Consider the following 90,681-nt stretch of genomic DNA (forward strand, 5'->3'; position numbering starts at 1 on the left):
TGAAAGTCCCGCTGTATCCACACCCGTTGCGTGGCCAGAAAATCTGGAACGTGCTCGGCTGGTTCCTGGCGATCGGCCTGCTGTCCACGGCGTCTGCGTGGATTTTTGTCAGCCAGCTCAACCAGCCACTGAAGCGTCTGGTCTACGCTGCCCGGCAACTCGGCCAGGGCCGCAGCGTGCGCCTGCCTATCAGCGACACCCCCAGCGAAATGGCCGAGGTTTATCGCGCCTTCAACCAGATGGCCGAAGACGTCGAGCAGGCCGGTCGCGAGCGTGAGCTGATGCTGGCGGGGGTATCCCATGACCTGCGGACGCCGCTTACCCGTCTGCGGCTGTCACTGGAGTTGATGGGCGATCGCACCGACCTGACCGACGACATGGTGCGTGACATCGAAGACATGGACGCGATCCTCGACCAGTTCCTCGCCTTCATTCGTGATGGTCGGGACGAGTCGGTGGAGGAGGTGGATCTCAGCGATCTGGTGCGTGAAGTGGCGGCGCCCTATAACCAGACCGAAGAGAAAGTGCGCCTGCGCCTGGAGCCGATCCAGCCGTTTCCGTTGCGTCGGGTGTCGATGAAGCGCTTGCTGAACAACCTGATTGGCAACGCGTTGAATCATGCTGGCGGCAGCGTGGACGTCGCGGCGTATGTATCCGGTGACACCAGTGCGCCGTATGTGGTGCTGAGCGTGATGGACCGTGGGGCGGGGATCGATCCTTCCGAACTTGAGGCGATCTTCAACCCGTTCACCCGTGGCGATCGTGCCCGGGGCGGGAAGGGCACCGGGCTGGGCTTGGCGATCGTGAAGCGGATTGCGTCGATGCACGGCGGCAATGTCGAACTGCGCAACCGCTCCGGTGGCGGACTGGAAGCACGGGTTCGATTGCCGCTGGGATTGATGCTGCCAAGAGATGCCGTTTAACGGCAGCCTCAAGCGGCAAGTTTCAAGCTACAAGCTACAGCGGCTTTTACTCGCCACTTGCAGCTTGTAGCTCGCCGCTGTTTTTTATCCCTTGCCTTTTGTGCGGGTCATGTTCGGCCCGCCATTCTTCTCGAGATGCTCGATGATGATCCCCGCCACGTTCTTGCCCGTGGTGGTTTCGATCCCTTCCAGCCCCGGTGACGAGTTCACTTCCATCACCAGCGGCCCGTGGTTCGAGCGCAGGATATCCACACCCGCCACCGCCAGGCCCATGACCTTGGCTGCACGCAACGCGGTCATGCGTTCTTCCGGGGTGATTTTGATCAGGCTGGCGCTGCCGCCCCGGTGCAGGTTGGAGCGGAACTCGCCGGGCTTGGCCTGACGCTTCATCGCCGCGATCACCTTGTCGCCGACCACGAAGCAGCGGATATCGGCGCCGCCGGCCTCCTTGATGTATTCCTGCACCATGATGTTCTGCTTCAGGCCCATGAACGCCTCGATCACCGACTCTGCCGCCGTCGCGGTTTCACACAACACCACGCCGATCCCCTGGGTGCCTTCCAGCACCTTGATCACCAGCGGCGCACCGTTGACCATGTCGATCAGGTCGGGAATGTCGTCCGGCGAGTGGGCGAACCCGGTCACCGGCAGGCCGATGCCCCGTCGTGACAGCAGCTGCAACGAACGCAGCTTGTCCCGCGAGCGGGCGATGGCCACCGATTCGTTGAGCGGAAACACCCCCATCATTTCAAACTGGCGCAACACGGCGCAGCCATAAAACGTCACCGACGCGCCGATCCGCGGGATCACTGCGTCGAAACCCTCCAGCGGTTTGCCACGGTAGTGGATCTGCGGTTTGTGGCTGGCAATGTTCATATAGGCGCGCAAGGTGTCGATCACCACCATTTCATGCCCGCGTTCGGTTCCGGCTTCGACCAGACGGCGGGTGGAATACAGACGCGGGTTCCGCGACAGCACAGCGATCTTCATGCAACACCTGTGGAGGAGGTAGATACCGGGAACACCGGCTTGTCTTGTACATATTTGATGCCCGGATTGACCACCAGCTGGCCGTCGATCAGGGCTTTGGAACCGAGCAACAGGCGATAGCGCATGGACTTGCGGCAGGCGAGGGTGAACTCGATTGGCCAGACCCGGTCACCCAAGGCCAGGGTGGTGCTGATCACGTAGCGCACCTGGGCCTGACCGTTCGAACTCTTGATAGTCTTGCGTGCCACCAGCGGCGCTTCGCATCGCCGATGGCGTAACTGCACGACGGTGCCCAGGTGCGCGGTGAAGCGCACCCACTTCTCGCCGTCACGTTCGAACGGCTCGATGTCGGTGGCATGCAGGCTGGAGGTGCTGGCGCCGGTGTCGATTTTTGCCCGAAGGCCGGCGACTCCCAGATCCGGAAGCGCCACCCACTCGCGCAGACCGATAACGGTCAAATGGTCAAATGTCTTCAATGGAAAAACCAACGATTAACGCGTCCACGCTTCAGGGGACACCTGGGCTAACGCTTTGAATGCGGGTCTGGCGAACCAGTAACCCTGCATCAGAAATATTCCGCAGTCCGCCAGGAAATCCCGTTCACCCGCACTCTCTATGCCTTCGGCGATGACTGTAACGTCCAACTCCGCACAGATTGTGACAATCCCCCGAACGATAGCCTGACGAACACGGTCACGGTCGATATCGCGGATCAGCGCCATATCGAGCTTGATCAGGTCCGGTTGGAAATCGGCCAGCAGATTGAGCCCCGAATAGCCGGCACCGAAATCGTCGATGGCCGTCTTGAAGCCGAATTCGCGGTATTCACGCAGAATATTGGTCAAATGGCGATAGTTATCTACGTGCTCGCTTTCCAGTGTTTCGAAAATCAGCCGGTCGATCGGGAAATTGTGTTTTCTGGCAGCCTCCAGGGTGCTGCGAATGCATAACTCTGGACGATAGACGGCGTTGGGCATGAAGTTGATCGACAAGTGTGTCTGCATATTAAGCTCGGCTGCGCCTTCGATGGCGCGAGTCCGGCAGAGCTGGTCGAAACGGTAGCGGTTATCTTCTGTAACCTGATCCAACACGGTTAAAGCGCCTTCACCAGCCGCACCACGAACCAGTGCCTCGTAGGCGTACACCGACTCGTCACGCAGATCCACGATGGGCTGATAAGCGAACGAAAAATCGAAGCCCAGCGGCTCGCTTTGCTGGCAGCCCAGGCACCCGGATTTGGGCGAGGTCAATGAAGACGGAAATTTGGTCACTCGATCACTCCATGCCGTTGAACCGGCGAAGATCACAGTTTATCTGGAGGGCCGGATTCTTGCGCCCGACAGAATCGGTAGTACAGTTCCGACTACTGGCTGAACGAGGAATTCATATGGCGCAAAAACAGGAAGAGGACGACAAGGTCCGTCTCGACAAGTGGCTGTGGGCCGCGCGTTTTTTCAAGACTCGCGCTTTGGCCAAGGCTGCCATCGAGAGCGGCAAGGTGCATTGTCGGGGAGAGCGCTGCAAGCCTGGCAAAGAGCCACGCATTGGCGATGAGTTCGAGATTCGCACGGGCTTCGACGAGAAGACCGTTGTGGTTCAGGCCCTGTCGATCGTGCGTCGCGGTGCACCTGAGGCGCAGACGCTGTATGCCGAGACCGAGGCGAGTATTGCCAAACGTGAAGCGGCTGCGGCGATGCGCAAGGCGGGCGCCTTGGGCGTGACCACCGACGGCAAACCGAGCAAGAAGCAGCGCCGGGATCTGTTTAAATTTCGTGGGAACAGTAGCGGCGAATAAAAAAACGCAGCCTGCCGGCCTGGGTTCAAGACCCGCCGGCGGCTGCGTTTTTTTCAGTAACCGTTGATTACTGCGCGGACACCACACTCATCCGCGAAACCATCGGCAGTTTGCCCAGCAGCCGGAAAACCGGCGCCGTGACCTTCAACCAGAAGTTCGCCGCGTGATAAGCAAACGGCGTGTAGTAACCCCAGCCCAGTGCCCACACCGCCAGCAGCATGCCGCCGATATAATCGTCCTGGCCCCAATGAGCACCGGCGACCAGACGCGGCAACATGAACAGCAGTGCCAGACCCCAGATCACCAGAAACTGACCAGCCGTACGGCTGAACACGCCCATGAACAGCGCCCAGATCAGCAGCACCGAAGCATGGTCACCGGGGAAACTCTGGCTAGAGCGATCCTTCAGTTCCCAGGTCTTCTCCAGATGCGGGAAGTAATCGCTGATATGCACGGCACCTTCGAGCACCATCGACGGGCTGCTGTGCTGCCAGCCCATGTGATCGGCGAACTTGGAAAACAGCGCGCGGATCACCACCATCAGCAGCAGGATCGAAAAAAATCCGAAAAAGGCGCGACGCACGTCAATCGCCCTGAACACCCAGTCGCCCTTGATAAGCAGCGCTAGCAGAATCAGGCCGACGACGATGTCGAACGGTCGCAGACTTGCAATTGCCCAGATGTGGAGCCATATGGGGTTGCTGGCCAGCGGTGCATTGAGTGAGCGGAACAGCCACTCGTCGAAAATCACACACAGCATCTGGCCCGTAGGCCATAACCAGAAAGCCAGTAGTGCCAATGGCACGATGTTGCACAGAACCAGCCGGCCGAGGTTCCACCTTGATTGGAACAAACCCGGATTGTTCATAAAATGCCTCCCGTGGCTGAACATCGGCATCAAAAAGGATGCCAGAAGCGCGGGATTTTCATTCTTTGTAACCATTTTGTCATCACATTCAGATACCCAGACCTATGACCGATTTCCTCGATACCGATTACACCCAACGCTTCATCTTCGATGACAGCGACACGCGCGGCGAACTGGTGTCGCTGGAGCGCAGCTATGCCGAAGTGCTCGCCAAGCACCCGTACCCGGAGCCGGTTGCGCAATTGCTGGGCGAACTGATGGCGGCCGCCTCGTTGCTGGTGGGCACCCTGAAATTCGATGGCTTGCTGATTCTTCAGGCCCGTTCCGAAGGCCCGATTCCGCTGCTGATGATCGAATGCTCCAGCGAGCGCGAAATCCGCGGCCTGGCGCGTTATCACGCCGAGCAGATTCCTGCCGACGCGACCCTCGGTGATCTAATGCCGAACGGTGTCCTGGCCTTGACCGTCGACCCGATCGCCGGCCAGCGTTACCAGGGCATCGTCGACCTCGACGGCGAAACCCTGTCCGACTGTTTCACCAACTATTTCGTCATGTCCCAACAGGTCGGCACTCGTTTCAAGCTGTGCGCCGATGGCCGTCGTGCCCGTGGTCTGCTGCTGCAGCAACTGCCGGCCGATCGCCTGAAAGACGAAGAAGAGCGCGCCGCCAGCTGGCAGCACATCACCGCGCTGGGCAACACCCTGACCGCTGATGAACTGTTGAGCCTGGACAACGAAACGGTTCTGCATCGCCTCTACCATGAAGAGCAGGTTCGTCTGTTCGATGTGCAGACACTGCGCTTCCACTGCAGCTGCTCCCGCGAGCGTTCGGGCAATGCACTGGTCAGCCTGGGGCTGGAAGATGCGCAGGCGCTGGTGGCCGAGCAAGGTGGAAAAGTCGAGATCGATTGCCAGTTCTGCAACCAGCGCTACCTGTTCGATGCGGCAGATATCGCTCAATTGTTCGCTGGAGCGGGCGTCGAGACGCCGTCAGATACCCGGCACTAAAACGGTTCAGCGCAGGTAAATTCACTGCTCAACGACGGAATTACGCCGTTACGACGGGAGGGCCCTACTCTTTTTGGGCTTTTCTGGCATAATCCGGCCCACTTTTTTCGCGGTAGTAGTGCACGACTTTCTACTACAAAACGTTTGGAGCACACTCGGCCACTGGCCGACGGGGAACCTCATGACGCAAGCCAATAACGCCGTGTACACCGATCTGAGTGTTGATGATCTGGTAAAAGAAGCCCTGAACCGCGGTGAAGGCGAGCTTGCCGATACCGGCGCTCTGGTTGTTCGCACCGGTCACCGCACCGGCCGTTCGCCAGTCGACCGTTTCATCGTTGAAGAGCCTTCCACCCAGGCTGCCATTGCCTGGGGCCCGATCAACCGCAAGTTCCCGGCCGACAAGTTCGACGCGCTGTGGGCTCGTGTTGAAGCATTCAACAACGCGCAAGAGCATTTCGTTTCCCACGTGCATGTAGGCGCGGCCGAAGATCACTACCTGGCCGTGAAGATGACCACCCAGACTGCCTGGCAGAACCTGTTCGGTCGTTGCCTGTTCATCAACCCGGCCCAGTACAACCCGGCCGGTCGCGAAGAGTGGCAAGTGCTGAACGTCGCCAACTTCGAGTGCGTGCCTGAGCGTGACGGCACCAACTCCGACGGTTGCGTGATCATCAACTTCGCCCAGAAGAAAGTGCTGATCGCCGGCATGCGTTACGCCGGTGAAATGAAGAAAGCCATGTTCTCCGTGCAGAACTTCCTGCTGCCGGCCGCTGACGTGCTGCCAATGCACTGCGCTGCCAACATCGGCGAAGAAGGCGACGTGACCCTGTTCTTCGGTCTGTCGGGCACCGGCAAGACGACCCTGTCCGCCGACGAAAGCCGTTACCTGATCGGTGACGACGAGCACGGCTGGGGCGAAGGCGTTGTCTTCAACATCGAAGGCGGTTGCTACGCCAAGTGCATCGACTTGTCCGAGAAGAACGAGCCGGTCATCTGGAAAGCCATCAAGCACGGCGCGGTACTGGAAAACGTCGTGATCGACGACGCCAAGCACGCCGACTACGCCGATGTCAGCCTGACCCAGAACAGCCGCGCGGCCTACCCGCTGGAGCACGTTGCCAAGCGTTCCGAGAAGAACCTGGGCGGCGAGCCAAACGCTGTGATCTTCCTGACCTGCGACCTGACCGGCGTCCTGCCGCCAGTGTCGATCCTCAACGAAGAACAAGCGGCCTACCACTTCCTGTCCGGCTACACCGCACTGGTGGGCTCGACTGAAATGGGTTCGGGCAGCGGCATCAAGTCGACCTTCTCCACCTGCTTCGGCGCACCGTTCTTCCCGCGTCCGGCCGGCGAATACGCTGAACTGCTGATCAAGCGCATCCGCGGCTTCGGCTCCAAGGTCTACCTGGTCAACACCGGCTGGACCGGCGGTGGCTACGGCGTCGGCAAACGCTTCAACATCCCGACCACTCGTGCAGTGATCGCAGCGATCCAGAGCGGCGCGCTGATCGGTGCAGCCACCGAGCACCTGGACACCATCAACCTGGACGTGCCACTGGCCGTACCGGGCGTCGAAACCAACCTGCTCAACCCACGCAACACCTGGGCTGACAAGGCTGCGTACGACGAAGCTGCCAAAGCACTGGCCGGTCTGTTCATCGAGAACTTCAAGAAGTTCGAAGTGAGCGACGCGATCAAGGCTGCCGGGCCTAAGTTGTAAGACTTAGTTCTGGTGAATGAAAAAGCCGCCTCTTGAGGGCGGCTTTTTTGTGGGTGACGGGTTGGATTTCATTGTCAGATCAACTGCCATTATTCCCGCACAATCCGCGTTAAACAGCCAGAATAATGCTACTTAAGGAGCCGCGAATCCCCTGAGCATTTTCTCTCCAGCCATCATGGCCATTGCCGTCTGGTATGCAGCACTCGTAGTACTTCCACAACATCAACTTTGATTGCGTAGATGATGACGTAGTTTGGAGTGACGACGATTTCGCGGGTACCTTCCGCGATACCTTTTCGGTACAGGGCTGGGTGCTGGCGAGCGCTTTCTCCTTTCAGTTCGAAGGCCTCATCGAGTTCAATCGCTGCAACGGGATTTTCCTGGCTGATACGCTCCATGATGTTGTCTCGGTTATCCAGCGCTTCTTGGCGCCAGACCAACCTCATCAACGTGCTCGCTGACGAAGGGCATCCCGTTTGGCGGCAAATATCCTGCGAGCGTCTTCATCGCTGACGCTGGGTCTTGGGTCATCAATGCTGATTTGTACCTGTTGCTTGACCCATTCTTCATACGCAGCTGCTTCATGAGCTTGTTTCATCGCTTCGGCGCGATCAGGGCGAGCATAGGTTTTTATCTGTAGGGGGTCGTAACTGGAGGCGTCCACATCGAAGTGATTGATGCCCACTCCTTGCAGGTAGGTCACCAGTGTTTCAAGCCGCTTGAACAGACGTACCTGGCCACTGCGTTGTGCGGTCAATGAGTATTCTTTGCTTCCTTGCTGAATCTGAATCGACCAGCCACCGGGTTTGGCGACGATATGTGCGCTACTGATCGAACCGTTCTCAAACAGCCGCGTGAGAGTGCTGTGATCAATGGTTTCAGTGGTCATGAAGGCAAGCCCTTGGTTGAACAATGGCTCCCATCGTACGCAATCAATAATAGTTTGCAAAATTCTGATCCTTAAGTTTCGCGCCGGAGATGTCAGCGTCAGTGTTCGAGATAGGGGCAGACAGTTCTAGCTGTGAACACGCCTGCCGAGGAATTCGTCAGGCCGGCGCTTTCCAGTTGAGCATTCGTTGCTGGGCGACCTGGAGCAGGTCATAGCCGTCTTTGGTGAGAAGGTAGAGCGCGTGCGTGATGTGCGGGATGTCTTCTACGTCGGCGTGTTTGAAGCAGAGGCAGTAGAGGGTTTGCAGCAGGTCGCTTGAGGCGCGCAGGCGCTGGACGGCGCATTCGAGGATGTCTTGCGGGTTGGCTTCGGTGTCGATGACGAGGGGCTTGGTGTCGGTGAGGTTGGAGTCGAGTGGGCGGTAGCGATCGGAGTGGAGCTCGTTCCATGATTTCATTCTTTAGATCCTCAATTGCTTCGAATGAAGCCACCACATCGTGACCAAGCGACTGGAGGCGACTGTGTTCGGGTTGGTCAACCGGTGAGGATCATGCACATACCCGGCACGCTCGAAAGCGTCCCAAACACAGCCACCATAACGCTGCTGGCAATTGAGTGCCGGCAGCATACAGCGGACGCGAATGCATGATCCATTCGGGTGACCAAGCCCGAGTCGCTGAATTGGCAGCGACAGTCACAACTATAGGTTTCAGCCCACTGGCGCCGATAGAAGACAAGGCGCCGCTGCGTGTAGGAACGGGATGCAGATTCCGGCAGGCCGTTCCTACAGTTCAATCACGGTTTTCAACGAATCGCCCGATACCCCTCAACATCCAGCACACTCGTGGTCAGCCCGGTCGCCGGGCTGTAGATCGTGCCTTTCACCGTGGAAAACGGAACGCCTTTGCTCCCCAGCGAAACGTACCGTTCGCCCTGATCCAGCTCGGTGAACCAGGTGTAGGAGCACTTCTCCATCGCCTTGTATTTCGCTGCCGCGTTGACGATGGTGGCGGCATGGTTGCGCAGGTCGGCGTCGGTGAGGTTTAGGTTTTTGTCGAGGGCGGTGCCCCAGCGTTTCAGGCAGACCTCGGCAAAGTGGCGGACGATGAGGCCGGGTTCGGCCAGCACTTTTGGACCACTGTTGCCGTCGGCGGAGGCGTTGCCGACCAGGGTGGCGTGACGGCCGGGCATGGGGAAGATGCTGGTCTTGGTGCCGGTCGCGGTTTGCGGGATGACGCAACTGAAGCCCTTGGAGCGCTCATCCCGCGCATAGAAACCCACATATTCTTTTACGTTGCTGTTGAGCTTTACCCGTTGGTCCTGAAAGTTGCCAATACCTGGTACCGGGTCGATGGCAAAGATATTCACTGGAATGTTTTTCAGTGCACTGTCGTTGAACATGGCATTGGCCAGCATATGGCAACTGATACCGCCGCGGCTCCAGCCCACCAGATTGACTTTTGTTGGAATAACACCGTCCTTGCGAAAGGTTTTAATAATCTGTTCCTGTAACTTCTGTTGCGTGACGCTGCGATCGCCATAGTTATATTTGCGCCACAGCCAGGAACCTTCGACTTTTACATCTTCAATCGGAATGCCGGCGGCTTTTAGGCGGTTGTATTCCGCCTCTGTCAGTTTTTCGCGCTGCCAGTCGCACTTGCCTTTGATGATGTTCATCGCGTGCAGGACGTTTTCCTCCCAACCCTTGCCGAACAAGGTACCGCTGAGGCCGTAGTCCTTGGATTTTGTGAACAGTTCATCAGCTTGCAGGTTGCTGGTGCCGGGGCCATCGACCACGATCCATTCGGCGAACTCGCGGCCAACGTGATGAGAGGCAAGTGTGGAAACCAATTCACCGTCCCAATAGTTTTCGTGGGTGTCATCAAACTTTGTCGAACCCGTACCGCAAAAGAAAATAGTCAGCGTAGTCATGTTGTTGCTCTTGGTTGATGTAAGAGCAAACAGGCTAGTTCCGATCTTTGTTGTAATGGAAGTGATGGGTTGTTGCGAGCTTTGTAAGTTGGTCAGCTGGCTTTAACTATTTATTCGTTGTCTGGCAACTTCCAACAAGTCACAGCCGTCCTGCGTCAACAAATAAAGCGCATTGACGATGTTGGGGATATCTTTCACGTCGGCTTGTTTGAAACACAGGCAGTAAAGAGTTTCCAGCAGATCACTGGCGGCACGCAGGCGTTGATCGGCGGCATTGAGCAAATCACCCGGTGATGCTGCGGTGTCGATGACCATGACCGGGTTGTCGCCGTCGCAGGTCTTGAGAGGGCGAAAACGAGTATTCAGCGGTGTGAACATGTTCATGATTGAGGTGTGTCCTTTACGAAGTCGCTTCGGCGGGCCGACACAGTGTTTTCAGTCGCGCCGGCCACTATAGAAGGGCGCCGTCGAGTGGGACAAGACAGCCACAATGGACAGAATTCGTAGGGGTTTTTCCGGGGTTCGGGCATTTGCCCTACGCGTTTTTGCGGCTTTTTCACAGCCAAACCCTGATGGGCGAAATTTCCTACGTGTTTGTCGGGCGATTCCCGTTAAAGATCTGTATGGTGCGCGCCAGAATCCGTGGGGTGTTTCCAAACGTCCGACACAGACTTAAAGGGAATTAGGTATGCAGTGGCTACGAATGGCCTCGATCGTTTTGCTATGGGCCAGTGGTTGTCGTTTGGCGTTGGCCTCCGAGGCGGGCAATGGGCTGGTGCTCACGCAAGTGGAGCGCACCGAATGGCCGGACGCACTCACGACCCAGGCCAGCATCGACACGGCGTCCCGCGCCGAAGTGCTGATGTTCGGCAAGGCACTGCTGGCCAGCGAAGGCCTGGATGAGTCCGGGCTGAAACAACGTCTGGGCGTGCCGCATGTGCAGCTCAAGTCGATCCGCCAGGTGCGTGACGGCCTATGGGATCGTTTGCTCACCACCTATCGCAACGCCAGCCAGAACTGCGACGAGCAAGCGTTCTGTCCTCGGGTGCGCAGTGTCGCCGACCTGCGTCAGTTGGCGGCGGCATTCACTGGTGATATCAGCCCGGCCCATGCACTGTGGGCCAGCAAAAGCCAGGGCGTGCACGAGCAACTATTGAACGAGCAATTGCGAGTGGCGGTGTTGCAGCCGTAGTCCCGCCGTCACAGTCCCGCCGTCACGACGTTGGCCAAAGGCTGGAGGTCGTCGGGTATCATCCCGTATCGATTTGACCCCGACCTTTTCTCGACGCGCTGCGATCGCCCGCTAGGCTGTTGGCATCACAGCGGTCAACGGAGTGACAGCGAATGCACAACACCCTGGAACAGGTTTTCGGTTATCCACAGTTTCGACCCGGCCAGGAGACTGCGATCAGCGCCGTTCTCGCCGGGCGTTCGGCCGCCGCGATATTTCCCACCGGCTCCGGCAAGTCCCTTTGTTACCAGGTGCCGGCGCTCTTGTTGCCACACCTGACGCTGGTGGTCTCGCCGCTGCTGGCGCTGATGCAGGATCAGCTCGAGTTTTTGCGACGACACGGGATTTCGGCAGGCAGCATCGATTCGGCGCAGAGCCGCGAAGATGCCAATGATGTGATGGCACGTGCCCGTTCCGGCGAACTGAAGATCCTGATGATTTCCGTGGAGCGCTTGAAGAACGAGCGCTTTCGCAATTTTTTGCAGCAGGTGCCGATCTCGCTGCTGGTGGTGGATGAGGCGCACTGCATTTCCGAATGGGGCCACAACTTCCGCCCCGACTACCTCAAACTGCCGGACTACCAGCGCCAGTTCAACATCCCGCAAACCCTGCTGCTGACTGCCACGGCAACGCCGAAAGTGATCGCCGACATGCAGGCGAAATTCGCCATCGCGGCAGAAGATGTGGTGACCACCGGTTTCTATCGACCCAACCTCAATCTGCTGGTCGAGCCGGTGCGTGGGCAGGACAAGCGCCGACGGCTGGTGGAGTGGATGAGCGAGCGCGCGGGGCAGCCGAGCATCGTCTACGTCACGCTGCAGAAAACCGCCGAGCAGATTGCCGAACATCTTGAGCGCAATGGCATTCAGGCCGAGGCTTATCACGCCGGTTTGCCCCATGAGCAACGGGACGGGATCCAGAAGCGCTTCATGGGCGGGCAGTCCAATTGCATCGTCGCCACCATTGCCTTCGGCATGGGCATCGACAAGAGCGACATCCGCAACGTGGTGCATTTCGACCTGCCCAAATCCATCGAAAACTACAGCCAGGAAATCGGCCGCGCCGGACGTGACGGGCAGCCCTCCGACTGCCTGGTGCTGGCCAACCGCGACAGCCTCAACGTGCTGGAAAACTTCGTGTATGGCGACACGCCGGAACAGGACGGCATTCGTCATGTGCTCGACGAGTTGCAGGCCGCCGCGCCCGAAGGCCAATGGGAATTTCTGCTCGGGCCGCTGGCGGACCAGAGCAACATTCGTTCGTTGCCTTTGAAGACGTTGCTGGTGCAACTGGAGCTGCGAGGACTGATTGCCCCGCGCTACGCGTACTACGCCGAGTATCGCTTCAAATACCTGCTGGAACCCGAGGCGTTGCTTGAGCGTTTCGAAGGTGAACGGAGGGATTTCGTCGCCGCGATCATCCAGACCTCAAGCCGCGCACGCACCTGGGCCACGGTGAATTTCGAGGCGATGTACGAGCAGTATTCCGCCGAGCGCAACCGGGTGGTGAAGGCGCTGGATTACTTTCAGGAGAAGGGCTGGGTCGAGCTTGAGAGCAAGCAAATGACCGAGGTCTACAACGTCCAGCGCAGCGATTTCGACAGCCAGGCCCTGAGCGCTGAACTGCATGACTATTTCACCCGCCATGAGCAAACCGAAGTGGCGCGGATTCACGCCATGCTCGAGCTGTTCGCCACCGAGCGATGCCTCGGATATCGGCTGGCCGAATATTTTGGCGATCACAATGCACCGCAGCAGTGCGGACATTGCTCGGTGTGTCACGGGCAAGTCGCCCGGCTGCCGGCGCCGCCGGAATTGCCGGCGCTTGTGGATAAAAACTTTACGGAGTTGTGTGGAGAATTTATCCACAGGCACCAGCAGCACGCTGGCAGCGCTCCGTCGGCGGAGCGGTTGACCCGGTTCCTGTGCGGAATCAGCGTACCGTTGTTTACCAAGCTAAAGGCCCGGGCCATTTCCGGGTTTGCGGCGCTGGAAGAATATCCCTACGCGGAGGTTCGGGCCTGGGCTCAGGCGCATCTGTGAGGTCTCGAATCCATCTGGTGAATGTCGATCATCACGGCAATGAACTTCAAAAATGCCCGGTGGCTGACTATGGTGATGGCTGTCTTCGGATCGCCAACAAGAGAACAACATGAGCCAGACATCCTTCGCTATTCAGCAGGCCGCCGTGATCGGCGCCGGCACCATGGGCCGCGGCATCGTCATGTGCCTGGCCAACGCCGGCGTGTCGGTGCAGTGGGTCGATAACAATCCACAGATGCTCGAGCAGGCGCTGGCCACCGTGGCCGATACCTACGCGCACAACGTGCGACAGGGACGGATCGACCAGGCCGAGGCCGATGCGCGGATTGCCCGTATCAGTGCGGCGCCAGACTATGTGGCGATCCGCAATGTCGACCTGGTGATCGAAGCGGTGTACGAGAATCTTGAGCTCAAGCAGAAGATCTTCCGCGAGCTCGATGGCGTGCTGAAGCCCGAAGCGCTGCTGGCGAGCAATACCTCGGCGCTGGACATCGACGCCATTGCCGCCGCGACACGGCGTCCGACTCAAGTGCTGGGCCTGCATTTCTTCAGCCCGGCGCACATCATGAAGTTGCTGGAAATAGTCCGTGGCGCGCAGACATCACCGGCTGTGCTTGAGGCTGCGCTTGAGCTGGGCAAGCGCATGGGCAAGGTCAGTGTGGTGTCGGGTAACTGCCACGGTTTTATCGGCAACCGCATGCTGCATCCGTATGTGCTCGAAGCGCGCAAGATGTTGCTCGAAGGGGCGTATCCGCATCAGGTCGATGCGGCGTTGCAGAGTTTCGGTTTCGCCATGGGGCCGTTTCGCATGTACGACGTGGTCGGCATCGATCTCGAGTGGCGTGCCCGCGAGCTCGCCGGCAAGGGGCAGGACGCGCCCGAGGTTCAGGTGGATAACCGCTTGTGCGAACAGGGTCGCTTCGGTCAGAAGTCCGGCAACGGTTATTACCACTACGAGCCGGGCAGTCGTCAGGCCGAGCATGATCCCGAGGTCGATGCGCTGGTGTTGAGTGTCAGCGAAGGGTTGGGATTTCATCGGCGGGATATCGGCTCGGAGGAGATCCTTGAGCGATGCCTGCTGGCGTTGGTCAACGAGGGCGCGAAGATCCTGCAGGAAGGGATTGCCGAGTCGGCGCATGACATCGATCAGGTCTATCTGAATGGCTATGGCTTCCCGGCGGAGCGGGGCGGGCCGATGGCCTGGGCGGACGATCAGGGGCTGGCCGATATTCACAAGCGATTGCTGGCGCTGGAGACCCGGCAGGGTGATCACTGGCGGCCGGCACAATTGATCGGCGAGCTGGCGGCGCGCGGCAAGGGTTTTTATCTTTAGACTGAGCAGATCACTTCAGGAATCGACACTGATGTCCAACCCGATGCCGCAACGCAGCAATTACCCACACTTCCAGCCGATCACCACGCGCTGGCATGACAACGACGCCTACGGTCACGTCAACAACGTTACCTATTACAGCTTCTTCGACACGGCGGTGAACACCTACCTGATCCAGGTCGGAGGGCTGGATATCCATGACGGCGAGGTGGTGGGATTTGTGGTGAGTTCGTCCTGCGACTACTTCGCGTCGATCGCTTTTCCGGATCGAATCGAGATTGGCCTGCGGGTCGGCAAGCTGGGCAACAGTTCGGTGCAATACGAACTGGCGGTGTTCAAGGAAGGAGAGGGCGAAGCCTGTGCCGCCGGGCGCTTCGTGCATGTATTCGTCGACCGGGCGTCCAATCAGCCGGTGTCGATTCCGGCCCCGCTGCGCGATGCGCTGGAACGCCTGACGGTGTGACAGGCCAAAAAAAAATCGCAGCCCGGGGGAGCTGCGATTTTTCTTCAAGCCTTCGCCTCAGTGGTGGCGATAGTACTTGTGATGCTTGCGATGGCCGTAGGCATGACCGCGACCACGGTGGTCGTCACGGTAGTAGCGACGGTCACGACCACGGTCGTAATGACGATCGTCGTCATCGCTCTTGTTGCCCATGTAGTTGCCCAGCGCGCCACCCGCGCCGCCGCCGGCTGCTGCGCCGATCAGGCTGCCGGTGGTGCCGCCCATGCTGCGGCCGACCACGTTGCCGCCGGCTGCGCCCAGCGCACCGCCGATGGCTGCTTCGCCACGGCTGCGCTTGTCGGCGCCCACCGCACTACCACCCGCGCCGCCCAGGGCTGCGCCGATGGTTGAACCTGTACTGCCGCCTAGCGATTGACCGACGACCGAGCCAAGAACCCCGCCCAATGCGCCGCCCACACCTGCTTCGGTGGTGCCTCCGGCAGAAGCGAAGCCACTGACCAGGCCAAGGGACAACAAGAGAATCGAGGAGAACTTCATAGAGGAGCCTCAAAGGGATGACGGCGCGATCCTGAGGCTCTGGAATGGGCGTGACAATCAAAATCCGACGAATAGCACGACCTGTATACAATTCTGCAAGTTGCTGATTTTTGGGCGGAACTTAACCGATTTTCGCCGGTCTTTAGCTACTTCGGACAGGCCGCTTTGATCACAAAGCGGCCTTTTTTGTGGGCGTTTGAAAAGTGTCTGCGAGATCTATCGAGTCTGACTTTCGGACGCGGAGCGTCCACGGCTTCGCTCCCACGCAGAGCGTGGGAGCGATCAGAATCAGGCCGACTTGGCCATGATCAGCCCCGTCTCACTCGCCGCTTCCAACCGGATAGCGATGAATTTCGACGTCGGCGTATGGCTGCCATCGCCGGTACTCTCCAGCGGCACCAACGGGTTCACTTCAGGGTAATAAGCCGCCGCCTGCCCCGCCGGGATATCGAACGCCAGCAGCGTGAAGCCCTTCACCCGACGCTCGCGACCATCGTCCCACAGCGACACGATGTCAGCCTTCTGCCCCGGTTTGAAGCCCAGGCGAATGATGTCCGCCTCGTTGGCGAACAGCACATCACGTTGCCCCTTCACCCCGCGATAACGATCGTCGAGACCATAAATCGTGGTGTTGTACTGATCGTGGGAACGCATCGATTGCAGGATCAGATCCGGCAGTTTGCCGGTAGCGCGAGTGCGCTCGTGGATCAGGTCCTTGGGCAGCATGTTCGGCTTGAAGTTGGCCCGGCCTGACGTGGTGTTCCACTTGCGCGCGCCGGCGCTGTTGCCGAGGTAGAAACCGCCCGGGTTCTTGACCTTCTCGTTGAAATCCTTGAAGCCCGGGATGGTATCGGCGATCAGTTCGCGGATACGCCGGTAGTCGGCCACCAGCCAGTTCCAGTCCACCGGTTTGCTGCCCAGGGTCGCGGCGGCGATGCCGGCGATGATCGACGGCTCCGAGCGCATCTGGTTCGACAGCGGCTGCAACTGACCGTTTGAGGCGTGCACCATGCTGAACGAGTCTTCCACGGTGACGGCCTGCGGGCCTTCGGTCTGGATATCGATGTCGGTACGACCCAGGCACGGCAGGATCAGCGCGTCCTTGCCGTGAGCCAGGTGGCTGCGGTTGAGCTTGGTGCTGATCTGCACAGTCAGGTCGCAGTTGCTCAGGGCCTGGAAGGTGCGTGGGCTGTCCGGCGTGGCCTGGGCGAAGTTGCCGCCCAGACCGATGAACACCTTGGCCCGGCCTTCGGCCATCGCGTGAATCGCTTCGACCACGTTGTGCCCGTTGTGACGTGGCACCTTGAACTGGAAGCGGCGTTCCAAGGAATCGAGGAACGCCACCGGCGGACGCTCGTTGATGCCCATGGTGCGGTCGCCCTGCACGTTACTGTGGCCGCGCACCGGGCACAGACCGGCGCCGGGCTTGCCGATGTTGCCGCGCAGCAGCATCAGGTTGGCGATTTCCTGGATGGTCGGCACCGAGTGGCGATGCTGGGTGATGCCCATCGCCCAGCACATGATCACGTTCTTGCCTTTGGCGTACATGCGCGCCGCTTGCTCGATTTCCACCAGGGTCAGGCCGGATTGCGCGACGATCTGCTCCCACGGCGTGTCATCGACAACGCCCAGATACTCGAGCACGTTGACGCTGTGTTCATTGAGGAAGTCGTGATCGAACACCGCCGGCGCACCGGCCTTCTGCGCGTCGCGCTCCCATTGCAGCAGGAACTTGGCCATGCCGCGCAACACCGCCATGTCGCCGCCCAGTGCCGGGCGGAAATACGCGGTGTTGGTCGGCTTGTCGCCGTTGGTGAGCATCTCCAGCGGATGCTGTGGATGCTGGAAACGCTCCAGACCGCGTTCTTTCAGCGGGTTGACGCACACCACCTGGGCGCCGCGTTTGACTGCTTCACGCAGCGGTTCGAGCATGCGCGGGTGGTTGGTGCCGGGGTTCTGGCCCCAGACGAAAATCGCGTCGGCGTGTTCGAAATCGTCGAAGGTCACGGTGCCTTTGCCGACGCCGACACTCTGCGCCAGCGCCACGCCGCTGGCCTCGTGGCACATGTTCGAGCAGTCGGGGAAGTTGTTGGTGCCGAAGGCGCGCACGAACAGTTGATACAGATACGCCGCTTCGTTGCTGGCGCGGCCCGAGGTGTAGAACTCGGCCTGATCCGGGCTCGACAGCGCTTGCAGGTGTTTGCCGATCAGCGCGTAGGCATCGTCCCAGCTGATGGGTTTGTAGCGGTCGGTTTCGGCGTCATACACCAGCGGTTCGGTCAGACGACCTTGATATTCAAGCCAGTAGTCGCTCTGCTCCAGCAACGAGGTGACGCTGTGTTTGGCGAAGAACTTGCCGTCGACCCGACGCTTGGTCGCTTCCCAGTTCACCGCTTTGGCGCCGTTCTCGCAGAATTTGACCATGCCGCTTTCCGGCGAGTCGCCCCAGGCGCAGCCCGGGCAGTCGAAGCCGCCGTTCTGGTTGGTCTTGAGCATCATGCGCAGGTTTTTCAGCGCGTTGTCGCTGGTCAACCAGGCCTGGGCCACGCTGATCAGGGCGCCCCAGCCACCGGCCGGGCCCTTGTAAGGCTTGTAGCGCGGAACGGGTTTCTGGTCGGCTTGATGATGTTGGCTCACGGGTGTTTCTCCATTTCTGGGCTATACACCCGCGGCGCGTTTTTCTGCGGCAGGTGAATGAGATTGAGGTTATGGCGTCGGGCCCATTGCACGGCGAGGCCGGTGGGCGCGGACAGGCTGACCAGGGTCTGAATCCTGGCCCGCAGGACTTTCTGGATCAATTCGAGGCTGCAACGGCTGGTGACAATTGCCAGGCCGCCGGCTGTGGATATCTTTTGCCGGATCAGGCCGCCGATCAGTTTGTCGAGGGCGTTATGCCGGCCGATGTCTTCGCGGCCCAGCAGCAATTCACCGCTGGCGTTCATGAACACCGCCGCGTGCACTGCGCCGCAATGCTGACCCAGCGGTTGGAATGCGCCGATACGCTGACGCAAACCATCTAGCCATTCGGCGGGTGGCAAAGGTGCACCGGGCAAGACCTTGAGGTCAGGCAGCGCCTGCTCCACCGCTTCCACGCCGCACAGTCCGCAACCGCTGGTGCCGGCCAGTTGCCGCCGCTGCTGCTTGAGGTTCCAGAAGGCGCGGTTGGCGATGGTCACTTGCGCGTATTGCGCCGAGCCCGAGCCGGTCAATTGCAGGTCGTAGATGTCCGAGGCGTCTTCGATGATGCCGCTGCCGAGGCTGAAACCGACGATGAAGTCTTCAAGGTCTGTCGGCGTGACCAGCATGACGGCTTGGCTGATGCCGTTGTAGGCAATCGCCAACGCGACTTCTTCGGCCAGCGCGGTGCTGGCCGATTCCGCGAGGGGGAGATCGCTGTAGATGTAGGTCTGACTGGCGGCTGGCGCGGGCGTTTCGAGAGCAGGCGCCGCGCAGGCCGGGCGCTTGGCGTTCATGGCATCACCGACGGATTGATCAACGTTAAGACTAGGCGCGGCAAGATGTCGCGTCTAATCGCTAGTGTCGATCCTTCGATAGATGCCGTCGATCAAGTCTCAGCTGGTGATTTCTGATAAAGCGCGAAACAGGCCTCGGCCAACGCCGATCGTGGGGCGCCGCGACGCATGATCAGCCCTAGTCGGGCAAGGGTCTGGGCGTTTTCGATGGGTTGCAGGCGCAGGTTATCCGTGAGGTTTTCCAGACCGCCGTCCAATGGCATCACCGCGCAGCACAGCCCGCCGTGCACAGCTTGCAACAATTGGTGAACGGCGTCGGTTTGCAGCAACGGTTGTGGCGTCAGGCCACGGCTGTGGAAGTTATGGTCGATGGATTGGCGAAAATGCATGCCGCTGGTGAGCATGCCCAGGGGCAGCTCGATCAGCGATTCCCAACTCAACGGCGCCTCACCAAAGTTGAAGAACCGCTGGTCGTAGAGCAGGCCCATCTGCGTTTCGCTGAAGGCCAGGGATTCAAACCGCTCGCCGTCGAGGCGGTCCAGGTAGGACACGCCAATGTCGATGCGGTTGTTCGCCAGTTGCTCCAGAACCTGTTCGGAGCTGAGCGAGGACAGTTCGAAGCGCAGGTTTGGGTGTTGCGCGTGCAGGCGCTGCATCAAAGGCAGTGCATCGAAACTCGACAGCGGCACCACGCCCAGCCGCAGGGTGCCGATCAGATTGCCGCGACAGGCCGCCGCTTCCGCCTGCAAGCCGTCGTAGGCCGCCAGTACCGTGCGCGCCCAGGCCAGCACCCGTTCGCCCGGTGCGGTAAAGCCTTCGAAGCGCTGGCCACGGTTGACCAGTGGCAGGTCGAGTTCTTCCTCGAGGCTGCGCAGGCGCATCGACAGGGTCGGCTGGGTGATGTGGCAGCGGGCTGCGGCCTGGCCGAAGTGGCGGGTTTCGTCGAGGGCGATGAGGAATTTCAGCTGCTTGATGTCCATCTTCGCTCCGGGGCGCTGGCAGGGGTGGGCGATTCTACCGCTTGAGTGACGGCAGGGTCATTGGTCGGCTTGGAACCGGGTTTGTCCGGGGTGGTCTAGGCTTGGGCGTCTGGAACCCAAATCAAGGAGTGTGCGCCATGAGTCTTTTGAGCTTTGTGAAAGAAGCGGGTGAGAAACTGCTCGACCTGCTGACCCCCGGCAACGCCAATGCCAGCGAGCAATTGAAGGAACACATCAGCAAGGTCGGGCTGGGTAACCCGAATGTCCAGGCAACCGTGGACGGGGACAAGGTGACCGTTACCGGTGAAGTGGCGAGTCAGGAAGAGAAAGAGAAGATTCTTCTGGCAGTGGGCAACATTGCCGGTGTCGGCAGCGTCGATGACCAGATCACCGTGACCGGGCCGGTTGTGGCGGCGGCGCGTTTTGTGGTCGTGAAGAAGGGCGACACCCTCAGCGCGATTTCCCTGGCGGTGTATGGCAACGCCAACCAGTACAACAAAATCTTCGAGGCCAACAAGCCGCTGCTGTCACATCCGGACAAGATTTATCCGGGGCAGACGCTGCGTATTCCTGAATAACCGCAGATACCGCAATCGCGAGCAGGCTCGCTCCCACATTGGAATGTATTTCTAATGTGGGAGCGAGCCTGCTCGCGATGGGGACGATGCGGTCTACAGGCCCGCAATCAAATCCCGATAATCCTCGACCGCCGCAAACTCCCCGGTGTCCTTCGGCCCTTTGCGGCTGTCCGGCTCTTTCACGGCCAACAGATGCGCCACGCCGAAATTCCGTGCACTGCGCAGGATCGGCAAGGTGTCGTCGATGAACAGACTACGCGCCGGGTCGAAGTCGATGTCGGTCTGTAACGCGTCCCAGAATTGCGGGTTCTCCTTGGGAAAGCCGTAGTCGTGGGAGCTGATCAGCCGTTCAAAGTATGGCGCCAGTTCGATTCGTTCCAGTTTCAGCGACAGTGAATCGCGGTGCGCGTTGGTGATCATCACCACGCGTTTGCCGGCTCGTTTGATCGCTTCCAGAAAGGTGTCGGCGTCCGGGCGCAGGGCGATCAGGTGGGCGGTTTCCAGTTTCAGTTCACGCACCGACAGCTTCAGTTCCGCGCTCCAGAAGTCCAGGCAGTACCACTGCAACTGACCGGCATGGCGCTCGAACAGCGGCTGCAATTCCATTTCCGCCATGGCCCGGCTCACGCCGTGCAGTTCGGCGTAGCGCTGCGGCAGGTGTTCCAGCCAGAAGTGGTTGTCGAAGTGCAGGTCCAGCAATGTGCCGTCCATGTCGAGCAGAACGGTATCGATGTCGGACCACGGTAATGAAGGCATGGCAACGTCTCGAACGGTAGAAAGATATCCGACGCAAACAATCGGAAAAGCCGCGTTATAGTAGCGCGTTCACGCCAAGGAGCTTTGCATGCGCCAGAAACCCACCGTACTCGCCCGCGAGATCGTCGCCACCAGCCGGCTGTTCTGCGTCGAAGAGCTGAAGCTGCGTTTCTCCAACGGCGTGGAACGCACCTACGAGCGGCTGGTCGGCAAGGGCGCCGGCTATGGCGCGGTCATGATCGTGGCGATGCTCGATGCCGAGCACGCCGTGCTGGTCGAGGAATACTGCGGCGGCACCGACGAATATGAACTGTCGCTGCCCAAAGGCCTGATCGAACCCGGCGAAGACGTGCTGGCTGCCGCCGAACGCGAACTCAAGGAAGAAGCCGGTTATGGCGCGCGACAACTGGAGCATCTGACCGAGCTGTCGTTGTCCCCCGGTTACATGAGCCAGAAAATTCAGGTGGTGCTGGCCACCGATTTGTACGAAGAGCGCCTCGAAGGCGATGAGCCCGAGCCGATGCGTGTGGACAAGGTCAACCTGCGGGAACTGTCGGCGCTGGCGCAGAATCCGAATTTCAGTGAGGGCCGCGCCCTGGCGGCGTTATACCTGACCCGCGACCTGCTTACCCAGCGCGGATTTTTTCAGGCATGAGTGAGATATCGATGAATTTTCCCCATCCGTTGATGGCGCCGGTGGTCGAGCTGGCACTGCGGGCCGGCGAGGCGATCCTGCCGTTCTGGCGTGCCGGTGTGGCCGTCACCGCCAAGTCCGATGATTCGCCGGTGACGGCGGCGGACATGGCCGCGCATCACGTGATCGTGGCCGGCCTGACAGCGCTGGATCCGAGCATTCCGGTGCTGTCCGAAGAGGACGCCAACATCCCGCAAAGCGTGCGCGCGAGCTGGCAGCGCTGGTGGCTGGTGGATCCGCTGGATGGCACCAAGGAGTTCATCAGCGGCAGCGAAGAGTTCACCGTCAACATCGCGCTGATCGAGAACGGCCGGGTGGTGTTCGGTGTGGTGACGATGCCGACCAACGGTCGCTTCTACGTCGGCGGAGCCGGGCTTGGTGCCTGGCGCGGCGACACGGGCGGCACGCCAGTGGCAATTCAGGTTCGTGACGTGCCGGGACCTGGCGAAGCGTTTACCGTGGTTGCCAGCCGCCGTCATTCGAGCCCGGAGCAGGAACGCTTGCTCGCCGGATTGAGTGCCAGCCTTGGAGAGTTGCAACTGGCCAACATCGGCAGTTCGCTGAAGTTCTGTCTGCTGGCCGAAGGTGCTGCCGATTGCTACCCGCGTCTGGCGCCGACTTCGCAGTGGGACACGGCAGCGGCGCAGGGCGTTCTGGAAGGGGCGGGCGGTGAAGTGCTCGATCTGAGTGGCGCAGCGTTCTGTTATCCAGCTCGGGAGTCTTTGTTGAACAGTTTCTTCCTGGCGTTGCCGGCGAAAGCAGCATGGCGGGCGAAGCTGCTCGAACTCGCCCGCTCGTAAGCGCGCTCAGTCTTCAGCGGTGCAGGACGTACTGCCCGCTGAAGGTCACTGCATCCTCATCGCTACCGGCATTGATGACCCGCGTATGCAGAGTCAATCGCGCCCGTCCGTAACGCTGATACATCGCCAGAAATTTCTTCCACTGCGTTGCACTCGGTGACGGGCAGATCGCAATGGCATCGCCGGTCACAGGCAGTGGATAACTGATCTGTCCTTCCTGAATCACGATGTGCCCGTCTTCGATGCCTTCTTCTTTCAAACGCAAGTGCAGCCAGCCCCAGCCGGCCAGCACCGCGCCGCAATACAGGCTGCCACCGAACATGGTGCTCTTGTGATTGACGTTGGCATCCAGCGGCAGATGCAGGCGCAGTTGCTGTTCCTGCCAGTCGAGCACCTTGAGGCCCATGTCCCGGGTCAGCGGGATGTCGTGGTGAAGGACCGATTCCAGATAACGACTGTCGTGCTTCATGCCCGGACCTCTTGCGGCAGAAAAGTGAATTGAGCGTGCTTCATTCGGATTCGTCGGAATGGCCGCCGCTGCCAGCGAAATTCAGCCCGTGCTTGCGCAGTTTGTCGTGCAGGGTCTTGCGCGGAATGCCCAGGGCTTCGGCGAGACTGCGCACGGAACTGTGAGAGCGGGCCAGTCCGGCGGCGATCAGGGATTTCTCGAAGTTTTCCACTTGCTCGCTGAGCCCGCCCGCCGTGATTTCGACGGTGGTGCCGGGGCTGCCATCGGGCTGCGTGTTGTCCAGTGCCAGTTCCAGACCGAGGGCAAAACGCTCCGCCGCGTTCTGCAATTCCCGCACGTTGCCCGGCCATGAGTGCCGCAGCAGCAACGCCCGTTGCGCCGGTTGCAGTTCATGCGGTGGCAGACCATGACGGGCGCTGGCTTCGTCGGCGTAATGCTGGAACAGCATCAACGCGTCTTCGCCCCGTTCACGCAGTGGCGGAATGCGCAGCGGCGCCACATTGAGGCGGTAATACAAGTCCGCCCGGAATCGCCCCTGATCCGCGGCCTGGCGCAGGTCTTCCTTGGTGGCGGCGATGACGCGGATGTCCAGCGGGATCAACTGATTGCCGCCCAGACGCTCGACCACGCGCTCCTGCAGCATGCGCAGCAGTTTGACCTGCACATCCATGCTCATGCTCTCGATTTCATCGAGAAACAGCGTGCCGCCATTGGCGAATTCGAACTTGCCGATCCGGCGCTTTTGCGCACCGGTGAAGGCGCCGGGTTCATGGCCGAACAATTCGCTCTCGACCACCGACTCGGCCAACGCCCCGGCGTTGATCGCCACAAACGGGCCGTTACGCCGACTCGACAGATCGTGCAGGGCGCGGGCGACGACTTCCTTGCCGGCGCCGGTTTCGCCGAGGATCAGCACGTCGGCCTTGGTCGCCGCCAGCGCGCCGATCTGCTCGCGCAGGCGTGACATCGGCGCGGACTGGCCGACCAGCCGCGCGCTCAGTTCGTTGCGATCACTCAGGGCCATGCGCAGGCTGCGGTTGTCCAGCACCAGACGCCGCAGGGCCAGGGCGCGGCGCACGCTGTCGAGCAGGGCGTCGCTGGCGAAAGGTTTTTCCAGAAAGTCATAGGCACCGGCGCGCATGGCCTGCACGGCCAGTGGCACGTCGCCGTGGCCGGTGATCAGCAGCACCGGCAGCTCGGGATCCTGAGCGTGAAGTTCATGGAGCAACTCAAGACCATCCATGCCAGGCATACGAATGTCGCTGACCACCACGCCCGGCCAGTCGCGCTCCAGTTGCGCGGCCAGGCCCTTGGCTTCGGACAGCGGGAGAATTTTCAGGCCGGCCAGATCCAGAGTCTGGCCCAAGGCCTGACGCAGGTGCGGATCGTCGTCGATCAGCACCACCTGAATGCGGTTGTCGATGGTCATGCGCTTCGATCCTCGGACGGTTGCAGGCTGACCCCGGGCGCGCCGGCGCGCAGCCGCAGGGTGATCAAGGCGCCACCTTGCTTGTGGTTGGCGAACGACAGTTCACCACCGAAGGCGCGCATCAGGGTTTCGCAAATGGCCAACCCCAGACCCAGGCCTTGAGTGCGGGTCTTGGTCGTGTAAAACGGTTCGCTGGCACGGCCCAGGGCTTCCATGCAGAAACCCGGGCCATTGTCGCGAATGTACAGGTTGACGCCGTCATCGGTGGATTCGGCACTCAGCCACAATTTGCGCGGCGGGCCTTTCTCGGTCAGGGCGTCGAGGGCGTTGGCCAGCAGATTACCCAGCACCTGGCGCAGACGGGTTTCCCCGGCCTCGACCCACAGGGTGGCGGCGGGCAGGTCACGGATCAGCTCGACATCCATGCTGCGGCGACGTTTGGCCAGCAAGGCGAGCGCGTCGTCCAGCGCCGGTTGCAGGGCGACACTTTCCGGGGCGTGGCGGTCGCGACGAGCGAAGGCGCGCAGGTGAGCGATGATCGAGGCCATGCGCCCGGTCAGCTCGCTGATCAGTTTGAGGTTGCCTCGGGCGTCTTCGGTGCGTTCGTGGTCGAGCAGCACTTCGGCGTTTTCGGCGTAGCTGCGGATAGCCGCCAGTGGCTGGTTGAGTTCGTGGCTGATGCTCGCCGACATCGTCCCCAGCGCCGACAGTTTGCCGGCCTGCACCAGATCGTCCTGGGCGCGCACCAGTTCCTGCTGGGCCTGTTCGCGTTCCAGCACCTCTTGCTTGAGGCGCCGGTTGAGGCCTTCGAGATCGCTGGTGCGTTCGGCAACCCGGCCCTCAAGTTCCCGCCGGGCCTTGGCTTCGAAGGCGATCCGTTCCAGGTAATGACGACGACGCTGCATCATCAGGCCCAGCAACAACATGACTACCAGCAAGGTGGCGCCGCCGATCGCCACCACCGTGCGCACCGGTCGGTCGATCAATGTGCGCGGGGCAAGAATGCTGACGCTCCAGCCGGTTTCCGCGATCTCTTGGGTCTGCGGCAGCCACGCGGTCGGGCTCAGGTTCAGCGGGCGTGGCTCGCGGGTCGGGTAGGGCTGGATCGCGGTGATCGCCGCGCGCTCTGCATCACTCAGGGTACGGGTCGCGCGAAAGCGCCATTCCGGGCGCGAGGTGAGGATGACCACGCCGTTGTGGTCGGTCACCAGCAGTTGTTCCGGGGTTTTGCCCCACAGGCTTTCGGTGTGGTCGAGGTCAACCTTGATCACCAGTACGCCGATGATTTTTTCGCCGTTGCGCACGGCGGCGGCGAAGAAATAGCCGCGTTTGGCGGAAGTAGTGCCCAACCCGAAGAAGCGCCCGAGACGGCCGGCCATCGCTTCGCTGAAATAGGGTCGGAACGAGAAATTGCGCCCGACGAAGCTGTCGTGCTTGTCCCAGTTCGATGCAGCGAGCGTCTGACCGTTGGTGTCCATCAGGTACATGACTTCGGCGCCGGTCTGCGCAGCGATGTTCTTCAACAGGCGGTTGGCGTTGCCCTGGGTCACACCGTCGTCCGGCGCCCCGAGCACCGCGCGCAGGGCCGGCAGGTCGCCGAGGATTTGCGGCAGCACTTCGTAGCGATGCAGGGTGCCCAGCAGGTTGGCGACGTAGAGGTCGAGGGTCTGGCGGTTCTGGCCGGCCAGTTCGCTGCGGTAATAGCGCTCGGCGAGATGCTCCAGCGGCCACAGCAGCGGAGCCAGACACAGGGCCAGCAGGGCGAGGCTGCGCCAGCGGGGGCGACGGGGAAGAGTCGGAGTCATGAGCATCGGGCGCCTGTGGGTACAGGCGCATTATGCCTAGGCTTGCCCGGCAAGACACTCGTGCAGCGCGGTTTGCCAGTCCGGCAGACTGACGCCCCACTCACGCTGCAGGCGACTGCAGTCCAGACGCGAATTCAAGGGACGTGCAGCAGGCGTCGGATAGTCGCTGGAAGGGATCGGTATCAGTTCTGCGCACGGTTTGCCCTGTTCACGCAGCGCTGCGCCAATAGCCTGGGCGAAACCCAACCACGAGGTATGCCCGCCGGCCGTCAGGTGGTAGGTGCCCCAGGCCCCGGGTTGCCCTGACTGCCAGCGTTCGATGAGTGCCAGGGTGCTCTGGGCAATGGTGCCCGCCCAGGTGGGGGCTCCAACCTGATCGGCGACGACCCGCAATTGTGGTTTTTCCTGGAGCAATCGCTGCATGGTCAACAGGAAGTTCCGGCCATGGGTGGAGTAGACCCAACTGGTTCGCAGAATCAGGTGTTGCCCCTGAACGTCGGCGATGGCTTGCTCGCCTGCCAGCTTGCTTTTGCCATAGACACTCAGAGGGGCTGGTACATCGGATTCGTTGTAGGGCTCTGGCTGGCTGCCGTCAAAGACGTAATCGGTGGAGTAATGAATCAGCGGGGCACCAAGCCGTGCCGCTTCCTCGGCCAAGACACCGGGCCCTGTCGCATTGATGGCGAAAGCCAGCTCGGGCTCGCTTTCTGCCTGGTCGACTGCAGTATGGGCCGCAGCGTTGATAATCAGATCGGGAGCGATCTGTCTGACCTGCTGGCGGATTTGCGCGGGCTGAGCCAGGTCAAGCCGGTCACGCCCGAGCACGATCAGATCGCCTGTATCGGCCAGGCGCAACTGCAGCTCTTTCGAGACCTGACCCTGCTGTCCACAGATGAGGATTTTCATGGGAACAGGTCAGCCTCGTTCAGGCTTTTACCGTTCTGATCCTTGGCCGAGAGCTGCGGAGCAGATTCGAGTTGCCAGTCGATGTCCAGCGTCGGGTCGTCCCAGCGAATACATCGCTCGGCAGACGGCGTGTAATAGTCGGTGGTCTTGTAGAGAAATTCGGCAACCTCGCTCAGCACGACAAAACCGTGGGCGAAGCCTTCGGGTATCCAGAGTTGGCGACGATTGTCTGCCGACAGGCGCAGGGTGAGCGATTTGCCGAAGTGCGGCGAGCTGCGCCGGATATCCACGACAACGTCGAGCACTTCACCGACGGTCACTCGCACCAGTTTCCCCTGGGTGTTTTCCAACTGATAGTGCAGACCACGCAATACGCCTTTCTGCGAGCGCGAATGGTTGTCCTGTACGAACTGCGCATTCACGCCCGTCGCTTCGGCAAACGCCTTGGCATTGAAGCTCTCGTAGAAAAAGCCGCGTTCGTCACCAAACACTTTGGGTTCGATGACCATGACGCCGGGCAGATCGGTTTCGATCACGTTCATTGGTTTTCTCCGGCAATCGAATACAGGTACTGGCCATAGCCGGTCTTGCCGAAGTACTGCGCGCGCTCGAGCAGATGTTCGCGGCTGATCCACCTGTTCAGATAGGCAATCTCTTCCAGGCACGCGACTTTGAGGCCCTGGCGGTGTTCGATGGTCTGCACATACTGGGAGGCTTCAAGCAGGCTGTCGTGAGTACCGGTGTCGAGCCAGGCGAACCCGCGTCCGAAACGCTCGACCTGCAGATCGCCACGCTGCAAATACGCGTTGTTGACGTCGGTGATTTCCAGTTCGCCACGCTGCGATGGTTTGACTGCCTTGGCGATCCTGATCACGTCGTTATCGTAGAAGTACAGACCCGTCACCGCGTAGCTGGACTTGGGCTTTGCGGGTTTCTCTTCGATGGACAGGGCGCGCCCTTCGCTGTCGAAGTCGATCACGCCGAAGCGCTCTGGATCCTTGACCCAATAGCCGAACACTGTTGCGCCTTGAGGTTTGCGGGCGGCTTTCTTCAACTGTTCGCTGAAGGATTGGCCGTGGAAAATGTTGTCGCCGAGAATCAGGCACACCGGATCATTACCAATGAACTGCTCGCCGATCAGAAAGGCCTGGGCCAGTCCGTCGGGGGATGGCTGCTCGGCATAGCTGAACGAGACCCCGAACTGGCTTCCATCGCCCAGCAGGTTGCGGTATTGCGGAAGATCCTGCGGGGTGGAGATGATCAGGATGTCCTTGATCCCGGCCAGCATCAGCACCGAGATCGGGTAATAGATCATCGGTTTGTCGTAGACCGGCAACAGCTGTTTGGATACGCCGAGCGTGATTGGATGCAATCGTGTGCCGGAGCCTCCGGCGAGAACTATGCCCTTCATCATGCGAGCAGATCCTTGATGTCGGTGGAACCCAGGCGTTCGCCCTGATAGCTGCCGTCCTGAACGCGTCGGCACCATTGAAGATTGTCCAGATACCACTGAACGGTTTTGCGCAGGCCGGTCTCGAACGTTTCTTCAGGGACCCAACCCAGTTCGCGTTCGATCTTGCCGGCGTCAATGGCGTAACGCAGGTCGTGACCGGGACGGTCCTTGACGAAAGTGATCAGGTCAGCGAATCGAGCGAAGCCCTGAGGCTTGTTGTTCGGTGCCAACTCTTCGAGCAATGAGCAGATGGCGTGCACCACCTCAATGTTCTTTTGTTCGTTGTGTCCGCCAATATTGTAGGTTTCACCCACCGCGCCTTCGGTGACCACTTTCAACAGCGCCCGGGCATGATCGTCGACGAACAGCCAGTCACGGACTTGCTGACCGTTGCCATACACCGGCAGTGGCTTGCCGGCCAGTGCGTTGAGGATCACCAGCGGGATCAGCTTTTCCGGAAAGTGGTAGGGCCCGTAATTGTTCGAGCAATTGGTCAGCAGGACGGGCAGGCCATAAGTGCGGTGCCACGCCCGGACAAGATGATCGGACGCCGCCTTGCTTGCGGAATAGGGCGAGCTGGGGGCGTAGGGAGTTGTTTCGGTGAACAGATCGTCGACGCCATGCAGGTCGCCGTAGACCTCGTCGGTCGATATATGGTGAAAGCGGAAGGCACTTTTTTCCGGCTCGGCCAGGCCCTGCCAGTAGGCACGGGCCGCTTCCAGCAGGCTGTAAGTACCGACGATATTGGTCTGAATGAAGTCCGACGGCCCATCGATGGATCGGTCGACATGGGATTCGGCAGCCAGATGCATGATCGCATGAGGCTGGAAGCGCTTGAGCAGGGTGCTCACTGTGGACTGATCGACGATATCGGCTTGCACAAATTCGTAACGGCTGTTGTCGGCGATGCTCGTAAGCGATTCGAGATTGCCGGCGTAAGTCAGTTTGTCGAGGTTCAACACATCGTGAGCCGTGTTGCAAATCAGGTGGCGAACCAGTGCGGAGCCAATGAAGCCGGCACCACCGGTGACGAGAATACGCATGCAGGTTGGCCTTTTTCCGTAAGACGTTAAAGCGAGTGGAGCATAGCTTGTCGGCAGGGGAGTGGCGGCACAAGAGGGTTGCCCGCGGTATTTTGTCCGCGCAGCTCTGTGCCGGCGGGTATTCGACGTACGGAAGCCGGGCGCACTCCATCCAATGGAGCAGCGGCGGCCGAGTGAAACAGGGCAGTGATCGGCGCGGGGTTTACGGGGGGTTGATTATCCATCGGTGCAGTGGCGATATAGGCGCCTAATAAAATTTCAGGGGTCGTTCCATGTCGTTCGCCACGTTGATTCATCGCGCCAGTCTTCCGGGCCCACAGGTCACTGCAGAGCAGGCCTTGCAGGTTCTGACGCAGCATTACGGGCTGAGCGGCAAGTTGCAGGCGCTGGGCAGCCAGCAGGACCTCAATTATCGCGTGGACAGCGAACGCGGGCGATTCGTGCTGAAGATCTGCCGGGGCGACTATTCGCTGGTGGAACTGCAGGCCCAGCACGCGGGGCTGAGGTACCTGGCCGATCATGGCGCTGTGCAGGTTCCTCGGGTGATCCCGGCCAACGACGGCCAGGACCTGTTGTCGCTGGAGATCGGCGGCGAAGCGGTGCATGTACGTCTGCTCGATTACATCGAGGGCCAGCCGCTGACAGCTCTCGATCACCTTGGCCACGATGTCGTCGCCGGTTTCGGCCGGCTCTGCGGCGAAATGGATCTGGCCCTGGCCGGGTTCGACCATCCGGGGCTCGAGCGTACATTGCAGTGGGATGCACGCCACGCCAGCGCCCTGATCGAGCATTTGCTGCCGGTGATCGAGGACCAGCGCCAACGCGCGCTGATCGCCGAGGCTGCCGAACAGGCCAGACTTCGTTTGCAGCCGCTGCTGGAAAAGCTGCCGGTGCAGGCGATCCACATGGACATCACCGACGACAACGTGGTCTGGCAGCGTGACGCCCGACGGCACTGGCAGTTGCAGGGCGTCATCGATTTTGGCGATCTGGTGCGCACCTGGCGCATCACCGATCTGTCGGTCACCTGCGCCGCGCTGCTGCATCATGCCGCCGGCGATCCGTTCGTGATTCTGCCGGCCGTGCAGGCCTATCACGCGGTCAATCCGCTGCAACACGAAGAGCTTCTGGCGCTGTGGCCGCTGATTGTGGCGCGGGCGGCGGTGCTGGTGCTCAGTGGCGAGCAACAGGTCAGCATCGATCCGGGCAATACCTACAGCCGCGATAATCTGAACCACGAGTGGGAGATCTTCCGGGTCGCCACCTCTGTGCCTCTGGCCTTGATGGAGGCTGCGATTCTCACGGCGGTCGGCCAGACATTGCCGACCATCGACAGTGAAGGCTTTGCGCCGTTGTTGCCCGGTCTGGTCGGGCGCGAATTCGCGTTGATCGATCTGGGTGTGTTGAGCGCGCACTTCGAGGCGGGCAATTGGGAGCAGCCTGGCATCGATCAGCGCCTGTTGAGTGAAGCAGCGGCCATCCACGGTCTGGCGGCCAGTCGATACGGGCAATACCGGTTGTCGCGCACCCGGCCCGACAGCACCGATGAGCCAGAGACATTCCCGCTGCACGTTGAATTGCATGTGCCCCAGGGTTCGACGGTGGAAGCGCCGTTTGCTGGCGTACTTCACCTGTCGGCCGACGGCGCGCTGCGACTCGATGGTTCGCAACTGAGCCTGCGCTTGTTGGGCGTGAAACCTTCATTGCACAGTGACGCAGCGCTGGTCAAAGGCCAGGTACTGGGTTCGGTGGACGGTCCCTTGATCGTGCAATTGATTCGCGGCGCACAGCTGGAAGCGCCGCTGTTCTGTACACCATCACGCGCGTTGGCGTGGCAGGCGTTGTCCCCCTCGCCGGCCGCACTGCTGGGCCTGGCCTGCGACGCCGAACCCGAGCTGGACGCAGCTACCTTGCTTGCGCGCCGCGACGCCAGTTTTGCCCGCACCCAAAAGCACTATTACGTCGACCCGCCGCGCATCGAGCGCGGCTGGCGCAATCACCTGATCGACATGCAGGGCCGTTCCTACCTCGACATGCTCAACAACGTCGCGGTGCTCGGCCACGGTCACCCGCGCATGGCGGCGGTCGCGAGCCGGCAGTGGTCGCTGCTCAATACCAACTCGCGATTCAACTATGCGGCGGTCGCCGAGTTTTCCGAGCGCTTGCTGAAACTGGCGCCGGAGGGCATGGATCGGGTGTTCCTGGTCAACAGCGGCAGCGAGGCTAACGATCTGGCGATCCGCCTGGCGTGGGCCGCCAGCGGTGGGCGCGACATGATCAGCGTGCTGGAGGCCTATCACGGCTGGACGGTGGGCGCGGACGCAGTGTCGACCTCGATTGCCGATAACCCGAAGGCCCTGAGCAGTCGCCCGGACTGGGTGCATGCGGTGACCGCGCCCAACACCTATCGCGGCGAATTTCGCGGCCCGGATTCGGCGCCGGATTATGTGCGCAGTGTCGAACATCATCTGGCGAAGATCGACGAGCAGAAACGCCAACTCGCCGGGTTCATCTGCGAGCCGGTCTACGGCAATGCGGGCGGGATCTCGCTACCGCCGGGCTACCTCAAGAAAGTCTATGAACTGGTGCGCGCCCGGGGCGGCGTGTGCATCGCCGATGAGGTGCAGGTCGGTTACGGGCGCATGGGCCACTTCTTCTGGGGCTTCGAAGAGCAAGGCGTGGTGCCGGACATCATCACCATGGCCAAAGGCATGGGCAACGGCCAGCCGCTGGGCGCGGTGATCACCCGCCGGGAAATCGCCGAGGCGCTGGAGGCCGAGGGCTATTTCTTCTCGTCCGCTGGCGGCAGTCCGGTGAGCTGCCAGATCGGCATGGCGGTGCTCGACGTCATGGAAGAAGAAAAACTCTGGGAAAACGCCCAGGTGGTCGGCGCTCATTTCAAGGCCCGGCTGGAGGCGTTGATCGATCAATATCCGTTGGTCGGCGCGGTGCACGGTTCCGGGTTCTATCTGGGGGTCGAGCTGATCCGCAATCGGGAAACCCTGGAACCGGCGACCGAGGAAACCACGCGGTTGTGTGATCGCCTGCGGGAGCTGGGGATTTTCATGCAGCCAACCGGCGATTATCTGAACGTCCTGAAGATCAAACCCCCGATGGTCACCTCGCGTCAGAGCGTGGATTTCTTTGTCGACATGCTGGCGAAGGTGCTGGAAGAAGGGCTCTGAGGCGATCCGGAACCGGCAAATACCGATTTGTATCGGTATTTGCCTGGTTAAAACGAGATTGTTTTTTATTTATGGCTTCTAAAGCCGATATTTATCGTTTATAAAGTCGCCATAGTCCGTCGTCCAACCCTGTACGGCGTGTTGAAAACCCTCGACGGTTCCCTGGAGTCTGATCGACATGACCACATTGAAAAGCACACCACGCGCCGATGGCTTCTACATGCCGGCCGAATGGGCACCGCAAACCCAGACCTGGATGATCTGGCCCGAGCGTCCGGACAACTGGCGTCTGGGCGGCAAGCCGGCGCAGGCCGCTCACGCCGCCGTGGCCAAGGCCATCGCGCGTTTCGAACCGGTCACCGTGGCGGTCTCCGCCGGCCAGTACGAAAACGCTCGCGCTCGCCTCGACGTGCCGAATATCCGCGTGGTCGAGATGTCCAGCGATGACGCCTGGGTTCGCGACAGTGGTCCGACCTTCGTGATCAACAACAGCGGCGAAGTGCGCGGCGTGAACTGGGACTTCAACGCCTGGGGTGGTTTTGACGGCGGCCTGTATTCGCCGTGGAACCGTGATTCTCAGGTCGGCGGCAAGATCCTCGAAATCGAGCGCAGCCCGCGCTATCGCACCGAAGGCTTCGTGCTCGAAGGCGGCTCGATTCACGTCGACGGCGAAGGCACCCTGATCACCACCGAAGAATGTCTGCTCAACCGCAATCGCAACCCTCACCTGCGTCGCGAAGAGATCGAAGCGGTGCTCAGCGAAAACCTGTCGGTGGACAAGATCATCTGGCTGCCGGATGGCCTGTTCAACGACGAAACCGACGGCCATGTGGATAACTTCTGCTGCTACGTGCGTCCGGGCGAAGTGCTGCTGGCGTGGACCGACGATCCGCAGGATCCGAACTACCCGCGCTGCCAGGCCGCGATGAAAGTGCTGGAAAGCAGCACCGACGCCAAGGGCCGCCCGTTCACGGTGCACAAGATGCCGATTCCGGGGCCGCTGTTTGCCACCGAAGAAGAGTGCGCGGGCGTGGATCCGGTGGACGGCACTCAGGAACGTAACCCGAGCGTGCGTCTGGCCGGTTCCTACGTGAACTTCCTGATCGTCAACGGCGGCATCATCGCGCCGAGCTTCGACGATCCGATGGACGCGCCGGCGCGGGAGATCCTGCAGAACCTGTTCCCGCAACATGAAGTGGTGATGGTGCCGGGCCGCGAACTGTTACTGGGCGGCGGCAACATTCACTGCCTTACCCAACAGCAACCCGCGCCGCACAAAGAGTGAGTGCGGATGTAACAGCTTGAGTTGATTGAAAAATCGACCGGTCAGTCATTCGTTGCCCACGCTTGAAGAGAAACCCGCAGCCCGTCAGGACTGCGGGTTTCTTTATGTCCGCTGGTCGACTATTTCATGACGTTGGCATAGCTCTTGTATCGCTCATTACGCACTAGGGAGGGGGGAGAACTTCAACAGTTCTGTCATAAACCTTGGATAACGTAGCCGCTCACGAACGGGGAGAGAGCGCTGAAATGAACGCCGAAGTGAACGTAATCAGCGAGCGGACGTTGCATCCCATGACGGTAAATAGTGAGTCGCTCCAGATTGTCGCGCACTGGTTGAAGTCCAATGGAACGCGTCAGATCAGGGAACCTGATCCGCGCCGGATGATGATCGAGCGTTACCCCGCTGGCCTGTTCAGCGAGGCCGAACTGGAAGCACTGTGGGATGTGATGGAAGGATAAGAAGAACAAACAAGGATTGTAAAAAGCGCTGCCGGGATGGCAGCGCTTTTTTTATGGGCGCGAATCAGAAGCTGTAGGTGCCGGTGACTACCAGGCTGCGCGGTGCGCCCGGCTGGATCTGGAACGCGCTGGTGGCCGACGAGTAATACTCGCGGTCGGTGATATTGTTCAGGGCCCCGCGCAGGTCCCAGTCCTTGTGGCGGTAGCCGACCAGTGCGTCCCAACGGCCATACCCCGGCAGCACGGTGGTGTTGGCGTTGTCGGCATAACGCTGGCCGACCAGGGTCAGGCCGGTTTCGGCGTACCAGCCCATTTCCGGTTTCCAGGTCAGGAACAGGCTGCCGTTGCGCTTGGCCACGTTGTTCACGCGTTTGCCTTCCAGGCCGTTGTTGTCCTTCTCGATGGTCGCGTCCTGCACGCCGACACCACCGCGCACATACCAGTTGCCGACGATCTTGCCGGTACCGGTCAGCTCGATCCCGCGCGAGCGTTGCAGACCGCTGAGCACGGTCAGGGTCGGGTCGTTCGGATCGGTGGTGCGGCGGTTGTAGAGTTCCAGCTCATAGACGGCGAGGGTGGTGCTCAGGCGATCGTCGAGCCAGTCGCTCTTCACGCCGATTTCTTTCTGCTTGGTCAGCTCCGGGCTCAGGTCATTGGTGTTACCGGCCGCGCCCGGGGTGATACCGATCAGACCACCGCCTACCGGCGAGAAAGTCTTGGTCCACGAGGCGTAGAACGAATGATTCTGCAGCGGCGTCCAGACCACGCCGAAACGCGGGCTGGTACTGTGGCTGTCACGGTCTTCGGAGATGTTGCGCAGCTTGTTGGTCGACTCGATATCGAAGGTGTCGTAGCGCAGGCCGGCCAGCAATTGCCATTGATCGTTCAGGCGCAGTTGATCCTGAACATAGACCGCGCGGCTTTCGACTTCGGTGTGGCTGCTGCTCGACACCTGCATGCGCCCGGTGTGGCGCAGGTCGCGGTTGGGGTTGTACAGATCCAGCGACGGCACGGCGGAACTGCCGCGCCCGGACGTGGCGGCGTTGTAGAGCGTCGGGTCGCGGCGCTGGCTGCCGGTTTCGAGGCCGGTCAGCAGGCGGTGCTCGAGGCCGAAAGTTTCGAATCCGCCTTCCAGCTCAACGTTGTTGAACACGTTACGGGTGGTCAGGTCCTGCTGCCAGTGCTGGCGGGTGACCTTCTGCGTCGCCGGGGTGTAACCGGTGAGGTAGGTGTTGTCGAAATCGCTGTCGAGCTTGAACACACCGAGCGTGTGGCGCAGCTGCCAGTTGTCGTTGATTTCATAAGCCAGTTTCGAGCGCAGGGATTGCGTTTTGTCGTCGATGAAATCGTGATCGTTGCCGTAGGTCGTGTCCCGGCCGACATCTGCCGGACGTCCACCGACCCCGGGAATGCCGCGATCCGGCGTGCGGTTGTAGCGGCTGTATTCGTATTGCACCAGCCAGTTCAGGTCAGGCGTGAGCTGCCAGCTCATCGACGGTGCAAACAGCTGGCGATTGCCGCTGACGCCGTCGCGGAAGCTGTTTTCGTCCATGTTGCCCATGTTCAGGCGCAGGCTGATGTTGTCGCTCGGGTCAGTGCTGAGATCGGCGTACAGGCTGCGCAGGTCTTCGCTGCCACCCTGGGCCTCGATGGTCGAGCGGCGACCGAATTCGGGTGCCTTGCTGACGCGGTTGACGATCCCGCCCTGGCTGCCACGGCCATACAACACAGCGGCGGGGCCCTTGAGCACTTCGACGCGTTCGATGTTGTGCAGGTCGCGCTTGTACTGGCTGTCGTCGCGGATGCCGTCCAGATAGAAGTCGTTGCTGGCGTCGAAGCCGCGGATGCGCAGGCTGTCGAAGCGCGTGTCGCCGCCGCTGCTGACGTTGGGAATACCGCTCAGGGCATCTTCGATGTCATTGATGCCGTAATCCGCGACATTGGCGGTCTTGATCGAATCGATCGCCTGCGGCACGTAACGCACCGGGGTGGAGGTGCGGGTCGCGGTGTTGCTGACCTTTACGCGCGGATCATCAACCTGCGCTTCTGCGCTGATCGACGTGGCGGGAAGCTCGGTCGCGGAGTAAGCGAAACCGGAGGACAAAAAGGCAGAAAGCCCAAGCGTGACGGGCGTGAGACGGAACGGGGCAGGCATTGAAAAGCGCATCCGAAAGGGTGAAAGAATTCGAGCGCGCGAATGGTAATGCTTTGCATTTACTCCCGTTAATTATTCCTGAAAGGTTCCGTGGTTTGATTGTGTCAATTTATTTCATGTTTGTGTCGGAGCGGACAACAAGCGCATTTGACCGATTGCCGAAACAGACTGAAAGCCATTCCGGCGTTTTTCCGCAACGACCGAGGGACTAATGTGCCGACATCGTTTTTCCCACCTTCTGAGCGGAGCTTTCCGATGACTCTTCATTACATCTACGACCCGCTGTGCGGCTGGTGCTATGGCGCCAAACCACTGGTGCAGGCCGCCCAGCAAGTGCTGCCCGTGATCGCCCACGCCGGCGGCATGATGACCGGCGCCAACCGCCAGAACGTTTCACCGCAACTGCGCAATTACGTGATGCCTCACGACCGACGCATTGCCGAATACACCGGTCAGCCCTTCGGCGAAGCTTATTTCGAAGGCCTGTTGCGCGATCACTCGGCGGTGTTTGATTCGGCACCACCGATTGCCGCTGTGATGGCAGCGGAAAAAATCGACGGTCGTGGCCTGGAGCTGCTTGGCCGTTTGCAGACTGCGCACTATGTCGAAGGGCGGCGAATTGCCGACGAAAGTGTGCTTGTGGAATACGCGGTAGAGCAGGGCTACAACGCCGATATGTTCTTGAACGCCGTGAAGTCCGTCGACACCGAACAACATATAAAGAACAGCCGTGCCCTGTTGGCAAAACTGGGTGGGCAGGGTTTTCCAACTTTCGCACTGGAACAGGACGGTCAGTTCACACTGGTAGATATCGGGCCGTGGCTGGGCAAGCCAGAAGCCTTCGCCCAATGGTTGAGTGAGTCGTTTACGCCTGCGCCAGGGACTGAAACCTTGCAGGTCTGTGGCCTAGATGGTTGCGCGTAATCCCGCATCAAAATCCCTGACTGCGAGCAATTCCGTGCACGAAGCCATCGCAAAATTTACTTTTTTTAGACGTTTTTCGCCTATTTAAAGACGATTCTTGAAATTGACACATTGTTGAGGGCGCGGCTACGATTCGGCCCAACGCCTGTGGCTAACCGCCATGACTCAAAATTAGGAGCAGGCCCGCCATGACATTGTCTTGAGCGGGTCTTTTTGTTTCGGGGTGAATAAAAGAGTGCAATAAGCGCCGTTTCAGCCGTTCGACACAGCGCGTTTCAACCCGTAATAAGGAAAACAAAATGTTGAACAAGCGAATCAGTCTGATCGCACTGGGGATGTTGAGTGCCACTTCGGCCATGGCTAACGACCAGGCCGAGTCCAAGGGTTTTGTGGAAGACAGCAGCCTCAAAGTGCTGCTGCGCAATGCCTACATCAATCGTGATTACAAAAACGGTAACGACGATAAAGCCGAGTGGGGCCAAGCGGCCATCGGTACGTTCTCGTCCGGTTTCACCCAGGGCACCGTCGGTGTGGGTGTGGACGCGTTCGGTCTGTACGCGCTGCGTCTGGACGGCGGCAAGGGCCGCAGCGGCGCCGGCGGTATCGACTTTTTCAAGCAAGACAACAACGGCAACCCGGCTGACGATCTGGCCAAGGGCGGCGCGGCAGTCAAATTCCGTTTCTCCAACACCGTGCTGACCTACGGTGACCAGATGCCGGCCCTGCCGGTGCTGAACTACGACAACTCCCGTCTGCTCCCAGAGAGCTACACCGGTACCTTGATCACTTCCAAAGAGATCAAAGGTCTGCAGCTGGATGCTGGCCGTTTCACCGCGGAATCGCGCAAGAGCGATGAAGGCCGTGACAGCGGTGGTCTGAAGTCGATCAACGTGTTGGGCGGCAGCTACCAGTTCACCGAAAACTTCAAGGGCGCGCTGTACGCTTCCGACGTCGAAGACGTGCTGAAGAAGCAATACGTGAACGCCAACTACGTGTTGCCGTTCAACAAGGATCAGTCCCTGACCCTGGACTTCAACGGCTACCGCACCAAGCTGGAAGACTCCTACATCCGCGAGAACACTGTACCGGGTAAAAGTATCGTCACTGGTGACGACAACAAAATCTGGAGCCTGGCAGCAACCTTCGCCACTGGTCCGCACTCGTTCACCGTGGCGCACCAGCGTTCCACCGGCGACAGTAACCTGGGCTACGCCTACGGCGGCTACCAGAAAGATCAACATCGTGTCGGGGACGGTGGCAACACCATCTACCTGGCCAACTCCTACTGGTCCGACTTCAACGCTGAAGACGAGCGCAGCTGGCAGTTGGGCTACGGCCTGGACTTCAGCGCATTCGGCGTACCGGGTCTGAGCTACAACTTCGCGTACGTGCGTGGCGACAACATCACCACGTCCACCAGCGAAGGCGGCACCGAGCGTGAGATCTTCAACCAGTTCAAGTACGTCGTGCAAAGTGGCCCGGCCAAAGATCTGAGCATCAAGCTGCGCAGCTCGATCCTGCGTGTTTCGCAGAAATCCAGCGAATACAACGTCAGCGGCAACGAACTGCGTGTGTTCGTGGACTACCCGATCAACATCTTCTGATGATCGGTTGAACCCGCGAAACGCGACAGAAAAACCCCGACTGGTTCGGGGTTTTTTTTTGACGCTTTTTGAAAAAACAGCATAAAAACCCGTGTTTTTGTCATTTGAAATGCACTTTCAAGCCGTTTCAAATCGCGTTTCAAACAGGGCTTTAAATGCCTGAAATTCTTTCTCATGGACGCAAATTCTCCACCTAATAGATTAGGCCGCTCAATGCAGCGGAGAATTTGGTAATGATCGTTTTAACCAGAGAAGTGGGCGAATCGCTACGGCGCGACAAGTACGCCAATGTGCAGGGTGCTGACTTCAATCTCTACGGTCATTTCGCCGACTTCGTCAGACTGACCAAAAGTTGGGAAAACATGGAGCCTGACAGTTACTACGGTCAGGCCGAAGCCGGCATGCGTTACCGTCGTTACAGCGACTTTGAGTACAACCCCAAGACTCGCGAACTGAAGCAACTGGAACATCGCGCGTACGTGCAGTCCAAGGCCAACAACAGCTATGTGGGCGGCGTGGTGCGGCACTTCCAGGACTTCTCGGACGAAGTCATCAGCTCGCCGGTAATGCGCAGCCTGATCGACACCGATTTTGAAGTGTACAAAAGCGTGTTGCCGGAAGAGCTGCACGATGAAATCTGGCAGTGCCAGATCCATCAGATCCGCATCGAGATCAAACCCGGCAAACAACTGGAAATCACCCCGGAAGGGATTCACTGCGACGGTTATCCGTTCAGCGGCGTGCACTTCTGGGGCCGCAACAATGTCGAGGGTGCCGAGAGTCGTCTGTACGACATCCACGAGCATCAACTGGCGTCGACCACCTACCAGGAAATCCTCGACACCACCTACTTCCTCGACCGCGACATGCGCCACTACGTGACCCCGGCGCGCAATACCCATACCCATGCCATGGCGTACCGGCAGATCCTGGCGATTTCCTTCTCGCGGCCCGGGACCGCTTTCGACATTGTTCGCTAATCAGATCACCCCAATCGACGGCGTCGAATGCTCGACGCCGGTGGTGCTGCGGCGCGCAACGGCCAAGGACGCGCAGCGCATGGAGCGCTTCTTCCGCCAGTTCGACGAAGTGTCGTTCTGTGAATGGCAGGACGCCAAATGCCTGCGCGGCGTGTTGATCCAGAAAACCACCACGGCCTATCTCGCCTTCGACGTCGAAGGCGAGATCGTCGGTGCGGTACTGGGCGGCATGCTGGGCAGTCGCGGCACGATCAACCATCTGGCGGTCAGCCTGCGCTATCGCAGCCAGGGTGTCGGCCAGCGGCTGGTGGAAGCGGCGTCGGCCGACATGAAACGGGTCGGTGTGCTGCGGATGTTTCTGTTCGTCGACGATGCTAACCTCGCGGGCAAGCGTTTCTGGACGGCCCAGGGTTTTTGCGAACCTCACGGCGAGCGGACATTTGAGAGGGATCTATGAATGAAACATCCGGCAGTGCGCCGCTGATGGTCGACCGTCAGCCATCGCGCACCTTTGCCGAAGCCAGCCCGGTGGTGGCCGGTTACTTCACCGTGTCGTTCGTGTTCGGGCTGATGGCCGTCAACGCCGGGCTACCGCTGTGGCTGCCGGTGGCCATGTGTCTGTTCGTGTATGCCGGGGCTTCGCAATTCGCGGCGCTGGCGCTGATCAGCAGCGGGGCATCGCTGACCACCATCGTGCTGACCACGTTTCTGATCAACGCGCGGCACATGCTGATGTCGGTCTACATGGCGAAGGCCCTGCGGGCGCTGGGCCTGAGCCGCATGGAGCGTTGGTGCTACGCCGGCGGTCTGACCGATGAATCGTTCGCCTTCCACAGCGTCAAACTGGGCACTGGTGCGCCGGTGAACATTCGCTATCTGATCGGCTTCAACCTGTTCTGCCACACCTCCTGGGTGATCGGCGGATTGCTCGGCGCCCTGTGTGCGCAGTACGCGTCGCACCTGATCAAATACCAGCTCGACTACGCGCTGACCGCGATGATGCTCTACGTGCTGGTTTCGCTCTGCAATACCCGCAACAAACTCATCGCCGCTATGGCTGCAGTGGTCTGCATGGGCGCACTGAGTCTGGTGGGCAGCTCGCCATTCAACGTTTTCATCGCCACGTTTGTGGGCTGCGGAGTGGGTGTATGCCTGACCAAACGTTCCTGATTCTGGTGGTCGCGCTGATGATGGCCGTGACCTTCCTGCCACGGGCCTTGCCGCTGCAGGTCAACACCGAGCACTGGCCGCCCTTCGTCGCCCGGGCGCTGGAATACTTGCCGGTGGCGATCGTCGCTGCGATCAGCCTGACACCCTTGTTGATCAAGGATCAGCACATACAGCTCGATCGCCCGGAATTCTATGCCGCGATTCCGACGCTGTTATGTGCGTATTTCAGCAAAAACCTCTTTCTCAGTGTGGCGGTTGGGACGGCTGCGTACATTGCGCTCGGCTCGTTCATGTAGCGGCAGATCGACCACGTCGTTCAACGCCTGGCCGGACAGATCCGGGTTGTTCACCGCCAGGCGCACTTCGAGGAAATCCTCGAACCCGGGGAAAATCGTCAGGCCGTTTTTCTGCGCGGCCTCGCGGGAGACCATGCCGACCGCGTCCATCTGGGTGATGAGCGACAAAGTCAGCGTTTCGCTGCAGGAGTAGATCGTCCGCTGACTGTTCTCGTGATTGCCCAGCCCTGCGTCGAGAAAACGCAAAAAGCTGTGGGAATACGGACAATCTTCTGCGGGACGCACCTGAAACTTGTTGCCGAGCAACGTCAGCGGATCGTTCTCCTGACCACAGTGCGCGCCGACCACCTGCACCTGCACTTCAGGCAGGACAATGCTCGGCAGACCCGGACGCTGCGGGCCGATCAACACCGCAAGGTCGAAGTCCTCGTTCTTCAGCTTGCTGAGGTTTTCCATCGACTCGGCGTAGCTGAATTCCATCTGGTAATCGGGAAACACCTCGATCAGGCGCCCGATCAATCGTCGGTTGAAATCCGGGTCCAGCGTGGTGTTCAACGCCACTTTCAATGTGCGTTGTCCCGGCACCTTCAATGCTTCGACTTTCTCTTCCATCTGCCGCGTGGCAATCAGCACTCTGTCCATATAAGGCGTCAGCTCGGTGCCTTGCGGCGTCAGCGTCAGCCCCTTGTTGGATCGTCTAAACAAGCGGAAACCGAACTGCTCTTCGACCTTGTTCAACTGTGCGGCCAGGGCCTGCACGGTCAGGCACGAATGCTCGGCTGCGGCCGACAACGAGCCGGTCTGCACGATGCGCATGAGGTTGCGTAAGGTTCTGCTATCCATGGGTAATGCCCTCTGAAGTGGGCTGGGTATTGTTGTGTACGTGACGGCCTGAACGGCGCCATTTGCCGGCTATATTCCTGTACCTGAGCATAGTTGTCGCGCAATTAGTAGCGAATTGATGTCCCCGCCGATGGCTGGAGGCTGACACAGGATCGGGTTTTTTGGTGACGTGGGGGTGATTGGGGTCAAAAAAAGTGCACGGTTTGGGTGCGTCTGCGGGTTTTTCCAAAGGATTTTTGGCGCGATTTTTACAGGCTATTCATTACACCACCTCACAAATGAAGTACCCCACCCCTACTTTTTCCCCTCCCGGCACACGCCTAAATTGAGCTCCAACACCTGACCATCATCCCGAGGGCAGGTCACTGGAGTAGTCGTCATGCCATTTGTCAGCGTACGCATCACCCGCGACGGCGTTACCCGTGAGCAGAAAGCTCAGGTGATCGCCGAAATCACTGAAACCCTGGAACGCGTCCTCAACAAACGCCCGGACCTGACCCACATCGTGATCGAAGAAGTCGACACCGATAACTGGGGCTACGCCGGCATCACTACCACCGAGTACCGCCGACAGCTGGCGGAACGGGGTCAGTCATGACCCCGACCGTGACCATCGATTTCGTCTCCGACGTGGTGTGCCCCTGGTGCGCACTCGGGGCGACAGCGCTGGAGCAGGCGATCGGCAATCTGGCCGGCGAGATTTCGGTGGAGCTGACCTACAAGCCCTTCGAACTCAACCCGGACATGCCCGCCGAAGGCGAACCGGCCGTGCAGCACCTGATGCGCAAATACGGCCGCACCGCCGAAGACGTCGCCGCCGGCAAGAAGATGCAGATCGAACGCGGCAAAGCCATCGGTTTCGAGTTCGACCTGGAGAAACGCACCCACTTTCACAACACCTTCGATGCTCATCGATTGCTGATGTGGGCGGCGCAGGAAGGGCGGCAGATCGCGCTGAAAAAGATCCTGCTGCGCGCTTACTTCCGCGACGGCGACAACCCCAACGATCACCCGACGCTGATCCGTCTGGCGACCGAAGCGGGACTGGATGCAGCGAGGGCCCGCAAGGTGCTGGTCAACGACGAATTCGCCAGCGAAGTACGGCAACTGCAGGCGTTCTACCGGCAGCACGGGATCAACTCGGTGCCCGCGCTGATCCTGAACGGCAAGCACCTGGTTTCCGGTTCGCAATCGGTCGAGTACTACGAACAAATGCTGAAACAACTGGCTGCGGCCTGATTCAACACCTACTTATTGATTGAGGATTTCATCATGAGCAACTCGAAAAAAACCGTCGTTATCACTGGCGCCTCTCAAGGTCTGGGCGAAGGCATGGTCAAGGCCTTCCGTGAACTGGGCTACAACATCGTCGCCACCTCGCGCTCGATCAAGCCGTCGAACGACCCGCAGATCCTGACCATCGCCGGCGACATCGGCGACCCGGCCACCGCTCAACGGGTGATCAGCGAAGGCGTGGCACGCTTCGGCCGCATCGACACCCTGGTCAACAACGCCGGCATCTTCGTCGCCAAACCGTTCACCGCCTACACCCCGGAAGACTACGCGGGGGTGCTGTCGGTCAACCTCAACGGCTTCTTCTACATCACCCAACTGGCCATCGCCGAGATGGAAAAACAGGGCAAGGGCCACGTGGTCAACATCACCACCAGCCTGGTCGACCACGCCATCGACGGCGTGCCTTCGGTCCTCGCTTCCCTGACCAAGGGCGGCCTCAACGCCGCCACCAAATCCTTGGCCATCGAATACGCCAAACGCGGAATACGGGTGAACGCGGTATCGCCGGGCATCATCAAAACGCCGATGCACGGCGAGGAAACCCATGAGGCACTGGGCGCGCTGCATCCGGTTGGACACATGGGCGAAATCGACGACATTGCGCAGGCGGTGGTGTACCTCGATAACGCGAACTTTGTGACTGGCGAGATTCTGCATGTGGATGGCGGGCAGAGCGCAGGGCACTGATTGATCCGGTAACACAAAGCCCTTGCAGCGATGCGAGGGCTTTTTTATGGGCGACGGTTTATGGATCCGGACTCAGCACTTTGACCGCGTCATCGACCAGCGCCTTGCTCAACTCCTGCAAGTATTGCGAGGCGCAGGCGTGGAGTTCCGGGTCGTTGGCGGCAGAAGTATCTGATGTGAGCAGTTTGGAAATGTGCAGTAGGTGGGATGCGTGGGAGAGGGCGGTGACGACCGGGACGCCGGGGTTGGTGCGGAACAGTGCGTGGTTGGACTGGAAGGAGAAATGGGTGAGGCCGAGGGTTTTCAGATCGTGGGGATTGGTCATGGCTTCACCTACTGTTGTCTGGGAGGTTGGCAGGGATGACCGGTGTAGCGAGGGGCGAAATTGTGGATCTTACGATAGCTGGCATGTTCAGACTCCTACATTGCATTGAAGCTGCCGCATTCGTTATCAGGCGAATGGGTGGCAGCTGTACGCAGGCTGATAAACCGGAAATGTAGGAAACCGGCAGACCCGAAGGTCTCCCACGCACAGCCGCCATTGCACGAATGCGCAGGCATAAAAAAACGCCGGCAAACGTGATTGGGGCGCTGAAGCGCCTACATATTACTCGGGTTATCAGGCCCGGTCGCTGAATTGGCAGCGACGGGTTTGACGGTAGCGTGGGGGAGGGTTGGGCGCAATCGTGGCCAGGTGGTGGCGAGGAGGCCGACATACTCGCATGCAACACTTATGTTGCATGGGCAACAAATATGTTGCACGGTCGCTCTGCCGAAATAGCGCGTGATGCGCATAAGCGACATCGAGTTTCGGCGATGCAGCTAGGCCACAAGGGTGAGGCTGAGTTTGTACCCCATGAGGAGAGGAAACGCGATGTTCGAATATGCGTTGGAAGTCCACGAGGAGCCGAGCAGTGTCTGGTTGTCCTGCGCAGAAATTCCAGAGATGCATGCCGCTGGCGACACCCTTGAGGAAGCGCTAGACGGCGCGATTGATGCGATGGAAACGGCATTGTCGATTTACGTAGATGATCGCCGATTGATTCCGACAGGTGATGCGGGAAAGCAGGAAAGTGACGCGGTATTGCGTCTGCCTGTACTGACTGCTGCGAAGGTTGGGCTCTGGAATACGCTTTTGGAGTCTGGAGTCAGCAAGGCTGAACTTGCACGTCGCTTGGGGGTGCAACGACCCCAGGTAGATCGAATTGTCGATTTCCTGCATCACTCCAAGATCGAGAATGTCGAGCGTGCACTGCAGCAGCTTGGGCGCCGGATTTTGCTTTCGGTTAAGGCTGCGTAGGTTTCACAACCGAATGATGGAGAAAAGCCCCCGGCAGTTATCGTTGCCGGCGGATTTTTGTTCTGGTGCCAGCACCAGGAATCGACCCCGGGCTACTGATTACAAGGAAGATACTTTCAATATATAAATCAAATAGTTAGTAAGTATTTTGTTACATGGGCCTAGACTAATCCTCCCAAGGAAATGCACTTACCTCACCCACATCAATGCTGTAGGCACCAGATGCAATCTCTATCTGGACGTTCCAGTGGTGAGGAGCAGAATCCGGTAGCACGTCCAGACATGTTAAATATGCTGATACCTCTATTTCTTCTTCGACGTCAGCCAGATTTGAACTGAGAGCCAATTCTTCCCTGTCAATGGAGTCCCATACGTAAGTGGTGAAACTGGTTCGGACGTCTACCTTTACTTTTACCGTGACTTCCACAAGCCAAGTGGACGGATCTTCTTCGTCGTTCCAGATCGAGGTGTCGTCAATGTCCAAGTCATGGTCGAGAAGCTTAACGTCCCACACTTCCGCCTCTACACGAGCACCGGTGTCGGAGTGAATTTCCCCCACATCCCATGAAGCATTGTCTACGTGGTCTTTGAGTGCGTCATTCAACTCTGATCGTAGAGATGATGAGCGGTCTTCGATAGCCGATCGAATTGCAGCATGAATCGTTGAAGCCACTTCGCCAGACGCTGTAAACAACGCAGTCAGTTCGTCCAATGTCTTGATGCAATACAGATAGTCAGATTGGTTTGCAAAATCAGACCAGCCACCGTCGTTAGAGATGACGATTCCTACCGCATCATTTTCCACAGCGTACGTCTCAAGAACCAAGAGTGCTGCGGCGTCAGGAAACTCCGATTTCTTTGCCGCATTCAGCTCGAAGGGGGCCTCTGAAGCGAAGTATCGGCGAAAAAGCTCGCTTAAGATTCCGTCCCCTTCCATTGGCAAAATTCCTCCACGACACTTTTCTGCGTAATCCTCCACGCGCTTGCGAAAGTACGCCCGTGCCGACTGCTCAGGAGCAAGTCCTTTCAATGTGTCGGTGATTTGATCGATCGGTATGTCTGTTTTGCGCTTTAGGCTTGCGGCGCCGCTTTGAATTTCCTGGATGGATTTCAACACTGGAGCCATCAAGTGCTTGACTACTTCGCTGGCCACTACTTCAGTCAATTGCAGTTCCATGCTTTTAGGAAGCTGAGTATGTAGCTGGTTCAGGGCTCCCTCTTCGAAGTTGTACTTAGCGCCCTGAATGACATCGGTATCTATGGAAAAAAAACTAATGTCACCATTCCACAGCTGCCCTGGGGTTGGCTTTCCTTCTGGCATTGAATAGCTCCTGAAAACAATCGTTAGGATAACTGTGCAGCCATTAATCAGCGGAAGGCGACACAACGGGCAAGCTTAGGTCGTAAACGTCTATCATCTTGAGAAAAGGTGACACCCATTAGCCGGTCTCGAGTCAAGGTAAAAGCCGCCGCGCCCTGCAGTTTTCAACCGCAGGGATTGCTCTCCAACTCAACCTGATCGGTTGAACCCGTCGAACCCGTTTCCTCTTCATTGGCTACGAACAAGTCGTGCCAGACACCCATTTGGATCAAGCGGTAGCGATACGACCAGCACCGCTCTAGCAGTTAACTGCCCCAGAGAAACGTTGGTGCTGCCAATGCGTCCAAAACGTGTTACAGAACTGTGGCTCAACATCAAGAACGTGACCCGCGATGACATCATGGCGGCGCACCGCGTGCCCCCGCAGCTGATGGGCATCATCCCGAACAACACTGGCGGGTGCGGTGACGCGGGCAAAGCAGTTCAGGTCTTTTACCACCACGAGGTCGTGCCGCTGCAGGAGCGCTTCAAGGAACTGAACCAATGGTTCGGCGAAGAGGTGGTTACTTTCAAGCCTTACTAAATGGCATTAGCAGATAAATGAAGCCGTTGAGGCGCTGGTCACAGCGCCTTACCCTCAGCTAATCCAGCCGGATATATCTTTGAGTTTTTGACGGCTTTCTGCCTGCTGGCGAACAGCAGTTTGAATAATGATCTGAGCGGCCTTTCGGGACGCTCCTTTCAATGGTGCAGCAAGCCTGATCAAAATGTTCTCCAGCTGTTTCAACTGCATCAGCGCTTCCTCGCATTCCTGATACCGCGCGCGAGTGATCAACGACTTGCCACTGTAGTAGCCATCAACGAGCGTCCTCTGCTTGTTCCCACTCGCCCATAGCATCCACAGCTCCCTGAACTCGATCGCCTCTGGGTCGTTGTCGAGTGCCTGGAACAACACGCTGTTATCTACCGCTTCCTGATCAGACATCCCGTACTCCCGATTAATACACGTGTGCTCATCTTTCCACATTGTGTGGTGATCTGCACCCGGCGCGCGGACTTGTTACCCCGCCACGCCTGCGCGCCTTTCGTGCCACTAAATATGCACCTGCATGAGTGCGGTGAAGGCCCCGTGCGCCGTTGGCTTTGAAGGGGATGTCAGTGGGTTAAAAAACTTGCAGAATCATGCACCCAAGCGCATGCAGTGCAGCTTTCTGCGAGGTCAGGTAAAGGGTCTATTCTGGGGAACGGGTAACCGAAGTCATCGCGGTGATTATCTGGCTCAACCCTTTTTTTAGATTTTTCTGATTGCCTTATATGCGTAATCGGGGGTAACTAATTTGATAATTTGATCTCAAGTCGTTGATTTATAAGGGTTGTCAATATTAAGTAACTAACTCTTATAAAGGTAATGTGGTTACTCCGTAGTTACTATTAAATTACCTTTATTCAATTGATCGTGGTCTTGCTAAGCGTCTCAAAAGCTCGTGACCGCCGCTACCATTTTGTTGAACCCCCTCCGACTTGAAAACCGCACACGCCCCGCGTGAGGCGTGCGCCCACGTATACAGTCGCGCATGATTGCTTTCGTCCAGGCGAAAAAAAGCCCCGTCACAGACGGGGCCTCGCAAAATGATTCACACCATATGGGTTTGGATGATCTTGCCCAGACGACGCGAATAGGCAGAATCCTTTTCACAGTTCGCAATGAGATCGCCCATGAACCTTTCGATTCCTTCGAGAAACGCGTCCAAGAAGTCGCTAAATACTGCGGGAACATGCGTGTCTTTGCCCACGTCGAGAGTGGCAGCATGAAACGCCTTCATCATCGGGCTATCAGCTTGGCCAACGAAGAAGATGATCTCTTTCGCTTTTCCTCCGTTGGACAGATCGGATGCAGTAGTAAAGGTATGCAGTACTGCGCATCGAGCTGCCCATAGATCAACGTCCGAGAATGGCAGCTTTGTATTTGCCAAAATGTATTTTCTAACCCATGCCTTAAATGTTTCGCCGCTAGCCTTCTCCTGACCTGCCGGAGCGTCCAGCAAACCCATCGTGTCGATGGCGGAATACATAAGGATCTTCGTCTGTCCGTAGAGCTCCGATTTAAACAACAAGCCGATCGCGGTGACGGTGTTTTTGACGAACTGCTCAATCTGTTGTTTGGATTCCTGCATCAGTTGTTCTGTCCTTGTTTTGCTCGTATGGAATCGGCCATGCGCCGTATTTCAGAAAAGGTGACAGATCTATTTTTCAATCACTGTCCGCGTTGCGCTTCGACAGAGGAGCGAGCGCGTAGTGATTATGCTATGCGCACAAACCTCTCCCATTGCAGTGAGAGTTTTCCCCAAACCCCAGAAACAACAAAGCCCCTGCATTTCTGCAGGGGCTTTGTTTTGTATGGTGCCGGCACCAGGAATCGAACCCGGGACCTACTGATTACAAGTCAGTTGCTCTACCATCTGAGCTATACCGGCGTGTGGGCGACGATTATAGCGACTCGGGTGCTTCTGTAAACCCCTGAATTCAGACTATTTTTGCGCCGTCTGCGAATCACGCCCGGCGCAGGACGTTGCGCAGTTTTTGTACAGCGCGCCAGGCGCGGCTGTTTTGCATGGCGCGCAGTTGGGCTTCGGCTTGTTCGGCGCGTTGCAGGGCGGTTTCCAGTGCCGGGTTTACCGGGTGGGCGAGGTTGTGGCCTTTGCACAGCTGGAAGTTGTCGAGGTTGCACGGTGGCAGGTCGAACGCGGGTTTGAGGTTGATGTGTTCGTTGGCTAGGAAGAAGCTGTTGAGGCCGTCGAACAGGACGTTGGTGTAGCCGGCGTCGGTCACCAGGTGTTCCCAGGTGTGGTCGCGTTCCCATGGGGTTTCGATGAGGATGATCCAGGGGCGGAAGCGGCTGAAGTCCATGCCGCGCAGGACGGTTTCTTCGTGGCCCTCGACGTCGATTTTCAGGAAGTGGATCGGCCGCTCGGCGGCGTGTTCTTCGCAGATCGAAGTCAGTGTGCGTGCGTTGACGGTCAGGCTTTGCACGTCCATGCCAAGGTTTTTGCGTTCTTGCGCGACGACCGGGTCAGCGGTGGACAGGCCGGTGTCGGGAATGCCGTAGAAAGTCAGTTCGCCCGGCTGGTCGCTGGCCACGCATTGCAGCGTGGTGTCGCGGGGGCGATGCTGGCGGAGGGCGTCGTAGTAGTTCTGCATCGGTTCGACGTTGATGCCCTGCCAGCCGCGATCGTAGAAGGCCTTGGTGACCGAGTCGTGGATCGGGTCATTGGCGCCGACGTCGATGTAAAAACCGTTTTCAAAATACTGCAGGGCGCGCCAGAGGCGAACGTCCTCGAAATTCTGTGCGTAAGAAATGAACGTCACGGTCGCTTCCTGTCGGTCAGATTTTTCTTGTTCGGGTGCGCGCTACCTGCACGGCACAGGTCTGTATAGCAAGGGCGGATGGCAGGCGCAATTGCCCGCTGCCGGCGTCCGCGATTCGGCGGTTATGTCCTTTTGGTCGAGGGCTTATGCACAACAGGCTTTGAAGAGGGCGGGCTTAGGCAGGTTTTTGTGGACGGGTTCTCATTTGAGTCGCAAATCCCTGTTTTGCCGGTTTTTTATTTATATGAACAAAAAATGACCAGCGCTGTTAGTGGCCTGAAACAGCAGTGGATATTGGATCCACGATAAATCCATCAACAGAGTTATCCACAGGCTGCGAAAGATTAAGCGCGTTCGGCCAGCAGCAGGAAATTGCGCGGTGTGAGCGGTGCCTCGCAGAAGGTGCCTAGACGTACGATGTATCCCTGTTCGGTGAGGAAAAGAGCTCGGTCAAGATTCAGCCAAAGCTCCAGCGGCCGTCGGAACAGTCCGCGCAGCAATTCCAGGTTGCGAACTTCGGCCAATCGCTGCCAACCGGCGGCTTCCAGTGCTACCCAATCTGGCGAGCCAATTGTGGATAACTCTTTGAGTGCTGCCAGATCGCAGCAGTAATCGGCGAACGGTTTGTCCAGCCAGGCGCTCGGCAGGGACGGCGTCGGCAGGTATTCGTCGACGCCACGCACTTGCCGTTGCAACTTATCGAAAGCGAGCCTGCGGGCCATGGAAGTGTCACGCTGACGTCGGACGCGGACACCGGCGGTGACGGTCTCGCTCATTGGCAGTGAAAGATCTTCCAGCGAGAGCTGTAGGTCTGATCGCGAACCTGCGGAGGACAACGCCTGATATTCAGTGCGACTGATCCGGTTGTAGCAGCACGGGGCGATCGCCAATTGTCGGCAGCCAGCGGCGGAGGCCAGTTGCATCAATCGAACATGCAGATCGCCGCAAGCATGCAGGGCAACAGGCGTGTGTTCGGCGTTCAGCAATAAAGCGGTGTTCGCCGCGAGCACATCCTGCTCGACATGCAGCGCATGCAGGTGATGGCGCTGACTCAGCGCCTGACCGCTGGCAACCAGCGCCGGGTCGTATTCCAGGCAGGTGAGTTGTTGGTCGGCACCGAGCAGGCGCCGGCCCAAGTGGCCTTTGCCCGAACACCAATCCAGCCAGTGCTTCGGTTGCGCGGCAAACGACAAGCGGCTGGCGAAGGCTTCGATCTGCAGCCATTTGCGCCCCGGCACATCGACATTCAGACGATGCCCGGCGGCTTCCAGCGAATGCGCAGGCAACTCACCCACCGCACTCAGTTCAAGCGACAACGCCGCCAATGAAGCAAAGGGCTCCGGCGCTTCCGAAAGATCGGCAGGGTGGTTATGGGCGTTTTCCGCATCTTCCAGCGAACGTCCGCGTAGCCACGAGGCCAGTTCCGGGTAGGACGCTTCCCAAGGCAGTTGCAGATGAGTGAACGGGCGAGGCTTCCACAGCGCCTGATGCGATGTGAGAAATGTATCCAGTGCCGTGAAACGGGCGAGCAGGGCCTCGCCCGTCAACACGTCAGAAGAATCAGCGTCCCTGGCACGCATCGACGCGCAGCCAGCGTTCCAGCAGCTTGAAGCCGCGAACCAGCACGTAAGCCATCACCAGATAGAACACGCCGGCAGCGAAGAAGATCTCCACCGGCAAGTAAGTGCGGGCAATGATCGTGCGGGCCATGCCGGTCAGCTCCAGCAAAGTCACGGTGCTGGCCAGGGCGCTGGCCTTGAGCATCAGGATCACTTCGTTGCTGTAGGCCGGCAGGCCAATGCGCGCGGCACGCGGCAGGATTATGTAGAACAGCGCTTTCGGCCGGGACATGCCCAATGCCCGCGCCGCTTCGATCTCGCCCGGCGGAATCGCCTGGATCGCGCCGCGCAGGATCTCGGCGATGTATGCCGCCGTGTGCAGGGTCATGGTCGCGGTGGCACACCAGAACGGATCGCGCAGGTACGGCCACATCGAGCTGTTACGCACCGCATCGAACTGCGCAAGGCCGTAATAGACCAGGAACAGTTGAACCAGCAACGGCGTGCCACGGAAAAAGAAGATGTAGGCGTAGGGCAAAGCGCGCACGTACCACAGCTTCGAAGAACGGGCGATGCCCAGCGGAATCGCCAGCAGCAAACCGGCGATCACAGCGATGGCCACCAGCTCCAGGGTCAGCGTCGCGCCCTGGGCCAGTTTCGGCAGCCACTTGATGATGACTTCCCAATTCATTGAGCGCTCCTCGCGAAGCCGCGTGCGGCGCGTTTTTCCAGCAGGTGCATGCCGATCATCGCCAGCACGGTCAGGCACAGGTACATGAGCGCCGCCACCATATAGAAGGTGAATGGCTGCTTGGACACGGTCACGCCGATCTGCGCGTGGCGCATGATTTCTTCCAGACCGATGACCGACACCAGTGCGGTATCTTTCATCAGGATCATGAACAGGTTGCCCAGGCCGGGCAGGGCGATGCGCCACATTTGCGGCATGATCAGCCGGGTGAAGATCCGCCATTTCGACAGGCCCAGGGCCACGCCGGCCTCACGGTGGCCTTTGGGAATGGCGAGGATCGCGCCACGAAACACTTCTGTGGCGTAGGCGCCGAAGCACAGGCCCAGCGCGATGACGCCGGCGGCGAAGGCGCTGAGTTCCAGTTCGGGGTTGCCGAGGAATTCACCGAACGCGCGCATCGCGTTGACCGTACCGAAGTAGATCAACAGCACCCAGAGCAATTCCGGGACGCCACGCACCAGGGTCGAATAGGTTCCGCCAAGCCATTGCAGCGGCTTGTACGGGGAAGTCTTGGCCAAGGCGCCGAGCAGACCGAGCACCAGCCCCAGGCACAGGGCCGAGAGTGCCAGTTTGACGGTCATCAGCGCGCCGGCGAAGAGCGCCGGGCCGAATCCGTAGAGGTCGATAATCATGGATTTCTTTTCAAATCGCGGCAGGCAAGGCCGGGGATCGGCGTCGTCATGTAACGGCGCCGATCCGGCAGGTCAGGATCAGTAGATGCTGAACGGGAAGTACTTGTCGTTGATCTTCTTGTAGGTGCCGTCGGCAACGATTTCCTTCAGCGCGGCATTCAGCTTCTCGCGGATCGGGTCGCCTTTACGTACAGCGATACCGATCTTGTCGCTTTCTTCCACCGGGTCGCCTTTGAATTCGTAGGCTTTACCGGCGTCGCTTTTCAGCCACTCGTAGTTGACGTATTTGTCGGCGAGGATGCCGTCCAGGCGACCGGAAGTCAGGTCGAGGTAGGCATTTTCCTGGGTGTCGTACAGCTTGACGGTGATGTCGTCACCGAAGTTGTCTTCCAGGAAGGTGCCGGCCAGGGTCGCGCGCTGGGCGCCGATCACCTTGCCTTTCAGCGCAGCCTTGTCGGTTTTGAAGTCGACGTTTTTCGGCGCGATGAATTGCAGCTTGTTGGAGTAGTACGGGTCGGTGAAGTCCACCGCTTGCTTGCGCTCGTCGGTGATCGACATCGAGGAGATCAGGAAGTCGAACTTCTTGGCGTTCAGGGCCGGGATGATGCCGTCCCAGTCGGAGGTGACCACGGAGCATTCAACTTTCATCTTGGCGCACAGGGCGTCGCCGATGTCTTTGTCGAAGCCGACGACGTTGCCGCTGGCATCTTTGTTGTTGAACGGCGGGTAAGCCGCTTCGATGCCCATCTTCAGGGTCTCGGCCATTGCACCGGCGCTGAACGCGAGGGTGACGGCGGCGGCCAGGAAGACCTTTTTGTAGTTCTGCATGCGGGTAGCTCCGTTAGCGGTTGCTGGACATGAATTGTTTGCAGCGCGCCGAAAGCGGGTTTTCGAACACCTGCTGTGGCGATCCTTGCTCTTCTACCAGGCCCTGGTGGAGGAACACCACTTCGCTGGAGACCTGACGGGCGAAGCCCATTTCATGGGTCACGAGCAGCATGGTGCGGCCTTCTTCGGCCAATGCGCGGATGACATTAAGTACTTCCTGGACCATTTCCGGGTCAAGGGCGGAGGTGGGCTCGTCGAACAGGATCACCTTGGGCTGCATCGCCAGTGTGCGGGCAATCGCCGCGCGCTGTTGCTGGCCGCCGGACAGTTGCGCCGGGTAGGCGTGGCGCTTGTCGGCGATGCCGACCTTGGCCAGCAGCGCTTCGGCGACCTCGATGGCTTCGGCCTTGCTCTGGCCGAGCACGCGGCGTGGGGCTTCAATGATGTTGTCGAGCACGCTCATGTGCGGCCACAGATTAAAGTTTTGAAACACAAAACCAATCTCGGAGCGCAGGCGATTGATCTGCTTGCCGTCGGCGGCAACCAGTTCGCCATTCTTGGCGGCCTTGAGCTTGAGTTCTTCCCCGGCCACCAGGATCTGGCCCTGATGCGGGTTTTCCAACAGGTTGATGCATCGCAGGAACGTGGACTTGCCGGAACCGGAGGAACCCAGGATCGAGATCACATCGCCGTCGCGGGCGGTCAGCGAGATGCCTTTGAGCACCTCAAGCTGTCCGTAGCGTTTGTGCAAGTTGCGGATTTCAAGCGCGGGCGTGGCCTCAGCCATGTGCGTTCCTCATATATGTTGCGCTCCTGCTGTTGGTTGGCCTTCCTGGCGAGGCGGCCAAGCTAGCATAGCGTTTCAATGGCAGCCAACAGCGCTACGAGCGGTAAACGGATGGCGTGTGGCAGGTTGTCGCATCGGCGCAGCAGACTGTCGCCCCATCAACAACCGAACGGGTGTTTGAACGTTGATTCCCGTGGGTGTCGCGTAAAAAAAGGCGCGATGTTGCCACCTTTGGCGGGGTGTTGGAAGCGCTATCCGGCCGATCGTTCCTCATTCGCCCTTTTATTGTGCATCCCGCACTTTTTCAGTGTGTTTCTGGTGCGCTCGTTCGTTTGAAAAGTGAGTCGCAGGGTAACGCTTTGGCGAAAGGCCAGTATTCTCAAGGACTTGCGATGACTGTCCGGTCGCGCTGAAAACCGCAGAGCAGAAGAGTTTGAAACATTTTGGCGCATTTATTGCGTGCAGAATCCGGAACGCCCCGTTGGATTCTTTTTACGAGAAGGAACGCCAGACGGGCCGGACGCAATCGCTTTCCTCGCAAAGGTAGTTCCAATGAGCAGTACCCAAAGCTCCAATGGCCTCGAACAGGGGCTCAAACCGCGTCATGTGACCATGCTGTCGATCGCCGGGGTGATCGGTGCAGGTCTGTTCGTCGGCTCCGGCCACGCCATCGCCGCCGCCGGTCCCGCTGTTCTGCTGGCTTACGCCGCTGCTGGCGCGCTGGTTGTGCTGGTCATGCGCATGCTCGGCGAAATGGCTGTTGCCTCGCCTGACACCGGCTCGTTCTCGACTTACGCCGACCGCGCTATCGGTCACTGGGCCGGTTTCACCATCGGCTGGCTGTACTGGTGGTTCTGGGTCTTGGTGATTCCGCTGGAAGCCAACGCCGCCGCGACCATCCTGCACGCGTGGTTCCCCGGTGTGGAAATCTGGGCCTTCGCCCTGATCATCACCATGCTGCTGACCGTGACCAACCTGTTCAGCGTGAAAAACTACGGTGAGTTCGAATTCTGGTTCGCCCTGCTCAAAGTCGTGGCGATCATCGGTTTCATCATCCTCGGCGTCGCGGCCATTTTCGGCTTCCTGCCGAACAGCCAGGTCAGCGGCGTTTCGCACATCTTCGACACCCAGGGCTTCCTGCCGAACGGCATGGGTGCGGTATTGGGCGCAATCCTGACCACCATGTTCTCCTTCATGGGTACCGAGATCGTGACCATCGCGGCCGCGGAATCAAAGAACCCTGGCAAGCAGATCTCCAAGGCCACCAACTCGGTGATCTGGCGGATCGGCCTGTTCTACCTCGTGTCGATCTTCATCGTTGTGGCCCTGGTGCCATGGAACGACCCGGTTCTGGCCAGCGTCGGTTCCTACCAGACCGTGCTTGAGCGCATGGGCATCCCGAACGCCAAGATGATCGTCGACATCGTGGTTCTGGTTGCTGTGACCAGCTGCCTGAACTCGGCGCTGTACACCTCTTCGCGCATGCTGTTCTCCCTCGGCAAGCGTGGCGATGCACCGGCCATGGCGACCCGCACCAACAAGAGCGGCACGCCTTACTGGGCGGTGATGCTGTCTACCGGCGCGGCGTTCCTGTGCACCTTCGCCAACTACGTGGCCCCGGCTGCGGTGTTCGAGTTCCTGCTGGCGAGCTCCGGCGCCATCGCGCTGCTGGTGTACCTGGTGATCGCGATTTCGCAACTGCGCATGCGTAAACAACGCATGGCTCGCGGCGAGAAAATCGTCTTCAGCATGTGGCTGTTCCCGGGCCTGACCTACGCGGTGATCGTATTCATCGTCGCGGCCCTGACCATCATGCTGTTCCAGGACGCCCACCGCGTGGAAATCCTCGCGACCGGCCTGCTGAGCCTGGTGGTTGTCGCGACTGGCTTGCTCGTGGCACGCCGTCGCAAGGCAGAAAACCGTGGTGCGGTGGTTTTGAACTGATCCGTATCGCGTAATGCAAAACGGCCGCTTGTCAGTGATGACAAGCGGCCGTTTTTGTTACTGCGAGCGGTTTATTCGCTCTTCTCTTCCTGCGCTTCCACCGACTGGCCGTAGGTGTCCAGCGCAATCCCGAAATCGCTGATGAACTCCGGCTCGCTCAGCCAGGCCTGGGCGGTCTCGCGATCCATGCCATCGGCCCACATGCGGTAGTCGATCAGCATGTCGGCGGCCAGGTGAGTGGCAGCCATGCCTTCGTTCTCGGCGTTTTCCATGTCCAGCAGATCAGGATGATCGACGATGATGAACGCCAGCTCACGCAACAGCGTCAGGAGCATTTCGTTGCGGCTGACGGCTTCGGCGTCGCGCATCTTGCTGAACATCGCCAGGGTGTATTCCGGGATCGGCTCGGCCAGGTGACCGAGGTCATCGTCCTGCGCCAGCGGTTTGCGACCGACCATGCGGATTTGCTTGGCTTTGGCCTTGGCGCGTTTGGCGCGTTTCTGTTGCTTGTTCAGGGATGCCATGGGAACTCAGTTTTTCTGTTGGGTTTGTGCGGCGATTGCGTCGGACGCGGCCACATAGTCTTTCTGGAAATCCGGCGATTCGATCCACGCCAGAGCGCCAGCCTCGTCCGTCTCGGTGGCCCACTGGCGGTACTCGATCAGCGCGGCGAGGATGAAGTCCATCGCGCCTTCTTCGCCTTCCTGCTCGTACACCAGCTCCAGCAGCGGGTCTTCGAGGAACGCGGTGCACAGGGCCTGCTGGCTGATCTTTTCGGCGTCGATCATTTTCTTGAACAGTTCGGTCAGGTCCACCGACTCGAAATCGATGCGGTCGTCGTTCGGGTCCAGCTCGACCGGCGCTTCCGCACGTTTGGTGCGGTTCTGCTTGGCCTTGGTCTTGGCCCGGGCGGCGCGTTTTTGCTGCTTGTTGGCGGAAGCCATGGTGTGTGTTCCGTGGTGCGTTAAAGGGCTTGGCTGCGTGGGATTGTGCGCCCCGGTGTGTCGGAGGCCAGTTCGCCGGTCTGCAGCCAGGTCAGAGCGATGGGCCATAGTGTGGCTTGGTATGCGCTGCGAAAAAAGGCGAAATGTCCGACTTGCTGTTCGCCGATGTCCTGCGGCTCGATTCGCAGGTGGGTCTTCTGCGCATTCTGGAAGTAAGCCAGCAGGCGTTCGATGGCGGGAATCGTGCCGTAGGGATCGTCGCTGATGCTGATTGCCAGGGCTTTGGCCCGGACGTTGGCGAAGGGCAAGTCCGCCATGGTTCTCCCGCTCGGGCGCCGCTCGTAACGCGCGGCAGGCGTGCTCCAGTCGCGCACCACACCGGCAGGCGTGTCTTCCAGCCAGCCAAGTCGTTTGCCCGGAAAGTAGCCACAGAGCAGCGTGACCAGCGGCATCAGCAGGTGCCATTTGCCGAACATTCGCCAGCGATGCTCGGGTGCGTAATCGCGCCAGTAAGCGAATTGCGCGCCGACCGTCACCAGTCGTCGGATTATCTTTCCGGACGCCCCCAGGCCTGCTGCGCAGCCACCGAAGCTGTGTCCGACCACATCGATCGGCTGCCCGGGAAACTCTCGCTGCGCGCGTTTGAGCATCGCCTCGAAATCCAGCGCGCCCCAATCCGTCCACGAAGCCTGCAAATGCCTCATCGACTTCGGCCGCGACTCGCCAATGCCCCGGTAGTCGTAAATGATCACGTCGAAGCCGTTGGCGAACAGATAGGCCGCGAAGCGCGAGTAGTGGCGGCAGCGCACGGACGTGGCGGCGTTGATGATCACCACCGGGCGTTGTGGATCCGTTGAGGCGTGACGCCAGGTGAAACCGCCGAGCAGATAGCCGTCGGCGGCGGGCTCTTGGAAGGGCTCGCTTTCAATGTCGGATGCTTGGCCAAGTGGATGTGGCGCAGTTTGTAGGTTCACGGGTTTCGAGCCTGGCTAGGACGGGTCGAGAATGAACTTCACGCGGGATGTAACGCAATGACTTGGTACGCAGTGCGTACCGGATTGACGGTTCGATTAGGCGGTCGCCAATCCGTGACGCAGTGCGTCATGAATTGGCTGGAAGATACCTCTGCTGTAGTCCTTTTCGCATTCAAGGCAACTCCCAATCGTTCTAAAACCCGCCCCGCAAGAAAAAATCTAAAAAGAGGTAACGATTGGGTTCCACGAGAGCCCGGGAGTCGTCCTCATGAAACGCGTTCTTTCATTCGTGCTGCCCCTTGCCGCTGCGGCGGTACTGCTGTTTCCGATCATGGCGCAGGCTGCGAGTCTGGAGCCGATCGACAATTCCGCTGTGCAGGTTCAACAGCAAGAGCAAAACGGCGTTCGCTATCTGGCCGGCGGGATTGGTGAAGATGAGTCGAAAGCCATTCAGCAATCCGCGGGCTACAACCTGCACATGACCTTCGCTGTCGGTACGCAAAACGAATACACCGCCGATGTCGACGTGGCGATCCAGAAAGCCCCCGGTCAAACCGTGCTGACGCTGAATCAGACCGGGCCATTGGTGTACGTTCAGTTACCGCCAGGCAAGTACACGGTCGTCGCCACCCGCAAGGGTGAAACGCGTCGGGATGTGGCGCAAGTAGGCGGCGGTGCTGCGCGCAATCTGGTGTTCCACTGGAGCGACAACACCTAACGTCGCCGACGGTCACGCCCGGGTGGCGTGACCGTCGCGGTGCGTCCCATCCAGCTCAGAAGCCAGGCAGCGCCCGACAGGAAGAGTGCGAAGAGGCAGTGCGTGGCAACAGTGAACCAGAAGTCGAAGGACTGTTCGGCCTGTGAATACACGGCGAAGTGTTTCCCCCGAGCCATGTTGCTGATGCGTCCCTGAATCAGGCCGTTCACCGTTTCATAAGTGATCAGGCCTACGCAGAGGGTCAGTACGGTGCCGAGCGCGATCATCAGCCAGTCGGTGCGTTTTACGGGTGGCGCGGGATGGGGCAGGGGAACGCGGGTTCTTTTCTGGTTCATCGCGGGGATGACCCTCTTCCGTAAGGGTTGTGCGACGTATCGCCAATTCCGGCCTGCAAGAAGGGCGGAATCGGGTCGTCATCAAATCGCAGGCATAAAAAAACCCTGAATCTTGCGATTCAGGGTTTTCGGTATTTGGTGCCCAGAGACGGAATCGAACCGCCGACACGGGGATTTTCAATCCCCTGCTCTACCGACTGAGCTATCTGGGCAACGGGGCGCATTAAAAGGGTTTTTCGGATTTACGTCAACGACTTTTTTAAAATTTCTTAAATTAATTCCGTCGCTTACGATCCGACCCCCGATTTCGCGGGGTTTACTCTGCAGGCGGAACGTAGCCTTCCGCTTGAGCGTATTCCTCGCCGGAGAAGTACTTGTCCATTTCGCCCTGAAGAAATTTGCGGTCTTCGGCGTTCATCATGTTCAGGCGTTTTTCGTTGATCAGCAGGGTCTGGTGTTTCTGCCAGTCGGCCCAGGCCTTGGCCGAGACGTGTTCGAAGATGTCCTGGCCCTTGGCGCCCGGGTACGGTGGGCGCTCCAGACCTTCGAGTTGTTCTTTGTACTTGCGGCACATTACGGTGCGGGTCATGTCGACTCTCCTGCATTCAAGACGGCGGCCGCGCGTTCGAGCAAGGTCTTGACCGGGGCGGCGAGGCCCAGGCGCGGCGGGGTGGCGAGGTTATACCAGAGCCAGTCGGCCTCGGCCACGTGACCGCCGGCCTCCTGCACCTGAACCAGCCAGGGTTCGATGGACAGCTGGAAGTGGCTGAAGGTGTGGACAAGGCTCGGCAGCGCCTGCTGCTCGCCCAGTTCCAGCGAGTGCTGCGCAGCGAGGTGTTGCAGGTCGTCGAGGCCATCGAGTTCCGGCAGGCTCCACAAACCGCCCCACAATCCGCTGGACGGGCGGCGATAAAGCAGAATCGCGCCGTCCTCGTTGGCCAGCAGCGGCATCAGCGTGCGTTTCTGCGGGATAGCCTTGCGCGGTTTGGGGATCGGGTAACGCGTCTCCAGGCCGAGCATGTGCGCTTCGCAGCCCTTTTCCAGCGGACACAGCAGGCAGCTCGGTTTGCTGCGGGTGCAGAGCGTGGCGCCCAGATCCATCATCGCCTGGGTGTAGGCGTTGACCCGATCCTGCGGCGTAAAGCGCTCGGCGTTGGCCCACAGCTGTTTGGCGACCTTTGGCTCGCCGGGGTAGCCCTCCTGCGCGGTAAAGCGCGCCAGCACTCGTTTGACGTTGCCGTCGAGGATCGGCGCGCGCAGCCCCATGCTGATGCTGGCGATCGCGCCAGCGGTGGACAGGCCGATGCCCGGCAAGTCCGTGAGTTTCTCGACATCGCGGGGAAACTCGCCGCCGTACTGGCTGACGACAATCTTCGCGGTCTTCTGCAGATTGCGCGCGCGGGTGTAGTAACCGAGCCCCGTCCACAGGTGCAGCACTTCGTCCTCCGGCGCTTCGGCCAGGGCCTCGACCGTCGGCAGCGCGGCCATGAACCGGTCGAAGTAATTGAGCACGGTGCTGACCTGGGTCTGCTGCAACATGATCTCGGACACCCACACCCGGTACGGGTTGATGTTCTGTTGCCAGGGCAAATCATGGCGGCCGTGGCGGTCGAACCATTCCAGCACCGCCGTGGAAAACTGCTCCGCTCTCATCGCTTGAACAGCCCCTTCAATGCGTTTTTCAGTTCCGGGCTGACTTTGTCACCCAGTTTCTCGTCGATTTTTTCGCTGATCTTGTCGCCGGCCAGTTTGCTCGCGACCTGGCCCATGCGTTCGTTGTCCAGGCGGCAGGCCTTGGCGCCCAGCTCCAGCGGGCCTCGGCAGCGCAGCGGCCATTCGATGCCGACGAATTTGTCGCCGACCTGACAGGCCGGGTCCGGCATGGCACTGGTGTCGCCCTCGACGATGATGCCGACGCGATAGTCCATGCCCAGCACTTTGAGGTCGATATCGCCGTCACCGTTGACGCTCATGCCGGGGATGCGCACTTTCAGGTCCGGGTTGCTGGCCACGCCGTTGCGGAAGGTCAGGTTGCCCTTGAGCTCCTGGAACGGCGTGTCCTTGCCGCGCGGCTCGCCGCTCAGGGATTTGCGGTTAAGGGTGGCGATGCCCTTGCACAGTTGCTGTTCAAGGTTGGCGTTGAGCAACACGCCGTTGTTGATCACGAAGCTGGCGTTGCCGTTGAGGGTTTCGATCAGCGCCTGCTGGCTGTTGCCGCTACCGGTGACGGTGCTGGTGAGATTGACCAGACCCTTGACCGGCGGATTCTTGCCCTGGCTTTCGAGGATTTTCTCCACTGGCACCCGGTTGATCCGGGTTTGCAGGTTCAGCACTGGCGCGGTCTGGCGCACGTCCAGCGTGCCCTTGGCTTCGAAGTCGCCGTTGTACAACTCGCCGCGCAGGTTCTCCAGGGTCAGCAGGCCACCCTGGCCGGTGGCTTTCAACGCGGCGTTCTGGATCGGCAGCTTGTCGAGGGTCAACTGGCCGAAGGTCAGGTCGGCATTTACGTCGAGTTTGCTCAGGCGCTCGACAGGAAACAGGCGCTCGGTGCTCCAGGCGCTTTTGCTCGGTTTTTCCGGCAGCGGTGTGCTGCCGGCACCCGCCATCGCATCGGCCTCGGTACTGGCGACTTCGGCCTGACGGACCTGGGTAGCGTTATTGGCTTTTTCCGATTTCGGCGGCAGATAACGGTCGACGTTGAAGGTGTCGGCCTTGAGGATCGCTCGCAGCGATTGCTTGGCGAAATCTTCGACGGCGATGCGGCCGCTGAAGCTGCTGTCGTCGAGTTTCAGGTTGATGTTGTCCAGTGACACGCTGGTCGGCGTCGCGGCGACACGGCTGACCAGTTCAACCTTGCTCAGGCTGCCTTCGGCCATGGCCGGCAGGGTCTGGCCGATGCTGTCGACGAATTTCGCCAGGTCGAACTGGGCGATGGAAATCCCGCCGGTGATCTGTGGCGTCTTGTCCAGGTCGTTGGCCTTCAGTTCGCCCAGGGCGCGCAGCTGATTGACCGAGAGCTTGATGCCAGTCCATTCGGCGACGTTGGCGGCCTTGTCCAGCAACAGTTGGCCTTGAGCGGCGAAGGTCACGGTCTTGCCTTGCAACGGATCGCCGGCGACCTCGCCGGACAGCTTCAGGTCTTCGAACTTGTAGCGTTGCAGGGCGCGCTCGAAGCGCAGCTCGCCGTTGAGCTCGGTGCGCACCCGCAGCACTGGCTGGTTGGTGCCGAGGAACGCGGTGGCTTTGACCGGGATGTTGGTCGAATCGTGAACCGCGCCGGTGCTCAGCTGGATGCTTTCGGCGCTGAATTGCTTGCCGGTCAGCTCGTCGTTGTATTCCACGCGGGCGTTGTTGACGGTCAGGCTGTCGATGTCGAGGCGGATCGGCTGGGCCGGTTTTTCCGGTTGCGCAGGGGCCTCGGGGGCGGTTTCGGCCGTGGTGGTTGGCGCCGGGGCGCTGCCGGCCTTGGGCGGCACCTTGCCGATGTCTTCCCAGTTGCCATGACCATTCTTGTCACGGTTCAGGCGCAGGTTCAGGCCTTCGACGCGCACGTCGCTCATCTGCACTTCTCGGCGCAGCAGCGGCAGCACGCGCACGGACAGGCCGAGCATCTGCAGGTCGGCGAACGGTTCGGCAGGCTTGGCCAGGGTCGCGACGCTGGCCTCGTGCAGTTCCAGGCCGAGCCACGGGAACAGGCTCCAGCCGATGTCGCCATTGAGCGTCAGCTCGATGTGGGCCTTGTCGCGGGCAATCTGGCGGATCTCGTCTTTGTAGTCGTTGGGATCAAACAGGTGGGTCAGGGCGAAGCCCGCCGCCACAATGATCAGCAACAGCCCGAGAAGTACCAGACCCAGGATTTTGCCGAACGCTTTCATGGGCGAGTCCTTGTAAGTAGTCGAATTCGTAATTTAGCCGGGGAGTATAGCGCTGCATCAACCCGCGCTGTTGCGGTGTCCCGTGCAGCCTGCTGAACCGTGATGTACAGCGCTTCGACAACGGTCGGCATCGGGGTTCCCCGGCCTCATGAGATCAGATGACTCAAAAAAGGTGATATCAGTTTGGTTTTTCTGTCACGTGCAAATGGTAACCTTCGCCCGTTCGTACGCCCATCTGCGACTTAACGTCGCGCTTTCAAGGAGCTTCACCCGCAAAAAACGGTCATGCCTGCGTGCATAAAGGCCGGGGTGGGCAGTGGCTGGCGAACCATACTAATAATTGGGGGATACACAATGAGCACGACCATTACGGCGGACGGCTTCAAAGCCGATCAGCCCGGGTTCCTGTCCAAGGAACGCATCATCGCCAAGCCCGGTTTCAACCGTTGGCTGGTCCCGCCGGCCGCTCTGGCCATTCACCTGTGCATCGGCATGGCCTACGGCTTCTCGGTGTTCTGGTTGCCGTTGTCCAAGGCGCTGGGCGTGACCGCTCCGGTGGCTTGCGCACCGGACATGAGCTTCATCGCACAAGTCTTCTCGTCGCAATGCGACTGGCCGATCTCCATGCTCGGCTGGATCTACACCCTGTTCTTCATCTTCCTCGGCTGCTCGGCAGCGATCTGGGGTGGCTGGCTCGAACACGCAGGTCCACGCAAGGCCGGTGTTGTATCGGCACTGTGCTGGTGCGGCGGCCTGCTGATTTCCGCACTGGGGATCTATACCCACCAGATCTGGCTGATGTGGATCGGTTCCGGCGTGATCGGCGGTATCGGTCTGGGCCTGGGCTATATCTCGCCGGTCTCGACCCTGATCAAGTGGTTCCCGGACAAGCGCGGCATGGCGACCGGCATGGCGATCATGGGTTTCGGTGGTGGCGCGATGGTTGGTGCACCACTGGCGACCGCTCTGATGAGCCATTTCGCTTCGCCGACTGGCGTGGGCGTGTGGCAGAGCTTCGTGGCCATGGCTGCGATCTACTTCGTGTTCATGATCGGTGGCGCGCTGGCTTACCGCGTACCGCCAACCGGCTGGAAGCCTGAAGGCTGGACCGCGCCGGCGAAGAAAGCCTCGAACGCGATGATCACCCACCGTCACGTTCACGTGAATGTGGCGTGGAAGACCCCGCAATTCCGCCTGGTGTGGCTGGTGCTGTGCCTGAACGTGTCTGCCGGTATCGGCATCCTCGGCATGGCTTCGCCACTGTTGCAGGAAGTGTTCGGTGGCAAGCTGCTGGGCAACGATCTGCCGTTCGGTCAGCTGGATGCCGGTCAACTGGCTTCCATCGCAGCGATTGCGGCCGGTTTCACCGGTCTGCTGAGCCTGTTCAACATCGGCGGTCGTTTCTTCTGGGCGTCGTTCTCGGACTACCTGGGTCGCAAGAACACTTACTTCGTGTTCTTCGCACTGGGTTTTGCGCTGTACGCACTGATCCCGAACCTCGGTCACCTGGGCAACGTTGCGCTGTTCGTGGCGGCGTTCTGCATCATCCTGTCGATGTACGGCGGTGGTTTCGCGACCGTTCCGGCTTATCTGGCCGACCTGTTCGGTACGCAGATGGTGGGCGCGATCCACGGTCGTCTGCTGACGGCCTGGGCCGCCGCTGGCGTGCTGGGTCCGGTGCTGGTGAACTACCTGCGTGAGTATCAGCTGAGCATCGGCGTTGAACGCGCCGCCGCTTACGACATCACGCTGTACATCCTCGCCGGCCTGCTGGTACTGGGCTTCCTGTGCAACTTGCTGGTGCGCCCGGTGGCGGACAAGTACTTCATGACCGACGCCGAACTGGCCGCCGAACAGGCGCTGGGCCACGACAAGGGTGCTGACGGCAGCACCGTTCTGGAGTGGAAAGCCGCGCCGGGCAGCAAGCCATTGGCGATCGCTGCGTGGCTGGTGGTGGGGATTCCGTTGGCGTGGGGTGTTTGGGTGACCCTGCAGAAGACGGCGGTTCTGTTTCACTAAGTTCGTTTACACCTGATCGTTCCCACGCTCTGCGTGGGAATGTCTCCCTGTGACGCTCTGCGTCACATTCGAAGTGGACGCAGAGCGTCCGGGGCTGCACTCCCACGCAGAGCGTGGGAGCGATCAGCGCCTTTCGATGCTTGTATGGACATGTCTATCCCCGACAGCACGGGGTTCTATCCGTCAGTCATTCCACCTCTCGTGTTTCTGTTTCGGCCCCGCGCCCCTATAATGGCTGCCTTTTTCGCCCAATGATTTTGCGGAGCTGGTGATGGCCGAACGTAAGGCGTCTGTCGAGCGCGACACTCTGGAAACCCAGATCAAAGCCTCGATCAACCTTGATGGCACCGGAAAGGCCCGATTCAATATCGGTGTTCCTTTTCTTGAGCACATGCTGGATCAGATCGCCCGTCACGGGTTGATCGACCTGGATATCGAATGCAAGGGCGATCTGCATATCGACGACCACCATACGGTGGAAGACGTCGGTATCACCCTCGGCCAGGCCTTCGCGCAAGCCATTGGCGACAAGAAAGGCATCCGTCGCTACGGCCACGCCTACGTGCCGCTCGATGAAGCGCTGTCGCGCGTGGTGATCGACTTCTCCGGCCGTCCGGGCCTGCAGATGCACGTGCCGTACACCCGCGCCACCGTTGGCGGCTTCGACGTCGACCTGTTCCAGGAATTCTTCCAGGGCTTCGTCAACCACGCACTGGTCAGCCTGCACATCGACAACCTGCGCGGCACCAACACCCACCACCAGATCGAAACCGTGTTCAAGGCTTTCGGCCGCGCACTGCGCATGGCCGTCGAGCTGGATGACCGCATGGCCGGCCAGATGCCTTCGACCAAGGGCGTCCTGTAATGCAGACGGTTGCAGTTATCGACTACGGCATGGGCAACCTGCACTCGGTGGCCAAGGCCCTCGAGCACGTCGGTGCCGGCAAGGTGCTGATCACCAGCGATGCGGCAGTGATCCGCGAAGTCGACCGGGTGGTTTTCCCCGGCGTCGGCGCGATTCGCGATTGCATGGCGGAGATCCGTCGCCTCGGTTTCGATTCGCTGGTGCGTGAAGTCAGTCAGGATCGTCCGTTCCTCGGCATCTGCGTCGGCATGCAAGCCTTGCTCGACAGCAGCGAAGAGAACGACGGCGTCGACTGCATCGGCCTGTTCCCGGGCGCGGTGAAGTTCTTCGGCAAAGACCTGCATGAAGACGGCGAGCACCTGAAAGTCCCGCACATGGGCTGGAACGAAGTGAAGCAGGCGGTGGATCACCCGCTGTGGCACAACATTCCGGACCTGGCGCGTTTCTACTTCGTGCACAGCTATTACATCGCCGCCGGTAACCCGCGGCAGGTGGTTGGCAGCGGTCATTACGGCGTCGATTTCGCCGCGGCGCTGGCCGAAGGTTCGCGTTTCGCCGTGCAGTTCCACCCGGAGAAGAGCCATACCCATGGCCTGCAATTGCTGCAGAACTTCGCGGCGTGGGACGGTCGCTGGTAAATGGCCGTCAAGAAATCCAAGCCGCCGATCCTGACCCTCACTCCCGAGCAGGAGAGTGAAGCCAACCGCAAGATTCAGCGGTTCATGGAGGATCGTTTCGAACTGGACCTGGGTTCGTTCGAGGCGGCGGAAATTCTTGAGCTGTTTACCCGCGAAATTGCTCCGCACTATTACAACAGGGCGATTTTCGATGTGCAGACCCACCTCAAGGAGCGGTTTGAAAGCATCGAAAGCGACCTGTGGGCGCTCGAGAAGAATTAGGGCAGCGGCAAGCTTCAAGCTGCAAGCTGCAAGAAGTACACACGCGTGCGCGCTTGCAGCTTATGGCTTGCAGCTTGCAGCTCTTTTGACGAAGGAAAAAGCATGCTGATTATTCCCGCTATCGATCTTAAAGACGGTGCCTGCGTACGTCTGCGCCAGGGCCGCATGGAAGATTCCACAGTGTTCTCCGATGACCCGGTGAGCATGGCTGCCAAGTGGGTGGAGGGCGGCTGCCGCCGTCTGCATCTGGTCGACCTGAACGGCGCTTTCGAAGGCCAGCCGGTCAACGGCGAAGTGGTGACCGCGATCGCCAAGCGCTACCCGACTCTGCCGATCCAGATTGGCGGCGGCATCCGTTCGCTGGAAACCATCGAGCACTACGTCAAGGCGGGCGTCAGCTACGTGATCATCGGCACCAAAGCGGTGAAGGATCCGGCGTTCGTCGCTGAAGCCTGCCGCGCGTTCCCGGGCAAGATCATCGTCGGTCTGGATGCCAAGGACGGTTTTGTCGCCACCGATGGCTGGGCTGAAATCAGCACCGTGCAGGTTATCGATCTGGCCAAGCAGTTTGAAGCCGACGGCGTGTCCTCGATCGTTTACACCGACATCGCCAAAGACGGCATGATGCAGGGCTGCAACGTTCCGTTCACCGCTGCGCTGGCTGCTGCCACCAAGATCCCGGTGATTGCTTCCGGCGGCATTCACAACCTGGGTGACATCAAGTCGCTGCTCGACGCCAAGGCACCGGGCATCATCGGCGCCATCACCGGCCGGGCGATCTACGAAGGCACTCTCGACGTCGCCGAAGCGCAAGCTTTCTGCGATTCGTACCAAGGCTGAGGACTGACCATGGCGCTGGCCAAACGCATCATCCCTTGCCTGGACGTGGACAACGGCCGGGTCGTCAAAGGTGTGAAGTTCGAGAACATCCGTGACGCCGGCGACCCGGTGGAAATCGCCCGTCGCTATGACGAGCAGGGTGCTGACGAGATTACCTTTCTCGACATCACCGCCAGCGTCGATGGCCGTGACACCACGCTGCACACCGTCGAACGCATGGCCAGTCAGGTGTTCATCCCGCTGACCGTCGGCGGTGGCGTGCGTACCGTGCAGGACATCCGCAACCTGCTCAACGCCGGTGCGGACAAGGTGTCGATCAACACTGCTGCCGTGTTCAACCCGGAATTTGTCGGCGAAGCGGCGCAGCATTTCGGCTCGCAATGCATTGTCGTCGCCATCGACGCAAAGAAGGTTTCGGGCCCGGGCGAAACCCCGCGCTGGGAAATTTTCACCCACGGCGGACGCAAACCGACCGGCCTCGACGCCGTCGAGTGGGCGAAGAAAATGGAAGGCCTGGGTGCCGGTGAAATCCTCCTGACCAGCATGGATCAGGACGGTATGAAAAACGGTTTCGACCTCGGCGTGACCCGCGCCATCAGCGATGCGCTGGGCATTCCGGTGATCGCGTCCGGCGGCGTCGGCAACCTGCAGCATCTGGCTGACGGCATTCTTGAAGGCCACGCCAGTGCAGTACTGGCGGCGAGTATTTTCCACTTCGGCGAATACACCGTTCAAGAAGCCAAGGCCTACATGGCGCACCGCGGCATCGTGATGCGCTAGCAAGCATCCCCTTTGGAGGAGTAGCTTCAAAGGGGCTGCAGGTCTGGTGAGTTAAAGCGTGTTGAGCTGGTCAACCCTTACCTCTGACCTGTCATCTGATCGGTCATACGCAACACTGCATAGTGTGGCAGGCAAATCCTTTTTGAGAAGATAGACTTCCATATACTCCGACTTTGGGCTGAATCCATCGGGGGCTTGACAGTCAGTGCTGTCGGATGGACCGACTTTGTAGGAGTACATTTTGCTTGCCCCTTCCGAAGTCACCAAAATATAAGCGGGTCTTTTTTTCAGGCTGAGATCAGGAAGCGGAACGATTTCGTCCTCAATCAGAACGATAGGCAGCGACAAGGCATTTCGTAAGAGTCCTGGCGGTAACTCTGACCTGGAAGAGTTTGTGCCAATGATGCAAAGGAAATAACGCCCGGTTCTGGAACCTATCTTGGTATTGATGATGGAGTTTTCGGCACTGATCGCGGCGGAATAGTGCAAGGGGTTTTCGCATTGTTTTGCCACGCGTACTGTCTTGTGACGATAGAACGCTGTGTCGATCGAGAACCGGTAATCCCAAGTCGGTGCTATGGCATGGCCGCTTTCCGATATCTTGATTTTCTTGTATTTGGCGGAGGTTGGCTTGTCTGTTTCTACATTGAATGTCGGATAGAGTTCGCAGTAGTTTTCAAATAGAAAGCCAGATCGGAAGCAACTTCTCAGGTGGGGTACGAGACTTCCGTAAAGATTGCCTTGGATTGCAGAGTAACCTTTTCTCGTTGGTATACAGGGTTCGTTCAGGTCGCAAGGAGCTATGGGCGGATGCTCGTTACCAGTACCCACGACACCGATGATTTCATTGGTGTAGCGATCAAGCAGCGGTGCTCCTGAGACACCTCCTTTATTACTCTTGCAACGAGTCTTGAAGTTATTACGCCACACCCAATCTCCTTCAATGATGTCCGGAGAGGATTTGAGCGTGCAGGCTGTCATTTCAAGCGTTCGATACTGTGGCGCTCCCACAACCAGAACGTCCGAATTGAGGGCGGGTGTGCCCGTGGCCAGCTTCAGAGGTTTTATCCCGTCCTCCATAAGTGTTTTCAGGCTGACATCAAGTTGGACGATGGCGATGTCGACACCTTGCATGCTGCGCCATTTCACGTTTTTCAGGTTGTAGGTTTTATGTTTTTCGACATCGTCAAAGTAATTAAAGGTCATGGTTCCTTGTATGGGTTGGTTTTGCATGATCTGGCCGTTGGACAGGTTGATGCAATGGCCAGCAGTCAGAACATAAGCCGGAGGGCGCTGGACGCCTGTTGTTTCCAGCGTATCAAGCAAGGTAGCGGTGCAAGTGGAGCCGGTCGTCAGGCGACCGATACCCTGCCAGTGATCGCGTGAGCCATCGCGGTTATCCAGGGGGATTGCAGGTAACAGACGCTTAACGCCTTCGCCATAGTCGTGACTGGCCGCGATGCAGGTGGAAAAGAAGAGTCCTAATGTGCAGAACAACAGTAATTTGATTGAATACATCGTTAACGCTCTTGGGTTTATTGGTTAAAGCACAACGGTGGTGCTGGATTACGCCAATAAACCAGGGATCAAGAGCGGCGCGGTGGTAGTTATCTACTACCCAAGGATTGGTTTTCCAGAATGGAAGACCTGATCGGTATGAAGTCATAACGCCAGTAGACAGCATGGCGTACCCAAGGCACTCTTGGGCACGCCATGGATTTCGGTAGCCCGACATGATCAAACGCCTGCTTCTCGCCCTCGCCAGTGCCTCCGTGTTGTTGATCAACACCGGCCACGCCGAGGAAAGTCCCGACACCGATCTGGTGCTCCTCACCGAAAATTTCCCGCCGTACAACATGGCGAAGAACGGCAAGAATTTCGCTCAGGATGAAAACATCAACGGCATCGCCACGGACATCGTGCGCGAGATGTTCAAGCGTGCCGGCATCACTTACAGCCTGACCCTGCGTTTCCCATGGGAGCGGGTCTACAAGCTGGCGCTGGAGAATCCCGGCTACGGTGCGTTCGTCATGGCACGCCTGCCGGATCGCGAAAAGCTCTTCAAGTGGGTCGGCCCGATCGGCCCGGACGACTGGGTCATGCTGGCCAGGGCCGACAGCAAGATCACCCTCGAAACACTCAATGACGCGCGCAAGTACAAGATCGGCGCCTACAGGGGCGATGCGATTGCCGAGACTCTGACCAAGCAGGGTTTGAAGCCGGTGGTGGTGCTGCGTGATCAGGACAACGCCAAAAAACTCGTCAGCGGCCAGATCGACCTCTGGGCCACCGGCGATCCTGCCGGGCGTTATCTGGCGCGGCAGGATGGCGTGACCGGCCTGAAAACCGTACTGCGTTTCAACAGCGCCGAACTGTATCTGGCGCTGAACAAGGACGTGCCGGACGAAGCCGTTGCCAAGCTTCAGGCGGCGCTCGAACAGATGCGCAAGGACGGCGTGGTCGACGAGATCATGGGGCGGTATCTGTAATTTCTGGCGACTCTGGTAACTCGGGAGATTCCGGCTGTTCCGGCACTGACGGGAGTGGCACCATGGCGTCACTCGCGACTTCTGGCGGGTATTCGAGCCAGTGCAGGCTGTTTCTGTCGGAGTACCTGAAGTTGATGGCGGTTTCCGTTCGGTTGTCCCGCCAGAGATCGTAGTTACTCTGCAGTTGATACAGCGCCATCATCTTGTGTTTCGTCACGTTGGCGGCGACCGCCACGATGTCCGGCGTGGTCCATCCGATGCTCGAGGTTTCGGTGTGGGTGAAGGTTTCGCCCAGCCTTGCCGAGAACCTTATCGGCCGTTCAACCGTTGAGTCGCTCGCTGGCCAAACCCCCGGGACCTGTATTGCACTGATGCGGTTGAAAAGCCGCAGATCGCGGCGGCTCAGAACACGAGGCAACGTCCAGTGAAACAGGCTGCTCTTGTCAGTCGTGTTATGGCTGGAGCCGATGAGCACATACCGGTCAGTCCTTTGCAGGTAATAGTAGGGCGATTGGCGGAATCTCTTCAGTGATGGCTGACCGTGGTCTTCCACCGCAAACCAGGGCAGCCTGGCAGTGTGGGTCGGTTGCGAGGGTTCGAGCGGTTCCGGCGCTTCGAATCCTGACAGTTCCGGAAGTTCAGGCGCTGGATTGCTCTGTACCGTAATCTGCATTCGCAATGAATAGGCTTCGGCTTCATTCTCGGGGCTGTCAGGGTTGCCGGAAGCGATGAACGTGCCTGCAGTGAAGTTGATCGCACCTGCATCGGCAACCGGAGGCGCGATGCTCCAGGCGCTGAAATACTGGCGGGAACGATCTCCCCGATCATTCCAGATCAACTCGGCGACACTGGCCTCAATCACCAGATCTTCGCGCACGCAACGTACCGAGCTCAGTAAAGGCTTTTCGTGGTTGATGGAGCACACCGTTCCCAGTGCCACATACCCCTCAGGCGCGATCGGCCGCCATAGCGTCCCCCCCGCCGGCGTCGAGGTTGCATCGCTCCAGATTTCTTCGAAATCATCCGGTGGACTGAGTGCATTTGTTTGCGCGGTTTTGCCGTTTGCGGCTGGGCCTTCGCGGACAACGGCCACGATCTTGCTGCCATTGATATTGCCGTTGCCGGAGATGGCGACGTCCCCGAGGGGGTAAAAGCCAGGCAGCGAGTCGGGGGATGGCACCGGACGCCAGAGCGCGCAGGGTGTCGAGCCCGAGCCATTGCAGTTCCAGATCCGCTGGAATTCGGTGGTGAAGTTGATCAGCAGGTTATCGACCTGGATCGACTCCATTGGCCTGTCGGCCGTGGTTTCACTGTTTTCGCTGTTCATGGTCATTCCTGATAGTGAAAGGCGACTCGTGGTCGCGACCTGTTGCAGGTCTCAATATCCGGAATTGGCCAAGGGGACGGGCGGTAACTATTTATCGGGTATGGCGGGGTGCTACCGGTAAATGCCGTTGTGGCCGTGAGCGGCTGTAGCGCGATTGCTGCGCACACTGATCATCTGCTTGATGTCGATCCACTCGATGCCCTGAGCCTTCAATTTGGGTAGTTCGCGCTCCAGCACCGCCAGTGTCTGCGGATAAGGGTGGCCGATCATCACGGCCGAACCCTGTTTGTGCGCCAGACTGATCGCTGTCTGCAATTGAGTCAGGATCGCCGCTTCTGTGCGCTCGTCATCGAGAAACACATCCCGCGAAACACTCGCCAGATCAATCTTCTGTGCCTGTTGCGCAGCGACGGTCTGGGCGCTGGTGCGGCTGTCGACGAAGAACTTGTGGCGCCGCTGCAACTCGCCCATCAACCACGCCATCGCCACCGGCTGCGCAGTCATGCGGCTGCCCATGTGGTTGTTGATGCCGGCGGTGTAGGGGACCATTTTGAACGCGGCGTTCAGGCGTTTCTCGAGTTCTTCGATGGGCAGCTCGGGATGCCAGGCGAACGGGCCGGTGGCCGGGTCCATCGGCATGTGCAGGATCACGACTTTGCCGGCGCGATGGGCTTCGCGGGCGAATTCGGTGGCGTGCGGGGTGTCGGGCATGATCGCTGTAGTCACCGGCCCGGGGAGGGCCAGCACGCGGCGATCCCGGGGCAGGTTCTGCCCCAGGTCGTCGATGATCAGCGTCAGGTAGGCTTTTTGAGGTGTTGGTCTGGCAGGTTCTGCGTGAGCAGCAACCGCCAGACAGCACAGCAGGACAAAGACGAAACGCAAAGACATCCTCAACGGCCGGACGTGATGCTCAGGCCTTTGAGCAGGCTCAGGGCCTGGGCCAGCTGGTAATCGTCATCCTGCGGCATCGCTTTGGCCTTGCCGCCGGAACCGGTCGGTTTGTCCGCGCCGCCGTTGCCGTTGCCCAGGTGACCTTGCAGGTCGGCTTCCTTGAAGTAGTCGCCGTCCGCTTCGTTGGTGATCTTGGCCTTGCGTACTTCGATGTCCGGAACAATGCCCTGGGCCTGGATCGAGCGGCCGTTCGGCGTGAAGTACAGCGCCGTGGTGATCTTCAGCGCGCGGTCGTTGTTCAGCGGCAGCACGGTCTGCACCGAGCCCTTGCCGAAACTGGTGGTGCCCATGACCACGGCGCGTTTCTGGTCCTGCAGGGCGCCGGCGACGATTTCCGAGGCCGAGGCACTGCCACCGTTGATCAGCACGACCATCGGCACCGCTTCGCTTTCGTCCTTGCCGGTGGCGGAGAAGCGCAGTTCGGAATTGGCGATCCGGCCCTTGGTGTAGACGATCAGGCCTTTGGTGATGAAGTGGTCGACCACTTCGACCGCTGCCTGCAACACGCCGCCCGGGTTGTTGCGCAGGTCAAGGATGATGCCGTTGAGCTTCTTGCCGTTGTCCTTGCGCAGCTTGGCCAGGGCTTTGGAGACCTCTTCGCCGGTCTTGACCTGGAACTGGGTGATGCGGATCAGGCCGTAGCCCGATTCCAGCAGTTGCGCCTTGACGCTCTTCACCTGGATCACGGCGCGAGCCAGGGTTACATCGAACGGCGTACCGCCGTCGCGGACCAGGGTCAGGGTGATCTTCTGGCCGATCTTGCCGCGCATCTTGTCCACGGCTTCGGTCATGGTCTGGCCACGGGTCGGCGCGCCGTTGATCTTGACGATGAAGTCGCCTGCCTGGATGCCGGCCTTCGATGCTGGCGTATCGTCGATCGGCGACACGACCTTGATGAAGCCGTCTTCGGCGCCGACTTCGATGCCCAGGCCGCCGAACTCGCCGCTGGTGCTTTCCTGCAACTCGGCAAAGTCTTCAGGGCCGAGGTAGGCGGAGTGCGGATCGAGGTTGCTGAGCATGCCCTTGATCGCGTTTTCCAGCAGGGTCTTGTCGTCCACCGGCTCGACGTAGGCCGCCTTGATCCGGTCCATGACCTCGGCAAAGGTGCGCAGCTCTTCCAGCGGCAACGGCGCCTTGCTGGTGGCGGCAGTGCCTGCCGGAGCGACAGCCGGGGCCGGTTGAGCGGCAAACGCCAGAGGCGCGCCGATCACCAGGGCGATCGTCAGGGCCAGCGAGGTAAGGCGGGACAAATGCAGCATGTCGAACGAACTCCTGAATTAGGCGGCGCGCTTATCCTTGCGCGCGGCACCATTGCGCCGGATCACTCGGGTGACCCTGCTGACGAATTGCGAAATACAGCGCTGGTGTGTCCTGACCGCCACTGTTACCCACAGTGGAGATGGACTCACCGGCTTTTACCACGTCACCCGCCGACTTGAGCAGCGTCTGGTTGTGACCGTAAAGACTCAGAAAACCGTTGCCGTGATCAAGGATCACCAGCAGCCCGGCACCGCGCAGCCAGTCGGCAAACACCACGCGCCCGCCGTGTACGGCATGCACCTGGCTGCCGGCGGAGGCGCTGATCATCACGCCGTCCCACTTGGTGCGGGCATCGTCGCCACGGGTTTCACCGAAGCGTGCCAGCAGTCGACCATCAACCGGCCATGGAAGTTTTCCCCGACTTGACGCAAAAGGGCCACCGAAGGTCTCGCCGCTGCTGGAAACCAGCGCGCCAGGTGTGGGTCTGGCTTGTTTTCGCGGGGCGTCGCTGGTGTCCGAGTCCGCATCGGCGCGGGCTTGGGCCTCACGCAAGCGCTTTTTTTCGGCTTCCTGCTGGGCGATGAGCGCTTTCTGCCGCGCTTCTTCTGCCTCACGAGCCTGGCGGGCCAGGGTTTCTTCAATGGTTTTAAGGACTTTAGACAGGTCTGCCTGATCCTGCTCGCGGGCGGCCAGTTTCTGGTCCCGGGCTTTCACGTCGTCATTGAGTTTGGCAAGGGCCTGCTGGCGCTCCTTGCGGACCTTGTCGAGCGCTTCGCGCTGAGTGTCGAGATCGCTTTGCTGCGCCAGCAACTGCGCCTGCTGCACGCCGATGTCTTTTTCGACGTTGGCCAGTTGGCGCAGGGTTTCGTTGAAGCTTTTAAGCTGCTCCAGGCGAGCCTGGCTCAGGTAGTCGTAATAGGTGAGGGTGCGGGCGAATTTCTCGGGATTCTGCTGGTTGAGCAGCAGCTTGAGGTATTCCTGGCGACCGTTCTGGTAGGCGGCGCGGGCCTGGATGGCGATCAGTCGCTGCTGTTCAGTGCGCGCGCTCTGGAGTTTTTTTTTCTCCGCATCGAGCCGCTGCAGCTCGGATTCGCTCTTCTTCAGCTCTTTCTGCAGGGCTTCGACCTGTTTCTCGAGCTTGCCCATCTCGGTTTCGGTGCCCTTGAGCTCCTTTTGCACGCCGGATTTTTCTTCCTGGAGCTTGCCCAGCAGTTTTTTCAGCTCGGCGATGTCCTGGCGCGTGGCGTCCAGTTGCTGTTGGGTTTGCGCGCGCTCATCCGCGAAGGCCGGTTGGAGCAGGCATGTCAGAGCGAGGGCGATCAGGACGCGAAGCATAGAGGCGGGCGGCACCAGGGTAAGGGACGGCCTAGTATGCCCGCCCGACGCGGCAAAAAAAACGCCTCAAAGCCAACTGCTTTGAGGCGTTCGTCATAAAAAGCCGTTTCAGGCTGATTACAGGGCGTTTTTGATATCAGACCAGAATCGAAGTGCCAGTCATTTCCGCCGGTTTTTCCAGACCCAGCAGTTTCAGCATGGTCGGCGCCACGTCCGCCAGCACGCCACCTTCGCGGACTTTCAGGTCACGCTTGCCGACATAGATGAACGGCACCGGCTCGGTGGTGTGCGCGGTGTGGGCTTGCCCGGTGGATTCGTCGGCCATCTGCTCGACGTTGCCGTGGTCGGCGGTGATCAGCGCTTCGCCGCCGACTTTTTCCAGTGCTTCGACGATGCGACCCACGCAGGTGTCCAGGCACTCCACGGCTTTCACCGCGGCTTCGAACACGCCGCTATGGCCGACCATGTCGCCGTTGGCGTAGTTGACCACGATCACGTCGTAGCGCTGGTTCTCGATGGCCTCGACGATGCGGTCGGTGACTTCCGGCGCGCTCATTTCCGGCTGCAAGTCATAGGTGGCGACTTTCGGCGACGGGATCAGGATGCGCTCTTCGCCCGGGAACGGCTCTTCACGACCGCCGGAGAAGAAGAAGGTCACGTGGGCGTATTTCTCGGTTTCGGCGATGCGCAGCTGGGTCTTGCCGTTTTTCGCCAGATAGTCGCCGAGCACGTTTTCCAGGCTGCCCGGGGCAAAGGCGGCGGGGGCCGGGATGCTGGCGGCATATTGGGTCAGGCCCACGTACTGCACTTGCGGCTGGCGCGCGCGCTCGAATTCCTTGAAACCGTCTTCGACAAACACGCGGCTCAGCTCGCGGGCGCGGTCGGCTCGGAAGTTCATGAACACCACGGCGTCGCCGTCTTCGACCTTCACCGGCTCACCGATGCTGGTGGCTTTGACGAATTCGTCGCTCTCGCCACGGGCGTAAGCGGCTTCCAGACCTTCCTGGGCGGTGGCAGCGTTGAATTCGCCATTGCCATCAACGATCAGGTTGTAGGCCTGGGACACGCGATCCCAACGGTTGTCGCGATCCATGGCGTAGTAGCGGCCGATCAGGCTGGCGATGCGGCCCTTGCCGAGCGCCTGGAAGGTCGCGTCGAGCAGTTCGATCGACGAAGCGGCGCTTTTCGGCGGGGTGTCGCGGCCATCGAGGAAGGCGTGCAGGTAGATTTTTTCGGCGCCGCGCTTGAAGGCCAGTTCGGCCATGGCGATCAGGTGATCCTGGTGGCTGTGGACGCCGCCGTCCGACAGCAGGCCCATGAAATGCACGGCCTTGCCGGCGGCCACGGCCTTGTCCACGGCGGCGCAGATGGTCGGGTTCTCGAAGAACTCACCGTCGCGGATCGCTTTGGTCACACGCGTGAAGTCCTGATACACCACGCGCCCGGCGCCCAGGTTCATGTGGCCGACTTCGGAGTTGCCCATCTGGCCGTCCGGCAGACCGACGTCCATGCCGCTGCCCGAGATCAAGCCGTTCGGCACGGTGGCCCACAGGCGATCCAGCACAGGCTTTTTGGCCGCATAGACGGCGTTGGATTCGGGGCTGTCGCTGTGACCGAAGCCGTCGAGAATCATCAGGACCAAAGGTTTAGGCGTGGTAGTCATGGAATCCACTCGTGGCTAATAAGAAGAGGGCGATGGAAAAGGGAGTTGGAGTTTAAAGCGAAGTTCCGGCGGCGTCACCGCCGGACGGGGTTTGGCCGACCATAGTGGCTGTGTATACTGGCCGACATTTTAACGCCCTGGAACCTCCTTCGATGGTTGCTCACCTGATTGAATTTGCCACTAACCACTACATTCTTGTCGGTATCTTCGTCGTACTGCTGGCTTTGCTGCTGGCGCATACGGTGCAGGGCGGCGGTAAAAGCCTGAGCACGGGCGAGCTGACCGCACTGGTCAACAAGGAAGCCGGCGTGGTGGTGGACATCCGTCCGAGCAAGGACTACGCCGCCGGTCACATCGTTGGCGCGGTGAACATTCCCCAGGACAAACTGGCTGCCCGCATCGGCGAGCTGGAAAAACACAAGGCCAAGACCATCATTCTGGTCGACGCCCTGGGCCAGACCGCCGGCACCCACGCCCGCGAACTGATGAAGGCCGGCTTCACCGCCGCCAAGCTGTCCGGCGGGATTTCCAGCTGGAAAGGCGACAACCTGCCGTTGGTGAAGTGACATGAGCGACGTCATCGTCTACTCCAGCGATTACTGCCCTTACTGCTCGCGCGCCAAGTACCTGCTCGCGAACAAAGGCGTGGCCTTCGAAGAGATCAAGGTCGATGGCAAGCCGCAGGTGCGCGCCGCCATGGCCCAGAAGGCCGGACGCACGTCCGTGCCGCAGATCTGGATCGGCGATACCCACGTCGGCGGATGTGATGATTTGTATGCCCTGGAGCGCGCCGGCAAGCTCGACGCGCTGCTCAAGGCCTGAACTGCTGCACCTGCAAACCAAGAACCCTAAAAGACCCAAGATCAGAAAGGATCTGAGATGACTGACCAACAGAACACTGCAGCCAGCGAAGAAGAAACCGCACCGCAATTCTCCTTGCAGCGCATCTACGTACGCGACCTGTCCTTCGAAGCCCCGAAAAGCCCGGCGATTTTCCGCCAGCAGTGGGATCCGGCGGTCGCTCTGGATCTGAACACCCGCCAGAAAGCCTTGGAAGGTGATTTCTACGAAGTCGTGCTGACCCTGTCCGTCACCGTGAAAAACGGTGAAGAAGTGGCCTTCATCGCTGAAGTGCAGCAGGCTGGCATCTTCCTGATCAAGAACCTGGACGCGGCTTCGATGAGCCACACCCTGGGTGCGTTCTGCCCGAACATCCTGTTCCCGTACGCTCGCGAAACCCTGGACAGCCTGGTGACCCGCGGTTCGTTCCCGGCCCTGATGCTGGCCCCGGTGAACTTCGACGCCCTGTACGCGCAAGAGCTGCAGCGCATGCAGGAATCCGGCGAGACCCCGACCGTTCAGTAAGCGGTCGATGCAACAACGAAAAAAAGCGCCGTTACAGGCGCTTTTTTCTTGGGCGATCGAGTGGCATTACTTGAAGTCGTTCTGCCGCCACGCTTCGTACACGGCCACTGCTACGGTGTTGGACAGGTTCAGGCTGCGGCAGCCTTCGCGCATCGGCAGGCGCAGGCGCTGTTCGCCGGGCAGGGCGTCGAGCACTTCCGGCGGCAGGCCACGGCTTTCCGGGCCGAAGATGAACGCATCGCCGGGGACGAACGCGGCATCGTGAAACGGCCGCGAGCCCTTGGTGGTGAAGGCGAACAGCCGTGGATGACCGAGGCTTTCCAGGCAGCTGGCGAGGTCGGCATGGCGCTGCAAAGTGGCATACTCGTGGTAGTCGAGACCGGCGCGGCGCAGGCGCTTGTCGTCCATCTCGAAGCCCAGCGGTTCGATCAAATGCAGGTGGCAGCCGCTGTTGGCGCACAGCCTGATAACGTTACCGGTGTTCGGCGGAATTTCCGGTTGAAAAAGGATGACGTGAAACATGCACGGCTCCGAAGGTAAAGATGACGCGCATTCTACGCCGCAAGCGGATCCGCGTTCGAAACTATTCCCGCGGGTGATGGCATCGCTGGCGATCGTCGGTGTGATGGTCGGGATGATGATCGGTCGTTTGACCACGCCTGACCCGACCGTCTTGCAGCAGGTCGAGGTGATCGATGGCGGTCTTGCGGTCTGGTTCAACAACGAGCCGAAGCTGCATGGCGAGATCGTCGATGGCAGCATCGCGCTGCTGTTCGAGGCCGAAGGCCAGGCGCAGAAAGGCCAGCTCAAGTTCAACGGCAAGGACGTGAACTGGCGGACGCGGTTGAGTGACGGGGGATTGTTGCTGACGCTGGTGGCGGCGCGGCCGCTGCAGGGCGACTGGGCCGGCCAGGCGATCGATGACCGCTGGCGGCTGGAGATCCATCTCCGGGAGCAATAAAAGAGGGAATCCCCGGCCTGCCTGTACCAAGGTTCCCGAAACGGGCGGGCTCATCGCATCGCGTTCTGAGCCGGTGTAAAGAAGGAACCCCTGACCTGCCTGTATCAAGGGCCCCAAAAGGGTGGACTCATCGAGTCCTGTGTAAAGAGGGGAATCCCCGGCCTGCCTGTACCAAGGCCCCCGAAAGGGTGGGTGAATCGAATCACCTGTAGGAGTTATTGCAGGGGGCGTGCCAGGTTTTCGCGTTTTGAAACAAAAAAGCCCGGCACAACGACGAAGGCCCCGTAATACGGGGCCTTCGTCTTTTCACAGGATGGGATTTTCAGCGGTTTACAGTGCAAGCCTGAGCCAGTGGCTGTGCCCGATTAAGGGTCACGGTGCCTTGCGGCGGTGCAGGCTGGCGCTGAATCTCAGCCTTCATCGCCCTCATCGTCATCCCCGCCATCGACCTTCATGCCGAGCTCCTTGATCTTGCGGGTCAAGGTGTTGCGGCCCCAGCCCAGCAGCACCGCAGCGTCACGACGACGCCCGGCAGTGTGCTTCAGTGCTGTCTCGATCATGATCCGCTCGAACGCCGGTACCGCGCTGTCGAGCAGGCTCGACTGACCGCGCGCCAGGGCCTGATCGGCCCACTGACGCAGCGCCTGTTCCCAGTTGGTCACTGGCGCCGAGTCCTGCGGCAGGCTCAGCAGTTCCGGCGGCAGGTCGCTGATGTGCACCTCGCGCCCGGACGCCATCACGGTGATCCAGCGGCAGGTATTTTCCAGCTGGCGCACGTTGCCCGGCCACGGCAGATTCTTCAGGTATTCCTCGGTCTCGCTTTTCAGCAGCTTCGGCTCCACCGCCAGTTCTTGCGCGGCGCGGCTGAGGAAGTGCTTGGCCAGGGTCGGGATGTCTTCGCGACGGTCCGACAGGCGCGGAATATGTATACGGATCACGTTGAGGCGGTGGAACAAGTCCTCACGGAATTTCCCGGCGTGAACCAGGGTTTCCAGATTCTGGTGCGTTGCGGCGATGATCCGCACATCGACTTTGACCGGCACGTGCCCGCCAACGCGATAGAACTCGCCATCGGCCAGCACCCGCAGCAGTCGGGTCTGGGTGTCCGCCGGCATGTCGCCAATTTCATCGAGGAACAGCGTGCCGCCGTCGGCCTGCTCGAAACGGCCGCGACGCAGGTTGGCCGCGCCGGTGAACGCGCCTTTCTCGTGGCCGAACAGCTCGGATTCCATCAGGTCTTTCGGGATCGCCGCCATGTTCAGCGCGATGAACGGCGAGGCCGCGCGCGGGCTGTGGCGGTGCAGGGCGTGAGCCACCAATTCTTTACCGGTGCCGGATTCGCCGTTGATCAGCACGGTGATGTTGGAGTGGCTCAAGCGCCCGATGGCGCGAAACACTTCCTGCATCGCCGGCGCTTCGCCGATGATTTCCGGGGTGCGAGTCAGGGTCGGGGCGACTTCCAGGCCCTGTTGTTCCTGAGCATGCTGATTTGCGCGTTTGACCAGCGAAACCGCCTCGTCAACGTCGAACGGCTTGGGCAGGTACTCGAACGCGCCGCCCTGGTAGGAGGCGACAGCGCTATCCAGATCGGAGTGAGCGGTCATGATGATCACCGGCAGCCGCGGGTGCTGCTCGCGGATCCGCGCCAGCAGGTCCAGGCCGCTGGCGCCGGGCATGCGGATGTCGGAGATGATCACGTCCGGCTGCTGGCGCGCGAGGCGGCTCATCACACCATCGGCGCTGTCGAAGCTCTGGGTGGTCATGCCTTCCTGTTGCAGGGCTTTTTCCAGAACCCAACGGATAGAACGGTCGTCATCGACGATCCACACGGTTTCACTACGGCTCATGTCGATGTGGCTCCTTGTTCCAGTGGCAGAAAGATCGAGAACGTGGTGTGGCCTGGATGGCTGTCACACTCGATCAGGCCCTGGTGCTGGCTGATGATGTTCTGGGTGATGGCCAGGCCCAGCCCGGTACCGTCCGGACGGCCGCTGACCATGGGAAAGAAGATGGTTTCCTGCAGTTCCGCCGGAATGCCCGGACCGTTGTCGATGATCTCGATCTTGGTCACCAAGCGATGACGGACGTGGCCGATGGTGAACTGGCGCATGGCGCGGGTGCGCAGGCTGATGCGGCCCAGGCGCAGCTCGTTCTGGCTGCTGATGGCCTGCATCGCGTTGCGCACGATGTTCAACACCGCCTGAATCATTTGTTCGCGGTCGATCAGGACGTCGGGAATGCTTGGGTCGTAATCGCGCACCAGCGTGATGCAGCCCTGGCTTTCGGCCTCGACCAGTTGACAGACGCGCTCCAGCACTTCGTGGACGTTGCACAGGGCCAGCGATGGCAGTTTGTTCGAGCCGAGCATGCGGTCGACCAGATTGCGCAGGCGGTCGGCCTCTTCGATGATCACGTTGGTGTAGTCGCGCAGGCTGTCTTCCGGCAGCTCCCGGGCCAGCAGTTGTGCGGCACCGCGGATGCCGCCGAGCGGGTTCTTGATCTCGTGGGCCAAGCCGCGCACCAGCATCTTGCTGGTTTCCTGCTTCGACAACTGGGCCTCTTCCTTGGTGATCCGCAACAGGCGGTCACGAGGATGGACTTCCAGCAAAAGCAGGGTCGCGCCGTTGCTGAGGATTGGCGTCACCGCGTAATCCACGGTCAGGGTCTGGCCGGTGAGGGCGGTGAGCATCGCTTCGCGCTTGGTGAACGGGTGCGCCTGCTCCACCGCCTGGCGCAACGAGTTGAGCGCTTCGGTGGACTCGGTGAACAGCTCACTGATGAACTGCCCATGGCTGCGCTGGCCGCTGATGGCCAGCAGCATCTCCGCCGCCGGGTTCATGTACTCGAGGCGCAATTCGCTGTCGAGCAGGATGGTGGCGGTGGTCAGGTTGTCGAGTAGCAAGCGATGCAGTGCGTCACTGATGGTCATGAGGACCTCTTTTGGAGCATGGCGCGCGCAGGGATACAGCGCTGATGCGAGGAAAATGCAAAAACCAAACCAAGGCTCCGAAAAGAAGCGTTCAACCCCTGAAACGGGCGTTTGACGCTCGTTTGCGTGGCAGTCAAACCGCTCTGGCGGGTACTTTCGAACCAAAATGGGTTGGAATGTGAGAACGGTGCAGTGTATTGCACCAATATAGTGCGCAAAGCTGAACGACGTCAGAAGAAACGCAGGAAAGGATTTTTCGGTTCGGCGGGTTTGTCTTTCAGCGGGCATTCCGGGCGCACGCCATAGTCGGCGCTGACGCACGGTTTGACCTGACGTTTCTGCGCCAGGGAAATGCGCTGCATGTGGAACGGCTGGTTGGCGGTTTTCTCCACGGTTCGGCCCTGGGCATCGAGGATCTCCACCGACAGGTTGTGGCTGCCGCGATCAATGTTGCTCAGCGGGAACACCGGGCTCAGACCGGGTTCGCCGACGGCCTGACCATCCAGCAGCAGGCGATACAGGTGACCTCTTTGCAGGCCCGGTTCGCTGGTGACGCTGACGATCAGCTCACCGGCGCTGCTGCGAATGGTCGCATCAGGCTCGGGGATCAGCACGCGCAGCATGTCGTAGTGGAACAGTGGCGGCTCTGCTGATTTCTTCGACGGTGTGACCGGTGCAGCGGCGGTCGGATTCGAGGCCATGCGATTGCTGGTGGCCAGCGGCACACGCTTGGCGTTGCCGTGCGGTTGGTCCGTATAGACACGATTGCCCTGGGCGTCGATGTAAGTGAACACCTCGGCCGATGCGCCAAACGCGATCAGAAACAGGCACAGGGCAATCAATCCCCGCGTCATGGCTTGTGCACCCGCTGCACGGTGAACACCACCGCAGGACTCTGCTGAATGATCGCCTCGCCGTTGATCACCTGCACCGCCAGCCGATGCTCGCCCCGGTCAACGTTTACCAGTTGCAGGATCGGCACGTTGCTCGGCTGGCCATAAGGCGCGTCGTCCAGCAGCAGACGCAATTGATGCGGCGGTTGCAGGCGCGGCTTGATCAGCACGCTGACCGTGAACGTGCCGTTGTTGGCGCGCAGGGCCTCCTCGGTGGGCAGGCCGGTCAGCTCCAGCACTTCATAGGCATTGCGCGCAGGCTCGCGACTGGGCGTGTCTGAAGAGGGCGCACTCGGTGCCTGCGGCTGCACGCTGTTGAGCGGCGGCAACTCCACCGGCTGCGCCTGCACGCCGTCCGGCGCGTGATCGCTGTACACCGTGTTGCCGCTGGCGTCGGTGTACTTGTAGATCTGCGCGGCGGCGGGCAGGGCGATCAGCAGCAGAATATAGAGAAGGGTGCGACCCATGAAATCGACCGGAAACGAAAACGATGGGATGCAGCATAGGACAGTGGAACGGCGAAGGCTCGGATGGAAAACATCCGGCCATAAAAAAGGCCTCCCGAAGGAGGCCTCTTTTTGTCACGCCGCGTAGCGCGGCGCTACCGGATCAGCAGCTGTAGTACAGCTCATATTCCAGTGGGTGTACGAAGGTGCGGACCTTGATTTCTTCTTCGGATTTCAGCGCGATGTAAGCGTCGATGAAGTCGTCGGAGAACACGCCGCCCTTGGTCAGGAACGCGCGGCCCTTGTCCAGCTCTTCCAGGGCTTCTTTCAGGCTGCCGCAAACTTGCGGGATCTCTTTCGCCTCTTCAGGCGGCAGGTCGTACAGGTTCTTGTCGGCAGCATCGCCTGGGTGGATCTTGTTCTGGATACCGTCCAGACCGGCCATCAGCAGTGCTGCGAAAGCCAGGTACGGGTTGGCAGCCGGATCCGGGAAACGGGCTTCGATACGACGGCCTTTAGGGCTGTTGACGTAAGGAATACGGATCGAGGCGGAACGGTTGCGAGCCGAGTAGGCCAGCATTACCGGAGCTTCGAAGCCTGGCACCAGACGCTTGTACGAGTTGGTGGCCGGGTTGGTGAAGCCGTTCAGGGCCTTACCGTGCTTGATGATGCCGCCGATGAAGTACAGGGCGGTGTCGGACAGGCCGGCATAGCCTTCACCCGCGAAGGTGTTCTTGCCATCTTTGGAGATGGACATGTGAACGTGCATGCCCGAACCGTTGTCGCCGTACAGCGGCTTCGGCATGAAGGTCGCGGTGCGGCCGTAGGCGTCGGCAACGTTGTGTACAACGTATTTCAGGGTCTGGGTTTCGTCGGCTTTCTTCACCAGGGTGTTGAACTTGACGCCGATTTCGTTCTGGCCGGCAGTTGCCACTTCGTGGTGGTGAACTTCAACGGTCAGGCCCATTTCTTCCAGTGCGTTGCACATGGAGGTACGGATTTCGTGGTCGTGGTCGAACGGCGGAACCGGGAAGTAGCCACCTTTCACGCCTGGACGGTGGCCTTTGTTGCCGCCTTCCACGTCCTGGTCGGACATCCACGAGCCTTGTTCGGAGTAGATCTTGAACATCGAACCGGAGATGTCGGACTTGAACTTCACTTCGTCGAAGATGAAGAACTCAGGCTCCGGACCGGCGAATACGGTGTCACCGATACCGGTGGTCTTCAGGTATTCCTCGGCGCGGCGGGCGATGGCGCGCGGGTCGCGATCGTAACCTTGCATGGTCGAAGGTTCGATGATGTCGCAGACCAGGATCAGGGTCGGCTCTTCGGTGAACGGGTCCAGTACGGCGGTTTCGTCGTCCGGCAGCAGGATCATGTCGGAGGCTTCGATGCCTTTCCAGCCAGCGATGGAGGAACCGTCGAACATCTTGCCAACTTCGAAGAAGTCGTCTTCCAGCGCATCGCGAGCCGGCATGGTCACGTGGTGCTGAGTGCCTTTGGTGTCCGTGAAGCGCAGATCAATCCACTTGACGTCATGATCTTTGATGAGTTGAACCGACTTCGACATAGTGTCCTCCGGGTGAATTAGGGCGGGTAGTGGATGCCCTTAATAGTGGTGATGCCGGCGCGAATACTCTGCCAAGGCAACCTGCCTCACAAGGGAGCAAATTGCATGCCAGTGCCCCAGCATGGGTTTTTTGCCCCAAATTCACGCTTCTAAAGGTCGAAAGCGCCTTAAAGGCGAAAATCTCGCCCTTTAATGTAGCGCTCAAATCGAAAAATGACCCGTTTTGGTGCGCGCATAACCTTCTGCACATTAACTGGTTAAACCTTGAGCAATTTCCGCTATAATCCGCGCCCCCCTTTTTCGGCTGGCCCTGCGCGCGCTGTTTTCATGAAACTAATCGTAAAAGTCTTCCCCGAGATCACCATCAAAAGCCGACCTGTCCGGACGAAATTCATCCGCCAGCTGGCCAAGAACATCCGCACCGTGCTCCGCGACCTGGACCCGGCCGTGGTGGTGAACGGTGTGTGGGACAATCTCGAGCTGGAAACCCGCGTCACCGACCCCAAGGCCCTGAAAGAGATGGGCGAACGCCTGACCTGCATGCCGGGCATCGCGCACTTTCTGCAGATCGACGAGTACCCGCTGGGTGACTTCGACGACATCACCGAGAAGTGCAAGCAGCACTACGGCGATGCGCTGGCCGGGAAGATTTTTTCGGTGCGCTGCAAGCGTGCGGGCAAGCATGCGTTCAGCTCGATGGACGTCGAAAAATACGTCGGCAGCAAGCTGCGCCGTGAGTGCGGCGCTGCCGGAATCGACCTGAAACAGCCGGAAATCGAAGTCCGCATCGAAGTTCGCGACAAACGGTTGTTCGTGATCCACAGCCAGCACAATGGCATCGGCGGCTACCCGCTCGGTGCGCTGGAGCAGACGCTGGTATTGATGTCCGGCGGTTTTGACTCGACGGTTGCCGCGTACCAGATCCTTCGTCGGGGTCTGATGACGCACTTCTGCTTCTTCAACCTGGGCGGTCGTGCCCACGAATTGGGCGTAATGGAAGTCGCGCATTTCATCTGGAAGAAGTACGGCAGCTCGCAACGCGTGCTATTTGTCAGTGTTCCGTTCGAAGAAGTCTTGGGCGAAATTCTCGGCAAGGTCGACGACAGTCATATGGGCGTCGTATTGAAGCGTATGATGTTGCGCGCGGCGTCGAACATTGCCGAACGCCTGCACATCGATGCGCTGGTCACCGGTGAAGCGATTTCCCAGGTGTCGAGCCAGACGCTGCCGAACCTGTCGGTCATCGATTGCGTCACCGACAAGCTGGTGCTGCGACCGCTGATCGTCGCCCACAAGCAGGACATCATCGACACGGCCGACCAGATCGGTACCGGTGATTTCGCCCGGCACATGCCGGAATACTGCGGCGTCATCTCGGTCAACCCGAAGACCGCCGCCAAGCGTGGCCGGGTCGAGCACGAAGAGCAGGAATTCGACATGGCGGTGCTCGAGCGTGCGCTCGCAAACGCCAGACTGGTGCCGATCGATCGGGTGATCGACGAATTGGGCCAGGATTTGCAGATCGAAGAAGTCAGCGAAGCGCTGGCCGGTCAGATCGTCATCGACATCCGCCACCCGGATGCCGCCGAGGATGACCCGCTGGAACTCGCCGGCATAGAGGTACAGACGATGCCGTTCTACGCAGTGAACGCTCGTTTCAAGGAACTGGACCCTACTCGCCAGTACCTGCTGTATTGCGACAAAGGCGTGATGAGTCGCCTGCATGCCCACCATTTGCTCAGTGAGGGGCATGCCAATGTGCGCGTTTATCGACCGAGCTAAGTGCCCGGGGCTGTTTGCCTGTGGCCTGCGTCACCGGCCCCCCGACACCGCCGTCAAGCTGTAACGGCCATGCCGGACACTACTGTCAATCGCTGCCAAGACTTGTCAGCAAACCGAATCCTCTGATCGAGATACACAAGTGATCGAAAATCTACGCAACATCGCCATCATTGCCCACGTTGACCATGGTAAGACCACCCTGGTAGACAAACTCCTGCGTCAATCCGGCACCCTGGAGCGCAACGAGCTCAACGACGAGCGCGTGATGGACTCCAACGACCAGGAAAAAGAGCGCGGCATTACCATTCTGGCGAAAAACACCGCCATCAACTGGAACGGCTACCACATCAACATCGTGGACACCCCGGGCCACGCCGACTTCGGCGGCGAAGTCGAGCGCGTAATGTCCATGGTTGACTCCGTGCTGCTGCTGGTCGACGCCCAGGACGGCCCTATGCCGCAAACCCGTTTCGTGACCAAGAAGGCTTTCGAAGCCGGCCTGCGTCCAATCGTGGTCATCAACAAGGTTGACCGTCCGGGCGCGCGTCCTGACTGGGTTCTGGATCAGATCTTCGATCTGTTCGACAACCTGGGCGCCACCGAAGAGCAACTGGACTTCCAGGTTGTTTACGCTTCGGCCCTGAACGGCATCGCCGGTCTGGACCACACCGCCATGGGCGAAGACATGACCGCGCTGTACCAGGCGGTAGTCGACCACGTTCCGCCTCCGGCTGTTGACCGTGACGGTCCGTTCCAGATGCAGATCTCCGCTCTGGACTACAACAGCTTCCTGGGTGTTATCGGTGTTGGCCGTATCGCTCGTGGTCGCGTCAAGCCGAACACTCCGGTTGTTGCTATCAGCGCCGACGGCAAGCGCCGCAACGGTCGTATCCTGAAGCTGATGGGTCACCACGGTCTGCACCGCGTTGACGTTGAAGAAGCTGCAGCTGGCGACATCGTCTGCATTAGCGGTTTCGACGAGCTGTTCATCTCCGACACCCTGTGCGACATCAACAACGTCGAGGCGATGAAGCCTCTGACCGTTGACGAGCCAACCGTTTCCATGACCTTCCAGGTAAACGACTCGCCATTCTGCGGTAAAGAAGGCAAGTTCGTGACCTCCCGTAACATCAAGGATCGTCTGGACAAAGAGCTGCTGTACAACGTTGCACTGCGCGTTGAAGAAGGCGACTCGGCTGACAAGTTCAAGGTATCCGGCCGTGGTGAGCTGCACCTCTCGGTACTGATCGAAACCATGCGTCGCGAAGGCTTCGAGCTGGCGCTGGGCCGTCCTGAAGTGATCATCCGTGAAGTTGACGGCGTGAAGCAGGAACCGTTCGAAAACGTAACCATCGACATCCCTGAAGAATCCCAGGGCAAGGTCATGGAAGAAATGGGTCTGCGTAAAGGCGACCTGAGCAACATGGTGCCGGATGGCAAAGGCCGTGTTCGTCTGGAATACAACATCCCTGCTCGCGGTCTGATCGGTTTCCGTAACCAGTTCCTGACCCTGACCAACGGTGCTGGCATCCTGACCTCGATCTTCGACCGTTACGCTCCAGTGAAGTCGGGCCACATGTCCGGCCGTCAGAACGGCGTTCTGGTTTCGGTTGAAACCGGCAAGGCACTGACCTACTCCCTGGAAACCCTGCAGGCTCGTGGCAAGCTGTTCGTAGAACACGGCCAGGAGATCTACAACGGTCAGATCGTTGGTCAGAACTCCCGCGACAACGACCTGGGTGTGAACCCGACCAAAGGCAAGAAGCTCGACAACATGCGTGCTTCGGGTAAAGACGAAACCATCGCTCTGGTCCCACCTGTTCGCTTCACCCTGGAACAGGCTCTGGAATACATCCAGGAAGACGAGCTGTGCGAAGTTACGCCTAAGTCCATCCGTCTTCGCAAGAAGATCCTGGACGAAAGCGAGCGTACCCGCGCTGCCAAGAAAGCCAAGGCGTAATTTAGCCCAGG

The 90,681-nt window shown here is 59.8% G+C and carries 92 protein-coding genes and 2 tRNA genes (1 of these 94 only partly in view); 40 read left to right on the top strand and 54 right to left on the bottom strand.

Annotated features, from left to right (window positions below; all coding sequences use genetic code 11):
- Positions 1-923, top strand: the 3' portion of a protein-coding gene (locus tag EIY71_RS13305; RefSeq protein ID WP_007952691.1) for an ATP-binding protein. 391 nt of this gene lie to the left of the window's left edge; only the last 923 of its 1,314 coding nucleotides appear in the window; the start codon falls outside the window, past its left edge; its stop codon occupies positions 921-923.
- 84 nt (positions 924-1,007) lie between these two features.
- Here the strand turns inward: EIY71_RS13305 and rimK are convergent, their stop codons facing one another.
- The 3 genes from rimK to EIY71_RS13320 all read right to left on the bottom strand — a co-directional run bounded on the left by rimK (position 1,008) and on the right by EIY71_RS13320 (position 3,184).
- A complete protein-coding gene (gene rimK / locus EIY71_RS13310; RefSeq protein WP_007949201.1) occupies positions 1,008-1,913 on the bottom strand; it encodes a 30S ribosomal protein S6--L-glutamate ligase in 906 nt (301 codons plus the stop codon).
- Positions 1,910-2,329 (bottom strand): ATP-dependent zinc protease, encoded by a 420-nt coding sequence (locus tag EIY71_RS13315; RefSeq protein ID WP_230737646.1) that lies wholly within the window; start codon positions 2,327-2,329, stop codon positions 1,910-1,912. The genes rimK and EIY71_RS13315 overlap by 4 nt, the downstream gene beginning before the upstream one ends.
- 75 nt (positions 2,330-2,404) lie before the next feature.
- Entirely contained in the window at positions 2,405-3,184 is a 780-nt protein-coding gene (locus EIY71_RS13320) for an EAL domain-containing protein (RefSeq protein WP_007952688.1), read from the bottom strand.
- A gap of 116 nt (positions 3,185-3,300) precedes the next feature.
- On the opposite strand from EIY71_RS13320, the gene EIY71_RS13325 reads away from it, so the two are divergent.
- A complete protein-coding gene (locus EIY71_RS13325) occupies positions 3,301-3,708 on the top strand; it encodes an RNA-binding S4 domain-containing protein (RefSeq protein ID WP_007952687.1) in 408 nt (135 codons plus the stop codon).
- A 67-nt stretch (positions 3,709-3,775) separates the two neighbouring features.
- Here the strand turns inward: EIY71_RS13325 and EIY71_RS13330 are convergent, their stop codons facing one another.
- Complete coding sequence (locus EIY71_RS13330) at positions 3,776-4,576, bottom strand: phosphatase PAP2 family protein (RefSeq protein ID WP_102687500.1); 801 nt, start codon at positions 4,574-4,576, stop codon at positions 3,776-3,778.
- Positions 4,577-4,680: 104 nt separating this feature from the next.
- On the opposite strand from EIY71_RS13330, the gene hslO reads away from it, so the two are divergent.
- Together hslO and EIY71_RS13340 are read left to right on the top strand one after the other, a co-directional pair.
- Entirely contained in the window at positions 4,681-5,583 is a 903-nt protein-coding gene (gene hslO, locus EIY71_RS13335; protein WP_102687501.1) for an Hsp33 family molecular chaperone HslO, read from the top strand.
- 181 nt (positions 5,584-5,764) lie between these two features.
- The gene (locus EIY71_RS13340; protein ID WP_007952682.1) at positions 5,765-7,306 is read left to right on the top strand and encodes a phosphoenolpyruvate carboxykinase; all 1,542 of its coding nucleotides are present in this window, start codon (positions 5,765-5,767) and stop codon (positions 7,304-7,306) included.
- A gap of 173 nt (positions 7,307-7,479) precedes the next feature.
- On the opposite strand, the gene EIY71_RS13345 is transcribed toward EIY71_RS13340, so the two are convergent.
- The 5 genes from EIY71_RS13345 to EIY71_RS13365 form a co-directional block, all read right to left on the bottom strand.
- Positions 7,480-7,752 (bottom strand): type II toxin-antitoxin system RelE/ParE family toxin, encoded by a 273-nt coding sequence (locus EIY71_RS13345; RefSeq protein ID WP_134021961.1) that lies wholly within the window; start codon positions 7,750-7,752, stop codon positions 7,480-7,482.
- The gene (locus EIY71_RS13350) at positions 7,752-8,195 is read right to left on the bottom strand and encodes a hypothetical protein (RefSeq protein ID WP_039764743.1); all 444 of its coding nucleotides are present in this window, start codon (positions 8,193-8,195) and stop codon (positions 7,752-7,754) included. Before EIY71_RS13350 ends, EIY71_RS13345 begins: the two co-directional genes overlap by 1 nt.
- Positions 8,196-8,352: 157 nt before the next feature.
- Positions 8,353-8,652 (bottom strand): hypothetical protein, encoded by a 300-nt coding sequence (locus EIY71_RS13355; protein WP_007952679.1) that lies wholly within the window; start codon positions 8,650-8,652, stop codon positions 8,353-8,355.
- A gap of 347 nt (positions 8,653-8,999) precedes the next feature.
- Entirely contained in the window at positions 9,000-10,127 is a 1,128-nt protein-coding gene (locus EIY71_RS13360; protein ID WP_085746343.1) for a hypothetical protein, read from the bottom strand.
- Between the two features lie 102 nt (positions 10,128-10,229).
- Positions 10,230-10,511 carry a hypothetical protein gene (locus EIY71_RS13365; RefSeq protein ID WP_085746344.1) on the bottom strand — a complete coding sequence of 94 codons (282 nt, stop codon included), beginning with the start codon at positions 10,509-10,511 and terminating at the stop codon, positions 10,230-10,232.
- Positions 10,512-10,815: 304 nt separating this feature from the next.
- Between EIY71_RS13365 and EIY71_RS13370 the strand changes: the two genes are divergently transcribed.
- The 4 genes from EIY71_RS13370 (at position 10,816) to EIY71_RS13385 (ending at position 15,196) form a co-directional block, all read left to right on the top strand.
- Positions 10,816-11,319 (top strand): hypothetical protein, encoded by a 504-nt coding sequence (locus tag EIY71_RS13370; protein WP_007952668.1) that lies wholly within the window; start codon positions 10,816-10,818, stop codon positions 11,317-11,319.
- A 152-nt stretch (positions 11,320-11,471) separates the two neighbouring features.
- Positions 11,472-13,400: an ATP-dependent DNA helicase RecQ gene (locus tag EIY71_RS13375; protein ID WP_085746345.1), complete on the top strand. Its 1,929-nt coding sequence runs from the start codon at positions 11,472-11,474 to the stop codon at positions 13,398-13,400.
- 109 nt (positions 13,401-13,509) lie between these two features.
- The gene (locus EIY71_RS13380; protein ID WP_085746346.1) at positions 13,510-14,733 is read left to right on the top strand and encodes a 3-hydroxyacyl-CoA dehydrogenase; all 1,224 of its coding nucleotides are present in this window, start codon (positions 13,510-13,512) and stop codon (positions 14,731-14,733) included.
- Positions 14,734-14,764: 31 nt separating this feature from the next.
- Entirely contained in the window at positions 14,765-15,196 is a 432-nt protein-coding gene (locus tag EIY71_RS13385; protein ID WP_166673425.1) for a thioesterase family protein, read from the top strand.
- A gap of 57 nt (positions 15,197-15,253) precedes the next feature.
- Here the strand turns inward: EIY71_RS13385 and EIY71_RS13390 are convergent, their stop codons facing one another.
- The 4 genes from EIY71_RS13390 to EIY71_RS13405 form a co-directional block, all read right to left on the bottom strand.
- Positions 15,254-15,733, bottom strand: coding sequence for a YMGG-like glycine zipper-containing protein (locus EIY71_RS13390; protein ID WP_127796620.1), 480 nt, complete (start codon positions 15,731-15,733; stop codon positions 15,254-15,256).
- 288 nt (positions 15,734-16,021) lie between these two features.
- Positions 16,022-18,370: an FdhF/YdeP family oxidoreductase gene (locus EIY71_RS13395; protein WP_134021965.1), complete on the bottom strand. Its 2,349-nt coding sequence runs from the start codon at positions 18,368-18,370 to the stop codon at positions 16,022-16,024.
- Positions 18,367-19,206 carry a formate dehydrogenase accessory sulfurtransferase FdhD gene (gene fdhD, locus EIY71_RS13400; protein ID WP_134021967.1) on the bottom strand — a complete coding sequence of 280 codons (840 nt, stop codon included), beginning with the start codon at positions 19,204-19,206 and terminating at the stop codon, positions 18,367-18,369. The genes EIY71_RS13395 and fdhD overlap by 4 nt, the downstream gene beginning before the upstream one ends.
- A gap of 92 nt (positions 19,207-19,298) precedes the next feature.
- Entirely contained in the window at positions 19,299-20,186 is an 888-nt protein-coding gene (locus tag EIY71_RS13405) for a LysR family transcriptional regulator (protein WP_134021969.1), read from the bottom strand.
- 137 nt (positions 20,187-20,323) lie between these two features.
- On the opposite strand from EIY71_RS13405, the gene lysM reads away from it, so the two are divergent.
- A complete protein-coding gene (gene lysM / locus EIY71_RS13410) occupies positions 20,324-20,764 on the top strand; it encodes a peptidoglycan-binding protein LysM (RefSeq protein WP_039764611.1) in 441 nt (146 codons plus the stop codon).
- Positions 20,765-20,857: 93 nt separating this feature from the next.
- Here lysM and yrfG read toward each other — a convergent pair whose 3' ends face one another.
- Positions 20,858-21,520 carry a GMP/IMP nucleotidase gene (gene yrfG, locus EIY71_RS13415; RefSeq protein WP_129973502.1) on the bottom strand — a complete coding sequence of 221 codons (663 nt, stop codon included), beginning with the start codon at positions 21,518-21,520 and terminating at the stop codon, positions 20,858-20,860.
- Between the two features lie 88 nt (positions 21,521-21,608).
- Between yrfG and nudE the strand changes: the two genes are divergently transcribed.
- Positions 21,609-22,175: an ADP compounds hydrolase NudE gene (nudE, locus tag EIY71_RS13420; protein ID WP_085746352.1), complete on the top strand. Its 567-nt coding sequence runs from the start codon at positions 21,609-21,611 to the stop codon at positions 22,173-22,175.
- Positions 22,176-22,180: 5 nt separating this feature from the next.
- Complete coding sequence (gene cysQ / locus EIY71_RS13425; RefSeq protein WP_134022016.1) at positions 22,181-23,014, top strand: 3'(2'),5'-bisphosphate nucleotidase CysQ; 834 nt, start codon at positions 22,181-22,183, stop codon at positions 23,012-23,014.
- 13 nt (positions 23,015-23,027) lie between these two features.
- Here cysQ and EIY71_RS13430 read toward each other — a convergent pair whose 3' ends face one another.
- The 7 genes from EIY71_RS13430 to rfbB are packed head-to-tail and all read right to left on the bottom strand — an operon-like array spanning position 23,028 to position 30,119.
- The gene (locus EIY71_RS13430; RefSeq protein WP_129973501.1) at positions 23,028-23,483 is read right to left on the bottom strand and encodes a YiiD C-terminal domain-containing protein; all 456 of its coding nucleotides are present in this window, start codon (positions 23,481-23,483) and stop codon (positions 23,028-23,030) included.
- A 40-nt stretch (positions 23,484-23,523) separates the two neighbouring features.
- A complete protein-coding gene (locus tag EIY71_RS13435; protein ID WP_134021971.1) occupies positions 23,524-24,912 on the bottom strand; it encodes a sigma-54 dependent transcriptional regulator in 1,389 nt (462 codons plus the stop codon).
- Positions 24,909-26,717: an ATP-binding protein gene (locus EIY71_RS13440; RefSeq protein WP_085746568.1), complete on the bottom strand. Its 1,809-nt coding sequence runs from the start codon at positions 26,715-26,717 to the stop codon at positions 24,909-24,911. The genes EIY71_RS13435 and EIY71_RS13440 overlap by 4 nt, the downstream gene beginning before the upstream one ends.
- Before the next feature lie 36 nt (positions 26,718-26,753).
- The gene (rfbD, locus tag EIY71_RS13445; RefSeq protein ID WP_102687841.1) at positions 26,754-27,623 is read right to left on the bottom strand and encodes a dTDP-4-dehydrorhamnose reductase; all 870 of its coding nucleotides are present in this window, start codon (positions 27,621-27,623) and stop codon (positions 26,754-26,756) included.
- Positions 27,620-28,165 carry a dTDP-4-dehydrorhamnose 3,5-epimerase gene (gene rfbC, locus EIY71_RS13450; RefSeq protein ID WP_085746355.1) on the bottom strand — a complete coding sequence of 182 codons (546 nt, stop codon included), beginning with the start codon at positions 28,163-28,165 and terminating at the stop codon, positions 27,620-27,622. Before rfbC ends, rfbD begins: the two co-directional genes overlap by 4 nt.
- Entirely contained in the window at positions 28,162-29,037 is an 876-nt protein-coding gene (gene rfbA / locus EIY71_RS13455) for a glucose-1-phosphate thymidylyltransferase RfbA (RefSeq protein ID WP_129973500.1), read from the bottom strand. The genes rfbC and rfbA overlap by 4 nt, the downstream gene beginning before the upstream one ends.
- A complete protein-coding gene (gene rfbB, locus EIY71_RS13460) occupies positions 29,034-30,119 on the bottom strand; it encodes a dTDP-glucose 4,6-dehydratase (RefSeq protein ID WP_129973499.1) in 1,086 nt (361 codons plus the stop codon). Before rfbB ends, rfbA begins: the two co-directional genes overlap by 4 nt.
- Before the next feature lie 272 nt (positions 30,120-30,391).
- Here rfbB and EIY71_RS13465 point away from each other — a divergent pair, with 272 nt between their 5' ends.
- The 3 genes from EIY71_RS13465 (at position 30,392) to EIY71_RS13475 (ending at position 35,047) form a co-directional block, all read left to right on the top strand.
- Positions 30,392-33,304 carry an aminotransferase gene (locus EIY71_RS13465; RefSeq protein ID WP_134021973.1) on the top strand — a complete coding sequence of 971 codons (2,913 nt, stop codon included), beginning with the start codon at positions 30,392-30,394 and terminating at the stop codon, positions 33,302-33,304.
- 178 nt (positions 33,305-33,482) lie between these two features.
- The gene (gene aguA, locus EIY71_RS13470; RefSeq protein ID WP_134021975.1) at positions 33,483-34,589 is read left to right on the top strand and encodes an agmatine deiminase; all 1,107 of its coding nucleotides are present in this window, start codon (positions 33,483-33,485) and stop codon (positions 34,587-34,589) included.
- 245 nt (positions 34,590-34,834) lie between these two features.
- Entirely contained in the window at positions 34,835-35,047 is a 213-nt protein-coding gene (locus EIY71_RS13475) for a hypothetical protein (protein ID WP_102687846.1), read from the top strand.
- Between the two features lie 64 nt (positions 35,048-35,111).
- Here EIY71_RS13475 and EIY71_RS13480 read toward each other — a convergent pair whose 3' ends face one another.
- Positions 35,112-37,202 (bottom strand): TonB-dependent siderophore receptor, encoded by a 2,091-nt coding sequence (locus EIY71_RS13480; protein WP_134021977.1) that lies wholly within the window; start codon positions 37,200-37,202, stop codon positions 35,112-35,114.
- Between the two features lie 255 nt (positions 37,203-37,457).
- Here EIY71_RS13480 and EIY71_RS13485 point away from each other — a divergent pair, with 255 nt between their 5' ends.
- The 6 genes from EIY71_RS13485 (at position 37,458) to EIY71_RS13510 (ending at position 42,176) form a co-directional block, all read left to right on the top strand.
- Positions 37,458-38,126 carry a DsbA family protein gene (locus EIY71_RS13485; protein WP_085746361.1) on the top strand — a complete coding sequence of 223 codons (669 nt, stop codon included), beginning with the start codon at positions 37,458-37,460 and terminating at the stop codon, positions 38,124-38,126.
- A 299-nt stretch (positions 38,127-38,425) separates the two neighbouring features.
- Positions 38,426-39,730: an OprD family porin gene (locus EIY71_RS13490; RefSeq protein WP_085746362.1), complete on the top strand. Its 1,305-nt coding sequence runs from the start codon at positions 38,426-38,428 to the stop codon at positions 39,728-39,730.
- A 233-nt stretch (positions 39,731-39,963) separates the two neighbouring features.
- Positions 39,964-40,710, top strand: a complete 747-nt coding sequence (locus tag EIY71_RS13495; RefSeq protein ID WP_085608635.1) for a 2OG-Fe dioxygenase family protein — start codon at positions 39,964-39,966, stop codon at positions 40,708-40,710.
- 79 nt (positions 40,711-40,789) lie between these two features.
- Entirely contained in the window at positions 40,790-41,167 is a 378-nt protein-coding gene (locus tag EIY71_RS13500) for a GNAT family N-acetyltransferase (protein ID WP_007952618.1), read from the top strand.
- A complete protein-coding gene (locus EIY71_RS13505; RefSeq protein WP_085702720.1) occupies positions 41,164-41,880 on the top strand; it encodes an AzlC family ABC transporter permease in 717 nt (238 codons plus the stop codon). The genes EIY71_RS13500 and EIY71_RS13505 overlap by 4 nt, the downstream gene beginning before the upstream one ends.
- Complete coding sequence (locus tag EIY71_RS13510; protein WP_007952614.1) at positions 41,859-42,176, top strand: AzlD domain-containing protein; 318 nt, start codon at positions 41,859-41,861, stop codon at positions 42,174-42,176. Before EIY71_RS13505 ends, EIY71_RS13510 begins: the two co-directional genes overlap by 22 nt.
- On the opposite strand, the gene EIY71_RS13515 is transcribed toward EIY71_RS13510, so the two are convergent.
- Positions 42,093-43,019, bottom strand: coding sequence for a LysR family transcriptional regulator (locus tag EIY71_RS13515; protein WP_085647967.1), 927 nt, complete (start codon positions 43,017-43,019; stop codon positions 42,093-42,095). The genes EIY71_RS13510 and EIY71_RS13515 overlap by 84 nt on opposite strands.
- A 379-nt stretch (positions 43,020-43,398) precedes the next feature.
- On the opposite strand from EIY71_RS13515, the gene EIY71_RS13520 reads away from it, so the two are divergent.
- From EIY71_RS13520 to EIY71_RS13530, 3 genes are read left to right on the top strand one after another with little or no spacing between them, the layout of a single operon-like run.
- A complete protein-coding gene (locus tag EIY71_RS13520; protein ID WP_007952610.1) occupies positions 43,399-43,617 on the top strand; it encodes a 4-oxalocrotonate tautomerase family protein in 219 nt (72 codons plus the stop codon).
- Positions 43,614-44,258 carry a DsbA family oxidoreductase gene (locus EIY71_RS13525; protein ID WP_134021979.1) on the top strand — a complete coding sequence of 215 codons (645 nt, stop codon included), beginning with the start codon at positions 43,614-43,616 and terminating at the stop codon, positions 44,256-44,258. Before EIY71_RS13520 ends, EIY71_RS13525 begins: the two co-directional genes overlap by 4 nt.
- 33 nt (positions 44,259-44,291) lie before the next feature.
- Positions 44,292-45,002, top strand: coding sequence for an SDR family NAD(P)-dependent oxidoreductase (locus EIY71_RS13530; protein WP_134021981.1), 711 nt, complete (start codon positions 44,292-44,294; stop codon positions 45,000-45,002).
- 58 nt (positions 45,003-45,060) lie between these two features.
- Here EIY71_RS13530 and EIY71_RS13535 read toward each other — a convergent pair whose 3' ends face one another.
- Positions 45,061-45,327: a DUF3077 domain-containing protein gene (locus tag EIY71_RS13535; RefSeq protein WP_085698038.1), complete on the bottom strand. Its 267-nt coding sequence runs from the start codon at positions 45,325-45,327 to the stop codon at positions 45,061-45,063.
- A gap of 549 nt (positions 45,328-45,876) precedes the next feature.
- Between EIY71_RS13535 and EIY71_RS13540 the strand changes: the two genes are divergently transcribed.
- Positions 45,877-46,302 (top strand): type II toxin-antitoxin system HicB family antitoxin, encoded by a 426-nt coding sequence (locus EIY71_RS13540; RefSeq protein ID WP_134021983.1) that lies wholly within the window; start codon positions 45,877-45,879, stop codon positions 46,300-46,302.
- 166 nt (positions 46,303-46,468) lie between these two features.
- Here EIY71_RS13540 and EIY71_RS13545 read toward each other — a convergent pair whose 3' ends face one another.
- Entirely contained in the window at positions 46,469-47,623 is a 1,155-nt protein-coding gene (locus EIY71_RS13545; RefSeq protein ID WP_134021985.1) for a PIN domain-containing protein, read from the bottom strand.
- 337 nt (positions 47,624-47,960) lie between these two features.
- On the opposite strand from EIY71_RS13545, the gene EIY71_RS13550 reads away from it, so the two are divergent.
- Positions 47,961-48,206 carry a hypothetical protein gene (locus EIY71_RS13550; protein ID WP_178083783.1) on the top strand — a complete coding sequence of 82 codons (246 nt, stop codon included), beginning with the start codon at positions 47,961-47,963 and terminating at the stop codon, positions 48,204-48,206.
- 54 nt (positions 48,207-48,260) lie between these two features.
- Here EIY71_RS13550 and EIY71_RS13555 read toward each other — a convergent pair whose 3' ends face one another.
- From EIY71_RS13555 to EIY71_RS13595, 9 genes are all read right to left on the bottom strand, one after another.
- Positions 48,261-48,608 carry a hypothetical protein gene (locus tag EIY71_RS13555; RefSeq protein ID WP_134021987.1) on the bottom strand — a complete coding sequence of 116 codons (348 nt, stop codon included), beginning with the start codon at positions 48,606-48,608 and terminating at the stop codon, positions 48,261-48,263.
- 649 nt (positions 48,609-49,257) lie between these two features.
- Positions 49,258-49,797: a hypothetical protein gene (locus tag EIY71_RS13560; RefSeq protein ID WP_134021989.1), complete on the bottom strand. Its 540-nt coding sequence runs from the start codon at positions 49,795-49,797 to the stop codon at positions 49,258-49,260.
- 224 nt (positions 49,798-50,021) lie between these two features.
- Positions 50,022-50,097 (bottom strand) — tRNA-Thr (locus tag EIY71_RS13565).
- 76 nt (positions 50,098-50,173) lie between these two features.
- The gene (locus EIY71_RS13570) at positions 50,174-50,989 is read right to left on the bottom strand and encodes an FkbM family methyltransferase (RefSeq protein WP_134021991.1); all 816 of its coding nucleotides are present in this window, start codon (positions 50,987-50,989) and stop codon (positions 50,174-50,176) included.
- Positions 50,990-51,333: 344 nt separating this feature from the next.
- Positions 51,334-52,569 carry a methyltransferase gene (locus EIY71_RS13575; RefSeq protein WP_134021993.1) on the bottom strand — a complete coding sequence of 412 codons (1,236 nt, stop codon included), beginning with the start codon at positions 52,567-52,569 and terminating at the stop codon, positions 51,334-51,336.
- Entirely contained in the window at positions 52,550-53,239 is a 690-nt protein-coding gene (locus tag EIY71_RS13580; protein ID WP_007952568.1) for an ABC transporter permease, read from the bottom strand. Before EIY71_RS13580 ends, EIY71_RS13575 begins: the two co-directional genes overlap by 20 nt.
- Positions 53,236-53,931 carry an ABC transporter permease gene (locus EIY71_RS13585; protein WP_085746367.1) on the bottom strand — a complete coding sequence of 232 codons (696 nt, stop codon included), beginning with the start codon at positions 53,929-53,931 and terminating at the stop codon, positions 53,236-53,238. The genes EIY71_RS13580 and EIY71_RS13585 overlap by 4 nt, the downstream gene beginning before the upstream one ends.
- A gap of 78 nt (positions 53,932-54,009) precedes the next feature.
- On the bottom strand, positions 54,010-54,759 hold the full coding sequence (locus EIY71_RS13590; RefSeq protein ID WP_039764659.1) for an ABC transporter substrate-binding protein: 750 nt from the start codon (positions 54,757-54,759) through the stop codon (positions 54,010-54,012).
- Between the two features lie 13 nt (positions 54,760-54,772).
- Entirely contained in the window at positions 54,773-55,546 is a 774-nt protein-coding gene (locus EIY71_RS13595) for an ABC transporter ATP-binding protein (protein WP_007897462.1), read from the bottom strand.
- A gap of 552 nt (positions 55,547-56,098) precedes the next feature.
- Here EIY71_RS13595 and gabP point away from each other — a divergent pair.
- Positions 56,099-57,490 (top strand): GABA permease, encoded by a 1,392-nt coding sequence (gabP, locus tag EIY71_RS13600; protein ID WP_134021995.1) that lies wholly within the window; start codon positions 56,099-56,101, stop codon positions 57,488-57,490.
- A 71-nt stretch (positions 57,491-57,561) separates the two neighbouring features.
- Here the strand turns inward: gabP and EIY71_RS13605 are convergent, their stop codons facing one another.
- The 3 genes from EIY71_RS13605 to EIY71_RS13615 are packed head-to-tail and all read right to left on the bottom strand — an operon-like array spanning position 57,562 to position 59,408.
- On the bottom strand, positions 57,562-58,014 hold the full coding sequence (locus EIY71_RS13605; RefSeq protein ID WP_011332010.1) for a hypothetical protein: 453 nt from the start codon (positions 58,012-58,014) through the stop codon (positions 57,562-57,564).
- Positions 58,015-58,020: 6 nt separating this feature from the next.
- Positions 58,021-58,434 carry a hypothetical protein gene (locus EIY71_RS13610; RefSeq protein ID WP_064592813.1) on the bottom strand — a complete coding sequence of 138 codons (414 nt, stop codon included), beginning with the start codon at positions 58,432-58,434 and terminating at the stop codon, positions 58,021-58,023.
- A gap of 20 nt (positions 58,435-58,454) precedes the next feature.
- On the bottom strand, positions 58,455-59,408 hold the full coding sequence (locus tag EIY71_RS13615; protein ID WP_129973491.1) for an alpha/beta fold hydrolase: 954 nt from the start codon (positions 59,406-59,408) through the stop codon (positions 58,455-58,457).
- A gap of 268 nt (positions 59,409-59,676) precedes the next feature.
- Between EIY71_RS13615 and EIY71_RS13620 the strand changes: the two genes are divergently transcribed.
- The gene (locus tag EIY71_RS13620) at positions 59,677-60,126 is read left to right on the top strand and encodes a hypothetical protein (RefSeq protein WP_085746371.1); all 450 of its coding nucleotides are present in this window, start codon (positions 59,677-59,679) and stop codon (positions 60,124-60,126) included.
- Here the strand turns inward: EIY71_RS13620 and EIY71_RS13625 are convergent.
- The 5 genes from EIY71_RS13625 to EIY71_RS13645 form a co-directional block, all read right to left on the bottom strand.
- On the bottom strand, positions 60,123-60,461 hold the full coding sequence (locus EIY71_RS13625) for a hypothetical protein (RefSeq protein WP_134021997.1): 339 nt from the start codon (positions 60,459-60,461) through the stop codon (positions 60,123-60,125). The two genes, EIY71_RS13620 and EIY71_RS13625, sit on opposite strands and share 4 nt — an antisense overlap.
- Before the next feature lie 136 nt (positions 60,462-60,597).
- Positions 60,598-60,673: transfer RNA gene (locus EIY71_RS13630), tRNA-Phe, on the bottom strand.
- 104 nt (positions 60,674-60,777) lie between these two features.
- Positions 60,778-61,050, bottom strand: coding sequence for an oxidative damage protection protein (locus EIY71_RS13635; RefSeq protein WP_007952551.1), 273 nt, complete (start codon positions 61,048-61,050; stop codon positions 60,778-60,780).
- Positions 61,047-62,114: an A/G-specific adenine glycosylase gene (gene mutY, locus EIY71_RS13640; RefSeq protein ID WP_085746373.1), complete on the bottom strand. Its 1,068-nt coding sequence runs from the start codon at positions 62,112-62,114 to the stop codon at positions 61,047-61,049. The genes EIY71_RS13635 and mutY overlap by 4 nt, the downstream gene beginning before the upstream one ends.
- On the bottom strand, positions 62,111-64,336 hold the full coding sequence (locus EIY71_RS13645) for an AsmA family protein (protein WP_134021999.1): 2,226 nt from the start codon (positions 64,334-64,336) through the stop codon (positions 62,111-62,113). Before EIY71_RS13645 ends, mutY begins: the two co-directional genes overlap by 4 nt.
- Positions 64,337-64,690: 354 nt before the next feature.
- Between EIY71_RS13645 and EIY71_RS13650 the strand changes: the two genes are divergently transcribed.
- The 6 genes from EIY71_RS13650 to hisF all read left to right on the top strand — a co-directional run bounded on the left by EIY71_RS13650 (position 64,691) and on the right by hisF (position 69,739).
- Positions 64,691-66,355, top strand: a complete 1,665-nt coding sequence (locus tag EIY71_RS13650) for an OFA family MFS transporter (protein WP_039764668.1) — start codon at positions 64,691-64,693, stop codon at positions 66,353-66,355.
- Between the two features lie 271 nt (positions 66,356-66,626).
- Positions 66,627-67,220, top strand: a complete 594-nt coding sequence (gene hisB, locus EIY71_RS13655; protein WP_007952547.1) for an imidazoleglycerol-phosphate dehydratase HisB — start codon at positions 66,627-66,629, stop codon at positions 67,218-67,220.
- A complete protein-coding gene (gene hisH, locus EIY71_RS13660) occupies positions 67,220-67,858 on the top strand; it encodes an imidazole glycerol phosphate synthase subunit HisH (RefSeq protein WP_134022000.1) in 639 nt (212 codons plus the stop codon). Before hisB ends, hisH begins: the two co-directional genes overlap by 1 nt.
- Positions 67,859-68,119 (top strand): DUF2164 domain-containing protein, encoded by a 261-nt coding sequence (locus EIY71_RS13665; protein ID WP_011332018.1) that lies wholly within the window; start codon positions 67,859-67,861, stop codon positions 68,117-68,119.
- A 102-nt stretch (positions 68,120-68,221) separates the two neighbouring features.
- Entirely contained in the window at positions 68,222-68,959 is a 738-nt protein-coding gene (gene hisA, locus EIY71_RS13670) for a 1-(5-phosphoribosyl)-5-[(5-phosphoribosylamino)methylideneamino]imidazole-4-carboxamide isomerase (protein ID WP_003220753.1), read from the top strand.
- 9 nt (positions 68,960-68,968) lie between these two features.
- Entirely contained in the window at positions 68,969-69,739 is a 771-nt protein-coding gene (gene hisF / locus EIY71_RS13675) for an imidazole glycerol phosphate synthase subunit HisF (RefSeq protein WP_007897430.1), read from the top strand.
- A gap of 51 nt (positions 69,740-69,790) precedes the next feature.
- On the opposite strand, the gene EIY71_RS13680 is transcribed toward hisF, so the two are convergent.
- On the bottom strand, positions 69,791-71,257 hold the full coding sequence (locus EIY71_RS13680; protein ID WP_134022001.1) for a serine protease: 1,467 nt from the start codon (positions 71,255-71,257) through the stop codon (positions 69,791-69,793).
- A gap of 215 nt (positions 71,258-71,472) precedes the next feature.
- Between EIY71_RS13680 and EIY71_RS13685 the strand changes: the two genes are divergently transcribed.
- Positions 71,473-72,228, top strand: a complete 756-nt coding sequence (locus EIY71_RS13685; protein ID WP_134022002.1) for an ABC transporter substrate-binding protein — start codon at positions 71,473-71,475, stop codon at positions 72,226-72,228.
- Here EIY71_RS13685 and EIY71_RS13690 read toward each other — a convergent pair.
- The 5 genes from EIY71_RS13690 to gpmI all read right to left on the bottom strand — a co-directional run bounded on the left by EIY71_RS13690 (position 72,209) and on the right by gpmI (position 78,764).
- Positions 72,209-73,555 (bottom strand): Vps62-related protein, encoded by a 1,347-nt coding sequence (locus EIY71_RS13690; RefSeq protein WP_166673426.1) that lies wholly within the window; start codon positions 73,553-73,555, stop codon positions 72,209-72,211. The two genes, EIY71_RS13685 and EIY71_RS13690, sit on opposite strands and share 20 nt — an antisense overlap.
- 111 nt (positions 73,556-73,666) lie before the next feature.
- Positions 73,667-74,443: a divergent polysaccharide deacetylase family protein gene (locus EIY71_RS13695; protein ID WP_134022006.1), complete on the bottom strand. Its 777-nt coding sequence runs from the start codon at positions 74,441-74,443 to the stop codon at positions 73,667-73,669.
- 2 nt (positions 74,444-74,445) lie between these two features.
- Entirely contained in the window at positions 74,446-75,765 is a 1,320-nt protein-coding gene (locus EIY71_RS13700) for a S41 family peptidase (RefSeq protein ID WP_085654441.1), read from the bottom strand.
- A gap of 31 nt (positions 75,766-75,796) precedes the next feature.
- Positions 75,797-77,101, bottom strand: a complete 1,305-nt coding sequence (locus tag EIY71_RS13705; RefSeq protein ID WP_085746379.1) for a murein hydrolase activator EnvC — start codon at positions 77,099-77,101, stop codon at positions 75,797-75,799.
- A 136-nt stretch (positions 77,102-77,237) separates the two neighbouring features.
- A complete protein-coding gene (gpmI, locus tag EIY71_RS13710) occupies positions 77,238-78,764 on the bottom strand; it encodes a 2,3-bisphosphoglycerate-independent phosphoglycerate mutase (protein ID WP_085746380.1) in 1,527 nt (508 codons plus the stop codon).
- A gap of 152 nt (positions 78,765-78,916) precedes the next feature.
- On the opposite strand from gpmI, the gene EIY71_RS13715 reads away from it, so the two are divergent.
- Genes EIY71_RS13715 through secB form a run of 3 tightly spaced genes read left to right on the top strand, consistent with a single transcriptional unit; the run spans position 78,917 to position 80,129 of the window.
- Complete coding sequence (locus EIY71_RS13715; protein ID WP_007952524.1) at positions 78,917-79,330, top strand: rhodanese-like domain-containing protein; 414 nt, start codon at positions 78,917-78,919, stop codon at positions 79,328-79,330.
- Between the two features lies 1 nt (position 79,331).
- Positions 79,332-79,586 (top strand): glutaredoxin 3, encoded by a 255-nt coding sequence (grxC, locus tag EIY71_RS13720; RefSeq protein WP_007952522.1) that lies wholly within the window; start codon positions 79,332-79,334, stop codon positions 79,584-79,586.
- 57 nt (positions 79,587-79,643) lie between these two features.
- Positions 79,644-80,129, top strand: coding sequence for a protein-export chaperone SecB (gene secB, locus EIY71_RS13725; RefSeq protein WP_007909233.1), 486 nt, complete (start codon positions 79,644-79,646; stop codon positions 80,127-80,129).
- Positions 80,130-80,195: 66 nt separating this feature from the next.
- Here the strand turns inward: secB and EIY71_RS13730 are convergent, their stop codons facing one another.
- Positions 80,196-80,651, bottom strand: a complete 456-nt coding sequence (locus tag EIY71_RS13730; protein ID WP_007952520.1) for a tRNA (cytidine(34)-2'-O)-methyltransferase — start codon at positions 80,649-80,651, stop codon at positions 80,196-80,198.
- Between EIY71_RS13730 and EIY71_RS13735 the strand changes: the two genes are divergently transcribed.
- Entirely contained in the window at positions 80,650-81,090 is a 441-nt protein-coding gene (locus EIY71_RS13735) for a hypothetical protein (RefSeq protein WP_134022008.1), read from the top strand. The two genes, EIY71_RS13730 and EIY71_RS13735, sit on opposite strands and share 2 nt — an antisense overlap.
- A gap of 410 nt (positions 81,091-81,500) precedes the next feature.
- Here EIY71_RS13735 and ntrC read toward each other — a convergent pair whose 3' ends face one another.
- The 5 genes from ntrC to glnA form a co-directional block, all read right to left on the bottom strand.
- Positions 81,501-82,937, bottom strand: coding sequence for a nitrogen regulation protein NR(I) (gene ntrC / locus EIY71_RS13740; RefSeq protein WP_007952518.1), 1,437 nt, complete (start codon positions 82,935-82,937; stop codon positions 81,501-81,503).
- Entirely contained in the window at positions 82,934-84,019 is a 1,086-nt protein-coding gene (glnL, locus tag EIY71_RS13745; protein ID WP_007952516.1) for a nitrogen regulation protein NR(II), read from the bottom strand. Before glnL ends, ntrC begins: the two co-directional genes overlap by 4 nt.
- A gap of 230 nt (positions 84,020-84,249) precedes the next feature.
- Positions 84,250-84,873, bottom strand: a complete 624-nt coding sequence (locus tag EIY71_RS13750) for a DUF4124 domain-containing protein (RefSeq protein ID WP_134022010.1) — start codon at positions 84,871-84,873, stop codon at positions 84,250-84,252.
- A complete protein-coding gene (locus tag EIY71_RS13755) occupies positions 84,870-85,379 on the bottom strand; it encodes a DUF4124 domain-containing protein (RefSeq protein ID WP_134022012.1) in 510 nt (169 codons plus the stop codon). Before EIY71_RS13755 ends, EIY71_RS13750 begins: the two co-directional genes overlap by 4 nt.
- 142 nt (positions 85,380-85,521) lie before the next feature.
- On the bottom strand, positions 85,522-86,928 hold the full coding sequence (gene glnA / locus EIY71_RS13760; protein WP_011332032.1) for a glutamate--ammonia ligase: 1,407 nt from the start codon (positions 86,926-86,928) through the stop codon (positions 85,522-85,524).
- Positions 86,929-87,255: 327 nt separating this feature from the next.
- Here glnA and thiI point away from each other — a divergent pair, with 327 nt between their 5' ends.
- A complete protein-coding gene (gene thiI / locus EIY71_RS13770; RefSeq protein ID WP_085746385.1) occupies positions 87,256-88,710 on the top strand; it encodes a tRNA uracil 4-sulfurtransferase ThiI in 1,455 nt (484 codons plus the stop codon).
- A 139-nt stretch (positions 88,711-88,849) separates the two neighbouring features.
- Positions 88,850-90,670, top strand: coding sequence for a translational GTPase TypA (gene typA / locus EIY71_RS13775; protein WP_007952502.1), 1,821 nt, complete (start codon positions 88,850-88,852; stop codon positions 90,668-90,670).
- The last annotated feature ends 11 nt before the right edge of the window (positions 90,671-90,681 follow it).

The sequence above is a fragment of the Pseudomonas sp. CH235 genome, from assembly GCF_004368175.1.
GTDB lineage: Bacteria > Pseudomonadota > Gammaproteobacteria > Pseudomonadales > Pseudomonadaceae > Aquipseudomonas > Aquipseudomonas paraglycinae.

Coding starts and splice junctions, on each gene's coding strand:
- EIY71_RS13525 (WP_134021979.1), top strand. CDS start 43,614: ATGACCCCGACCGTGACCATCGATTTCGTCTCCGACGTGGTGTGCCCC.
- EIY71_RS13610 (WP_064592813.1), bottom strand. CDS start 58,434: ATGGCTTCCGCCAACAAGCAGCAAAAACGCGCCGCCCGGGCCAAGACC.
- EIY71_RS13340 (WP_007952682.1), top strand. CDS start 5,765: ATGACGCAAGCCAATAACGCCGTGTACACCGATCTGAGTGTTGATGAT.
- EIY71_RS13385 (WP_166673425.1), top strand. CDS start 14,765: ATGTCCAACCCGATGCCGCAACGCAGCAATTACCCACACTTCCAGCCG.
- EIY71_RS13520 (WP_007952610.1), top strand. CDS start 43,399: ATGCCATTTGTCAGCGTACGCATCACCCGCGACGGCGTTACCCGTGAG.
- mutY (WP_085746373.1), bottom strand. CDS start 62,114: ATGAGAGCGGAGCAGTTTTCCACGGCGGTGCTGGAATGGTTCGACCGC.
- EIY71_RS13680 (WP_134022001.1), bottom strand. CDS start 71,257: ATGTATTCAATCAAATTACTGTTGTTCTGCACATTAGGACTCTTCTTT.
- EIY71_RS13435 (WP_134021971.1), bottom strand. CDS start 24,912: ATGACCATCGACAACCGCATTCAGGTGGTGCTGATCGACGACGATCCG.
- lysM (WP_039764611.1), top strand. CDS start 20,324: ATGAGTCTTTTGAGCTTTGTGAAAGAAGCGGGTGAGAAACTGCTCGAC.
- EIY71_RS13405 (WP_134021969.1), bottom strand. CDS start 20,186: ATGGACATCAAGCAGCTGAAATTCCTCATCGCCCTCGACGAAACCCGC.
- EIY71_RS13515 (WP_085647967.1), bottom strand. CDS start 43,019: ATGGATAGCAGAACCTTACGCAACCTCATGCGCATCGTGCAGACCGGC.
- glnL (WP_007952516.1), bottom strand. CDS start 84,019: ATGACCATCAGTGACGCACTGCATCGCTTGCTACTCGACAACCTGACC.
- EIY71_RS13690 (WP_166673426.1), bottom strand. CDS start 73,555: ATGAACAGCGAAAACAGTGAAACCACGGCCGACAGGCCAATGGAGTCG.
- EIY71_RS13500 (WP_007952618.1), top strand. CDS start 40,790: ATGGAGCGCTTCTTCCGCCAGTTCGACGAAGTGTCGTTCTGTGAATGG.
- EIY71_RS13580 (WP_007952568.1), bottom strand. CDS start 53,239: ATGAATTGGGAAGTCATCATCAAGTGGCTGCCGAAACTGGCCCAGGGC.
- EIY71_RS13465 (WP_134021973.1), top strand. CDS start 30,392: ATGTCGTTCGCCACGTTGATTCATCGCGCCAGTCTTCCGGGCCCACAG.
- EIY71_RS13345 (WP_134021961.1), bottom strand. CDS start 7,752: ATGAGGTTGGTCTGGCGCCAAGAAGCGCTGGATAACCGAGACAACATC.
- rfbB (WP_129973499.1), bottom strand. CDS start 30,119: ATGCGTATTCTCGTCACCGGTGGTGCCGGCTTCATTGGCTCCGCACTG.
- EIY71_RS13665 (WP_011332018.1), top strand. CDS start 67,859: ATGGCCGTCAAGAAATCCAAGCCGCCGATCCTGACCCTCACTCCCGAG.
- EIY71_RS13650 (WP_039764668.1), top strand. CDS start 64,691: ATGAGCACGACCATTACGGCGGACGGCTTCAAAGCCGATCAGCCCGGG.
- secB (WP_007909233.1), top strand. CDS start 79,644: ATGACTGACCAACAGAACACTGCAGCCAGCGAAGAAGAAACCGCACCG.
- rfbC (WP_085746355.1), bottom strand. CDS start 28,165: ATGAACGTGATCGAAACCGATCTGCCCGGCGTCATGGTCATCGAACCC.
- nudE (WP_085746352.1), top strand. CDS start 21,609: ATGCGCCAGAAACCCACCGTACTCGCCCGCGAGATCGTCGCCACCAGC.
- EIY71_RS13430 (WP_129973501.1), bottom strand. CDS start 23,483: ATGAAGCACGACAGTCGTTATCTGGAATCGGTCCTTCACCACGACATC.
- aguA (WP_134021975.1), top strand. CDS start 33,483: ATGACCACATTGAAAAGCACACCACGCGCCGATGGCTTCTACATGCCG.
- EIY71_RS13495 (WP_085608635.1), top strand. CDS start 39,964: ATGATCGTTTTAACCAGAGAAGTGGGCGAATCGCTACGGCGCGACAAG.
- EIY71_RS13330 (WP_102687500.1), bottom strand. CDS start 4,576: ATGAACAATCCGGGTTTGTTCCAATCAAGGTGGAACCTCGGCCGGCTG.
- EIY71_RS13530 (WP_134021981.1), top strand. CDS start 44,292: ATGAGCAACTCGAAAAAAACCGTCGTTATCACTGGCGCCTCTCAAGGT.
- hisA (WP_003220753.1), top strand. CDS start 68,222: ATGCTGATTATTCCCGCTATCGATCTTAAAGACGGTGCCTGCGTACGT.
- rfbA (WP_129973500.1), bottom strand. CDS start 29,037: ATGATGAAGGGCATAGTTCTCGCCGGAGGCTCCGGCACACGATTGCAT.
- EIY71_RS13510 (WP_007952614.1), top strand. CDS start 41,859: ATGCCTGACCAAACGTTCCTGATTCTGGTGGTCGCGCTGATGATGGCC.
- fdhD (WP_134021967.1), bottom strand. CDS start 19,206: ATGAACGCCAAGCGCCCGGCCTGCGCGGCGCCTGCTCTCGAAACGCCC.
- EIY71_RS13475 (WP_102687846.1), top strand. CDS start 34,835: ATGAACGCCGAAGTGAACGTAATCAGCGAGCGGACGTTGCATCCCATG.
- EIY71_RS13605 (WP_011332010.1), bottom strand. CDS start 58,014: ATGGCATCCCTGAACAAGCAACAGAAACGCGCCAAACGCGCCAAGGCC.
- EIY71_RS13350 (WP_039764743.1), bottom strand. CDS start 8,195: ATGACCACTGAAACCATTGATCACAGCACTCTCACGCGGCTGTTTGAG.
- EIY71_RS13480 (WP_134021977.1), bottom strand. CDS start 37,202: ATGCCTGCCCCGTTCCGTCTCACGCCCGTCACGCTTGGGCTTTCTGCC.
- EIY71_RS13355 (WP_007952679.1), bottom strand. CDS start 8,652: ATGAAATCATGGAACGAGCTCCACTCCGATCGCTACCGCCCACTCGAC.
- EIY71_RS13590 (WP_039764659.1), bottom strand. CDS start 54,759: ATGCAGAACTACAAAAAGGTCTTCCTGGCCGCCGCCGTCACCCTCGCG.
- EIY71_RS13620 (WP_085746371.1), top strand. CDS start 59,677: ATGAAACGCGTTCTTTCATTCGTGCTGCCCCTTGCCGCTGCGGCGGTA.
- EIY71_RS13750 (WP_134022010.1), bottom strand. CDS start 84,873: ATGACGCGGGGATTGATTGCCCTGTGCCTGTTTCTGATCGCGTTTGGC.
- gabP (WP_134021995.1), top strand. CDS start 56,099: ATGAGCAGTACCCAAAGCTCCAATGGCCTCGAACAGGGGCTCAAACCG.
- hisF (WP_007897430.1), top strand. CDS start 68,969: ATGGCGCTGGCCAAACGCATCATCCCTTGCCTGGACGTGGACAACGGC.
- hslO (WP_102687501.1), top strand. CDS start 4,681: ATGACCGATTTCCTCGATACCGATTACACCCAACGCTTCATCTTCGAT.
- EIY71_RS13695 (WP_134022006.1), bottom strand. CDS start 74,443: ATGTCTTTGCGTTTCGTCTTTGTCCTGCTGTGCTGTCTGGCGGTTGCT.
- EIY71_RS13390 (WP_127796620.1), bottom strand. CDS start 15,733: ATGAAGTTCTCCTCGATTCTCTTGTTGTCCCTTGGCCTGGTCAGTGGC.
- EIY71_RS13485 (WP_085746361.1), top strand. CDS start 37,458: ATGACTCTTCATTACATCTACGACCCGCTGTGCGGCTGGTGCTATGGC.
- hisB (WP_007952547.1), top strand. CDS start 66,627: ATGGCCGAACGTAAGGCGTCTGTCGAGCGCGACACTCTGGAAACCCAG.
- EIY71_RS13595 (WP_007897462.1), bottom strand. CDS start 55,546: ATGGCTGAGGCCACGCCCGCGCTTGAAATCCGCAACTTGCACAAACGC.
- EIY71_RS13755 (WP_134022012.1), bottom strand. CDS start 85,379: ATGGGTCGCACCCTTCTCTATATTCTGCTGCTGATCGCCCTGCCCGCC.
- EIY71_RS13375 (WP_085746345.1), top strand. CDS start 11,472: ATGCACAACACCCTGGAACAGGTTTTCGGTTATCCACAGTTTCGACCC.
- EIY71_RS13550 (WP_178083783.1), top strand. CDS start 47,961: ATGCGTCCAAAACGTGTTACAGAACTGTGGCTCAACATCAAGAACGTG.
- yrfG (WP_129973502.1), bottom strand. CDS start 21,520: ATGCCTTCATTACCGTGGTCCGACATCGATACCGTTCTGCTCGACATG.
- grxC (WP_007952522.1), top strand. CDS start 79,332: ATGAGCGACGTCATCGTCTACTCCAGCGATTACTGCCCTTACTGCTCG.
- EIY71_RS13370 (WP_007952668.1), top strand. CDS start 10,816: ATGCAGTGGCTACGAATGGCCTCGATCGTTTTGCTATGGGCCAGTGGT.
- rimK (WP_007949201.1), bottom strand. CDS start 1,913: ATGAAGATCGCTGTGCTGTCGCGGAACCCGCGTCTGTATTCCACCCGC.
- EIY71_RS13735 (WP_134022008.1), top strand. CDS start 80,650: ATGCACGGCTCCGAAGGTAAAGATGACGCGCATTCTACGCCGCAAGCG.
- EIY71_RS13705 (WP_085746379.1), bottom strand. CDS start 77,101: ATGCTTCGCGTCCTGATCGCCCTCGCTCTGACATGCCTGCTCCAACCG.
- EIY71_RS13490 (WP_085746362.1), top strand. CDS start 38,426: ATGTTGAACAAGCGAATCAGTCTGATCGCACTGGGGATGTTGAGTGCC.
- EIY71_RS13505 (WP_085702720.1), top strand. CDS start 41,164: ATGAATGAAACATCCGGCAGTGCGCCGCTGATGGTCGACCGTCAGCCA.
- EIY71_RS13540 (WP_134021983.1), top strand. CDS start 45,877: ATGTTCGAATATGCGTTGGAAGTCCACGAGGAGCCGAGCAGTGTCTGG.
- EIY71_RS13560 (WP_134021989.1), bottom strand. CDS start 49,797: ATGCAGGAATCCAAACAACAGATTGAGCAGTTCGTCAAAAACACCGTC.
- EIY71_RS13325 (WP_007952687.1), top strand. CDS start 3,301: ATGGCGCAAAAACAGGAAGAGGACGACAAGGTCCGTCTCGACAAGTGG.
- EIY71_RS13545 (WP_134021985.1), bottom strand. CDS start 47,623: ATGCCAGAAGGAAAGCCAACCCCAGGGCAGCTGTGGAATGGTGACATT.
- hisH (WP_134022000.1), top strand. CDS start 67,220: ATGCAGACGGTTGCAGTTATCGACTACGGCATGGGCAACCTGCACTCG.
- EIY71_RS13575 (WP_134021993.1), bottom strand. CDS start 52,569: ATGCGTGCCAGGGACGCTGATTCTTCTGACGTGTTGACGGGCGAGGCC.
- EIY71_RS13635 (WP_007952551.1), bottom strand. CDS start 61,050: ATGACCCGCACCGTAATGTGCCGCAAGTACAAAGAACAACTCGAAGGT.
- EIY71_RS13625 (WP_134021997.1), bottom strand. CDS start 60,461: ATGAACCAGAAAAGAACCCGCGTTCCCCTGCCCCATCCCGCGCCACCC.
- EIY71_RS13730 (WP_007952520.1), bottom strand. CDS start 80,651: ATGTTTCACGTCATCCTTTTTCAACCGGAAATTCCGCCGAACACCGGT.
- EIY71_RS13585 (WP_085746367.1), bottom strand. CDS start 53,931: ATGATTATCGACCTCTACGGATTCGGCCCGGCGCTCTTCGCCGGCGCG.
- EIY71_RS13715 (WP_007952524.1), top strand. CDS start 78,917: ATGGTTGCTCACCTGATTGAATTTGCCACTAACCACTACATTCTTGTC.
- glnA (WP_011332032.1), bottom strand. CDS start 86,928: ATGTCGAAGTCGGTTCAACTCATCAAAGATCATGACGTCAAGTGGATT.
- EIY71_RS13555 (WP_134021987.1), bottom strand. CDS start 48,608: ATGTCTGATCAGGAAGCGGTAGATAACAGCGTGTTGTTCCAGGCACTC.
- thiI (WP_085746385.1), top strand. CDS start 87,256: ATGAAACTAATCGTAAAAGTCTTCCCCGAGATCACCATCAAAAGCCGA.
- EIY71_RS13645 (WP_134021999.1), bottom strand. CDS start 64,336: ATGAAAGCGTTCGGCAAAATCCTGGGTCTGGTACTTCTCGGGCTGTTG.
- EIY71_RS13685 (WP_134022002.1), top strand. CDS start 71,473: ATGATCAAACGCCTGCTTCTCGCCCTCGCCAGTGCCTCCGTGTTGTTG.
- ntrC (WP_007952518.1), bottom strand. CDS start 82,937: ATGAGCCGTAGTGAAACCGTGTGGATCGTCGATGACGACCGTTCTATC.
- gpmI (WP_085746380.1), bottom strand. CDS start 78,764: ATGACTACCACGCCTAAACCTTTGGTCCTGATGATTCTCGACGGCTTC.
- EIY71_RS13380 (WP_085746346.1), top strand. CDS start 13,510: ATGAGCCAGACATCCTTCGCTATTCAGCAGGCCGCCGTGATCGGCGCC.
- EIY71_RS13700 (WP_085654441.1), bottom strand. CDS start 75,765: ATGCTGCATTTGTCCCGCCTTACCTCGCTGGCCCTGACGATCGCCCTG.
- rfbD (WP_102687841.1), bottom strand. CDS start 27,623: ATGAAAATCCTCATCTGTGGACAGCAGGGTCAGGTCTCGAAAGAGCTG.
- EIY71_RS13440 (WP_085746568.1), bottom strand. CDS start 26,717: ATGACTCCGACTCTTCCCCGTCGCCCCCGCTGGCGCAGCCTCGCCCTG.
- EIY71_RS13365 (WP_085746344.1), bottom strand. CDS start 10,511: ATGAACATGTTCACACCGCTGAATACTCGTTTTCGCCCTCTCAAGACC.
- EIY71_RS13360 (WP_085746343.1), bottom strand. CDS start 10,127: ATGACTACGCTGACTATTTTCTTTTGCGGTACGGGTTCGACAAAGTTT.
- EIY71_RS13535 (WP_085698038.1), bottom strand. CDS start 45,327: ATGACCAATCCCCACGATCTGAAAACCCTCGGCCTCACCCATTTCTCC.